Genomic DNA, 115,343 nt, shown 5'->3' on the forward strand with positions numbered 1-115,343 from the left:
ATGGCTGACGGCCGGCGCCGAGGAGTACCGGACCGCGGCCGGACTTCCCGGCCTGCGCGTCGCCCTCCGCAAGCTCTCGGCCTTCCGTGCCGTGGCCGCCGACGTCGCCCCCGAGGCGGTGCGCGTCATCAAGGAGCGCGACGTCCTGCCCGTGCTCGCCACCACCCTGCGCACCGGCATCCTCGACGAACTCGGCTGGCCGGCCCTCGACGAGACCTACACCGAACTGATCGCCGAGACCGAGACCGCGAACCGCAGGAACCACGGATCGCAGGGCGTCCGCATCACCGGCGCCTGGCCCGCGCTGATCCTCAGCACCGCGGAACGGGCCGTCGTCGTCGGCCCGGAGGGCGTCCTGCTGCACCACACCCTCCAGATCCCCGGCCCCGCCGACCAGTGGCGCGCGCTCGCCTTCCGCTACGTCGACGGCGAACTGCTCGTCATCTGGTGGGACGAGGGCAAGCAGCGCGGCTACTGGTCCCACCGCCCCACCGAGATCTTCACCGTCACCGGCGAACAGACCCCCCGCTGGGGCGGCTACGGCTCCAGCGCCGAGGTCTGCGTCCCGCTCCCGGGCGGAGGCACCGCCACCGGCGGCAAGGCCCTGCACGCGGGGGACACCGTCCTCCCGCCCCAACGCCCCGTCATCTCCGACGGCACCGGTTACTGGCGCGAGGGCCGTCAGGGCACCCAGCAGGTATGGCTGGAGTACGACCCCGCCACCGGCACGCACGGACGCGCCTCCCTCCCCGCCTTCCTCGGCTCCGCGGTGCGCGACGGATCCCGGCTGCTCACCGCGGAGTGCGAGGTGCTGCCGCTCCAGCCCGGCCTGGAGACCACCCCGTTCGGCACGGACGGCACGATCCTCGGCCGCTGGGTCCGCCGCACCGTCACCGAACCGGGCACGGCCGACCCCGCCGACGGGCACCGCATCGTCGCCGGCACCCCCGACGGCCGGACGGTCACCCTGCCGCACCCGCTGCCCGACGGCACCTCTCCGGTCCCGCTCGGTGCCCTCGCCCTGCCCGGCGGCGCACGCACGGTCGTGGCGCTGAACCAGCGCACGGTGCAGGCCTATCCCGCCGACACGGACGGCACCGGCGGCACCCTCTGGTCCGTCAACCCCGGCACGTTCGGCAGCGACGACGCCGTCGGCACCCCCTACCTGCCCCCGCTCGCCTACTGGCACGTGCTGCGCCCGAGGGACGAGCAGGGCTCCGCCGCGCTGCGCGCCCTGACGGACGCCCGAGCGGAGGAGCTGTTCGACGCGGTCGCCGAGGCGGTCGTCCGCCACCGCAAGGCGGTCCGGGACACCGACGAGTACACCGGGCCCTCGGCCGCGGAGATGAGCAGGGAAGCCGTCGCCCGACTGCTCCCCGAAGTGACCGACCCCCGGCTCCTCACGGGCGTCGCCGCCTTCGTGTGGACCGCCGTCGACCGCTCGCTCTCCGCCCTCCGGTTCGTGGAACCGCCCGCACCCGTGCAGCCCACGACGCCCCGGGACACCGCCCGCACCAAGGGCATGTTCTTCGACCGCGAGCCCGAGCACGCCGACGACGAGACCCTGCGCAACGCCTCCGCATGGGGCCCCGACCGGATGTACGGCGGCTGGTGGGGCGGCGGGAAGCGCTGGAGCGCGATCCAGCAGATCCTCGCCGTGAACCACGTGTTCGGCGGCGCGCCGGCGTTCGGCCCGGCGATCTCCTCCAAGGTCCCGTTCACGCCCACGGACGGCTGGCAGCGGGACGAGCACACCGTGCCCGGCGACGCCATGGCCTGGACCACGGTCCTGGACCTGCTGCCCGAACTGGCCTTCAGGGCCGCCTCGGAGACCACCCTGCCCGAACACCGCGCCGGGCTCGTGGAACTCCTCGACACCCTGGCCGCGGGCCCGCTGGCCGGCCCGGCCGGCACGCTCCGGCGGATGGACCTCGTCGAGACGGTGCCCGCGGCTTCCGGGTCCAGCGGCCGGCCCGAGTCCGCCCAGCGGCTCGGACACGTGCTGCGCAAGGGCGACCGCACGATCGTCATCGTCGCCGACCGGGGCCGCTACTACTGGAGCGAGGAGGTGCGCTGGCTCGCCCTGGAACACGACCCGAGCGGCGCCTTCGGCCCCGTCCCCGGATTCACCCTGGACCGCGAGCACGTGTACCGGCACGGGATCTCCCGCGACCGCCTCACCCGCTGCACCTCCCTGATCCGGGAACAGGGACCGGCCCCCTGGCGCCCGGAGGCCGCCGAGGCCTTCCACGAGGCCACCGGGATCGGGGCCCTCCAGTCCGTCGCCCTGCTGTCGGCGGCCATCAGCGAGCCCGGCGCCGACGCGCTCGCGCTGCTCGGGGCCAAGACCCGTGCCTTCGAGGCCGCGCGGTCCAGGGTCGAGGCCCTGCCCCACGAGGCGTCGCACGCCGTGATCCGGGCCCTGCTGCCCGCGGACCCGGCCGCGCTCTGGGCCGGCGGCCCCGACGTCCGGACCGCCGCCGACGTCTGGAAGGAACGCCTGTCCGCCCTGGTCCGCGTCCCCGAGGACCTGGACCTGGATCTGTCGGGCACCACGCACGGCGCCATCGACCTGATCCTCAACACGGGCTCCCGGAAGTGGCTCACCCGGAGCACCGAGGCCGACGACGGCACCGCAGGCAAGGGACTGCTCCGCGTCGGCGCACGGAGCGAACCGACCTCCGCGTACACGGCGCTGCGCGCGCTCGCCTACGCCCTGCCGTACGGGCACCCGCTGCGCGCCCACCTGCCCGTCGCACTGGCGGCGCTGCGCGCCCGCCTCGCCGACCCCGCCCTGGTGCTGGAACTCGGCATGGACTGGACCGAGTCGGGAGGCTCCATCGGCCCCGTGGTCCGCGCCGCCTACGGACTTCCCGAGTCCGGCGGCGCCGGTTCCGACGGACTGGTCCGCGCCGGCGAGGCACTGCTCCTGGCCCCCGGCCACGGGGACAGCGAGAAACTGCTGATCCGCCCGGCCGGTCTGACGGGCCCCGACGATCCCGCGTTCGGCCTCGTCGAGGGCACGGTCGGCGGTCACGGCACGGAGGACCTGCACGCCCTGCGCGCCCTGCTGGGCAAGGAGGCCGACGCGATGGTCTCGGCCGGTGCCCCGGACGGCACCCCGCACCACCCGGCCCAGGACCCCACCCGCACGGTGCCGGAGCTGGTGACCGAGGCCGCCGAAACCCTCGGGCTGAGCGCGGACGCCGCCGCCCTCTACCTGATGCTGCTGGCCCTGCCCGACCCCACCGACCGCAACTGCGTGCGCTGGACCGGGTGGAAGCCCGCCCGCGTCAAGAAGGCCCGCGCCGAACTCGCCGCCACCGACCTGGTCGTGGAGGCGAAGCGCTCCCGGGCCGGCCGCAGCCTGTTCCTCCCCTGCGGCTGGCTCGAACGGTCGGCACCCGGACTGCCGCTGGAGACCTGGAAGGAAAGCCTGTATCCCGTGGCCGGCTCCTCCCGGACCCTCCCGCACCTGTCCGTGCCCGCGCTGTACGAGACGGCCTGGGCCCGCGTCCGGGGCGGCGACGCCCCCGGCTTCGAGGAACTGGACACCCGCGCGTCCCGGAAGGGCCGCCGCCGATGACGCACGACACCACCGCCACGACCGACACCACCAGGAACGGCACCCCTCCCATGAACGGCACCACCCCCACGGACGGCGCCCCCGGCCGGGAACAGCACCGCCAGGTCACGCCGCCCGAGGACCGCTACGCCACCGAGCTGGCCTTCCTCGCCGCCCACGACACCGGACCCCGGCCGCCCGGCTGGCTCCTCACCCCGAGGGCCGTCGTCACCTTCGTCATGGGCAGCGCCGGCGAGGCGCTCGGCCTGCCCAAGGGGACCCGGCCCGCGGACGGCATACCCGCGCGTCTCGTCATCGAGCAGAAGTTCGTCGGCGAGCGCGCCCTGGTCGAGCGGTGCGTGGTCACCCTGGCAGGGGAACGCGGACTCCTCCTCGTGGGCGAGCCCGGCACCGCCAAGTCCCTGCTCTCGGAGCTTCTCTCGGCGGCCGTCTGCGGGACCAGCGCGCTCACCGTGCAGGGCACCGCGGGCACCACCGAGGACCAGCTCAAGTACGGCTGGAACTACGCGCTGCTGCTCGCCCAGGGCCCCACCGAACAGGCCCTGGTGCCGTCGCCGGTGCTCACCGCCATGACCGGGGGGGCCGTCGCCCGCGTCGAGGAGATCACCCGCTGTCTGCCGGAGGTCCAGGACGCCCTGGTGTCCCTGCTCTCCGAGCGCCGCATCGCCGTGCCCGAACTCGCGGGCGGCCCCGGGGCCCAGGTGCACGCCGCGCCCGGGTTCACCCTCATCGCCACCGCCAACCTGCGGGACAAGGGCGTCTCGGAGATGTCCGCCGCGCTCAAGCGCCGCTTCAACTTCGAGACCGTGGGCCCCATCGGGAACGTGGACGCGGAGACCGCGCTCGTACGGCGCCAGGCGAAGGCCGCCGTCGAACGCGTCGGCGCCGCCTACCAGGTGGACGACGCGGTCCTCGAAGCCCTGGTCACCGCCTTCCGGGACCTGCGCGAGGGCCGCTCCGTGGAGGGCTGGGAGGTCGAGCGCCCCTCGACGGTGATGAGTACGGCGGAGGCCGTCTCCGTGGCGGGCGCCCTCGGGCTGGCCGCCGCCTACTTCCCCGGCGACCGGGACGTGCTCTCCCTGCTGCCCGGCCATCTGCTCGGCGTCGTCCGCAAGGACGACCCCGCGGACGCCGCCCGGCTCCTGGGGTACTGGGACGGCCCGGTCCGCAGGCGCGCGGAACAAGGGACGGCCACCTGGCGCGCCCTGTGGGACCTGCGCGCGGTGCTGGAGAACTGACGGATGAGCCAGTCGTTGACGGCCGGGCCCGCCGTTCCCGAGGCCGCGGTGGCGGCGCTCGCGGCGACGGGCCCCGGGGCACCGTTCCTGATCGGTGTACGCCACCACGCGCCCTCGCTGGCGGCGGCGCTCCCGGCGCTGCTGGACGAGGCAGCCCCGGATGTCCTGCTCGTCGAACTGCCCGGCGAGTTCCAGCCCTGGCTGGGTCTCCTCGCCCATGAGGAGACCCGGGCCCCGGTCGCCCTGGCCGCCGTCCCCGTCACCGGGGCCGGACCCGGGGCACCGGGCGAACGGGGCCCGGCCTTCTACCCGTTCGCGGACTTCTCGCCCGAACTGGTGGCGTTGCGCTGGGCGGAACGGAACGGTGTACCGGCCGTGGCCTGCGATCTCCCGCTGGCCGACCGGGCCTGGGCGGAGGGCGGTTCCGCCGCCCCCGCCCCGTCCCCCGCCCCCGAGACGGCGGCTGCGGAGGGTGACGGCCTCACCGACGCCCTCCGGTCCGGGCTCACCGGCCGCGACGGTGACGACCTCTGGGACCGCCTCGTCGAGGCCCACGCCCCGGGCTCGGCACCGGAGTCGATCCGTCGTGCCGCGCTGCTCACCGGCTGGGCGCTGCGCCGCGAGGCGGAGGCCCGGGACGGGGTGTCCCGTACGGACCGGGCGCGCGAGGCCCGGATGCGCCGGCACATCGCCGAGGCACTGGCGGACGGCCGGCGGCCCGCCGTGGTGGTGGGGGCCTTCCACACCCCGGCCCTGCTGCCTGCCGGTACGGACGCGCTGACCCTGGCGTTCGACGGGACCGAAACCCCTGCGTTCGACGGGCTGGGGACCTCGACGTCCGACGTGCCGGACATCGGACCCGAGCCGTACGGGACCGGCCCAGCCGGCGACCCCACGGCCGGGCACCCCGCCGGAGGCCCGCCCGGGACGGCCGCCCACGATCCAGCCGTCCACGAGTCGGCCGCCCCCGAGCCGGCCGCCCCCGAGCAGGACGTCCGCACGGACGGCCCCGCCGGGGACGCGGCATGCACGGTCTCCCTCGTCCCGTACACCTACGCCCTGCTCGACTCGCGCTCCGGATACCCGGCCGGGATCCGGGACCCCGAATGGCAGCACACCGTCCTCGACGCCGCCGGGGACCCGGCCGCGCTGGACGAGGCGCTGGTCCGTACGGCGGTGCGGGTCTGCGCCGCGTTGCGGGAGCAGGGGCATCCCTACGGTCCGGCGGACGGACGCGAGGTCGTCCGGGTGGCCGGCGATCTGGCCCGGCTGCGCGGACTGCCCGCCCCGGGACGCGGCGAACTCCTGGAAGCCGTGCAGACGGTGCTGGGACGCGGCGAGACCTACGGCACCGGACGCGCTGTCGCCCAGGCACTCGAACGCGTGCTCGTCGGGGACCGCACGGGACGGCCCACACCCGCCGCGCCGCGCGGCGGCCTGGGACCCGCCGTCGAGGCCGAGACCGAGGCCCTGTCCCTTCCCGGGCCGGACGACGCGCACGCCAAGCAGCCGCGCGACCTCCGGCTCGACCCGGCCCGCTCCGTCCTCGACCGGCGCCGCGAACTGCTGCTCCGCAGACTCGCGGTGTGCGGCATTCCGTACGCCGAGGAGCAGGGGGTGACCGGTGCGGCGGGCACCGAGGGGATCACCACGCGCTGGCAGGTCCGGTGGACCCCCGCGACCGCCGCGATGCTCACCGCGGCCGGGGTCCGCGGCGTCACCCCGGCCCAGGCGGCCGAGGGCACGCTGAGGCAGCGCCACGCGGCCGAGCGCGGGGCGGGCGGCCCGACGTCCGCCGAGGTCGTCCGCGGCCTCACCGACGCCGCCGAATGCGGGCTCCCTGTCCTCGCCGACGAACGGCTCACGGAGCTGGCGTCCGTGCTCCCGTCGAGCGGCACCCTGCCCGAACTCCTCGCCGGACTCGCCCTGCTGGACCGCATCGACGCGGGCCACCTGCCGGTCACGGCCGCACCCGACGACGTCCGGGTGCCCAATGACACAGACACGGACACGGACACGGAGGCAGACACGGTCCGGGTCGGGCGCACCGGCCGGACGGTCGAGATCCTGACCTCGGCCGCGGTCCGCCAGGTGGAGGGGCTGACCGGTTCGGAGGAGCCCGAGGACGCCCGTGCCCTGCTCGAACTGGCCCAGCGGGCCGACCGGCTGGGCGGGATCCGGCTCACCGCCGCCCTCGCCCGGCTCGCCGCCGACGGCACCCCGTTGATCGCGGCGGCCGCCGGAGCGATCAGGGTGCTCATGGGCCACGAGGACGCCGAAGCCTTCGGCGGACGCGTCGCCTCCTGGGTGGACGGCGCCGTGGACAGCGCCTCCCGGGCCGCGCTCACCGCCCGCCTCACCGGCGTCCTGACCGTGGCCGGCCCGCTCCTGACCGTCGTCGGTGACGCCCTGGACCCCTTGCTCCGACGGGTCGTCGAGCTGGACGACGCGGCCTTCCTCGCCCGGCTGCCCGCGCTGCGCGGCGGCTTCGACACCCTGAGCCCGGCCGCCCGCGACCGCCTCCTGGACATGGTCGAGGAACGCCTCGGCGAACGGGTCGGCACCCTCGACGCGGACGACCCGGCCGAACTGGCCCGCCGCACGGCCGCCGACCTCACGGCCCGTATGCTCCTCGCCGCCCTGGACCTGCCGGTCCCGCCATCCCCGGCGGACACGTCGGCGGACGACCCGCACGCGGCGGCTCCCGGTCCGGGCTCGCCGGAGGGACTGGCTCCGCCGGATGCGCTGGATAGGCCGGATGCGCCGGACGCGTCGGCAGGGGAGCCGGGCACCGGCACCGTGTCTGCGGGCACGTCCGGTTCAGGGGCATCGGCCGGCTCGCCGGTCACCGGGGGTTCGTCCGGCACATCGGCGGAAGGGCCGCGCGACGGCACTGCGGCCGAGCCCTCGGGGACGGCCGACTCGCCCGCGGAGACGTACCTTCCGGGTGCGCCGGGGACGGCGGCGGCCACCGGTACGGGCGACGAGGCGTCGCCCGGCGCGACGTCCGGCCGGTACGCCGGACCGGACCGAGGGGGAGCGCGCGTGAGCGAGGGCGGCGCGGCGCGGGCGCTGGTGCCCGCCGACCGGTGGCGGCTGGTGCTCGGGCGCAGGTCGGAGCAGATGGCGGCGGGGGCGGCCCGGCTGGCGACCGCGTTGGACGAGCTGTACGGCGCGGGACACGGGGAGGGCTCCCGAGGCGGTCTGCCGGGGGCCGGCCGGCCGGGTACGCGCGGCGGACGGGAACCCTCGTTCCCCGGGGTGCGCGAGTGGTCCGAGGAACTGGCCGCGCTGTTCGGCCCCGGTGTCCGGGAGGAGGTCCTGGCCGCCGCGGCCGGGACGGGACGGCAGGACGTGCTGACGGAGCTGGACCCGGCTGCCGCCACCCCGTCCGTGGAACTGCTGCGGACGATCCTGCGGTACGCCGGCGGGCTCCCCGAAGCCAGGATCGCCGCGCTCCGGCCGCTGGTGCGCCGACTGGTCGAGGAGCTGACCCGTCAGCTCGCCACCCGGCTGCGGCCCGCGCTCACCGGCTCGATGACGGCCCGGCCGACCCGCCGCCCGGGAGGCCGGCTGGACCTGCCGCGCACGCTGCGGGCCAACCTGGCGACCGCCCGGCGGACGGCGGACGGCACGGTCCAGGTGATCCCCGAGAAGCCGGTGTTCCGCAGCCGCGCCCGCCGGTCGGCGGACTGGCGGCTGATCCTGGTCACCGACGTCTCCGGATCGATGGAGGCGTCCACGATCTGGTCCGCGCTGACCGCGTCCGTCCTGGCGGGCGTGCCCACGCTGAGCACCCACTTCCTGGCGTTCTCCACGGAGGTCGTCGACCTCACCGACCATGTGCACGACCCCCTCTCGCTCCTTCTGGAGGTGAGCGTGGGCGGCGGCACGCACATCGCCGCCGGGCTGCGGCACGCCCGCAGTCTGATCACGGTGCCCACACGCACCCTCGTCGTGGTCATCAGCGACTTCGAGGAGGGGGCGCCGCTCGGCGGTCTGCTGTCCGAAGTGCGTGCCCTGGTGACCACCGGCTGCCATGTGCTCGGATGCGCGAGCCTCGACGACGCCGGCCGGCCGCGCTACTCGACGGGCATCGCCGGGCAACTCGTGGCCGCCGGGATGCCCGTGGCGGCGCTCAGCCCGCTCGAACTGGCCCGCTGGATCGGGGAGAAGACCGCATGACCGACATCCTGCTGCCTCCCGTCGCACCCGAGGTGACGGCCTCGCTCGTGGAGGACCTCTCGCCCCGGCTGCGCAAGCGCCTGGACGCGGCGGTCGCCAAGCTCGCCGCCCGGCCGGTGCACCGGGACGGGGACACGGTGACCGTCGTGGTCGACGACGACACCGAGTTGCGCCTGCACGCCCCCGGCGGCTTCGTGGCCACCGCGGACGCCATCACCTGCGGCTGCCTGCTCGCCCCCGCCTGCGTCCACCGCGCCGCCGCCGCATCCGCCGCCCCCGCGGCCGAACCGACGGAAGAACCGGAGGAGGAGCCGACGGCGGATTCGCCTCGGGGATCGGAGGGGGAACCGACCCAGGGAGGGCAGACGCAACCGCCCCAGGGACAGGAAACGGGACCCGCCCAGGGACCGGCGACGGAACCAGGGACGGAGCCTTCGGCCCCTGCGACCGCCGCCGACGCCGCACCCCATACGGTGCCCGACCCGGCCGCGGAGTCCGCCGCCCCGTCGGCCGGCCCCGCCCCGAAGCCCAACGGCCCGCCGGCCGTGGACGGATCGCCCCCGCCCCCCGCCCCGGACGCCACTCCCGGCACCGACGCGGCGACCCCCGCGCAGCGCGAGGCGGCCGCCGCTCTGTGGTCGGCCGGGGCCGCCGTGCTGGAGGCGGGGGTCGACGGAGCCGGCGCCGTCACGCAGGCGGTGCTGCTCCGCGCCGCGCACACGGCCAGGCTCCGGCAGCTGCACCGTGCCGCCGGCGCGGCGATCTCCGTCGTCACGCTGCTGCGCGCGGCGCGCGCCGGGGACCCGTCCTACCGCACCGCCGATCTCGTCACGGCCCTGGGCGAACTCCTGGGCACCGCGCACCGCGTGGGCCGGGCGACCGGGGCGGAGCTCGCCGCCGTGCGCGGCCGGGCCCGCCGCCCGTACAGCCCGGACGGCTCACTGCGCCTCTACGGACTGTTCACCGAGCCCGTGGTCACCGACTCGGGACACGGCGGCGTCCGCACCTGGGTCGCCGGAGCCGACGGCCGCCTCTTCACGGTCGGGGACGTGGCACCGGGCGGCGTCGGGCGCGCCGTGGGTGTGGCGGACCGGGCCGTGCGCCTGGGGGACAGCGCGGTCACCCACCGGGAGCTGGGCCGGGCCGGTCTGGCCGTCTCCGGGGCGACGGTCTCGCCGGACGGCAGACTGGGCGCGGGGAAGAACGTCAAGGCCGTCACCGCGCGGGGCGTCGCCTGGACGGAGCCGCCGCTCGCCGCGCTCTGGCAGACCCCGCCGGCCCGGCAGGCCGCCCGCGCCCTGCGGTCCACCGCCCGCTACACCGATCCGGCCGGAGGAGGCAGCGATCTGCTGTTCCTGGACGTCGAACTGCTCGGCGCCGTACAGGAACCGGCCGGTGCCTGCCTGCTCGCACGGTGCGAAGGGGGAGGCCCCGTCCTCCGGCTGACCGTGGCCGACGACGACCCGGCCCTGGCCCACCGCGACAATCTGACGCTGCTGGCCTCCGCGCCGGGGACACGGCTGAGGATCATCGGCCGGATGGTCCCCGCCCTCCACCCCCGGCTCGCACTTCTCGCCTGCTCGCACCCCACCGGCGACGGCACGGTCGACCTGGGCCTCGACCGGCTGCGCCGCGCCGACATCCCCGCCCAGGCCACCGCCGTACCCACGGCGCACGGCCGGTCCGCCCCGGCGCACCACGGCGCGACCGACACGCACTCGCCGCTGTATCTCCTGGAGCGCCGTGTGGAACAGGCGGTCACGGCGGGGCGTGCCGCCCTCGGGATGCTCGGCGACCTCGGGGACGAGACGCGCAGGATCCGGCGCGGCGGGCTTCCCACGGCCGCCGGTCTCCTCACCGCGCTCGGGGCCTCGGCCGCCGAGCGGGGACGCGACTCCTTCGGACGGCTGCTGCCCGCCGACACCGACGGCTTCGCCACCCACTGGCTCGCCGCCGCCCGGTACACGGCCGCCGTGTCCGAGGCCCTGTGTTCGGCGGCCTGGGATCCGGAGCCGGCCCTGGAGCGCCCCGCGTAGCCCGGCCGCCGAGGGGCGGCCGGACGGGCCGGTTCAGGCGTGGCGCAGACAGAGCGATCCCCACTGGAATCCCGCGCCGATGGCGGAGAGCACATAGGTGTCGCCCGGGAGCAGCTCGCCCCGGGCGCGGGCGGCGTGCAGCGCGGTGAACGCCCCGGCCGACCCGGTGTTGCCCAGCCGGTCCACGGTGATGGGGGCCCGGTCGTGCGGGACGCCGAGGGCGGTCAGGGCGGCGTGGACGATGTTCAGATTGGCCTGGTGCAGGAAGAAGTGGCGGATCTCGTCGACCGGCACACCGGCCCGCCCGGCCGCGTTCGCGATGCTCTCCGGCAGCCGGACCGTCGCGGTGTTCCAGACGGCGCGGCCGTCCATGAACAGGTAGTGGTCCCCGGCGGCGACCGTCGCGGCGGTCGTGGGACGCCGGGAGCCGCCGGCGGGGATCTGGACGTCGTACGACAGCTGCGAGCCCAGGTCGTAGGAGAGCAGGCCCGCTCCCGGGGTGTCGGAGCGGGTCAGGACCACGGCCGCCGCGGCGTCGCCGAAGAACACCCCGGCCGTCCGGTCGGCGGGGTCGGTGACCCGCGAGGCGCAGTCGGCGGCGAGGAGCAGCACCGTGGTGATCGACGGATTCTGCAGCAGATGGGCGGCGATCAGCAGGGCCTGGATGCCGGAGGCGCAGGCGGCCTGGGTGACGTCCAGCGCCAGGGCGCGAGGGGCGCCCAGCGCCTCCTTGACGATCAGCGCGGTGGAGACGAGCGGCTGGTCGCCGGTGTAACTGGCGACGATCACCGCGTCCAGCCGGGCCGGGTCGGTCCCCGAGGACTCCAGGGCCGGGAGGGCGGCGGCGACACACATGTCGGACGTCGCCAGACGCGGGTCCAGCCGCCGGCGTTCACGGATGCCGGTGCGGCTGGTGATCCAGGCGTCGCTGGTGTCCAGGGTGCGGGTGAGCTCCTGGTTGGTGACGACCCGGGGCGGCAGGTGCACCCCGGTGCCGGCCACCGCGAACGGCACGGCCAGCGCGGCACCGGTCTGGTGGGACAGCGTCCTGTCCGGCGCGAGGGTCATGCCGCCGTGCTCCGCCCGCGTGCGGCCGGTCCACCTCGGAGAGCTGCCATGGTTCCGTATCCATTCGTCGGTTCATGAGGGGCCCGGCCCACACGCCGGGGAGAACGAGCGGTCGCGTACGCACGCGACCGGGTCAGTACCGCCAGCGGACGGCTTCCACGATGCCGGCGTCCGTGGACTGCGCGAACAGCTCGGCCTCCGCCCGCCGCACCGCCAGCACCGCCTCGTACAACTCCGGGCCGAACGCCTCGCGGAGCAGTACGGACTTCTCGTACGCGTCGATCGCCTCGGGCAGCGACGCCGGGAGGCGCTCGGCGAGATCCAGCGAGGCCGGGTCGGCGGTGGTCTCGGGCGGGAGCGACGGGCCGGCGTCCAGACCGGCCGTCCCGGCGGCCAGCACCGCCCCCAGCGCCAGATACGGATTGGCCGCCGCGTCGAAGCACTTCAGCTCGGCGTTGGCCTGCCCGGATTCCGACCCGGTGATCAGCCGCAGTGCCGCCTCGCGGTTCTCCAGCCCCCAGCAGCGGTACGCCCCCGCCCAGTGGGACGGGACGAGCCGCAGATACGAGGCCGCGGTGGGCGCGCCCACCGCGATCAGGGCCGGGAGTTCGGCGAGGACACCGGCGAGGAAGTGCTCGGCCTCGGGGTGCAGACCGTGCCGGCCGGATCCGCCGTGGGCCAGGTTGCGGCCGTCGCGCCAGAGGCTCAGATGGAGGTGGCCCCCGTTGCCGACGGCACCCTCGGTGAAGACGGGCGCGTAGGAGACCCGCAGACCGTGCCGGGCGGAGACCGCTCGGACGGTGTGCCGCACGAGCATCGTCGTGTCGGCCGCCTCCACCGGTCCCTCGGCGGCCACCGAGACCTCGAACTGCCCCGCGCTGTACTCGGGGTGGAGCTGGAGCACGGACAGACCCTGGGCGGTGAGGGCGCGCATGACGTCGCGGAGGTAGTCCGACAGCTCGACGAAGCGCGTCATCCCGTACGCGGGACCCACCGTGGCCGGGGCGCCGGACGCGTCGGCCACGATCCACTCGACCTCGATGCCGGCCCGGACGGACAGACCGCGCCGCTCCAACTCCCCGACGGTCCGCCGGGCGAAGAGGCGCTGGCAGCCGGGGTGCGGGGTGCCGTCCTGGCCGAGGCGGTCGGCGGGCGCCCAGGCCCAGCCGGGCTGGGCGTGCAGCGGGGTGAGCCGGTCGAGGTCGGGGACGAGGCGCAGATCGCCCACCGGCCCCCCGCCGTCCGGGTAGTCGGTGATGGAGTCGTCCACCAGGAAGACGTCGAAACAGGGGGCGGCGCCGACGCCGTACGCGGCGGCGTGTTCGAGCTGGGCGAGCGGGACGGACTTGACCCGGGTGATTCCGGCGTTGTCGACCCAGCCGAACACCACCCCGTCGATTCCGTCGGCGGCGAGCCGGGCAGCGGTCCGGCGGGCCCGGTCGGCCCGTTCCGCTCGGGTGTGCTTGATGATCATTCCTCCATGTTTGCGTCAACGCCCCCTGGGCGACGACTGGTTGGTGATGAGTTCACCCGTCCGTGAACGGGGCGGCGGTGAGGTGACCTGTGTCCCGGGCCTTCGCGGCCCGGACCGTGCGCGGGTGTCCGCGGCCGTTCAGGGACGGGCGGCAACGGCCCGCCGGGCCCCGGGAAGGGCCGTCCGCGCGGCGGGCACGGACGCCGGGCGGGAGACCGCGGCGAAGTCCCTCACCAGATCGTCGACCAGGGCGTCGACCCGCTCCCTGGTGACCGAGGACATCAGGAAGACATGCGCGTACGCGCGCGGGCCCGCCGGATCCGCCGGGTCGGTCAGCACGTCCTGGCAGGACAGCGACCACTTCGCCACCGTCGCGTCACCGGGCCGGCGGAAGCGGACCGTGATCGCCCCGGGGCTGCGCGCCGCCCACAGATCGATCCCGTGCGTCGCCCTCAGCCCGTCGAGCCGTTCCAGCAGATAGCCGCTGAGCCGCTGGGCTCTCCTGATCAGCGCGATCTGGTCCTCGTAGGAGTGCCGCGCCAGATGGTCCCAGAGCATCAGCGGGGAGAGCCCGTTGCGCGAACCGGCGAACGTGGTGTCCCGGGTGTCGATGTACGGGGCCCGCGCGGGCGGCCTCAACTGGTACTTCACCTTCGTCATGTAGATCCCGCACGGCCACGGCGCCCCGGGCCACTTGTGCCCGCTCATCGCGATCGACGCGACCATGTCCACCCCGCGCCCCGTCACGGGACTCGTCGGCGTCAGCCCGAAGTCGAAGGCGGGCAGGTCGAGATCGGCCGGATCGGTTCCGCACGGACCGTCCCCGGTCGGGACGCCGGGGCCGGAGCCGTCGGCGCAGTGACCGGCACCGGCCGGAGCGGAGGAGCCGGCGTCCGGTGCCCGCCCCGTCCCGTCCTTCCGCTCGCGTGCCATCCGGACGAACGGCACGTACGCCGCCCCCAGCGCACCGTCGACATGGATCCAGAAGCGCCGGCGGCGTTCGGTGACCCGCTCCCCGGTCTCCGGATCCGTGCCGAGGTCGAGGACCGCGTCCACCATGCCGTGCCGCTCGAAGACCGGCAGCAGCCGCGCGCACACCGTGTCGACCTCGTCGTGCGCCCCCTTGAACGTGCTGCCGAGATTGAGGCTGATCAGCACCGGATGGCCCCGGCCGGCGAAGAAGTCGACCAGCTTCACCAGCGCGTCCACATCGATCCGGCCGCTGCCGTCGCCGGGGCCGCCCGAGGGACCCGGCTCGCAGGGAACCTCGCGCGGCCAGGGCAGCGCCGCCCCGCCCGCGTCGGTGAGCGGGCAGTCCCCGGGCCCGTACAACGACTCGGCCACGTCGTGGAAGGTCTCGATGCCCAGGACGCGCACGGCCTTCGCCACCGAGTAGTGGGTGTCCTCGGAGTAGAACGCCACCGGCCGGAACGCGACCGGCCGCTCCGCATGCGACGCCGGGGCGCGGACCGGGGCGAGACCCGCCGCCCCGACCCGCTCGGGCCGCAGCAGCGGCTTGCCGCCGAGGTAGTCGCGGGCGTTCCACAGTCCGTACATGTTGCCCTCGGTGGAACCCATGGACAGCACATAGCCCCAGTACGACTCGCCGTTCTCCGGGTCGTGCGGCCAGGTCGCGTTCCACAGGGCGGCGTAGTAGTCCAGGACGGCCCGCTCGACGACCTTGGTGTTCAGCTTGTAGCCGCCGCTGCGAAAGGGGTCCCCGAGGTTGTTGATGTTGTTCGGCATGAACCGGGCGAGATCCAGCACGGTGTCCCGCATGTCCTGCGTGGCCTGGTAGCCGAGGAAGTGGTCCCGCCGCTCCGCGAGGTACAGCTCCAGCGCGCAGATCGCCCCGCGCCGCCGCGCGGCGCCGAGCCCGTCCGGCGACAGCGCGAAGTCACCCGTCCGCAGACCCGGTTCGGAGACGTACGAGGCCGAGGGGTCCCGCACCGGACGGCTGACCGGCCACGGCGGATCGTCGGCGCTCCACCACCCTCCGGGAGACGGCTCCCCGGGCCCGTGCCCGCCGTCCGGGCCGGACGGGATCTGCTGCGGACAGTGCGGGACTTCGGTCACGGGGGACTCCGATCGGGCAGGGGCGGGCGCAGACTCGGCACGGCGGCGAGCAGCTCCCGGGTGTACGGGTGCCGGGGCGCGCGCAGCAGGTCGTCCGTGGGCGCGGTCTCGACGATCCGGCCGTGCCGCATCACCGCCACCCGGTCCGAGACATGGCACACGGCCGGCAGATTGTGGCCGATGAACAGCATCGACAGACCCAGCCGCCGCTGGAGCGACCGGACGGTGTTGAGGACGGCGGCCTGCACCGAGACGTCGAGCGCGGAGGTCATCTCGTCGGCGATCAGCAGGCCGGGCCGGACGGCCAGGGCGCGGGCGATGGCGACTCGCTGGAGCTGGCCGCCGGACAGGTCGCGCGGCAGCCGGCCGGCCATCCCGGGGTCCAGGCCGACGAGTCCGAGCAGTTCGGCGACGCGTGCGTCGCGCGCGGGCCGGTCCAGCCGTTCGAAGACCGTGGCCGCCTCGACGAGCGTGCTCCGGACCGTCGACCGGGGGTCCAGGGCGGTGTCCGGGTCCTGGAGCACCACCTGGACCAGCCGGGCCAGCCGTCGCCGGCCGCGTACGGTACGCGTCCGCACCTCCCGGCCGTCGACCAGGATCCGGCCCCCGTGCGCGGGGACCAGGCCGACGACCGCGCGCGCCAGGCTCGACTTCCCGGAACCGGACTCGCCCACGAGCCCGAGCGTGGTGCCGGACGCGATCTCCAGCGAGACCCCCGCCACGGCGGTACGCGGACCGGACCGGCCGGGGTGGCGGACGGTGAGGTCACTCACCCGGAGGCACGTCATGACGGGCTCACCGCCGCCCCGTCGTCCACCGGCACCGGGGACCAGCACGCGACCCGGTGGCCTGCGGCCGGTTCCACCGTCGGCGGGGCCTCCTCGGCGCACCGCTCCACCCGGCGCGGACAGCGCGGGGCGAAGGCGCACCCCGGCGCCGGCGCGCGGGGGTCGGGCGGCGGTCCCGGGACGGTCGGCAGCGGCGTGTCCCGGTCGGCGCTGAGCGCCGGGACCGACGCGACCAGGGCCCGGGTGTACGGGTGCCGGGCGCCGTCGGCCAGACGGTCGGCGGGCAGGGCCTCGACGACCGTGCCCGCGTACATCACCAGGACCCGCTCGCAGAACTCGCCCACCAGCGCGATGTCGTGACTGATGAACAGGACCGCCGTGCCGTCCTCCCGGCGGATGCCGGTGAGCAGCCGGAGGATCTGCCGCTGCACGGTGGTGTCGAGGGCGGTCGTCGGCTCGTCCGCGATGATCAGCCCCGGCCGGGTCATCAGCCCCGCCGCGATCATCACGCGCTGCCGCTGCCCGCCGGACAGCTGGTACGGACGGACGCGCAGCAGCGCGGGGTCCAGTCCGACCCGGCGGAGCGCCTGCTCCGCCTGCCGCAGCGCCTCGGCGCGGCTCGCCCCGCGATGGGTGCGGACGGCCTCGGTCAGCTGGGTGGAGATCCGCAGCGCCGGGTTGAGCGCCGACGCCGGGTTCTGGAAGACCAGGGCCAGTGCGGTCCCGAGGTGCCGGTCCCGCTCCTTGCGGGACAGGGAGGCGGGATCGGTCCCGAGCACCCGCAGCGTGCGCCGGGACGTCCGGGCGCCGTACGGCAGCAAATCGGCGACGGCCAGCGCGGTGAGCGACTTGCCGGACCCCGACTCCCCCACGAGACCCACGGTCTCGCCGCGCCGCAGCGACAGGCTCACCCCGCGCACCGGCCGGACCGGGCCGTCCGGGGTGGGGAGTTCGACCCCGAGGTTCTCCACGCACAGGACCTCGTCGTCCTCGGCGGGACCGTTCACGAGGCCCGCAGGAGCGCCCCCTACGGGGCGGCGCGGGCCGGGCAGCCGGGCGGGGACGCGGGGGGCCGGATCGCGTCCCGCCACCCGCCCGGCCAGCACCTCACCGAGCAGCTGGAAGGCCAGGGCCGCGTAGAGGACGGCCAGCCCCGGGGCGAGCGCGGGCAGCGGTTCGGCGTAGATCCGGTCCAGGCCCTGGCTCAGCAGCTGCCCCCAGTCGTAGCCGGGCGGCTGCACGCCCAGACCCAGGAAGCTCAGCCCGGAGAGGGCGACCAGGGAGGTGCCCGCCGCCGTGGTGGTGCTCAGCAGAAGCGGTTCGGCGATGTTCGGCAGGACATGACGCACCAGCAGCCGCAGGCGGCGCAGACCGAGGACCCGGGCCGCCGCGAGGTGGTCGGTGCCGGCCACACCGGCGGCGAGGGTCTGGGCGAGCCGGGCGAAGCCCGGGACACCGGCCACCGCGAGCGCCAGCATCGCCCCGGTCGCCCCCGCGCCGAGCACCACCGCGAGGAACATCGCGACCAGCAGGGCCGGGAACGCCAGCAGCAGGGTGATCAGTCCCGCGACCAGCCGGCGGGCCCGGGGGCCGAGCACGGCCGTGGAGGCCCCGAGCGCGATGCCCGCGCCCGCGCCCAGCAGATCGGCCCCCAGCGCGAGCAGCAGCGAGGGCCGGGCCGCCGCCAGCACCCGGGCGAGCAGATCGCGGCCCAGGTTGTCGGTGCCGAAGGGGTGCGCCGCGGACGGGCCCCGGAGCACGGCCGAGGGGTCCGGCCGTTCGGCCTCCGCCCCCCAGAGCAGGGGACCGGCCACGGCGACCGCGAGCAGCGAGGCGAGCATGAGCGCGGTCAGCCAGGCCATGGGCGAACGCAGCAGCCGGACGCGAGGGCTCATCGTCACATCTCCCGGATCGCCGAGCGGGGATCGAGCACGGCCAGCGCCACGTCGACCAGCACCCCGGCCAGCAGCACCGAGGTGCCCAGCACCAGCACCATCGCCTGGACCACCGGATAGTCCTGCGCGACGACGGACTGGGCCAGGGCGGAGCCGATGCCGGGCCAGGCGAAGACCTTCTCGACCAGCACGGTTCCGGCGATCAGCGCGGGCAGCAGGCTGCCGGCGACGGTGAGCGCGGCGGTGGCCGTGTTCGGCGCCGCGTGGCGCAGCAGCCGGCGCGCGGGGGACAGACGTCTGCCGCGGGCGGTTCGCATGAAGTCCTCGCCCAGGACCTTCAGCGCCTCCACCCGCACGACGCGCAGCAGGACGGCGGTGGGGGCGAGGGAGAGCGCGAGGACCGGCAGGACGAAGGACTCGACGCCCGCCGCACCGGCCACCGGGAGCAGTTGGAGCCCCACGGCGAGCAGTGCGGTGAGCCCGGCGGCCAGCACGAAGTCGGGGACCCCGGCCAGTCCGGCGGTGCCCACGGCGAAGGCCAGCTCGGTGCGCGGGCGGCGGCCGTCCCGGGTGCGTACGGCGGCGAGCAGCCCGCCGGGCAGGGCCACGGCGAGGGTGGCCAGGAAGGCGAGGCCGGCGATCTCCAGGGTGGCGGGCAGCCGGGTGCGGACCAGTTCCGCCACCGGGGTGCCGGTGACCAGGGAGGTGCCGAGCTCGCCGTGGAGCAGTCCGCCGAGGTACTGCCGGTACTGGGAGAGCAGCGGCGCGTCGAGCCCCAGGGCGTGGCGGCGGGCGGCGACCAGCCCGGGGGAGGCGTCGACGCCGAGCGCGGCCCGCACCGGATCACCGGGCACGAGCCGGATCATCGCGAAGGAGGCGGTGAGCACGACCGCGAGGGAGAGCAGCAGCCGTGCGCCGCGACGGCCGAGGAACACCGTCCAGGGGTGCCGCAGCAGGGGAAGTACGGACATGGGGGCCCCGGATCACTGGTGGAGGCGGATGCTGGTGGGCACCAACTGGCCGCCGAACGTGGTGGTGAACGTGGTGCGGTGGCCGTAGACCCCGCTGCGGCCCTCCGCGACGGGCAGCGCGTCGGCCGAGCGGAAGAGCGCGGCGGCGGCCCGGTTCCAGGTGGAACAGCCCGAGGTGTCGGCCTCGCGCAGGGCGCGGGCCACCAGGGCGTCGTACGCGGGATTGGCGACCCCGGCGAAGTTGAGGCCCCGGGCCGGGGCCGGTCCGGAGAAGAACGGGATGAAGCCGACCGGCAGGGCGAACCCCGGGGTGCTGCCGATCACCACGTCGAAGTCGGCCGTCCGGTACATGGCGTTGACCAGGGCCGGCAGGCTCTCGGTGACCAGGTCGACCTCGGCGCCCAGCTCCGTCCACTGCCGGGCCATCAGCTCCGCGACCGAGGTCAGCGTCGGGCCCAGGTCGGCGCTGGTGAGCAGCCGCAGCCGCAGCGGCCGGCCGTCCCTCGTGAGCGGACCGTCGCCGGCCCGGGTCCATCCGGCGCGCCGCAGGGCGCGGGCGGCGTCGTAGGAGGGGAGATGGGCGTCGGCGAGCGCCGCGCGGCAGACGGCGCCCACCGCGCCGAAGTCGCCCGCGGGGCTGCCCCGGCCGCCGACGGCGACATTGGCGAGCCCCTGCCGGTCCAGCCCGGCGACCAGGGCGCGGCGCAGCACCGGATCGGCGAGCACCCGGCCGGGGCGCTGGTTGAAGAAGGTCAGTCCGATGACGGAGGTCACCTCGGTGGCGGACAGGCCGTGCCCGTCCAGCCGGGACCGGTCGGGTCCGCTCACATGCGCGATCTCGATGCCGCCGGTGAGCAGCAGATTGGCCGCAGTGGAGGTCTGCGGCACCACTGTGAGCACCAGGCGCGCGGGCAGGCCCCGTGCGGCCGTCGTCGCCCCGGCGGGGCCCCAGTCGTATCCCTCCCGCACGGTGAACTCGTACGGCCCGCCCGGGGTGTAGCGGGTCAGGACGTACGGCCCGGTGCCCTGGGTGGTGCGCTCCAGCCGGCCGGGGTGGTCGAGACCGGCGGGGCAGACGATCGGCAGCAGACCGACGGTGCGGACGAGGAACGGGAACGGGGCGGCGGTCCGTACGGAGACGGTGCCGGCCCGGTCGTCGGCGGACGCGGTGAACGGGACGTTCGGCAGGACGGTCTGGGCGCCCGCGAGCTGATGGGCCGGATCGCTCGCGTAGGTGAGGGCCCGGGAGACCGCCGAGGCGGTGAGGCGGGTGCCGTCGGAGCAGGTGACGCCGGGGCGGAGGGTGAAGGAGGCGGTGGTGGCCGTGGCCCGCCAGGAGGTGGCCAGGCCGGTGACCGGGGTGCCGTCGGGGGCGAGGCCGACCAGGGAGTCGTAGGCGTAGCGGGCCTGGGAGGCGCCGAACGCGGAGTACGGGTCGAAGCTCGGTGTCTCGCTGGACTCGGCGATCCGGACGGTGCCGCGGTCCACCAGCGGGGTGGTCGTGGAGGAGGTGGCGCCGCTGCCGCATCCGCTCAGCGCGGCGGTGAGCGCGGCCGCCAGGACGACCGGTGGGGTGCGTCGGGGCATGGCGCCATCGTGCCACCGGCGCGGGGGCACTCGGTGCCAACTGGCGTGTGCGTCAAGCGCGTTCGATACGGCCGAACCGCCTGCCCACCGGGCCGGGAGCGGCCGGGGGAGGTGCGGTCGGGGCGATGGGATTCATCCGTTCGGGGTGCGGTGCACCGGGTGCCGTGGGGATGACGGAAAGGGGATTCGCGAGAATGAAAATCCGATAAACCTATGAATGGGTTCGGGGCCCGGAAGGAAACAGGTGACGGGGGAGAAGTCAAGGAACACTCACACGAGTGAATCGAACGACATCCATTTGGCTCAGGCGGTTGTGGTTCGACTACCGTGATCACAGGGTCGGACGACGCATGCCGGTGATTCGAGAATCCGATTCGGCGGATGAATCCTCAATTCCGAGATGGAATGCTTCCATCCGCCCGGCTCCGCACCGCTCCGTTGTCCGCGGGGTCCGGGTTCCCTGTCATTCCCATGCGTAGAGAGGACGGAGCATCATGCCTCCCGTAGTACCGCCCTTCCTGGTCGGCCTCATCGTCGCGCCACTGGCCAAGCGCCTGATCAAGCCACTGGTGCGTGGTGTCGTCAAGACGTCCGTCGGCATCGCGATGGAGGTGAAGAAGGCGGCCCACGAGGCCGGGGAGAACATCCACGACCTCGCGGTCGAGGTGGCCGCCGACGTCGTCGCCACGCAGATGGCCGCCGGCGAGATCGACATTCCCTCGCCCGGCGACCGCCACGCCGGGGGCGAGTCCCCGGGTGCGGCCAAGGGCGACGCGAAGACCCCGAAGATCCGGGCGACCGCCGCCAAGACGCACTGAAGGTCCCCTTAAGGACCTGAGGCCGTCGCCGGACACACAGGCCGAAAGGTTTCGGCCGAATGTGTGCGGGCGGCGGCCGATCGCGGCCGTTCCACTCCCCTTTTCCGCCGATCAAGAATTCCCGCTCCGTCGCTCCGCTCCGTCGAATTTTCCCGACAGATTTCCGCGACCTCCGCGAACAGGTGACCGTTACACATGCCATCGCTCCTCGATGCCCCGGCCGGACTCCGCCCCGTCGAACGGGGAGCGAGCCCGCGCTCGGTCACCCCGGGCCGCCAGCGCTGGGACGTCGGGCTGGTGCTCGGACGGCCCCGGTCGGCCGAGCTCCTCGCCGCCGCGCTGCGCCGCGTCCCCGGGATCACCGAGGCCGGCGCCAACCCGGTCACCGGCCGGGTGCTCGTCCGGCACGACGTACGCATGGGCGCGGCGGAGGTCGGCCGGATCGTCCGCCGCGCGGTCGCCCTCGTCGCCGCGCGCACGGCCGGGGCGGAGCACCGGACCCCCGCCCGGCCGGCCCCCGTCCCGGCCCCGAGGACCGACATCGGCACCGTCGCCCGGCCGGTGATCGCCGTCGGCGGTGGCATCGCGGCCGGAATCGCCCTCGTCAAGGGCTCGGCGCTGAGCAGGCAACTGGTGGCGGCCGGGGGCGCGGCCGCGGCCACCGCCGCCGTCCTCCGCAAGGGCTGGCGCCGCACCGCCGAGGCCTCCCGCACGGCGACCGGGCCGGACGGGGACGAGGCCGGTCACCCCCTGCTGGAGATCGTCGGCCCCCACCGCGGCCGCCTCTACCGCGCCGCCGCGCTCTCCGTCGCCTGCCAGATCTCCGAGATGGCGCTCGGCACCTTCCTCGGCTGGACCGGCCTCGTCCTCATCAAGGGCGAGGCGGCCCCCCTCGCCGCACTGGGACTCACCACGGCCACCGCCCAACTCTGGGGCCTGGCCGGACTGGTGGCCGCCGCCTGCGCCGCCGTCGCCGGCCTCTCGTACGCCTCCACCCTCCAGTGGCGCCGGCTCGGCCAGGACATCGAGCACGACTGGCGGAGCCGTACGTACCGGCACGTCCAGCAGCTGGAGATGGAACACCTGGAGGGCGAACGGACCAGCAGGATCGCCGGGGCGCTCACCAACGACACGGGCCAGCTCGGCGCCTTCTTCGCCGGCCCGGCCAACGACATCCTCCAACTCGCCACCAGCCTCGCCCTGCTGGTGCCCGCCTTCCTGTTCCTGGCACCGCAGATCGCCTGGATCGCCTTCCTGCCCATCCCGGTCATCGCCTGGCTCTCGCTCGACCATCAGTCCCGCGCGGCCGCCGACTACGCCGTCGCCGGGGAATGCCGGGCCAGGCTCGGCAGCCAGGTCATCAACTCCCTGGAGGCCGGAGCCACCGTCAAGAGCTTCTGCACCGAGGAGTACGAGGCCGACCGCATCGACACCCTCGGCGAAGAGGTCCGGGACAGCAGCCACGCGACCGACCGCACCACCTCCCGCCACGCCGAGACCGTCCGCGCCTGCACCACCGCCTCCATGGCCGGGATCCTGCTCATCGGCGGACGCTCCGTCCTCAACGGCACCCTGCGCTTCGAGGTGTTCAGCCCGCTGATCGGACTGCCCCAGATGCTGCTGATGCGGATGAGCCGGCTCGGCGGCATCGCCGACCAGTACCAGCGCACCCTCACCTCCTACGACCGGGTCCAGCGACTCCGCGCCCTGCCCGTCGAGACCGACGACGGCGACATGCCCCTCGACCCCGGCCGGGTCCGGGGCGAACTCGTCCTCGACGGCGTCACCTTCGCCTACCCCGGCCGCCCGGCCGCCCTGGACGACCTCTCGCTCACCGTTCCCGCCGGGCAGGTCACCGCCCTGGTGGGCGCCACCGGCTCCGGCAAGACGACCATCGCCAAACTGCTGATGCGCTTCCAGGACGCCGAATCCGGCACCGTACGGCTCGACGGCCGGGACATCCGCGGGCTGCGCCGCCACGATCTGCGCCACGCCATCGGCTTCGTCGCCCAGGACCCGTTCCTCTTCGACGGCACCCTCGCCGACAACATCCGCTACGGCAGTTTCCACGCCACCGACGAGGCCGTCGTCCAGGCCGCGACCATGGCCGAGGCGCACCCCTTCATCGCCGCCCTCCCCGACGGCTACGACACCCTCATCGGGGAGCGCGGCGCCGCGCTCTCCGGCGGCCAGCGCCAGCGCATCGCCCTGGCGCGCGCGATCCTCAAGGACTCACCGGTCGTCATCCTCGACGAGGCCACCTCCGCCGTCGACAACGAGACGGAGGCCGCCATCCAGCGCACCCTGCGCAGCTTCGCGGCCGACCGCACCATGATCGTCATCGCCCACCGTCTCTCCACGGTCCGCCATGCCGACCGCATCTACGTCATGGAACAGGGCGGCGTCGTCGCCGAACAGGGCACCCACGACGAACTCGTCGCCCGGCAAGGCCTCTACGCATCCCTCTGGCAGCTCCAGGCCGGCGACATCGCCGCCTGACGCGCACCGCGTCCCGCCCGCCCCACACCCCCCCGCTGAGGAACGCCGCTCCGCCGGCCGGCCGCGTGACATCACCGCGGCCGGCCCGGTCCGGCCTGCCTGCGCACACCCCATTCACTTTCCTGGAGGTACCCCCATGTCCCGTCGCGACGGCGACGTCCTGCCCCTGACCGCGGCCCAGCGGGAGATCTGGCTCGCCGAGCAGGGCTCCCGGACGCCGATCCCCGGCTACCGGGTCGGAGAGTGCCTGGAGATCCACGGCCCCGTCGACCGGGCCCTGTTCGACACGGCACTGCGCCGGGTCGTGGACGAGGTCGACGCCCTGCACGTCACCTTCGCGGACGACGGCGACGGCCCCCGCCAGATCCTGCGCGAGAACTGGGACTGGGAGCCCTCCCACCTCGACCTCGCCACCGGTCCCGACCCCCGGGCCGCCGCCCTGGCCTGGATGGAACGGGACCTCGCCCGCCCGCTGGACCTCGCCCGCGACCCGCTCTTCGGCCATGCGCTGATCCGGCTCTCGGCGACCGAGCACCTCTGGTACCTCAACTACCACCACATCGTGCTCGACGCGATCAGCAGCTCCATGATCCGGCAGCGGGTCGGCGAGGTGTACTCCGCGCTGGCCGAGGGCACCACCGTTCCGCCGAGCCCCTTCGGCACGCTGCGCGATCTGGTCGACAGCGACACCGCCTACCGGTCCTCCGCCGCCTTCACCGCCGACCGCGCCTACTGGACCGAACGTTTCGCCGACCTGCCCGCCGCGACCCGGCTCGGCGACCCCGCCGTCACCGACCCCCACCGCACCCTGCGCGTGGCGGAGGAACGGCCGCTGCGGAGCGCGGGGGCCCTGCGCGAGGCGGCCGGCCGGGCCGGAGTCCGCTGGTCCCGAGTCGTCGTCGCCGCGACCGCGCTCTACGCCCACCGGCTCAGCGGCGCCCAGGACGTGGTGCTCGCCCTGCCCGTCCCCGCCCGCCGGGGCGCCGCCCGCGATCTGATGTCCGTGCCCGGCACCCTGTCCAACGTCGTGCCCCTGAGGCTGACCGTGCGGCCCGGGATGCCCTGGCGCGAACTGCTCGACCAGGCGGCCCGCGAGGTCGAAGCCGCCGTCGCGCACGAGCGCTACCGCAGCGAGGACCTGCTGCGCGACCTCGGCACCCCCGGCGGCATCGGCACGGCGTTCCCGCTGATCGTCAACATCATGGCCTTCAACGCCCGCCCCACCTTCGCCGGACACCCCGCCGACGTGCACCACTTCGTCTCCGGCTCGACCACCGACCTCGCCGTCTGGGTCTTCGACTACCGCGACGGCAATCCCCCGCTCCTGCGCCTGCACGGCGCGCCCGAGGCCCACACCGACGACGCCCTCGCCGCGCACCGGGAACGGCTGCTCGCCCTCCTCGACACCGTCGCCGACTGCGACCCCGACGTGGCCGTCGGCCGCATCGACCTGCTCACGCCCGAGGAGCGGACCGCGCTGACGGTTCTCGGCACGGGCCCGGCCCCCGAGGCCGGTGCCGAGAGTCTGCCGGGGGTGTTCCGGGCGCGGGTGGTGGAGGCGCCGGACGCGGTGGCGGTGGTGGGGCCGGAGGCGTCGTGGACGTATGCGGAGCTGGATGCTCGGGCGAACCGGCTGGCGCACGAGTTGATCGGCCGGGGTGCGGGTCCGGAGCGGTTGGTGGCGGTGGCGTTGCCGAGGTCGGCCGAGCTGGTCGTGGCGATTCTCGCGGTGATGAAGACCGGGGCGGCGTACGTGCCGGTCGACCCGGCCTATCCCCAGGCGCGGATCGCGTACCTCCTGGACGACGCCCGCCCCGCCCTGGTCGTCACCGACACCGACTCGGCCGCCCGGCTGCCCGGAGCAACCTCCGTGGCACGCCTGGTCCTCGACGAGGAGGAGACGGCCGCACGCCTCTCCGGCCGCCCGGCCACCGACCCCGGGACGGTCATCGACCCCGCCCACCCGGCGTACGTCATCCACACCTCCGGCTCCACCGGCCGCCCCAAGGGCGTGACCCCGACCCACGGCGGTCTGCTCAACCTGCTCACCGACCTGCGACGGGTGTACGCCCCGCAGGGCGACGGCGAGCGCAGGCGGCTGCGGGTGGCGCTGACCACCTCGGTGTCCTTCGACGCCTCCTGGAACCAGCTGCTCGGCCTCTTCGCCGGCCATGAACTCCACGTCCCCGACCACGCCACCTGGACCGATCCGGACGCCTTCGTCCGCTACGCCGCCGAGCACCGCATCGACCTCGTCGAAGCGACCCCGTCCTACCTCCAGGTCCTGCTCGCCCACGGACTGCTCGCCGACCCCGGACGCCGCCCGACGACCGTGGCGGTGGGCGGCGAGGCCGTCCCCGAGAGGCTCTGGGACGAACTGCGCGCCGTCGACGGCGTGACCTGCCTCAACCTCTACGGCCCCTCCGAATGCACCGTCAACTCCGTGGTCGCGGACCTGGACACGAGCCCGCGCCCGGTCATCGGCCGGCCGGTCACCCGGGCCCGGACCCATGTGCTCGACACCGCGCTGCGCCCGCAGCCGGCCGGCGTGCCGGGCGAGCTGTACATCGCCGGGGCCGGGCTGGCGCGCGGCTATCTGCACCGCCCCGGGCTCAGCGCCGGACGGTTCGTCGCCGACCCGTTCGGCGCACCGGGGGAGCGGATGTACCGCACCGGCGACCTGGTGCGCCGGGACGCGGACGGCACCCTCGTCTTCCTCGGCCGCACCGACGACCAGGTCAAGGTCCGCGGCTTCCGCGTCGAACTCGGCGAGATCGAGACCGTCCTCGCCGAACACCCCGCGATCGTCCGCGCCGCCGTCGTCCTGCGGACCGACGGGGAACCGCGGCTCGTCGGCTACGCCGTGCCCGCGGCCGGCACGGAGGTGACCGGGACCGAGCTGCGCGACCATCTGCGCGAGCGCCTGCCCGCGCACATGGTGCCGTCCGCCCTCGTGGTCCTGGACACCCTGCCGCTCACCCCGAACGGCAAACTGGACCGGCGCGCGCTGCCCGCACCGGAGCACCGGGCCGCCGCCCCCGGCCGCACCCCGCGCACCACCACCGAACGCCTCCTCGCCGGGCTCTTCGCCGAACTGCTCGGCGTGTCCGAGGTCGGCGCCGACGAGAGCTTCTTCGACCTCGGCGGGCACTCCCTGCTGGCCACCCGGCTGGTCGCCCGCGCCCGCGGGATCCTCGGCGTGGAACTGCGCCTCAGCGACCTCTTCGACGCACCGACCGTCGCCGGACTGGCGGCCGCCGTGGACGTCGCGGGCCGGGCCCGCCCCGCCCTCACCGCACACGACCGCCCCGCGACCGTCCCGCTCTCCTCCGCGCAGCGCCGCCTCTGGTTCCTGCACCGCATGGAGGGCTCCGGCGCCACGTACAACATCCCCCTCGCGCTGCGGCTGTCCGGACACCTCGACGACCGCGCCCTGTGGACCGCCCTCGCGGACGTCGTCGAACGCCACGAGAGTCTGCGGACCGTCTTCCCGGCCACCGACGGCGTCCCGTACCAGCGGGTGCTGGACGCCGACGCGGCCCGCCCCCGGCCCCGCGTCACCGAGGTCACGGCGTCCGCGCTGGCCGGGCGACTGGCCGAAGCGGCCCGCCACGGCTTCGACCTCGCCCAGGAACCGCCCCTGCACACCGAGCTGTTCCGGGTCGGCCCCGAGGAGCACGTCCTGCTCCTGGTGGTCCACCACATCGCCGGGGACGGCTGGTCCACCGCCCCTCTCTCCCGGGACCTGGCGACCGCCTACGCCGCCCGCGCCGGGGGCGCGAAACCGCAGTGGTCCCCGCTGCCCGTCCAGTACGCCGACTACACCCTCTGGCAGCGCGACCTCCTCGGCGACGGCGGCGACCCGGACAGCCTGCTGAACACCCAGCTCGCCTACTGGCAGGGCCGCCTCGCAGACCTCCCGGCCCAGCTGGAACTGCCCTTCGTCCGGCCCCGGCCCGCCGTGATGAGCTACCGGGGCGCCCAGCTCCCGCTGCACATCGACGCCGAACTGCACGCGGGCCTGCGGGAGATCGCCCGTACGCACGGGACCAGTCTGTTCATGGTCCTCCAGGCCGGACTGGCCGCCCTGCTGCACAAGCTCGGCGCCGGTGACGACATCCCGGTCGGCACGCCCGTCGCCGGCCGCACCGACGAGGCGCTGGACGATCTCGTCGGCTTCTTCGTCAACACGCTGGTGCTGCGCGCCGACCTGTCCGGCGACCCGACGTTCAGCGACCTCCTCGGCCGGGTGCGCGCCGACGCGCTCGCCGCCTACGCCCACCAGGACGTGCCCTTCGAGCACCTGGTCGAGGCGCTGAACCCGTCCAGGACCCTGGCGCACCACCCGCTGTTCCAGACCATGCTGACCCTGCAGAACGCCCCGCTCGGCGCGTTCGGCCTGCCGGGGCTGACCGTGGCCGCCGATCTCGTCCCCACCGGCACGGCCAAGTGCGACCTGACGTTCGTCCTGGCCGAGCGGCCCGACGGGCTCACCGGCGTCCTGGAGTACAGCACCGATCTGTTCGACGCCCCCGCGGCGGCCGCGATCGCGGAGCGCTGGCTGCGGCTGCTGCGCGCCGTCGTGGCCGAACCGGGCCGCCGCGTCGCCCAGGTCGACCTGCTGTCCGACGACGAGATCCGCGCCCTGACCCCCGCCCCCGAGGCCCCCGCCCGCAGGCTGCCCGATGTCTCCCTCACCACGCTGTTCGAACGGCGCGTGCGGGAGAACCCGGCCGCGGTCGCGGTCACGGACGGCGAGGAGCGGCTGACGTACGGGGAGCTGAACGCCCGCGCCAACCGGCTCGCGCACGCCCTGACCGCACGGGGCACGGGCCCCGAGGACCTGGTCGCCCTGGCCCTGCCGCGCTCGGCCGACCTGGTCGTGGCCGTCCTCGCCGTGCTCAAGGCGGGCGCCGCCTACGTCCCGGTGGACCCGGGCTACCCGGCCGCCCGCATCGCCTATCTGCTGGCCGACACCCGGCCCTCGCTGCTCGTGACCACGGCCGCCACCGGCGGACTGCCGGGAGCCGACGGCGTGGACCGGCTGCTCCTGGACACCGCCGGACTCGACGCGTACCCCGCGACCGACCCGGAGGTCCGGGTCGACCCGGACCGCGCCGCGTACGTCATCCACACCTCCGGATCCACCGGCGACCCGAAGGGCGTCGTCGTCCCGCACCGCAACGTGGTGCGCCTCTTCGACACCACCGAGGACCTGTTCGGCTTCACCGCCGACGACGTCTGGACCCTCTTCCACTCCTACGCCTTCGACTTCTCCGTCTGGGAGCTGTGGGGTGCGCTGCTGTACGGCGGCCGGCTGGTCGTCGTCGACCACGCGACCAGCCGCGCGCCCGGCCGCTTCCTGGAACTCCTCGCCCGCGAGGGCGTCACCGTCCTCAACCAGACACCGTCCGCCTTCTACCCGCTCATGCGCGCCGACGAGGAGGACCCGGAGACCGGGGGCCGGCTCGCCCTGCGCACCGTGGTGTTCGGCGGCGAGGCACTGGAGCACGCCCGGCTCGCGAGCTGGTACGAGCGCCACGCCGAGGACGCCCCGCGCCTGGTCAACATGTACGGCATCACCGAGACCACGGTGCACGTCACGCACGCCGCGCTCGACCGCGCCCCGGCCCCCGCCGGCCGGATCGGCACCGCCCTGCCCGACCTGCGGACCCATGTCCTCGACAGCGGGCTGCGCCCGGTGCCCGCGGGTGTGCCGGGGGAGCTGTACGTCGCCGGGGCGGGCCTGGCACGCGGCTACCTGGACCGTCCCGGCCTGACCGCCGGACGGTTCGTCGCCGACCCGTTCGGCGCGCCGGGGGACCGGATGTACCGCAGCGGCGACGTGGTGCGCCGCGCGGAGGACGGCGGTCTGCACTACGTGGGCCGCGCCGACCAGCAGGTCAAGGTCCGCGGCTTCCGCATCGAACTCGGCGAGATCGAGGCGGCGCTGCTCGACCACCCGGACCTCGCCCAGGCCGCCGTGGTCGCCCGGCGGGACCGCGCCGACGACACCCGGCTCGTCGCCTATCTGGTGCCCGCCCCCGGCACCGCGCCCCGCCCCGCCGCCCTGCGCGCGGCCCTGCGCGAGCGGCTGCCGGAGCACATGGTCCCGGCCGCGTTCGTCACGCTGGAGGCCCTGCCGCTCACCGGCAACGGCAAGCTCGACCGGCGCGCCCTGCCGGAGCCCGACCTCGCCCCCGCCTCGGCCGGACGCGCCCCGCGCACCGCCCGGGAACAGGTCCTGTGCGAGCTGTTCGCCGAGGTCCTGGGTGTCTCCGAGGCCGGCGCCGACGACAGCTTCTTCGACCTCGGCGGGCACTCGCTGCTCGCCACCCGTCTCGCCGCCCGGGTCCGCGCCACCCTCGGCGTGGAGCTGGACCTGCGCACCCTGTTCGAGACCCCGACCCCGGCCGGTGTCGCGGCGGCCCTCGCGGGCGCCCGCACCGCCCAGCAGGCACTGACCCCCCGGCCCAGGCCCGAGACGGTCCCGCTCTCCTTCGCCCAGCGACGCCTCTGGTTCCTGCACCAGCTGGAGGGCTCCGGCACCAACTACCACATCGCCCCCGCCTGGCGGCTCTCCGGCGGGCTGGACCGCCCCGCCCTACAAGCCGCACTCGCGGACCTGACCGCACGGCACGAGAGCCTGCGCACCGTCTTCCCGTCGGTGGACGGGACGCCCCACCAGCGGATCCTGGACCCGGAGACGGCCCGCCCGGTCCTGCGGGTGAGCCCCGCCACCGAGGAGGAGCTGCCCGCGCTGCTGGAACGCGCCAAGGCCCGCCCCTTCGACCTGGCGGCCGAACCGCCGCTGCGCGCCGAGCTGTTCGAACTCGCCCCCGACGAGCACGTCCTCCAGCTGGTGCTCCACCACATCGCCGGGGACGGCTGGTCGCTCGGCCCGCTCACCCAGGACCTGACCACCGCCTACGCGGCCCGCTGCCGGGGCGAGGCACCGGACCGGGCGGACCTGCCGGTCCAGTACGCCGACTACACCCTCTGGCAGCACGCGCTCCTCGGCGACGCCACCGACCCCGACAGCCTCCTCGCCGGACAGGCGGCGTACTGGACCCGGCAGCTGGCCCGGCTCCCCGAGCGCGTCGAACTGCCCACCGACCGGCCCCGTCCGGCCGTCGCCGGCCACCGGGGCGGCTTCGTGCACGCGGGCCTGGACGCCGAACTCCACACCGGTCTGCGGGAACTCGCCCGTACGCACGGGACCAGTCTGTTCATGGTGCTCCAGGCCGGTCTCGCCGCGCTGCTCGGCAAGCTCGGCGCCGGTGACGACATCCCGGTCGGCAGCCCCGTCGCCGGCCGGACCGACGAGGCGCTGGACGACCTCGTCGGCTACTTCGTCAACACCCTGGTGTTCCGCACCGACACCTCCGGCGACCCCACGTTCACCGAACTGCTCGGCCGGGTCCGCGACACCTCCCTGGCCGGGTACGCCCACCAGGACCTGCCGTTCGAATACCTGGTCGAGGCGCTGAACCCGGTCCGCTCGCTGGCCCACCACCCGCTCTTCCAGGTGATGCTGGTCCTCCAGAACACCCCCCGGGCCGACTTCGCCCCGGCCGGTCTGCGCACCGTCGAACTGCCGCCGACGACGACCACCGCCAAGCTCGACCTGGTCTTCACCCTGTCCGAACGGCACGGCGGCGACGGCACCCCGGAGGGGATCGACGGCTTCGTCGAGTTCGCGAGCGACCTCTACGACCCGGCCACCGTCGAGCTGATGGTCACACGCTGGGTGCGCCTGCTCCGCGCCGTCGTCACCGACCCCGGACGCCCGCTCAGCCGCTACGGCCTCCTCGCCCCCGAGGAGCGGACCGCGCTGACGGCTCTCGGCACGGGCCCGGCCCCCGAGGCCGGTGCCGAGAGTCTGCCGGGGGTGTTCCGGGCGCGGGTGGCGGAGGCGCCGGACGCGGTGGCGGTGGTGGGGCCGGAGGCCTCGTGGACGTATGCGGAGCTGGACGCTCGGGCGAACCGGCTGGCGCACGAGCTGATCGGCCGGGGTGCGGGTCCGGAGCGGTTGGTGGCGGTGGCGTTGCCGAGGTCGGCCGAGCTGGTCGTGGCGATCCTCGCGGTGATGAAGACCGGTGCGGCGTACGTACCGATCGACCCGGCCTATCCACAGGCGCGGATCGCGTACCTCCTGGACGACGCCCGCCCCGCCCTGGGCCTGACCGACACCCGGACCCGGAGCGCCCTTCCGGAGACCGCGTCCGCCTCCTGGCTGGTCCTGGACGAGGAGGAGACGGCCGCCCGCCTCGCCGGCCGCCCGGCCACCGACCCCGGGACGGTCATCGATCCCGCCCACCCGGTCTACGTCATCTACACCTCCGGCTCCACCGGCCGCCCCAAGGGCGTCGTCGCCACGCACGGCGGTCTGCTCAACCTGTTCGCCCACCACCGGCGGACGTATCTCGCGCGGCCGTCCGGGGAGCCCCGGCGGATCGCCCTGACCACCTCCGTGTCCTTCGACGCCTCCTGCGACCAGCTCCTCGCCCTCTTCGCCGGCCACGAACTCCACGTCCTCGACGAGGAGACCTGGACCGACCCCGACGCCGCCGTCGCCTACGCGGCCCGCGCCGGACTGGACTTCATCGGGGGCACCCCCTCCTACCTCCAGGTCCTCGTCGAACACGGCCTGCTGGAGCGGCCGATGGGGATCGGGCTGGGCGGCGAGGCCGTCCCGGAGCCGCTGTGGGAACGGCTGCGCACCACCGACGGGGTGGCCGCGCTGAACTGCTACGGCCCCTCCGAGTGCACCGTGGACTCCGTCGTCGCGCCCCTGGACTCCAGCCCGCACGAGGTGATCGGCCGGCCGATCACCGGCGTCCGGCTGCATGTCCTGGACGCCGCCCTGCGCCCCGTCCCCAAGGGCGTGCCCGGCGAGCTGTACATCGCCGGAGCGGGCCTGGGACGCGGCTACCTCCGCCGCCCCGGGCTCACCGCCGGCCGCTTCGTCGCCGACCCCTACGGACCCCCGGGCACCCGGATGTACCGCACCGGCGACCTGGTCCGCTGGGGCACCGACGGCAACCTGCACTTCCTCGGCCGCACCGACGACCAGGTCAAGGTCCGCGGCGTCCGCATCGAACTCGGCGAGATCGAGGCGGCGCTCGCCGAACACCCGAAGGTCCGCCGGGCCGCCGTGGTCGTCCGCGAGGACCGGGGACACGACCCCCGGCTCGTCGCCTACCCGGTGCCCGTCCCCGGCGCCGCACTCCGCCCGGAGGAGCTGCGCGCCCATCTCCGCGAGCGGCTGCCCGCCTCCATGGTGCCCGCCGCCTTCCTCCCCCTCGACGCACTGCCGCTGAACGCCAACGGCAAACTCGACCGGCGCGCCCTGCCCGAACCCGACCCCACCGCCACCGGCGGACGCGAACCGCGCACCCCTCAGGAACACGTGCTGGCCGGGCTGTTCGCCGAAGTCCTGGGGCTGCCCCGGGTCGGCGTGGACGACGACTTCTTCGAGCTGGGCGGGCACTCGCTGCTCGCCACCCGGCTCGTCGCCCGGGTCCGCACCACGCTCGGCGTCGAACTGGCCCTGCACGCCCTGTTCCGCACCCCGACGGTCGCCGGACTGGCCGCCGGACTCGACGCCGCCGGACAGGCCCGCCCCGCCCTCGCCCCCGCCGGCCGCCCCGAACGGCTGCCCCTCTCCGACGCCCAGCGCCGCCTCTGGTTCCTGCGCCAGCTGGAGGACACCGGTTCCGTCTACAACATGCCGCTCGCCTGGCGGCTCTCCGGCCCCCTGGACCACGCGGCCCTGACCGAGGCGATCGGCGACCTCGTCGACCGTCACGAAACCCTGCGCACCGTCTTCCCCGCCTCCGACGGCACCCCCTACCAGTGGGTGCTGGACGCCGGAGCGGTACGCCCCGGGCTGCCGGTCACCCCGGCCGACGAGGACGCGCTGGCCGGACTGCTCGCCGCTGCCGCCGCCCGCGGCTTCGACCTGGCCGTCGAACCGCCGCTGCGTGCCGAGCTGTTCGCCCTCGCCCCCGACGAGCACGTCCTGCTCCTGGTGCTCCACCACATCGCCGGGGACGGCTGGTCCCTGGCCCCGCTCGCCGCCGACCTGGCCACCGCCTACGAGGCGCGCTGCCGGGGCACGGAACCGGACCGGGCGCCGCTGCCCGTGCAGTACGCCGACTACACTCTCTGGCACGACCGCATCCTCGGGGACCGCGACGACCCGGACAGCGAGTCCCGCCGCCAGACCGCCTACTGGACGACGAAACTCGCCGGACTGCCCGAGCAGATCCCGCTGCCCGCCGACCGGGCCCGCCCCGCGACCACCACCTACCAGGGCGGGCAGCTCCCCGTCGAACTGGACGCGGAACTCCACGCCGCGCTCGTCCGGCTGGGCCGCGCCCACGGATCCAGCGTCTACATGGTCCTCCAGGCCGCCCTGGCGGCCCTGCTGTCCAAACTCGGCGCCGGCAGCGACATCCCCGTCGGCAGCCTGATCGCCGGACGCACCGACGAGGCCCTGGACGATCTCGTGGGCTTCTTCGTCAACACGCTGGTCCTGCGCACCGACACGAGCGGCGACCCGACCTTCGCCGATCTGCTGGTCCGGGTCCGGGAGGACGCCCTCGGCGCCTACGCCCACCAGGACCTGCCGTTCGAGCACGTCGTCGAAGCCCTCAACCCGTCCCGTTCGCTCGCCCGTCAGCCCCTGTTCCAGGTGCTGCTGGCCCTGCAGAACGTGCCCCGCACCACGTTCGCCCTGCACGGGCTGCGCTCCGAGGTGCTGCTCGTCCGGACCCCCACGGCCATGTTCGACCTGGGCTTCCACCTGCTGGAGCGCTCCGACGGCGGGACGGCCGAGGGCATCACGGGACGCGTCGAGTACAGCGCCGACCTGTTCGACCCCGCCACGGTCGAGACCCTGGTCGCCCGCTGGCTGCGGCTCCTCGCGGCGGTCGCGGCGGACCCGGACCGCCCGCTGAGCCGGATCGACGTGCTCACCGCGGAGGAACGCCACGACCTGCTGGTCACGCGGAACGACACCGCGACCCCGGTGCCCGCCGCCTCCCTGCCCGGCCTGTTCGCGTCCCGGGTCCGGGAGACCCCGGACGCCCCGGCGGTCGTCTTCGAGGACACCGTCCTCACGTACCGCGAACTGGACCGCCGCGCCAACCGCCTCGCCCACGCGCTGATCGCGCGCGGTGTCGGCCCCGAGCAGGTCGTCGCGTTGCGGCTGCCGCGCTCCGCCGGACTCGTCGTCGCCGTGCTCGCCGTCCTCAAGACGGGCGCCGCGTACCTCCCGGTCGACCCCGGATACCCGGCCGCCCGCATCGCGTACATGCTCGACGACGCCCGGCCCGCCGTCGTCCTGGACGACCTCGCCGACGTCGCACCCGACGGGGACCTGCCGGAACACGACCCGCACACCGCCGCCGACCCGCGCCACCCGGCGTACGTGATCTACACCTCCGGCTCCACCGGCCGCCCCAAGGCCGTGGTGATGCCCGCCTCCGGCCTGCTCAACCTGCTCGACTGGCACCACCGCACCGTCGGCGGCGCACCCGGCACCCGCACCGCGCAGTTCACCGCGATCAGCTTCGACGTCTCCGTGCAGGAGATGCTGTCCGCGCTGCTGTACGGGAAGACCCTCGTCGTGCCGACCGAGGAGCAGCGGCGCAGCGCCGAACTGTTCGCCCACTGGCTGGACCGGCACGAGGTGGGGGAGCTGTTCGCGCCCGACCTGGTGATCGAGGCCCTGGCCGAGGCCGCCGACGAGGCCGGACTCGACCTCCCGCACCTGCGGGTCGTCGCCCAGGCCGGCGAGGCGATGCGGCTCGGCGGAGCGCTGCGCCGGCTCCAGGCCCGCCGGCCGGGCCACCGCGCCCTGCACAACCACTACGGGCCCGCCGAGACCCATGTGATCACCGCCTACGCGCTGCCGGACGACCCGGCCGACTGCCCGCAGCCCGTCCCGATCGGCCGCCCCGTCGACAACTGCCGCGCCTATGTCCTGGACGCGGCGCTGAGCCCGGTGGCCCCCGGCGTCCTGGGAGAGCTGTATCTCGCGGGAGCCGGTCTGGCGCGCGGCTATCTGAACCGTCCCGGCCTCACCGCCTCCCGCTTCGTCGCCGACCCCTACGGTCCGCCCGGCGCGCTGATGTACCGCACCGGAGACCTGGTCCGCTGGCGCGCCGACGGCGAGCTGGAGTTCGCCGGCCGCGTCGACCACCAGGTCAAGGTCCGCGGCTTCCGCATCGAACCCGGCGAGATCGAGGCCGAGCTGACCGCGCACCCGGGCGTCGCCCAGGCCGCCGTGCTCGCCCGCGAGGAGCGGAACGAGACCAGGATCGTCGCCTACGTCGTGCCGTCGGCCCAGGAACCGGCCACGGCCCCGGCGCTCGCCGCCCATCTGCGGTCCCTGCTGCCCGACTACATGGTCCCCTCCGCGTTCGTGGTGCTGGATGTGCTGCCGTTGACGCCGAACGGGAAGCTGGACCGGGCGGCGCTGCCGGCGCCGGAGGTGGTTCCCGTGGGGGCGGGGCGTGCGCCGCGTACGCCGCAGGAGCAGATTCTGTGCGAGTTGTTCGCGGAGGTGCTGGGGCTGCCCCGGGCCGGGGTGGACGAGGACTTCTTCGAACTGGGCGGGCACTCCCTGCTCGCCACCCGGCTCGTCTCCCGGGTCCGCGCCGCCCTCGGCGTCGAACTGGAGCTGCGCGCGCTGTTCCGTACACCCACGCCCGCCGGACTCGCCGCCGGGCTGCGCGACGCCGCCACCGCACGGCAGGCCCTGGTGCCGCGCCCCCGACGCGAACCGATGCCGCTGTCGTTCGCCCAGCGCAGGCTCTGGTTCCTCCAGCAGTTCGGCGCACCCAGCGCCACCTATCACATGCCGCTGGCCCTGCGGCTCTCCGGCGACCTCGACCGCGCCGCGCTGAGCGCCGCGCTCGGGGACGTGGTCACCCGGCACGAGACGCTGCGCACGGTGTTCCCGCAGGTCGCCGGCGTTCCGCACCAGCGGGTCCTGGACCCCGCCGAGGTCGCCGTGGAGCTGACCGTCCGCCCGGCGGGCGAGGCCGAGGTGCCCGACCTGCTGCGCGAGGCGGCGGTGCGCGGCTTCGACCTCTCCTCGGACGTCCCGCTGCGCGCCGAACTCCTGGCCCTCGCCCCGGACGAGCACATCCTGCTCCTGGTGATGCACCACATCGTCGGCGACGGCTGGTCCATGGGACCGCTCGCCCGCGACCTGGCCACCGCCTACACCACCCGGCAGAGCGGCGGCGCCCCCGCCTGGCCCCCGCTGCCGGTCACCTATGCCGACTACACGCTGTGGCAGCACGAGATCCTGGGCGACGAGAACGACGCGGACAGCCTGTTCGCCCGCCAGGTCGCGTACTGGAAGGAGACGCTGGCCGGGCTCCCGGAACAGCTCCAGCTGCCCGCCGACCGCCCCCGCCCGGCCGTGATGTCGTACGCCGGCGGTCTGCTGGAACTGCGCATCGACGCCGGACTCCACGCCTCCCTCGCCCGGCTGGCGCGGCGTTCGGGCGCGAGTCTGTTCATGGTGCTCCAGGCGGCGCTGGCCGCGTTGTACACGCGGCTGGGTGCGGGGACGGACATTCCGATCGGGAGTCCGATCGCGGGCCGGACCGATGAGGCGCTGGACGATCTCGTCGGGTTCTTCGTGAACACGCTGGTCCTGCGCACCGACACGAGCGGTGACCCCGGCTTCGCCGAACTCCTGGGCCGCGTACGGGAGACGGCCCTGTCCGCGTACACGCACCAGGATGTCCCCTTCGAACATCTGGTGGAAGTCCTCAACCCCTCCCGGTCGCTCTCCCACCACCCGCTCGTGCAGACCGGACTGGTCGTGCAGAACGCCCCCGGCGGCGATTTCGACCTGCCCGGACTGCGGGTGTCGGGCGTCGCCCTGCCCACCGAGACCGCACGGCTCGACCTGACCTTCGGTCTCGCGGAGCAGCACGGCCCCGACGGCAGCCCGGCGGGGATCAGCGGCGCGGTCGAGTACAGCACCGACCTGTTCGACGCGGCCACGGTCGAGTCCCTGGTCGGCCGCTGGACCCGGCTGCTCGCCGCCGTCGCCGCCGACCCGGACCTGCCGATCAGCCGCGTCGACCTGCTCACCGACGCGGAGCGGCGGGACCTGCTGCCCGCCCCCGCCCCCACCACGCCCGCCGGGACACTGCCGGCCCTGCTGGCCGCCCAGGCGGCGGCCACGCCGGACGCGGTCGCGCTGGTGGGCGACGGGAGGGAGCTGACGTACCGCGAACTGGACGCGTGGGCGAACCGGTTCGCGCACGCCCTGATCGCCCAGGGGGTGGGTCCCGAGCGGGTGGTGGCGGTGGCGTTGCCGCGCTCCGTGGAGTTCTTGGTCGCCGTGCTGGGTGTGCTGAAGGCGGGGGCGGCGTATCTGCCGGTGGATCCGTCGTATCCGAAGGCGCGGATCGCGTACATGCTGGAGGACGCGCGGCCGGTGCTGGTCGTGGACGATCCGGCCCTGGTGGGTGCGGGGGAGTGGCCGGACGTTGATCCGCGGGTCGCTCTCGATGTGCGGCATCCGGCGTACGTGATCTACACCTCCGGTTCCACCGGGCGCCCCAAGGGCGTCGTCGTCAGCCACCACGGTGTGGCGGGGCTGGTGGCCGCCCAGACGGCTCGGCTCGGCGTCGGCCCCGGCAGCAGGGTGCTCCAGTTCGCCTCGCCCAGCTTCGACGCGTCCTTCTGGGACCTGTGCAGCGCCGTCCTCACCGGCGCCGCCCTCGTCCTCGCCCCGGCCGGGAACCCGCTGGAGGCCCTGACCGACCGGCGGCTGGACGTCACCCATGTGACCCTTCCGCCCTCCGCCCTGGCCGCCCTGGAGAGCGCCGACGTCACGGCCGGCACCCTCGTCGTGGCCGGGGAGGCCTGCGCGCCCGAACTGGTGGCCCGCTGGGCCGGTGACCGCCGGATGATCAACGCGTACGGGCCGACGGAGACCACCGTCTGCGCGACCATGAGCGACCCGCTCACCCCCGGCTCCGGCGTCCCGCCGATCGGCCGGGCGGTCGCCGGATTCCGCGTCCATGTGCTCGACGAACGGCTGCGCGTCGTCCCGCCGGGCGTCGCCGGTGAGCTGTACGTCGCCGGTGCCGGTCTGGCGCGCGGCTATCTGGACCGTCCCGGCCTCACCGCCGGACGGTTCGTCGCCAGCCCCTTCGCGGACGGCGAGCGGATGTACCGCACCGGAGACGTGGTGCGCCGCAGGACCGACGGCGAGCTGGAGTACGTCGGCCGCGCCGACGACCAGGTCAAGGTGCGCGGCTTCCGCGTCGAACTCGGCGAGGTCGAGGCCGCGCTGGCCGAGCACCCCGACGTGGCCCGCGCCGCCGTCCTCGCCCGGGACGACCGGCTCATCGGCTACGCCGTGCCCCGCCCCGGAAGCGCCGTGCGCCCCGAGGACCTGGCCGCGCACCTGCGCGACCGGCTCCCCGACTACCTCGTCCCGTCCGCGTTCGTGGTGCTGGATGTGCTGCCGTTGACGCCGAACGGGAAGCTGGACCGGGCGGCGCTGCCGGCGCCGGAGGTGGTTCCCGTGGGGGCGGGGCGTGCGCCGCGTACGCCGCAGGAGCAGATTCTGTGCGAGTTGTTCGCTGAGGTGCTGGGGCTGCCCCGGGCCGGGGTGGACGAGGACTTCTTCGAGCTGGGCGGGCATTCCCTGCTCGCCACCCGCCTGGTCGCCCGGGTGCGTTCGGCGCTCGGCGTGGAGCTGGGGCTGCGCGCGCTGTTCCGGACGCCCACGGTGGCCGGCCTGGCGCGGGCGCTCGCGGAGGCCGGCCGCGCCCGCCCGGCACTGACCGTGCGGCAGCGGCCCGACGCGGTGCCGCTCTCCTTCGCGCAGCGCCGCCTCTGGTTCCTGCACCGCATGGACGGGGAGGCCGCGACCTATCACATCCCGCTCTCGCTCCAGCTCACCGGAACGCTCGACCGGGACGCCCTGGAGGAGGCCCTCGCCGATGTGGTGGCCCGGCACGAGAGTCTGCGGACGGTGTTCCGGGAGAGCGACGGCGTCCCCTGCCAGCGCGTCCTGGACCCGGCCGGGGTCCGGCCCCCGCTCCCGCTGACCGCGACCTCGCCCGCCGAACTGCCCGAGCGGCTCGCCGAGTCCGCCCAGCGGCCGTTCGACCTGGCGGCGGACCTGCCGCTGCGGGCCGAGCTGTTCGCCCTCGCCCCGGACGAGCACGTCCTGCTCCTGGTGATGCACCACATCGCCGGCGACGGCTGGTCCACCGGGCCGCTCGCCCGCGACCTCGCCGAGGCGTACGCGGCCCGCTGCGAGCACCGGGACCCCGACTGGTCCCGGCTGCCCGTCCAGTACGCCGACTACACCCTGTGGCAGCGCGAACTCCTCGGCGACGCCGCCGACCCGGAGAGCCGCTTCGCCGAACAGCTCGACTACTGGAAGCACCAGCTCGCCGACCTCCCCGATCTGCTCCGGCTCCCCACCGACCGGCCCCGTCCGGCCGTCGCGGGCCGGCACGGCGACCACGTCGCACTGGAACTGACCCCGGAGCTGCACGCCGCGCTCACGGGCCTGGCGCGGAGGTCGGGCGCGAGTCTGTTCATGGTGTTCCAGGCGGCGCTGGCCGCGCTGTACACGCGGCTGGGTGCGGGGACGGACATTCCGATCGGGAGTCCGATCGCGGGCCGGACCGATGAGGCGCTGGACGACCTCGTCGGGTTCTTCGTGAACACGCTGGTCCTGCGCACCGACACGAGCGGTGACCCCGGCTTCGCCGAACTCCTGGGCCGCGTACGGGAGACGGCCCTGTCCGCGTACGCCCACCAGGACGTCCCCTTCGAGCATCTGGTGGAAGTGCTCAACCCCTCGCGGTCGCTGTCGCACCACCCGCTGTTCCAGACCGTCCTGGCCGTGCAGAACGCCCCGATGGGCCGGTTCTCGCTGCCCGGACTGGACGTGGCCACCCGCGCGGTGGCGACCCGCACCGCCAAGTTCGACCTCGGCTTCAGCCTCGCCGAGCGGTTCGCCCCGGACGGTACGCCCGCGGGGATCACCGGCGCGGTCGAGTACGCCACCGACCTGTTCGACCGGGCGACCGTCGAGACCCTGGTCCGGCGCTGGATCCTGCTCCTGGAAGCGATCACCGACGACCCCGCCCGGCCCATCGGGCGCATCGACCTCCTCGACGCCGAGGAGCGCCGGCAGCTGCTGGAACGCGGCAACGCGACCGCGCGCGAGGTGGCGGCCGTGCCCGTCCCGCAGGCCTTCGCCGCCCGGGCGGCGGCCACGCCGGACGCGGTCGCGCTGGTGGGCGACGGGAGGGAGCTGACGTATCGCGAACTGGACGCGTGGGCGAACCGGTTCGCGCACGCACTGATCGCCCAGGGGGTGGGCCCGGAGCGGGTGGTGGCGGTGGCGTTGCCGCGTTCGGTGGAGTCCGTGGTCGCGGTGCTGGGTGTGCTGAAGGCGGGGGCGGCGTATCTGCCGGTGGATCCGTCGTATCCGAAGGCGCGGATCGCGTACATGCTGGAGGACGCGCGGCCGGTGCTGGTCGTGGACGATCCGTCGACTGTGGGTGCGGGGGAGTGGCCGGACGCCGATCCGCGGGTCGCTCTCGATGTGCGGCATCCGGCGTACGTGATCTACACCTCCGGTTCCACCGGCCGTCCCAAGGGCGTCGTCGTCAGCCACCACGGTGTGGCGAGCCTCGTCGCCGCGCAGATCGAGCGCTTCGCGATCGAACCCGGCAGCCGCGTCCTCCAGTTCGCCTCACCGAGCTTCGACGCCTCGGTCTCCGAGATCTGCACCGCGCTGCTGAGCGGCGCCGCCCTCGTGCTGCCCCCGGCCGCCGAACCCCTGTCCGCGCTGACCGATCCCGGTCTGCGCGTCACCCACGCGACGGTGCCCCCGTCCGTCCTGGCCGCCCTGCCCGACGGCTCGGTGACCGTGTCCACGCTCGTGGTGGCCGGGGAGGCCTGCCCGCCCGAACTGGTGGACCGGTGGGCCGGAGACCGGCGCATGATCAACGCGTACGGCCCGACGGAGACCACCGTCTGCGCGACCATGAGCGACCCGCTCACCCCCGGCTCCGGCGTCCCGCCGATCGGCCGGCCGATCGCCAACGCACGGGTGTACGTCCTGGACGACCGGCTGACGCCGGTGCCGCCGGGCGTCGCCGGTGAGCTGTACGTCGCCGGTGCGGGTCTGGCGCGCGGCTATCTGGACCGGCCCGGCCTCACCGCCGGACGGTTCGTCGCCAGCCCCTTCGCGGACGGCGAGCGGATGTACCGCACCGGGGACCTGGTGCGCTGGCTCGCCGACGGCGCGCTGGAGTACGCCGGCCGCGCCGACGACCAGGTCAAGGTGCGCGGCTTCCGCGTCGAGCCCGGTGAGATCGAGGCCGCCCTGACCGAACACCCCGCCGTCGACCGGGCCGTCGTCCTCGCCCAGGACGACCGGCTCGTCGGCTATGTCGTCCCGCACCGGGACACCGTCCGGGACGACGCCGTGGAAGCCGACCACGTGGGCGAGTGGCAGGACATCTACGACGCCCTGCCCCTCGCCCCCGAGGAAGCGGCGTTCGGCCAGAACTTCGTGGGCTGGAACAGCAGTTACGACGGAGGGCCGATCCCCGTCGAGCAGATGCGGGAATGGCGGGACGCCACCGTGGCCCGCATTCTGGAGCTGAACCCGCGCCGGGTCCTGGAGATCGGCGTCGGCACCGGACTCCTGCTCTCGCAGATCGCGCCGCACTGCGACTCCTACTGGGCCACCGACTTCTCCGCCACCGCGATCGACGCGCTCACCGCGCAGGTCGCCGCGCGGGAGGACCTGGCGGGACGCGTCGTGCTCCAGACCCGTCCGGCGCACGACACCGGAGGACTGCCCGAAGGCGGCTTCGACACCGTCGTCATCAACTCGGTGGTGCAGTACTTCCCGTCCGCCGAGTACCTCGTGGACGTCGTCGAACGGCTCATGGGGCTCCTCGCCCCCGGCGGCGCCCTCTTCGTCGGCGACGTACGCAACCCGCGGCTGCTGCGCTCCCTCGCCACCGCCGTCCAGCTCCACCGCACCGAGGGGACCACCGACCGCGCGGCCGTACGCCGTGCCGTCGAGCAGACCGTCCGGGTCGAGAAGGAACTCCTCGTCGACCCGGAGCTGTTCACCGTCCTGCGCGACCGGAACACGGACATCGGCGCCGTGGACATCGAGATCAAGCGCGGCCACCACCACAACGAACTGACCCGCTACCGCTACGACGTGACCCTGCGCAAGACCCCCGCCGCCCCGGCCGCGGACCCCGCGGGGACCACCGAACTGGCCTGGGGCCGCCGGCTCACCGGCACCGCCGAACTCGCGGACCTGCTCGCCGCCGAACCGGCCGGCACCCTGCGGATCACCGGAGTGCCGAACCGCCGCGTCGTCCGGGAAGCCGCACTCGCCCGCGATCTGCACACCGGCGACACCCCGCTCACCGACCTCGTCGAACGGCTGCACGCCCCCGAGGAGACCGGCCTCCCCGACCCGGAGGACTTCCACACCCTCGGCCTCGCCCACGGCCGCCGGGTCTCCGTCACCTGGTCGGCCGGCGAGCCCGACGCACTGGACGTCGTCCTCGTCGGCCCCGGAACCGACCGGGGCGCCCCCGTCGAGCCCTACCGGCCCTCCGGCACCCCCACCCGCCCGGTCACCGCGCTCACCAACCGGCCCACCGCGGCCCGGGGCACCGGGGCGCTCATCGGGGACCTCCGGGAATGGCTGGGCGGACGGCTTCCCGACTATCTGGTCCCGTCCGCGTTCGTCGCGCTGGACACCTTGCCGCTGACGGCCAGCGGCAAGCTCGACCGGCGCGCGCTGCCCGCCCCCGACCTGGGTCCGGCCGTCGCCGGACGGGCCCCGCGCACCCCGCAGGAACAGCTCCTGGCCGGGCTCTTCGCCGAAGTGCTCGGCCTGGCCCGGGTCGGTGTCGACGACAGCTTCTTCGACCTCGGCGGGCACTCCCTGCTGGCGACCCGGCTCGCCGCCCGGGTCCGGGCGACGCTCGGCGCGGAACTTGAGGTCCGCACCCTGTTCGAGACGCCGACCGTCGCCGCCCTCGCCGCCCGCCTCGACGGCTCCGGCACCGCACGGCCCGCGCTGACCGCCCGGCCGCGCCCCGCGCACGTCGAGCTGTCCTTCGCCCAGCGCCGCCTGTGGTTCCTCCACCGCATGGACGGTCCGAGCGCCACGTACAACATGCCGCTCGCGCTGACCCTGACCGGCGACCTCGACCGGGCCGCGCTGGCCGCCGCGCTCGGGGACGTCGTGGCCCGGCACGAGAGCCTGCGGACCGTCTTCCGCGAGAGCGACGGCGTGCCGTACCAGATCGTGCTGAGCGCCGACCGGGCCCGGCCCGCCCTCCCGGTCACCGACATCGAGGAGAGCGCACTGGCCGCGCGGCTGGCCGAGACCGCCCGCCGCGGCTTCGACCTGGCCGGCGAACCGCCCGTGCGCGCCGAGCTGTACGCGCTCGCACCCGACCGGCACGTCCTCCTCGTCGTCGTCCACCACATCGCCGCCGACGGCTGGTCCATGGGCCCGCTCTCCGCCGACCTCGCGACCGCCTACGCGGCGCGCCGCCGGGGCGAGGCGCCGGGCTGGTCCCCGCTGCCCGTGCAGTACGCCGACTACACCGGCTGGCAGCGCGATCTGCTCGGCGACACCGACGACCCGGACAGCCTGTTCGCCCGCCAGCTCGCCTACTGGAAGGAGGAACTGACGGGGATTCCGCAGCAGCTGCTGGTGGCCGCCGACCGGCCCAGGCCGCCCGTCGCCTCGCAACGGGGCAGCCGCGTCGTGGTCGCCGTCGACGCCGAACTCCACCAGGCGCTGCGCGAACTCGCCACCGCGCACGGAGCCAGCATGTTCATGGTCCTCCAGGCCGGTCTGGCCGCGCTCCTCACCCGGCTCGGCGCCGGAACGGACATCTCGGTCGGCAGCCCGATCGCCGGCCGCACCGACCAGGCCCTGGACGAACTCGTCGGCTTCTTCGTCAACACCCTGGTGCTGCGCACCGACACCGCGGGCGACCCCGGCTTCGGCGAACTGCTCGGCAGGGTCCGGCAGAAGGCGCTCGCCGCCTACGACCACCAGGACGTGCCCTTCGAATACCTGGTGGAGGTCGCCAACCCGGTGCGCTCGCTCGCCCACCACCCGCTGTTCCAGATCATGCTGGCCCTGCAGAACGCCCCGCTCGGCGACTTCGCCCTGCCGGGGCTGGAGACCGGCCATGTGGAGGCGCCCACCGGCACCGCCCGCGTCGACCTGACCTTCAGCCTGGCCGAGCGGTTCCACGCGGACGGCGGCGCCGCCGGACTCGCCGGCGCGGTCGAGTACGCCACCGACCTGTTCGACCCGGACACCGTCGAGACGCTGTTCGCCCGCTGGGTCCGGCTGCTGCGCGCGGCCGTCACCGACCCGGAGCTGCCCATCGGCTCGATCGACCTGCTGTCCGGGGAGGAACGCCACCGCCTGCTGCACACGTTCAACGACACCGCGGCACCGCTGCCGCACGCCTCGGTGACCGAGCTGTTCGGCCGGCAGGTCCGGGCCACCCCGGACGCGGTGGCCGTGGTGGCGGGCGACACCGTGCTCAGCTACGCCGAACTGGACCGGCGTTCCGGCCGGCTCGCCGGAGCGCTCGTCCGGCAGGGGGTGCGGCCCGAGACCCCCGTCGCCGTCCTGCTGGACCGCTCGGCGGACCTCGTCGTGGCGATCCTGGCGGTCCTCCGGGCGGGCGGCGCCTATGTCCCGCTCGACGCGCGCTTCCCCGCCTCCCGCATCGACCTGATCATGCGGGAGAGCGGAGCCGCCCTGGTCCTCACCCGCGAGGTGCTCACCGCCCTGGAGGAGTCCGGGGACGGCGGCGCGGAGCCCGCCGATGTGCCGTGCGTCCCCGAGCAGTTGGCGTACATCATGTACACCTCCGGCTCGACCGGCCGGCCCAAGGGCGTCGCCGTCACCCACCAGGACGTCGTCGGTCTCGCCCTCACCCCCGAATGGCACGGCGGCGGTCACGAGCGGGTGCTGATGCACTCCCCGACGGCCTTCGACCTGTCGACGTACGAACTGTGGGTGCCGCTGCTGAACGGCGGCCGGATCGTCGTCGCCCCGCCCGAGCAGCTCGACCTCGATCTGCTCCAGCACACCGTCGCCGAGGGCGGGGTCACCGGACTCTGGCTGACCGCCGGACTCTTCCGGCTCGTCGCCGAGGAACGGCCCGGACTGCTGGCCGGGGTGCGCGAGGTGTGGACCGGCGGCGACGTCGTCTCCCCGGCCGCCGTCGCCCGGGTCCGCGCCGCCTGCCCCGGCATCGAGGTGGTCAACGGATACGGCCCCACCGAGGCCACCACCCTGGCCGCCCGCCACCCCGTGCACGCCCTCGCGGAGAACGCCGCCACCGTGCCGATCGGCGGACCCATGGCGAACATGCGCGCCTACGTCCTCGACGACCGGCTGCGGCCGCTGCCGGTGGGCATGGTCGGTGAGCTGTACCTCGCCGGGACGGGGGTGGCCCGCGGCTACCTCGGCCGGCCCGGTCTGACGGCCGAGCGCTTCACCGCCGACCCGTACGGACCGGAGGGAAGCCGGATGTACCGCACCGGCGACCTCGCCTGGTGGCTCCCCGACGGCACCCTGGAGTTCGCCGGCCGCGCCGACCACCAGGTCAAACTGCGCGGGCAGCGGATCGAACCCGGCGAGATCGAGGCGGTCCTGACGGGCTGCCCGGGAATCGCCCAGGCCGCCGTCGTCGCCCGCGAGGACCGGCCCGGCGACAAGCGGCTCGTCGCCTATCTGGTGGCCGCCCATGACAGCGCGCCCGAACCGGCCGAGCTGGCCGGCCGGCTCCGCCGCGAACTGCCCGACTACATGGTCCCGGCGGCCTTCGTCACCGTGGACGCGCTGCCGCTGACGGCCAACGGCAAGCTCGACCGCGCCGCCCTGCCCGCCCCCGAGTACGGGGCCGCGGGCGCCGGACGCGGCCCCCGCACCCCGCAGGAGCAGGTGCTGTGCGGGCTGTTCGCCGAGGTCCTGGGCCGGGAGCACGTCGGCATCGACGACGGCTTCTTCGACCTGGGCGGCCACTCGCTGCTGGCCGCCCGGCTGGCCGCCCGGGTCCGCGAGACCCTCGGCCTGGAACTGGGCCTGCGGATGCTCTTCGAGGCGCCGACCGTGGCCGGACTGACCGAACGCCTGGCCATGAACAACCCGGACGACGCGCTCGACGTCCTGCTGCCGCTGCGCAGCACCGGGACGGGCACCCCGCTGTTCTGCGTCCACCCGGGCGGCGGCATCAGCTGGTCGTACAGCGGACTGCTCAACCACCTCGGCCCGCAGCACCCGGTCTACGCCCTCCAGGCACGCGGCCTCGGCCGGCCCGAGCAACTGCCCGCCTCGTACGAGGAGATGGCCGCCGACTACGCCGACCACATCCAGAAGGTCCAGCCGCAGGGCCCCTATCTGCTGCTCGGCTGGTCCGCCGGCGGGCTCATCGCCCACGCGCTCGCCTGCGAACTGCACGCACGCGGCGAACGGACCGCACTGCTGGCGATCCTCGACGCCTACCCCGTCAAGGACGCGGGCCTCGCCGACGAGCCGGTGCCCACCGTGCGGGACGTGCTCGTCGGGGTGCTCGACGTCGACCCGGCCGAGCTGGGCGACCGCGAGATCACCTACGCCGAGGTCGCCGAAGTCCTCAACCGGCGCGGCAGCGCGCTGGCCGGGCTGAACGAGCGGCAGGTGGCGGTGATCGTCGACATCATGATCAACAACTCGAAGCTGGCGGTGGACTTCGTCCCCGGCACGCACCACGGCGACCTGCTGCTCTTCAACTCCACGATCGACCGGGAGGCCAACGACGCCCGGCCGGAGCACTGGGCCCCGTACCTCACCGGACGGATCGAGTCCCACGAGGTCACCACCCGGCACGACCACATGACCCGGCCGGGCTCGCTCGCCCAGATCGGGCCGGTCCTCGCCGCCCGCATCGCCGAAGCCACCGGAACCGGCCCGGCCGCGGCCGACGCCCCTCGCACCACCGGAGCCGCGCCCGCGGCCCCGACCGCCCACGCCACCGGCCCCGCCGGTGACACCACCCCTTCCCACCAGGAGGACTGACCCATGACCAACCCCTTCGACGACCAGGACGGCACCTTCCTCGTGCTCGTCAACGACGAGAACCAGCACTCGCTCTGGCCGCAGTTCGCGGACGTCCCGGCCGGCTGGACCGTCGTCCACGGACCCGGCACCCACGCCGCCTGCCTCGCCCACATCGAGGAGTCCTGGACCGACATGCGGCCCCGGAGCCTCGCCGAGGCGATGGACGCCCAGCGGTGACCACCACCGACACGCCGGCCGGGGCCCGCGCCACCGCGGGCCCCGCCGGCCCCGGCGATCTCGCCGCGGCCCTGCTCACCCCCGGGGCCCGCCGCGACCCCTACCCGCTCTACGCCCGCATGCGCCGCGAGGACCCGGTCCACCGCAGCGCCCAGGGCATCTGGTACCTCACCCGGCACGCCGATGTGGAGCGTGCCCTGGGCGATCTGCGGCTCTCCAACGACCGCGACAGGATGACCCGCGCGTACGAAGCGCTGGGCGGCGACCTCAAGGAGTTCAGCCGGCTCACCGACCGGCTCGGCCGGGTGATGAGCAACACCGACCCGCCCGACCACGCCCGGCTGCGCAAACTCGCCAACCGGGCCTTCACCGCCCGCCGCGTCGAGGCCCTGCGCGACGGGGTCCGGCGGATCGTGGACCGACTCGTCGACGAGGCCGTCGCGGCCGGCCCCTCCATGGACCTCGTCGAGGCCGTCGCCTCCCCGCTGCCGATGTCCGTGGTCTGCGAACTCTTCGGCATCCCCGACGAGGACCGGCCCCGCGTCAAGGGCTGGTTCCGCCGCTTCGGCCGGCTCAGCGAGGACATCGACAGGTCCGAGAAGGCGATCACGGAGTACGAGGACTACCTCGCCGGACTCGTCCGGCAGCGCCGCAGGGCCCCCGGCAACGACCTGATCAGCGCCCTGGTCGCCACCCAGGCCCAGGACGACCGGCTCACCGACTCCGAACTGCTCTCCACCTGCTTCGTCCTGATCACCGCCGGGGACGAGACCACCACCCATGTGATCAGCAACGGGATGCTGGCCCTGCTGCGCCACCCGGACCAGCTCGCCCGGCTGCGCGCCGACCCCGGGCTGATCCGGGGCGCCGTCGACGAACTGATCCGCTACGACACGGTGACCCAGGCCATCGTCCGGGTCGTCGCCGAGGACATGGAGATCGGCGGACGGACCCTGCGCGAGGGCGAGCTGGTCTATCTGGTCCTCGGTGCGACCAACCGCGACCCGGAGTGCTTCGAGGACCCCGACCGGCTCGACCTGACCCGGCCCGGCCACCGCCAGCTGAGCTTCGGCCACGGCCCGCACTTCTGCCTCGGCGCCCCGCTCGCCCGGCTCCAGGCCGAGACCGCCCTCGGCACGCTGGTACGCCGGCTGCCCCGGCTCCGACTCGCCGAAGGGGCGGAGCCGGAGTGGCGGGACAACCCGCTGCAACGGCGGCTCACCGCCCTCCCGCTGTCCTACTGACCCCACGGCCGCCGCTCCGCCGGCGGCGAGACGACGAGAAGGAGAACCGACCATGGCCCGAGAGTTCCAGGTCCGCCGGGAGCAGCGGCTGCCCGCCCCGCCCGACCAGGTCTGGGAAGCGGTCGCCACCGGCCCCGGCAACCTCGGCTGGCTCTACCCGATGGAGATCGAGCCCCGTGTCGGCGGCCGGGTCACCCGGGGCGACGCCACCGTGCTGGCCTGGGAGCCGCCGCGCCACCTCGCCGTGAAGGCGACCCAGGAAGGCGGCTTCTCCAATACGCTCACCTACCGCGTGGAACCGGCCGACGACGGCACGAGCCATCTGCGCATGGGTATCCACTGGGTGCACACGGGCGTCGTGGACGAGGCCTGGCAGTGGGACGCCAAGACGGACGTCGCCGAGAAGTACGTCGACTTCCACCAGCACGCCCTGGCCGAATACCTCAGGCACTTCGCCGGCCGGCGCGCCGTCTACGTCCGCGCCCAGTGCCCCGAACCCACTGCCGATCCGGCGGACTTCGCCGCACTGCGCCGGCGCCTGGGCGTGCCGGACGGAGCCGTGGCGGGAGACCGCTTCCCGCTCCTGGCCCCCGGACCGGGGAACGGGCCGGTCGAGGCGGTCGTGGACTGGACCGGACCCGATTTCCTCGGGCTGCGCGGCCCGGACGCCCTGTACCGCTTCTTCAACGGCAGCAGCTGGAACGTACCGATCTGGCTGGGCCACCACCTGTTCGCCGAGGACGCCGACGAGGAGCGGGCGACCGGGGAGTGGACCGCGTGGCTCCACGACACCCTCGGCCGGGCGGTCCCGGCCCGTGCCGGAGCGGAAGGCGGGGGACGGCCGTGACGGAGACCCTGAGCGAGGCCGAGGCGTACGCCGATGCGGACGCCCCGGCCGGGAGACTGCGCTACGCCGCCGAACTCGTCGAGGAGAACGGCGGGTTCACGCTCGTCCTCCAGGACGTGGACCGGGGCACCGTCCAGACGACACCGGTGCCCCGGTCCATGGTCGACAGGCTGCCGGTCTTCTTCGCGGCCCTCAAGGCCAAGTGCGATCCGGGGGAGCGGCGCCGCCGCCGCTGAACGGCGTCCGAGGGCGTTCCCGCACCGGGCCCGGCACCGCGCACGCGGTGGGCCGGACCCGGTGCCGGACCGTCACGCCGCGGCAGGCGCGGGGGCGGCGGCGGCCGGCTCCCCGTCCGTCGCGCCGGACACGGGACGGTGCTTGAGGCCGATCATCCCGACGAACGTCAGGACCGCGGCCACCGCGGCCGCCGTACCGCAGATGAGGAACGCGGTGGTGAAGCCGTGGCCCAGGGCGTCGAGGGCGAGGCCGTGCGCCGCCGAACCGGGGGTGCCCGGCGGCAGACTGTTCACGGCGATCGGCCCGCCCTCGGCGGCGATCCCGCGCGCCGCGCCGAGCTGTTCGGCGGGCAGGTCCGCCCCGCTCAGCTTCGAGGTGAACGCGGATCCGGCCTTGCTCAGGGCGACCGCGCCGACCACCACGGGGCCGAGCGCGAAGCCCAGGTCGCGGAGCATGTTGGTGGTCGCGCTCGCCATGCCCGCCAGCTTCGGCTCCACGCTGTCCAGGGCCACCGCCGTCACGGAGCTGACGCAGAGCGCGAAGCCGATGCCGATCAGCAGGTCCGGCACGATGAACGCGGTCAGGCCGGGGTCCGTCACATCGAGGCCGGTGCACAGGAAGCAGCCGACGGACATCAGGACGAAGCCCGAGGTCAGCAGCCAGGTCGGGGCCACCCGGTGGAGCAGCCGCGAGACGACGGGGATCAGCACGAACGCGGGCCCCTGGAGCAGCAGGAAGGGGATCGCGACGCGCAGCGGGTCCTGGTGCTGGACCGGGCCGAGCCACATGCTGGTCGCGAAGCAGGCGCCGAGGAAGGCGAGCATGCCGATCACGGCGACCAGCGACGAGACCGTGAAGGCCCGGTTGCGGAACAGGCTCAGATCGAAGATCGGCGAGCTCGCGCCCACCTCGACCAGGACGAAGCCCGCGAGGAAGACCAGCCCGATCATCCCGGACAGCAGGACGGGCAGGGTCGTCCAGCCGGACTCGGGGCCCTCGACGGCCGCGTACAGCACCAGGATCAGACCGATGGCGAAGGTGATCTGGCCCGGTATGTCCAGCGAACGCCCCTCCGGGGAGCGTGATTCGGTGGTCAGGACGAGCGTGAGCGCCATGCTCACCGCCGCGAGGCCCACGAGGACCCAGAAGGAGCCGCGCCAGGAGCCGACCTCGGCGAACATCCCGCCGAGCAGCGGTGAGAGGGCCGCGCCCGCCGACAGGAAGCCGGTCCACAGCGCGACGGCCTGGGCCCGCTCCCGGGCGGTACGGGTGACCGAGACGAGCATGGTGAGCGAGCCGGGGAACAGCGCGCCGGCGCCGAGGCCGTTGAGCGCGGCGCCCACCCACAGGACCTGCACGGTCGGCGCCAGGGCGGCCACGGAGCTGCCGACGGCGACGAGGGCGGCGCCGGCCGCGACGAGCCGCTTGCGGCCGTAGCGGTCGCCGAGCACGCCGAAGGTGAACTCGAAGCACACCACGGCGATCATGAAGGCCGAGGTGATCCAGGTCAGTTGGGAGCCGTGGGTGTTCAGGTCCTCCTGGAAGAGGCCGTTGAGCGAGGCCGGCAGCGCGTTGGCGACCTGCGCCACGAACACCGCACAGCTGGTGGCAGCCAGCGTTCCCGCGTAGCCCGGCCTCCGGGCGGCCCCCGCGGTTGGGCCGGGGGACGCCGTCGTCCCGTTGTTGAGCGTCATTGCTTTTTCTCCCTGGCTGGGAAGAGGTGAGTGCCCCGCCACCGGGCGGGACGGGCTCCGGCCGACGGCCGGAGCGAGGGGAGGGGGGAGGGGAGCGTCGCGCGTCGCTCGTCGTGCGCGCCCGGTGCCGTGCTCGTGGTCGAGGGGGTGGAGCCACGGCTCGGATCCGGCGCGGTGTCGTGGAGAATGACACTTCGCAATACACTGTGTCAATGAAATGTTCGTGGCATGTGGTGAATAGTCTCGACGTCAGGGCGTCGGGCGGTGCGGTCGTACGCACGGCGGCCGTACGCATGGCGGCCCGCAGCGCGGCGGCCCCGAGAACAGCGGCCGCGCGCACGGCGCCCCCGCTGCCGACGGCCCCGCGGTCGGCAGCCGTACGCCCGGCGCTCCCGGGCTCCCCGCGTCGCGGATCACTCCGCCGAGCGCAGATCCGCCTCCATCGCGCGCGCCGCCGCGCCGAGCGTCGCGACCAGCGACGGAAGGTCGTGCGCGTCGTAGCGCACGCTGGGCAGCGAGACCGACAGGCCCGCCTGCGGGGTGCCGTCCGCGCCGTGCACCGGGACGCCCACGGCGACCAGCCCGCGCTCGGACCGCTCCTGGTTCACCGCGAAGCCGGTGCGCGCGACGCGCCGCAGCTCGGGACGGAGCCGCGCCAGATCCGGCCGGTCCGCCGGGCGGTCGCGGTAGCGGCCCTCCGCGTACAGCTCCGCCAGCTCGTCGTCGTCCAGGGCGGCGAGCAGCAGCAGCCCGGCCGTCGTGCGGTGGGCGGCGAACACCATGCCCTCGCGCGAGCCCACCCGCAGCGCCTGCCCGCTCTCCACGCTGGCGATGAAACGGGTCGTGTCCCCGGTCCGGATCGTCAGGTTCGCCGTCTCGTCCAGCAGGCTCACCAGCCGGTGCAGATGGGGCAGCGCCGCCGCGCGCAGCCGGGAGACCTGCGACTGCGAGTGCGCCGCCAGCTCCAGGACCGGGCCCGCCCGGTAGACCCGGCTCTCGTCGCGCACCGCGAAGTCCCGGTAGACCAGCATCGCCAGGATCCGGTGGGCGGTGGACCGGGCCACTCCCAGCCGTTCGGCGATCTGCGAGACGGTCGCGGCGCCCTCCAGCTGGAGCATCGTCGCGGCCCTGAGTGCGTGGTCGACGCTCGCGATGGGGTACGGCGGGGGCGTCTTCAGCGGCTTGTCCACGGGGCCTCCTCGCACCGGACCGGTCCCGGCGGCGGCCCCGGCGGGCCCGCGCACACCCCGGGTGCTCGTTCTGCTCTCCAGAATCTACATGTTCCGCAGAGCGACCCGGCGCAGGCTGGGCCCGCTCCGGCGGGGCGCGCCCGCCCCCGCCCCTCCCACCCCCTCTCCCCGCGATCCGAGGACGACACCATGGCCTTCGCCACCCCTCCCGCCGACGACGGCCCCGATCCGGGCACCGGAGGCCGCGCCCCGGCCCGTTCCGGGGAGCCGGCCGCGCACGAGGAGGTCCCGGCATGATCACGACCATCGCCGCGAGCACCGACGAGGCCGTGGCCGGCGTCCGGGACGGTGCCACGGTCCTGGTGGGCGGATTCGGTCTGGCCGGCATGCCGTTCGACCTCATCGACGCCCTGATCCGGCAGGGTGCCCGCGATCTGACCGTGGTCTCCAACAACGCCGGGAACGGTGAGGTGGGACTGGCCGCGCTGCTCGCGGCCGGCCGGGTCCGCAGGATCGTCTGCTCCTTCCCCCGGCAGAGCGACTCCCATGTCTTCGACGGGCTCTACCGGGCCGGACGGGTCGAGCTGGAGGTCGTCCCGCAGGGGACCCTCGCCGAACGGATACGGGCCGGGGGCGCCGGGATCGGTGCCTTCTACTGCCCGGTCGGCGCCGGCACCCCGCTGGCGGAGGGCAAGGAGACCCGGGAGCTCGACGGACGCGTCCATGTCCTCGAACACCCGATCAAGGGCGATGTGGCGCTCATCCAGGCACACCGCGCCGACACCCTGGGCAACCTCGTCTACCGCAGGACCGCCCGCAACTTCGGCCCGGTCATGGCGACCGCCGCCACCACGGTCGTGGTCCAGGTCGCCGAGATCGTGCCCGCCGGGGCCATCGATCCCGAGACCGTGGTCACACCCGGCATCCACGTCGACCGACTCGTCCGTGCCGAACCCCGGCACCTGACCGTGCGGGGAGCCCGCTGATGACGGCCACGACCACCACGACGACGCCCTTCGAGCACGCGGACCGGGGACCGCTCACCACCGACGAACTCGCCGCCCGGATCGCCCGGGACATCGCGCCCGGCTCGTACGTCAACCTCGGCATCGGGCAGCCGACCCGGATCGCCGAACACCTCCCGCCGGAGGCGGGCATCGTGCTGCACACCGAGAACGGCATGCTCGGCATGGGCCCCGCCGCGACCGGCGACGACATCGACCCGGACCTCACCAACGCCGGGAAGGTCCCGGTCACCGAACGGCCCGGAGCGGCCTACTTCCACCACGCCGACTCCTTCGCGATGATGCGCGGCGGCCATCTCGACGTCTGTGTCCTCGGTGCCTTCGAGGTCTCCGCCCGCGGCGACCTCGCCAACTGGCACACCGGCGACCCCGACGCGATTCCGGCCGTCGGCGGCGCCATGGACCTCGCCGTCGGCGCCCGGGAGGTCCTGGTGATGATGCGGCTGTTCACCCGCGAGGGCGCGCCCAAGCTCGTCCCCGCCTGCACCTGCCCGCTCACCGGCGCCCGCTGCGTCGGCCGCGTCTACACCGACCACGGCGTCTTCGAGCCCGGCCCGGACGGCGTCAGGGTTCTGGAGACGTACGGCATCACGCTCGCCGGCCTGCGCGAACGGCTGGACATCGACCTGGTGTGACCCGGCCGCGGCCCGTCGCCGTGCGCGGTGTCAGGAGAGACGACGCCCTGTGTGCGGGGCATCCGGCGCGTGCGGCCGGCGGGGGCCGGCGCGTTAGGATCCGTGCATGGCGAACCTTCGTGAGGCACAGAAGCGGATGACCCGCAGGCTGCTGCTGGAATCGGGCCTCGAACTGTTCAAGACGAAGGGGTACGCCGTCACCACGGTCGACGACATCGCGACCGCGGCGGGCACCACGCGTGCCACGTTCTACGCCTATTTCTCCTCCCGCAGCGAGCTGATGCAGGCGCTCATCGACGAACAGCTCAACGAGGCGCTCCAGCGCGTCGGTTCGCCCGAGCACGGCTCCACCGCGCTCGGACTGGTGGCCACCGTCGCCGACGGGTCCCCGGAGGCGATCGCCGCCTGGCTCGGCCGGACCGCCGACAGCTGGCCGGCGATCCGCCCCATCATCCGCATCGGCCGGGACGCGGCGGTCGTCGACCCCGACCTCACCGACCTCGTGGAGCGCTGGCTGGAGGAGGCCATCAGCGACATCGAGGACGGGCTGACGGAGGCCGGCCGGCTGGAGCCGCACCAGCGGCACTTCCGGGGCGTCCTGGCCATGGCCCAGCTCGACTTCGTCGCCCAGCACTGGGACCGTGCCGACTGGAAGCTCACCCGGGAACAGATGCTCGGCGAACTCACCGCCAGCTGGGCCGCCCTGCTGAACTGAGCGCCCCGCTCACAGCCCCGCGGCGGCGTCCAGCAGCACGGTCCGCAGCCACGCGGTGAACGGCCGGTCGCCGAGCCGGGGGTTCCAGACCAGATCGATCCCCAGCCCCGGCACCGGGAACGGGAACTCCTCGATCCGCAGCTCCGTGAGCGCCCCCGTCGCGGCGGCCACCTGGAACCGCAGCAGCGCGACGCTTCCGCCCGAGCGGGCGACCAGGAACGGCACCAGCAGGAAATCGGAGACCAACTGCCCGACGCGGTAGGGGATTCCGCGCTCCTCCAGCAACGCGTAGGGGAAGACCCGCCGTTCGGTGTCCACGACGATGTGCCGCAGGGTGGTCAGCAGATCGAGGGCGCTCGCCTCCGGCGGCGCGTCCGGCGAGGCCACCACCACACAGCGGTCGTGGTACAGCCGCTCGCGCGGGTACGGCGAGAAGTGCCCCTCGGAGACCAGCACGACATCGACCCCGCGATCGGTGTACGTGGCCTCGGTCGGCACCGTGATCGTGCGCACCCGCAGGGTGGCGTGCGGGGCCCGTTCGGCGACGATCCGGGCCAGCCGGGGGCCGATGACGAACGCCGTGCTGTTCGTCATCGCGACCGTGATCACCCGCCGGTCCGTCGCCGGGTCGAAGGACGGGAAGTCGACGATGCGGGCCGTCTGTTCCAGCGCGGCGCGCAGCGGTGCGATCAGCTCCAGGGCGCGCGGGGTGGGCGTGAGCCCCGACCCCTGCCGTACGACGAGATCGTCCCCGAGCAGCCGCCGCATCCGGGTCAGCGCATGGCTCATCGCGGGCTGCGACAGCCCCACGCGCTCGGCCGCCCGGGTCACCGAGCCCTCCTCCAGGAGGGCGAGGAGCGGGACCAGCAGATTGAGATTGACCGAGGCCAGCCGGTCCAGCCCCGTGCCGCGCTCCCCGCCCGTGCCGTCGTTCATGCGGCCCACCCTACGGAGCCGCCCGTGCGCACGGACCCGGCCGCCCGCACGGGCGCGCCGCTCAGAGGCCGGTTCCGGCCGCCAGCCGGCGCAGCCGGGGCACCGGGATCCGGTGGTTGAGCGCCACGGCGGTCCCGGCCCCACCGGCACCGGCCCAGCGCAGCAGCGCCGGTCCGCCGCCCGGCCCGCCCTCGGCGTACTCCGGCTCGCCGTCCCGGGGCAGCGGCCCGGCCGCCTTCAGACGCAGCCCGAACTGCTCCGTCCAGAAGTACGGCCGGACCGCGAGCGGGGGCGCGCCGGCGCCCCGGAGGAGGGCCCGCGCACCGGCCGCGGCCTGGTCGATCGCGCTGCCCCACAGGGGGAGCCGCCGCGGACCGTGCGGGGTGGGGAGCGCCGCGAGGTCGCCGGCGGCGGCGATCTCCGGGCGGACGAGCCCGCGGGTGTCGACCGGCACGGCGCCCCGCGCGGTGAGCGGCAGCCCGCTGCCCGCGAGCCATTCCGTACGGGGCACGTCACCGACGGCCGAGACCAGGAGGTCCGCCTCCAGGACCGTGCCGTCGGTGAGCACGGCCCGGGGCGCGTCGTCGGCGCCCTCGACGCGCAGGGCTTTGCCCTCCCGGAGGGTGAGGCCCCGCTCCCGCGCGGCCGAGGCCAGCACCCCGGCGAGATGGGGGCCGAGCCGGGCGGCCAGCGGCGGCCCGTCCGAGACGAGCGTGACGCGGCAGCCGGACGCCAGGCACCCGGACGCGATCTCCATCCCGAGCGGGCCGCCGCCCACCACCAGGACCGACGGCCGCCGCGCCAGCAGCGCGCGCAGCGCCAGGGCGTCGTCGAGCCCCCGCAGCGTCCGCTCCCCGGGGTGGCCGGACAGCCGCCGGGCCCGTGACCCGGTGGCCAGGACGAGCCGGTCGTACGGCAGGAGGGTGCCGTCGTCGAGCGTGACGGTCCGCCGGGCCGGGTCCAGTCCCGTGGCCCGGACGCCCAGGAGTTCGGTCGCCCCGTGGGCGGGCGGCGGGAGGGTGTGCGAGGCCGAGTCGGCGTGGTCGAGCAGCAGTGCCTTGGAGAGCGCGGGGCGGCTGTACGCCGGATGCGGTTCGTCGCCGACGATCGTCAGCTCGCCGTCGAAGCCCTCCGCGCGCAGGGTGTCGGCGGCGGTGAGCCCGGCGATGCCGTTGCCGACGATCACGGCACGGCCCGGGGCAGGGCCGCTCACGCGAGCCTCAGCGCCGCGACCGGGCAGACCCGCACGGCGGCCCGTGCCGCGGCGGCGTCGGCCTCGTCGGAGGGTTCGCGGTCCAGGACGGGGACGCCGTCGTCGTCCAGGTGCATCAGGCCGGGCGCGGCCTCCTCGCACAGGCCGTGGCCCTCGCAGCGGGGCCGGTCGAGAACGATTCTCATACGGGGGTCACCTCCAGGACGGGGAGCTTGTCGATGCTCCGGGTGATGTTGCCGGGCACCCGCACCTCGGGTCCGGTGACGATGCGGGAGACGCGCCGGGCCAGCGCGCCGATCACGGCGTGCGCCTCCAGCCGGGCGAGCCCCTGCCCGGCGCAGCCGTGCGGGCCGTAGCCGAACGCGAGGTGGTCGGCCGGATTGCGGCGGACCAGGAAGGTGTCCGGGTCCTCGAAGTGGCGGGGGTCGCGGTTCCCGGAGCCGAGGAGGACCGCGATCCGGGAGCCGGCCGGGACGAGCGCCCCGTCGATCACGACGTCCCGGGTGGCGCGGCGGCCCCAGGCGTTGACGGGCGCCCAGTAGCGCAGCACCTCGTGGAACGCGGCGGGGATCAGCGAGGGGTCCTCGCGGACCAGGGCCAGCTGGTCGGGATGGGCGGCGAACAGCGCGACGACGTTGCCGATCGCGGCCACGGTGGTGTCGACGCCGGCGCCGAGGTACTGGTGGATGATCGCGCCCGCGGTGCCCGGCGCGATCGCGCCGCGGGCCTCGGCCTCGAAGATGCCGCGTCCGACGGACCCCTCGGCGAGGTCGCCGGCCCGGACCCGCGCGCACCAGGCGTAGAGCTCTCCGGCGACCGGGAAGCTCTCGGCGGTGCGCCGGTTCATCGGGCCGATGACCTGCATGGCGGCCTGTCCCCAGCGCAGCATGTTGGCGCGGGCCTCGCCGGTGAAGCCGATCAGGTCGGCGACCACCTCCAGGGGGAGGACGCGGGCCAGGGCGTCGATCGCCTCGAAGCGGCCCCCGGCGACGAGTTCGGCGACCAGGGCGTCGGCCTTGGCCTCGACGCCGCCCTTGAGCCCGCGCAGCGCCCGGGGCGAGAGGTTCTCGGTGAGCGTCGCCCGCAGCCGGGTGTGGTCCGGGGGATCGGAGGCGAGCGAGGTGCCGGCCAGGGCCTCGTTGACCGCCGGGTTGAACCCGATCGAGTCCGAGGAGAACGACGGCCAGTCCGCCAGGGCGGCGCGGACGGTGTCGTAGCGCGTCAGCGCGTACAGGTCGTTCTCCGGCAGCCGTACGACGGGGCCCAGCTCGCGGAGCCCGGCATAGACGGGATACGGGTCGAGCAGGACGTCGTCCGCGAAGAGGTCGACGCCGGAGACGGGTGGAGTGGTCATGCGCTCAGTGAAGTGGGCGCCCCGGCATCCATCAAATGAATGATTCGTATACCGGGGCATGCGGCGCATGGATGAAGCGGCGTCTTCGCGCAGCTCAGTGCACTGCCAGGTGATTATTTTTTCCTGGTGTCTGTTTCATTGACGCGATGTAAAGCGAATGGCTACGGTGACTGCCACAAGGTGCGACGCACCCCACCCGTACTTGTGAGGGCAGGCATGAGCCTCAAGACCAACACCGTCAACACCGTCCTGGGACCGGTGGCCGCCGAGGAGCTGGGCGTCGTCGCGGTCCACGAGGCACTGCTGTCGGTGGTGCCGGGCGCGGAGCACGCCTTCGACATCACGATCGACCGCGCCGAGGTCTTCGAGACCCTGGCCGCCGCACTCACGGACTTCCGGGAACACGGCGGCGGCACCGTCGTCGACAGCACCGGCATGTTCCACGGCCGGGACCTCCCTCTCTACGAGGCCCTGTCCCGGACCACCGGCGTCCACCTCGTCGCGTCCACCGGACAGGGGCCCGAGGAGATGCTCGGGGGCTACTTCCTCACCCCGCAGACCAACCCCCCGACCCCCTGGCCCGCCGAGAAGTTCGCGGCCCTGTTCACCGCCGAGATCACCGAGGGCATGGTCGTGCCCCGCGTCGAGCGGCGCGCCGCCGCCGGGCTCGTCGCCACCGCCGCCACCCGCACGGGCGCCACCGCGACCGACGAGAGCCTGCTGCGCGGCGCCGCCCGCACCGCCCTGGCCACCGGCGTCCCGCTCTCCGTCCGCTTCGGCGCCGACGCCCTCCACGACCTCGGCCTCGCCCTCGACGAGGAGCTGCCCGCCGGCCGGATCGCCGTTGCCGGACTCGACCGACGCGACGCCGTCGCCGCCGAAGCCCCCGAGGCGGTCGCCCGCGCGGGCGCCTACGCCGCGTTCGACCACGTCGGCACCGAGGACGACGACCACATCGGCGACGCCGAACGCGCCGCGCTCGTCGCCGCGCTCGTCCGCGACGGACACGGCGACCGCGTCCTGCTGTCGGCCGGTGCCACCGGGGTGGCCAAGGGCCACACCGGCAACGGCCTCCCCTACAGCCAGGTGCTGACCGTGTTCGTCCCGCTCCTGAGGACGCACGGCCTCGGCGAGGAGGACATCCGGCGGATTCTCGTGGACAACCCGCGCGACCTGCTGTCCGTGCGCTGAGCGCGGCTCCGCGTACCCCCGTCACGTCTCTTCGTTCAAAGGTGAGTGCAGTGTCCAGAGTGAACACCGTCCTCGGGACGGTCCCGGCCGAGGAACTCGGCTTCGTGGCCGTCCACGAGCACATCGGCTACGGAATGCCCGGCTCCGAGCTGGACACCCGGTGGTGGAAGACCCCCGAGGAGCGCTACGCCGAGACCGTGCCGAAGCTCCGCGCGTTCCACGAGAACGGCGGCGGCACCTTCGTCGACGCCACCGGCATCTGCAACGGCCGCGACATCGACTACTACAAGTCCCTGTCCGCCAAGACCGGCGTCCACATCGTCGCCTGCACCGGCTTCGTCGGCGGCGACACCGCCCTGCCGCACTTCGCGCGGGCCGATGTGGACTACCTGACACGGCAGTTCGTCCACGAGACCGCCGTCGGCATCGGGAACACCGGAAGCCGCGCCGGAGTCATCAAGGTCGGGGTCAGCCGGGGCGGGCGGATGACCGACCTGGACAAGCGCATCTACCGCGCCGCCGCGCGCGCCGCCCTCACCACCGGCGTTCCCGTTCTCACCCACCTCGCGATCGACGCCGAGAACGCCGTCGCCATCTTCCGCGAGGAGGGACTCCCGCTCCACCGCGTCCTGTTCGGCCACGTCGACGACGGCGTCAACGCCGACAAGACCCGCGACGTGTGGATCGCCGAACAGGGCGGACGCATCGGCTTCGACACCTTCGGCTACGAGACCGAGCTGCCCGACCCGCCCTTCTGGGCCCGCCCCCGCAAGGAACGGCTCGCCCACTTCCTCCGCTTCATCGGCGCCGACCGGAGCCGCCTCACCCAGGTGCTCGCCTCCGCCGACGCCAACTGCTCCCCGCTGGGCTGGCCGGGCGTCAAGGGCCACACCGTCAACTACCTCTTCGAGGACCTCGTCCCCGACCTCCGCGCCGCCGGCCTCGACGAGGCCGCGATCAGGACGCTCTTCGTCGACAACCCGGCCGGCTTCCTCACCCTCCAGAAGTAGAGAGAACCACCATGCAGCTCTCCGACCTCCAGAACCTCAAGATCGCCGTCGTCGGCGCCGGCTACGGCGGGGCCTCCGCGGCCAAGGCCCTCAGCCTCCTCGGCGCCCGGGTCGACGTCTACGAACAGGCCGCCGAGATCCGCGAGGCGGGCGCCGGCATCGGGCTGCGCCCCGCCACCATGAACCGCTTCCGCGAGTGGGGCATCTTCGACGCCATCGCGAAGGTCACCTCCCCGAGCGCCCACTTCGAGATCCTGACGCCCGCCTGCGAACCGATCATGAAGGAGACCTGGCCGCCGGCCGGCGAGCAGATCCACACCCATCTGATCCACCGCGGCGACTTCATCGACGCCCTCCTCGGCGTCCTCCCCGAGGGCATGGTCCACCTCGGCCACAAGCTGGAGAGCATCACGGACAACGGCGACCGCGCCGTCCTCTCCTTCGCCCACGGCGCCCGCGTCGAGGCCGACCTCGTCATCGGCGCCGACGGCATCAGGTCGGTCGTGCGCCGGGAACTCTTCAGCGACGCGGAGCCCGTCTTCTCCGGCGAGCACGCCTACCGCGCCGTCATCTCCCTGGACGACGCCCACGGCATGGTCACCGACGACGACCTGCGGATGTACATCGGCCGGGGCACCAAGATCTACCTGCTGCCGCTGCGCCACCGCGACCAGGTCTCCTTCGACATCACCGCCCTGTGCCCGGACGGCACCTGGGTCCCCGAGGTCACCAAGGACGACCTCCTCGCCACCGTCGAGGGCTTCGACGAGCGGCTGGTCGCCATCACCCGCGAACTCGACATGGCCGGCGTCAACATCCGCGCCGTGTACGACATCGACCCCGTCGACACCTGGCACTCCGACTGCGTGGTCCTGCTCGGCGACGCCGCCCACTCGATGCTCCACCACCAGGGCCAGGGCGCCAACTCCGCCGTCGAGGACGCCGGTGCGCTCGCCGACGCACTGCGCGAGGCCGACTCCGTTCCGCAGGCGCTGGCCCTCTACCAGGCCACCCGCAAGCCCGTCACCGACCGGCTCCAGGCCGTCTCGCGCCAGGGCTGGACCGAGGACGAGATCGACGAGGTCTTCCCCGGCCAGCGCCCCGCGACCGCCGCACCGAAGGACTGAACCCATGGCCCTGCACCCCGAGATCGCCGCGTTCGTGGCCTCCCTGCCGCCCCCGCCCCCGGGCCCGCCCGACCCGGTGGCGATGCGCGCCGCCGACGAGGCCCACGTGGCCCCGCTCGCCGAACGCCTCCCGCTCCACGCCGTCGAGGACCTCACCGCCCGCACCCCGGCCGGCGACGTGCCCGTACGCGTCTACACCCCCGCCCCGGCCGACCGGCACGGCGTCCTCGTCTACTTCCACGGCGGCGCCTTCTTCCTCGGCAGCCTGGAGACGCACGACCACATCGCGCGCTCCCTCGCGAAGGAGACCGGGCTCAAGGTCGTCTCCGCCGGCTACCGGCTCGCCCCCGAGGCCGCCTTCCCGGCCGGGCTCGACGACTGCTACGCCGTGGTCCGCTGGGCCGCGGGGAAGGACGACCCGCTCGGCTGGGACGGCACCACCCTGGCCGTCGCCGGGGACAGTTCGGGCGGCACCTTCGCCGCCGCCGTCGCGGCCCGCGCCCACGACGAGGGCTTCGACCGGATCACCCACCAGATCCTCTACTACCCCTCGCTCGACCTGGACTTCGACCCCGACCGCTACCCCTCGCTCCGCGAGAACGCCGTCGGCTACGGCCTGGAGACCGCCGGACTGAAGCCCTTCAACGCCTTCTACCTCGACAGCGGAGCCGACCCGGCCGACCCCCGCGTCTCGCCGATCCGCCGGGCCGACCTCCGCGGGCTGCCCCGCGCCCTCGTCGTCACCGCCGAGCACGATCCGCTGCGCGACGAGGGCGAACTCTACGGGCGGCGGCTGCGGGAGGCCGGGGTCGACGCGACGGTCAGCCGGTACGGGGGCGCGGGCCACGGCTTCGTCCAGCACTTCTCCCGGATCCCCGCGTACCGGCGCGTCTTCGCCGAGACGCGCGACTTCCTCAGCGCCTCCTGACCGCGGCGGCCCCCTCCGTACGAGTCCGGAAAGAGCAGACATGCCTCCCACCGCCACCGTCCATCCGATGTTCTCGCCGTGGGGCCGCTTCGGCCTCTACAGCTTCTACATCGACGCACCCGAGCCCGCCGTCGTCGACACGGGCATCGCCACCTCGCCCGCCGAAGGCATGGCCCCCGCCCTGGAGGCCCTCGGCCGGCGCGTCGAGGACATCCGCTGGATCCTGCTGACCCACGGTCACATCGACCACATCGGCGGCGCGTACGACCTGTGGGAACGCACCGGCCGCCGCGCCCGGGTCGTCATCCACGAGGCCGACGCCCCGATGCTCCGCTCGCGCCGCGCCCACGTGGACGAATACCTCGCGGGCCGGGGCCGCTACCTCGGCGGCGACGGCTCCGGGGTGGACGCCGCCACCCGTGCCGTCATCTCCGGCGAGATGGAACCCACCCTGCTCGTCCGGGGCGGCGAATCCCTCGACCTCGGCGGCGGGATCACCGTCTCCGTGCACGCCCTGCCCGGCCACACCCCCGGATCGGTCGCCTACGCCCTCGACGGCCAGGGCGACGTCTTCGTCGGGGACGCGGTCCAGGTCCACGGCGCCGCCAACGGCTTCCCCGGATACACCGACCCCGCCGCCTACCGCGCCGGACTGGTCTACGTCCGCGACGCGCTGCGCCCCCGCCACCTCTACCTCGGCCACCCCTACCGCCGGGCCGACGGCACCCCGTACGGCGTGGAACTCGACGCCGAACAGGCCCGGGAGGCCCTGACCCAGAGCCTGGAGGCCGAGGCCCGGGTCGGCGCGGCGGCCTGCGGCTGCCTCGCGGACGGGCCGCGCGCGACGGACTCGCCGTACTCCCCGTTCGCCCGCGCCGCCGAAGAGCTCGGCTACACCGGCGACCCCGCCCTCGAACCCTCGCCGTTCTTCACCTCGATGCACGGCTACCGCACCCAGCACTCGTCGCACAGGAGCTTCGCACCATGACCGACCACCAGACGATCCAGGCGGGCGGACAGCGGATCGCCGTGCGCAAGGACCTCCGCGTGCCCATGCGCGACGGGGTGACCCTGGCCGCCGACGCGTACAGCGGCGTCGACGACAGGCCCCGTCCGGCGCTCGTGGCGCTCAGCCCGTACGGCAAGGAACTCCAGGCGCTCGCCCTCACCACCCCTCCGCAGCGCCGGCCCAGCCCCATGTGGGACGGCTGCATCGAGGCCGGCGACATCGCCCGGGTCGTCGAGGAGGAGTACGTCCACGTCATCGGCGACCTGCGCGGCTCCGGCGCCTCGGAGGGCGAGCACATCGGCAACTACAACGCCGGCGGTGTCCCGCTCGGTGAGGACGCGTACGACTTCATCGAATGGGTCGCCGCCCAGCCGTGGTGCGACGGCAACGTCGGCATGATCGGCATCTCCTACTTCGGGTCCATGCAGGTGCTGGCCGCCGCCGAACGGCCGCCGAGCCTCAAGGCGATCTTCGTCAGCGGCGGCCACTACGACTTCTACGAGACGACGTACCACGGCGGCGTCATGTGGTTCATGCCGCGCGCCGCCCGCGAGGGCCGCGGCGGGGACTCCGGCTGGGCGTTCACCGACGGCGTCAAGTCCCGCATGCTGGAGACGTACACGCCCGAGGAGATCAGGGAACGCGTCACCGAGCGGCTGCGCGACCCGGACGTGGCCGCCTGGCCCAACCTCGTCCATGTCCTCACCTACCCCAAGAACCACGAGGCCTGGTTCGACATCGTCATGAACGACCTCGACGGCGACTGGTACGAGGAGCGCAACCCGGTCACGCTCGCACCCCGCATCGACATCCCCGTCTGGCTCCAGATCGACCAGGGCCGCGGCTGGACGATGGACGGAACCATCGAGACCTTCCACGCGCTGAAGGGCCCGAAGAAGCTCGACATCGGCCCCTACCCGCCGATGCAGTCGCGCCCCTTCGTCGAGGAGCACGACAAGATGTTCCGCTGGTACGCGTACTGGCTGAAGGGCATCGACAACGGCGTCATGGACGAACCCGCCGTCACCGTCCACGTCGAGGGCTCCCGGGAGACCGTCACCGGCACCACCTGGCCGCCCAGGCCCGTCGAGCACCGCCCGCTGTACCTCCGCCCGCGCCGCGCCCTGTCGCCCGAGCCCGAGCGGATGGGCGCGGAGCACGCCGCCCCCGACGGCTTCTACCAGGCCCCGCTCACCGTGACCGACAAGGTGGAGATCCTCAGCTGGTCCACCGCCCCGTTCACCGAGCCGACCGAGATGATCGGCCAGGGCGCCGCGCACCTCTTCATGGAGATCGACCAGCCCGACACCAACCTCATCCTGCGGCTGTGGGACGAGGCCCCGGGCGGCGGACGGCAGCTCCTCACCACCGCCTACCTGAAGGCCTCGCACCGCGAACTCGACGCGGAGCGCACCACCGACGGAGATCCCCACCACCCGCACACCCGGGCGGTCCCGGTCGAGCCGGGCAGGATCGAGGAGTACGTCCTGCGCGTCTACCCGTTCGCCGCCACCCTCCTCCCCGGCCACCGGCTGGTCGCGGAGCTGTCCAACGCCGAACCCCTCGCCGACGAGCACAACGCCCTGCTGCCGCCCGACGCCTTCCACCTGCCGGTGGGCCGCCCCGTCACGCACAAGATCTACCGCGACGCGGCGCACCCCTCCCGGCTGGTGCTCCCGTACACGAGGGCTGCCGGCCGGTGATCCACCACCGGGCCGGGCGCCGTCGCCGGCGACAACTCCGCGACGGACAGGGCCCGTCCACCCGTGACCGCCCCCGTGGTCGCTCGTTGCCCATCCGTACCGGCGGCCGGAGCCCCGGCGGCCGACGAACACGGACAGGACGGCGAAGCCGATGCGTGTGGACAGGACAGCCTGCCCCGGACAACCGCCCGTTCCGCCCGGCGCGGGAGTGCTCACCCACTCCCGCGCCCTGCGGTTCTGGCTGAACCCGGCCAACCTCGCGGCCCGGCTCCATCAGGCCGGCCCCGTCGTCCGGACCAGAACCGGCCCGGCGACCGCCTACCAGATCAACGACCCGGTCCTGCTGCGCAAGGTCGGCAGTGATGAAGAAACCTTCCGGTTCTGGGGCCCGGACCCGAGCCTGCGCGAGTTCAACGAGGACGGGATCGTCGGACTCGAAGGCGCCGCCCACCGGGAGCGGCGCTCCGTGATGAGACCCGCGTTCGCCGCGTCCCGGGTCACCGCGCTCGGGCCCGGCGTCCAGACCCGCACCCGGGAACTGCTCGCCGGCCTGCCCGAGGACCGGCCGCTCGACATCCGGGTGGAGATGAGCCGGCTCGCCTGCGGCCTCCTCGTCAGCTGTGTCCTCAACAGCGAGCTGAGCGACGACACCCTGGCCGGGATCGCGGGCGCCCGCTCCACCCTGTCCGCCGGCACCTTCTGGCGCTACGCCCTCTCGCCCTGGCCCTGGGTGCCCGTGCCCCGGCGCCGCTCCAGCCGCCGCGCGCTCGCCGGACTGGACGAGGCCGTCCGCCAGGTGCGCGCCCACCACCGGCCCGACCCGGACGGCCAGGACCTGGTGTCCCTGCTCGAAGCCGCCGCACCCGGGAACGCCCATGTGGTGGGGCGCGACATCCGCGCCCTGCTGATCGCCGGCATGGAGACCAGCGCCTCCACCCTGGCCTGGGCCTGCTACGAACTGGGCCGCCACCCGGATCTCCAGCGGGAGATCCGGGACGAGGCCGACGCGGCCCCCGATCCGGGCCGCCTCCACGCACACCAGCTCCCGCTGGCGACCGCCTTCCTCCAGGAGGTCACCCGCCTCCACGGCATCCCGTTCCTGGTCCGCCGCACCCGCCACGAGACCACCCACCACGGGGTGCGGATCCCGGCCGGAGCCGTGGTCACGCTGCCTCTGGGATCCCTGCGCCGCGACAGGGACCGCTACCCGGACCCGGACGTCTTCGACCCGCGGCGCTGGCTCCCCGACGCCGAGCCGGAACCGTCCCCCGCCGCGCTGCTCGCCTACGGCCTGGGTCCCCGGTACTGCCCCGGCGCGGCCGCGGCCGATGCGATGCTGCCCGTCGCCCTGGCGACCCTGGCCGGCGCGCGCACACTGCGCCTGGCGCGAACGGGCCGCAAGATCGGCGTGAGCCTGGAACTCACCCCGACGCCCAAGGGCCTGACCATGTACGCCACCCCGTGCGCACCCCGGCGCAGCGCCGGCCGTCAGGAGTAGAGCTTGGCGATGAACGCGGCCAGATTGGCCGTCGTCCGTGCGATCTGCTCCTCGACCGTCAGTGACTCCTTGAAGCGGGCACCGGAGTCCACCGCCTTCTTGCCCCGTACATAGAGCGAGCAGGCGAGGTCCGTGCACATGTACAGCCCCACCGAATTGCCCTCGCGGCCGGCCGGGCCCGCCTTGCGGGCGGTCATCAGCGACACCCCGCTGCCCGGGTGGGTGGTCAGGCAGAGCGAGCACATGCTCCGGTGCAGGAAGCCGCGCTGGTGGGAGGGGAAGCGCAGCGAGATGGCGGCCGGCCGGCCCTCCCGCTCGGTGACGAGGTAGCTGCGCCCGGGGGCGGACAGGTCGCGCCAGCCCAGGAAGTCGAGGTCGTCCCAGGGCAGCTCGTCGAAATCGCGGGGCATCGGCAGCCGGCCCGCCTCACCCTTGGAGCAGTTGACGAACGCATGGCGGATTTCCCGCTCGGTCAAGGCCTTCATGGGACCGACGCTACGGTGCCTATGACTCCTAGGCAAATGATTAATCGCTGTAGGACTCTTCCTGGTCTGCCTTGGGGGCGATGTCGAGCCGGTGCACGGGCGGGTGCGCGATGCCGAGATCAGGCCGCCAGGCCGCCAGGATCTGTGCGGAGGGGTCGAACAGCGGGGCGGGCAGTTCCTCGGGGCGGATCCACTGCCAGGTGGTGATCAGATGGGGTTCGGTGACCTCAGGGACGGCGGCGGTGATGTCGACGAGGGCGGCCATGGTCACCCGGTTGATGCCGTGCACGGCGTCGTGGAGCATCGCGAGGACCCGCACCTCGTCCGCGCCCACACGGAGCCCCGTCTCCTCGCGCAGTTCGCGTGCGGCGGCCTCCGCGACCGATTCGTGCGTCGCGTCGACCTTGCCGCCGGGCAGCTCCCAGGTGCCGCTGTGGTGCCGGCCGAGGAGGATCCGCCCCCGTCCGTCCCGGACGAGCACCCCGACCCCCAGCGCGGCCTGGGCCTGCGGCGGGCGGGCGTTGCGGGCGGGGATCCCGGTGGTCGTGTCGTCGTCCATGCCGCTCCTCGGTCGCTCGGGTCGGGAGCGAGCCTACGGAAGGCGGGGCCCCGTCCGCCTCCTCATACCGTCAGCCGCAGCGAGGTGGCGGAGATCCCCACGCGCACGCTCTGCCCCCAGGTCAGTTCCAGCGCGTCCGACTCCATCCCGTCGCCGAAGACCACCACCCGGTCCGATTCGACGGTCAGCCGCAGCCCCTGGCCCCGGCCCAGCTCGCCCGCGACCAGTGAGGTGCCGGTGGCGGGCGAGGGCCAGGCCTCCCGGACGAACCAGAGGAGCCGGGGATCGGTGGGGCCGGGCAGGGGCAGCGCGCTGCGGCGTTCCTGCCACAGCGAACGCAGCCAGCCGGTGGCGCCGGTTCCGGTGCCGACGAGCACGCCCGAGGAGGCCTGCGACTCGGCCGGGGCGTCCGCCCGGTCACCGGCGAGCCGGTAGCGGGCCGTCTGGTGCCCGGCCGGGCCCAGGTAGATCTCGTTCAGCGCGAGGAGCCGCTGGGTGTCGTCGGCCACGGCCTCGACCATGGTCAGCTCGTCCGCCGCACCGCCCGCCGCGACCGACGCCCGCAGCAGGGCCGCCGCGTCGGCGGGCCGGTGCCGGACGAGCACGCCGGGGTTGCGGCCCGGATCGGTGTCGATGCCCACGACCGGCTGGCCGGAGAGGTACTTGGCCGCGTTGGCGACCAGCCCGTCCTGCCCCACGACGACGACCACGTCCTCGGGTGCGAAGAGGAACCGGTCCAGATCGGCGCGCTCCACCCGGGACTGCCGCCAGGTGAGCGGAACGGCCGCCGCCACCTCGGCCAGCGCCCGCCCGGTCCGCTCGTGGCGGGCGGCCACCTCGTCGAGGGAGCGGCCCCGGCTGGAGAGGAAGAACGCCGCCTGGCCGTGCGTGCCGTGCCGGGCCAGCAGCTCCTCGTACTCGGTGGTGCGGTGGACCAGGACCGCCCGGGGTGCCAGGCTCACGCCCCGGCCTCCGGGGCGGGGCGGCCGAGCCGGCTCAGCAGCCCGGTCAGCACGTCGGGCGACAGGGTGAGGCTGTCGATCTTCGGCAGGTTCTCGGCGAGCCGGGTCGCGGCCAGCGCGTGCAGCGTCGCCGCGTCCACCTCGCCGTGCGCCCGCAGCCAGGCCGCCTGCGCCTCGGCGCGGGCCGCACCGGCCTCCCGGGCCGCCTCCGCCTCCGCGCGGGCCAGCCGCACCGTGCGGGCGGCCTCCGCCTCGGTGCGCACCCCGTCGGCCGCCGCGCGCTCCTCGGCCTCGCGCCGGGCGTTGGTGCCGCGCTGCTCGACGAGCTGTTCCTCGCGGCGGGCCAGCTCGATCTGGCTGGCCAGTTCGTTCTCCGCGATGGTCCGCTCGCGCTCGACGGCCACGGCCCGGCGTTCGTACGTCGCCCGGTCGGCCTCCTGCTGGATCTGCTCGCGGGCGGGGGTGCGCAGCGCCCGCTCCACCTCGGCCTCGGGGCGGATGGCGACGACGCGCACCGCGACCACGTCGATGCCGGTGGCGGGCAGCCGGGGCTCGGCGGAGAGTCCGGCCGCGACCCGTTCGCGCACCGCGGCGACCCCGTCGACCAGGGCGGCGGCGAGCGGGGTGCGGGCCAGGACGTCGAGGGTGTGCTGCTGGGCGGTCTCGGTGAGCAGGGTGGCGATCTGCTCCAGCGGGGTCCCGCGCCAGGCCCCGGTGTCCGGGTCGACGGAGAAGTCCAGTCGGGCGGCCGCCTCGGCCGGGTCGCTGATCCGGTACGTGACGGTGGCCTGCACCGTGACGTCCTGGAAGTCGGCGGTGCGGGCGTGGAAGGCCATGGCCAGTTCGCGGTCGTCGACGGGCACCTCGGAGAGCGCGGCGCTCAGCGAGCGGTACCAGAAGCTGAGCCCGGCCCCGTCGTGGACGAGCCGGCCGCGCTTGTGGTGGCGGATGTGGGCGGTGGGCGCGGAACGCAGATGGCGCCAGCCGAACCGCCGGGTGATGTCGGCCACGATGGGACCCCCTCTTTCTCGTCATGACGACGATAATAAAGAGCGCCGCATATCGTCAAGAGGACGAAAAGGAGGGGGTGCGGAGCCGGGGGAACGCCCGGCCGGCCGGTGACTTCCTGCGAAGCCACCGGCCGGCCGGGGGTGGTGCGCCGCCCCCGTCCCCACGGTGCGGCGCGTGCGGACCGTCGTCATCCGCTCGGACGACGGCCCACGTCTTTCAGGACCCGGTCGCTTCCGCGTCCAGGCCGAGTGCGGGGAACACGGACCCCTCCACGAAGCGGACGAGGAAGGTCTCGTCCGCGTACGCGCAGTCCAGCAGCGGGCGGGCGCGCATGACGCCCAGCAGTTGCGCGGAGACGAACTCCACGGCCGGATTGTCCGCCGCGACCTCGCCGCGCTCCACGCCCCGCGCGACCATCGCGTCGATCGCCGCCAGCTCCGGCAGGATCAGCGAGGACCGCATGGCGCACAGCAGCTCGGGGCTCTGCAGCGCGGCATGGCTCAGTGCCAGCATCAGCGGGGTGTCCCGCCCGGAGCCCTGCCCGATGGCGCGGGCCGCCTCGCGCAGATCGCCCGCCAGTGTGCCCGTGTCGATCCGGCGGAGCAGTCCGCGCCGTGTCCCGTTCAGCGCCGCGACCACCAGCTCGGGCTTCGAGCCCCACTGGCGGTAGAGCGTCGACTTGCCGCAGCGCGACCGGGCGGCCACGCCCTCCATGGTCAGCGACTCGTAGCCGTTCTCCCGCAGCATGTCGAGCACGGCGGTGTAGAGCTCCTGGGCCCGTTCCGGCGTGATCTTCGAGCGGCGCGACGCGGTGGCCTGGTCCGGCTCCGTTTTCTGCGACGACATGCACGTTCCCTCTCTGCGGCGAGGCCTTCGATACGCCAGTGTACCGATACGCGCGTGTTCCGATACGGTCGCGTATCGGTACACTGGCGTATCGATAAGGTGCGGGACCTCCCCGCGCCGTTCGATCCACCGTTCGTCAGCAAAGGGGCACCGGGTGATGTTCGCCGGTAGCAGGCCCGCCGATCGAGAGCCGGACACCACAGCCCGACCGCCCCTCGTCCGCGAGCTTCTTCTCGTCGTAGGACTCTTCGTCGTCTACAAGTTCGGCCGCCAGGCGGCCAACGGCCACGTCGACGAGGCCTTCCACAACGCCGGGCGCGTCTGGGACCTGGAACGGGCGGTGCACCTGCCCGACGAGGGCATGGTCCAGGCCCTGCTCCTCCACAACGAGACGCTGATCCACGCCGCCAACACCTACTACGCCACCGTGCACTTCCCGGCGACCCTGCTCTTCCTCGCCTGGCTCTACTGGCGGCGCCCGCTCCACTACCTCTGGTCGCGCCGCATCCTCGCCGTCCTGACCGGCGCCGCGCTCGCCCTCCACCTGGTCTTCCCGCTGGCCCCGCCGCGCCTCCTCGCCGCCACCGGCCTGGTCGACACCGGCCAGGTCTACGGACCGACGGTGTACGGAGCCACCCCCTCGACCGACTCCATGGCCAACCAGTTCGCCGCGATGCCCTCCCTGCACTTCGGCTGGGCCGTCATGGTCGGCGTCGGCCTCGTCGTCGCCACGCGCTCACGGTGGCGCTGGCTCTGGCTGCTGCACCCGGCGATCACCCTCCTGGTCATCGTCGGCACCGCCAACCACTACTGGATGGACTCCCTCGTGGTCGCCGCGCTGCTCTCCGTCGCCTTCGCGGCGCTGCGGCTGCCGCGCACCGGACCGGTCCGGGCACCGCTGCCGTGGCCGTCCGCGAACGGCGCCCCCGCCCCCGCCACCCCGTACGGCACCGCCGCACGCGTCCCCGGCCCGTCCGCCCCCCGTACGTCCACGGGATACGCGTCCGCCGGAACACGCCGGTGAACGCCACCGCGGCCGCCGTCGCGCTCTCGCTCGTCTCCGCCGTCGCCTACGCCTCGGCCGCGGTGGCACAGGCCCGGCTCGCCGGACGCACCCCGCCCGGCTCCGGAATCCTGGGGCTCCTCGGGCGCGGGACCTGGTGGGCGGCCGTCGGCCTGAACGCCGGCGGCGCGCTGCTGCACGTCGCCGCGCTCAAGTACGGCTCCCTGACCCTGGTCCAGCCCCTGGGCGCGCTGACCCTGGTGGCCGCCGTCCCGCTCGGGGCCCGCGCCGCGGGCCGCCGGGTCTCGGGCACCGAATGGCACGGCACCCTGCTGACCCTGCTGGGTCTCGGCGCCCTCCTCGCCGCCGCGGGCGGCACCGCGCCGCACGAGACGCTCACCCTCGTCGAGGCGCTGGCCGTCGGCGCCGCCACCGTGGCGCTCGTCGCCGGACTCAGCCGCCCCGGCACCCGCCCGGGGCTGCGGCACGCGGCAGCGTCCGGGATCACCTCGGGCGTCGCCTCGGCCCTCACCCAGACCCTCACGGTCGCCGTCACCGACCACACCACCGGCCCGCTGTTCACCTGGCGCCTGGTCGTCGTCGCGGTCCTCGTCCCGGCCTTCGCGACGGGCGGACTGCTCCTGTCCCAGACCGCCTACCGGGGCGGCCTCGGCGCACCCCTCGCCGTCGTCACCCTCGCCAACCCGGTCGCCGCCGCGGCCATCGGGCTGGCGCTGCTGGGGGAGCGGCTCCAGGGCGGCACGCTCGGGCTGGTCCCCGCGCTCCTCGGCGCCGCCGCGGCCGTACGCGGGGTGATCCTGCTCAGCCGCGCCCAGGCGCGGACCGCGCCGGCCGCCCCCGCGCCGGCCGTCGAGGGCCCGCCCGCTCCCACCCCCTCCCGCGTCGTCATCGCCCGCCCGCGTGCCCTGCGCCCGCACCACGGCCAGGCACGAAGGATCCGGGCCGGCCGCCCGTGACCGCGGCGCACGGACCACCGGGCGCCTCACCCGTCCGGCGGATCCATCGCGCGGTCACCGGGGCACGCTCGTAGCGTCGGGCCGGGACGAGACACACCGCGGCACCCGGGAGAGACCCATGACGGACGCATCGCTGGAGAAGCTGGCCGCCGAGGCCTGGCTGTACGGATATCCGCTGGTCACGGCGGCGGTGACGAAGCGCACCATGACGGCGGTCCCGGCCCGCGACGACGCGCGCCGCAAAGCGCCCGTCAACCAGTTCACGTACATGCGCACCACCCCGGACGCCGACTTCACCGAGGTCGTCTCGCCGAACGCGGACACCCTGTACTCCAGCGCCTGGCTCGACCTGTCCGAACAGCCCCTGGTGCTGACCCTGCCCGACTTCGGCGACCGCTTCTGGATGGTCCCCGTGCTGGACGCCTGGTCCAACGTCTGCGCCGTCGTCGGCCGCCGTACGCACGGCTCCTCGGCCGGTCCGTTCCTGATCGCCGGTCCCACCTGGTCGGGAGCGACACCGCAGGGCCTCACCCTGCTGACCTCGCCCACCGCCGTGAACTGGATCATCGCCCGCTACGCGACCAGCGGCCCCGCGGACTTCCCGGCCGTCAACCGGCTCCAGGACGCCACCCGGCTCATCCCGCTCTCGGAGTGGACCGGCGACCCGGACGCCTACACCCCGCCCACCGACGCCCCCGTCGCCGAGGGCGTCGACACCACGACACCGCCCGTCGACCAGGTCCACGCGCTCAGCGGCCACGCGTACGTCACCCTCCTCAACCGGATGATGGCGGACAACCCGCCCGGCCCCGCCGACGCCCCGGCCCTGGAGCGGTTCGCCGCCCTCGGCATCGCCCCGGGCGCCGACCCGGACGCTCTGGCCCCCGCACAACGCGCCGCCCTGGACGCCGGGGCACGGCAGGGCCCCGAGACCCTGCGCACCCTGCTGGCCCGCGCGGAGTCCGCGAACACCGGCGGCTGGACCGTGCACCGGGGCCTGGGGGACTACGGAACCGACTACACCAAGCGCGCCCTCATCACCCGCTTCGGCTACGGGGCCAACCTCGACGCCGACGCCCTGTACCCGCACGCCACCACCGACTCCGAGGGCCGCCCACTGAGCGGCGCGCACACCTATGTGCTCCACTTCGGGCCCGGTGACACCCCGCCCGTCGACGGCTTCTGGTCGCTGACGATGATGAACGAGCACCAGTTCTTCGCCGCCAACCCGCTGGACCGCTACGCGATCGGCGACCGCAGCGGCATGCGGACCAGCCCCGACGGATCCCTGGACATCCTCGTCCAGCACGAGAACCCCGGCCCCGACCACGAGAGCAACTGGCTCCCGGCCCCCACCGGCAGCTTCAACGTGTTCCTGCGTCTGTACTGGCCCCGGCGGCCCGCCCTCACCGGCGACTGGACCCCGCCCACACTGCGGCGCACCGGCTGAAGCGGTCCGACGCGGGCCTCAGGTGGCCAGGGCGTAGATGCTCGCGCCCATCAGCCACAGGCCGACGACCAGGGAGAGCGTGACGATCAACTGCTCCTGGTGCCGGCCCAGCCAGTCCCGCAGGGCGTCCAGCCGGGCCCCCGCCGCGACCGGGGCCCACACCGCGTACATCTCCATGACGATGAGGCTCAGCGTGGCCAGCACACAGAAGCCGGTCAGCGCGAGCCAGTCCTCGGCGCCGGACAGATCCGCGTCCAGCGCCGTCGCCGCACCGGCTCCGACCAGCCCCCACGGCTGCACCAGCCACGCCAGCCCGGCCGCCGCGCCCCAGGAGGCGTGGTCGATCCGGGCGGCCCAGCGCGGGGTGCCGTGGGGCGGGTGCGGCCGGCGCCGGCGCCGTGCCCCGTACAGCACCAGGCCCAGACCGATGGCGAGTTTCGCGGCCAGCGCGGCGGTCGAGGGCGCGGTGTGGCGGGCCGGGGGATGACCACCGGTCAGCAGCACCACGACGGCGATCACGGCGACCAGGTTGGCCAGCCACGAGAGCAGGAACGCGAGCCCCAGCCGTACGCCGCGCCGGGCGGCCAGCAGCAGGATGAACGCGCTGTTGTGCAGGGGCCCCAAGGTGATGGCCGCGCCGATCACCGCCAGGTCGAGGACCATGGATCCAGTCGCTCCCGAGCGTCAGAGCCGTCCGCCACCCGGGGACCGGGGACCGGGCGGGAGGGGGACACGGCACCGGCCCGGCGCCGCACCCCGACTGTCCAGGCGGCGGCGCGACGGGTCAAGCAGGCCACGCCAGCGAGCCACACGATGGGCGGTACCGCGCCGGCCGGCCCGCGACCGCCGGTCAGAGACCGGTCGCCGTCCGGACGAGATCGGCGACGGCCCGCGAGCGGCTGTGCGGCGGCCAGGCGATCACCGTGGTGACCGTCGGCGCGTCCAGGACCGGCACGGTCGCCAGATCACCGGGCAGATGGGTCCGGCACGACTCCGGCAGCACCGCACACGTCCGGCCGAGGCCGATGAGCTGCAACAGCTGTGTGTGGTCACGGACCTCCGGACCCGGTCCGGGCCGGTAGGAGCCGTCGGGGCGCGGCCAGCGCGGCCGGGGCAGGTCCGGCACCGAGACGGTGTCCGCCAGCATCACATGGGGCCGGGCGGTGAGCGGATGGCCGGAGGGCAGGACCACCACCTGGCCCTCCGAGCCGAGCTCCTCCGTGTCGAACCCGGTCGTGGAGTCGAACGGCAGGTGCAGCAGGGCCACGTCGGCCCGGCCCTCGCGCAGATACCGCTCCTGCTCGGCCGGGCCGCACAGCACGACGTCCACCGGGACCGCGCCGGGCTCGGCGGCGTAGGCGTCGAGCAGCTTCGCCAGCAGGTCCTTGGACGCACTCGCCTTGGCCACCAGCACCACGCTCGGGCCGCCGGTCGCGGAGGGGGCGGCGCGGCGGGTCCGGCGCTCGGCGGCCTCGACCTGGTCGAGGGCCGCCCGGCCCTCCACCAGCAGCACCCGCCCGGCCTCGGTCAGCGACACCGAGCGGTTGGTCCGCTCCAGCAGCACGGTGCCCAGCCGCCGTTCGAGCTGCTGGACCGCCCGGGACAGGGGCGGCTGAGCGATCCCGAGCCGCTGCGCCGCGCGCCCGAAGTGCAACTCCTCGGCGACGGCGACGAAGTAACGAAGTTCCCGGGTCTCCACGGCGCCACCGTACCCCGGATCAATACCCTGACGGTATCGTTCCCGGCTTCATCGGTCTTGGACCGTCACAGGGCCCCGGAAGCAGCATGGTCCCCATGAGCGAACGAACGATTGCGCTGGTCACCGGCGCGAACAAGGGCATCGGTTACGAGATCGCCGCGGGCCTGGGCGCCCTCGGCTGGAGCGTCGGCGTCGGCGCCCGCGACGAGGAGCGCCGGAACACCGCGGTGGAGAAGCTGCGGGCGGCCGGAGTCGACGCGTTCGGCGTCCCGCTGGACGTCACCGACGACGCGAGCGCCACCGCCGCCGCACGGCTGATCGAGGACCGGGCCGGACGCCTCGACGTCCTCGTCAACAACGCGGCCATCACCGGCACGATGCCGCAGGAACCCAGCCGGGTCGACCCCGCCACGATCCGGACCGTCGTCGAGACCAATGTGATCGGCGTCGTCCGCGTCACCAACGCCGTGCTGCCGCTGCTGCGCCGCTCCGTCGCGCCGAGGATCGTGAACATGTCCAGCGGGGTCGGCTCCCTCACCCGGCAGTCCGAGGACGGCGCCGAGGACACGACGGGGCCGATCTCCGCCGCGTACACCCCGTCGAAGACGTTCCTGAACGCCCTCACCGTCCAGTACGCCCGCGAGCTGACGGGCACGAACATCCTCGTCAACGCCGGCTGCCCCGGCTTCGTCGCGACCGATCTCAACGGCTTCCGCGGGACCCGCACCCCCGCCCAGGGAGCGGCGATCGCCCTCCACCTCGCGACCCTGCCCGACGACGGCCCGACCGGCCGGTTCTTCGAGGACGCGGGGCCGGTTCCCTGGTGACCCGCGTGGTCAAGTGAGCTGCGCGGCGGCTGTGCCCGCGTCCGCTTCCAGGGCGCGGGCCAGCCAGCCGATCCAGAAGTTCTCCAGATCGATGCCGCCGCGCAGGACCAGATGGCGCAGCCGGTCCTCGGGAGCGTCCCGGCCGGGCGGGAAGTCCCGCTCCTCGATGGCCTCGTACTCCGCGAGCCGCCGCCGGTGCAGCGCGAGGTGCCGGCGCAGCTCCGCGTCCAGGCCCTCCGCCCCGACGACCGCCGCCGCCCGCATCCGCAGCAGCAGCGGATCGCGGATCTGCTTGGGGTCCTCCGGCAGGTCCACCCAGGCGGACAGCGCCGCGCGGCCCTCCGGCAGCACCTCGTACTCCTTCTTCTGCCCCCGGGCCGGCTGCGCGGGGGCGAGGGCGCGAATCTGCCCGGCGTGCTCCAGCTTCCCCAGCTCGCGGTAGATCTGCTGATGCGTCGCCGACCAGAAGTAGCCGATCGAGCGGTCGAACCTGCGGGTCAGCTCCAGCCCCGACGAGGGCTTTTCGAGCAGGGCGGTGAGGATCGCGTGCGGGAGTGACATGGGAGGCATCCTAGGGACGGCGGGCGGCCGGTCCGCCCGGCGGACCGGCCGGCGGGCGTCGCGGGCCCGGCCGGGGGTCAGAGCGCGGCGGCGAGTTCGGTGCCCTGGCGGATCGCCCGCTTCGCGTCCAGTTCGGCCGCGGCGTCCGCGCCCCCGATGAGGTGCGCGGACCGCCCGGCGGCGCGCAGCTCCTCGTACAGGTCGCGGCGCGGTTCCTGTCCGGCGCAGAGGACGATCGTGTCGACGGGCAGCAGCTGCGGCTCGCCGTCGACCGTCAGGTGCAGCCCCTCGTCGTCGATGCGCTCGTAGCCGACCCCGGCGACCGTGCGGACGCCGCGGTGCCGCAGTTCGGTGCGGTGGATCCAGCCCGTCGTCTTCCCGAGGCCCGCGCCGACCTTGCCGGTGCGGCGCTGGAGGAGGTGGACGGTGCGCGGGGACTTCGCGCGCTCGGCCGTGCCGAGCCCGCCGCGCTCGACGTACGCCGTGTCGACGCCCCACTGCCGGAAGAACGTCTCCGGGTCCCGGCTCGCAGCTTCGCCGCCGTCGGTCAGGAACTCGGCCACGTCGAAGCCGATGCCGCCCGCGCCGATGAGGGCCACCCGGTCGCCGACCGGTGCGCCGTGGCGCAGCACGTCCAGGTAGCCGACGACGCTCGGGTGGTCGACGCCCGGGATGTCCGGAGTGCGGGGGGTGACGCCGGTCGCCAGGACGATCTCGTCGAAGCCGTCGAGACCGTCGGCCTCCACCCGGCTGCCCAGGCGCAGTTCGACGTTCTCCTCGGCCAGCCGGGTGCGGAAGTAGCGCAGCGTCTCGTCGAACTCCTCCTTGCCCGGCACCCGGCGGGCCACGTCGAGCTGGCCGCCGATCTCGTCGGCGGCGTCGAAGAGAGTCACCGCGTGGCCGCGTTCGGCGGCCGTGACCGCGCAGGCCAGCCCGGCGGGACCGGCCCCGACGACGGCGACGCGCTTGCGCGTCCGGGTCGGCGAGAGGGTCAGCTCGGTCTCGTGGCAGGCCCGCGGGTTGACCAGGCAGGAGGTGATCCGGCCGCTGAAGACGTGGTCCAGGCAGGCCTGGTTGCACCCGATGCAGGTGTTGATCGCGTCCGCGCGTCCCGCTCGGGCCTTGGCCACGAAGTCCGGGTCGGCGAGGAAGGGCCGGGCCATCGACACCATGTCCGCGCGCCCCGACGCCAGGATCTCCTCGGCGACCTCGGGGGTGTTGATGCGGTTGCTGGTCACCAGCGGTACGGAGACGGCGCCGCGCACCTTCTCGGTCACCCAGGTGAACGCGCCGCGCGGCACCGAGGTCGCGATGGTGGGGATCCGCGCCTCGTGCCAGCCGATCCCGGTGTTGATGATCGTCGCCCCGGCCGCCTCGATCTCCCGGGCCAGGTGCACGACCTCCTCCAGCGAGGAGCCGCCGGGCACGAGGTCCAGCATGGAGAGCCGGTAGATCAGGATGAAGTCGCTGCCGACCCGCTCCCGGACCCGGCGCACGATCTCGACGGGGAAGCGGATGCGGTTCTCGTACGAACCGCCCCACCGGTCCTCGCGGTGATTGGTCGCGGAGGCGATGAACTCGTTGATCAGATAGCCCTCGGAGCCCATGATCTCGACCCCGTCGTAGCCGGCGCTCCGGGCCAGTGCCGCCGCGGTGACGAAGTCCTCGATGGTCTCCTCGACCTCGGCGTCGTCGAGCGCGTGCGGGGTGAACGCGCTGATCGGGGCCTGGATCGCACTCGGTGCCACCAGCGCGGGGTGGTGCGCGTACCGCCCGAAGTGCAGGATCTGCATCGCGATCCGGCCGCCGGCCGCGTGCACGGCCGAGGTGACCTCGGCGTGCCGGGCGGCCTCCGCCTCGGTGGTCATCCTGGCGCCGCCGGGCATCGAACAGCCCCGCTCGTTCGGCGCGATGCCGCCGGTGACCATGAGGCCGACCCCGCCCCGGGCGCGTTCGGCGTAGAACGCGGCCATGCGCGCGAAGCCGTTCTCGGCCTCCTCCAGGCCGACGTGCATCGATCCCATGATCACCCGGTTGGGAAGGGTGGTGAACCCGAGGTCGAGCGGGCTCAGCAGATGGGGGTACGGGCTCATGCGGCGTCTCCTCGCGCAGTGTCGTCGCACCAGTTCTAGAGGAGCCGCCCGCCATTGTGCAACAAGTTGCACAATGGCGAATGTCGCACTGTGTCACGGGTCACGGCCCCAGCGGAGTGCGCTCGAACGGAGCAGTACCGCAGCCCGTCGGCGTGGCCCGGCGCGGAGAGTGGGGGAGGTACGGCTCCGGGCCCGCTTCCGGCCGGCCCCCGAACCCTTCCGGAGTCCTCATGGGCAGCGTCAACCGTCATGACCTCGGCCTGCTGGTCCTGCGGGTCGGCACCGGCGCGGTACTGGCCGCGCACGGCACCCAGAAACTCGCCGGCTGGTTCGGCGGCGGAGGCATCGAGGGGACCACCGCGGCGATGGAGGCCATGGGCTTCCACCCGCCGAAGCACAGCGCGGTCGCGGCGGGTCTCGGCGAGGCGGGCGGTGGCGCCCTGCTGGCGCTCGGCCTGGCCACCCCGGCCGCCGGGGCCGCCGCAGCGGGCGCCATGGCGGGCGCGGTGGCCGTCCACGCCCCGGCGGGCTTCTTCGCCCAGGGCGGCGGCTACGAGTACCCGGCGTTCCTCGGCTTCACGGCGGCCGCCATCGGGCTGATCGGCCCCGGCCGCTACTCCGTGGACCACGCCACCCGGCACGCCTTCAACCAGCCCTGGACGGTCGCCCTGGCCTTCCTCGGCAGCGCCGCCGCAGCGGCCGCCGTCGTCGGCAAGCGGGCCAGGGCGCAGTCCGAGCCGCTGGAGACCTTCGACGAGTGACGGGGCGGGGGTGGCCCGGCGGGTGCGGGCCCCTTCCCCGCCGGTGCCGCCCGGTCCGGACGCCGCGCGAGGGGCCGGACCGGGCGACCGGTCAGCGCGGAGACCGCCGCAGGCCCCCGCGCGCGGCGGCGACGAGCGCCGGGACCGTGTCGAACTTGACCCGGGGCCGGCCCAGCGCGCGGCCCCTGGCCTGTTCGGCGCGGTCGATGGCGGCCAGCCCCCGGGCGTCGACGACCTGGCGGCCCCGGCGGCGCGCGAGCTTCCCGAACGCCCTGGCCGGGTGGGCGGGGGAGGGCAGCGCGCCCGCGACGGCGTCCTCCAGCAGCGTGCCGACGGTCTCGGCGGCGCAGGTCCGGTTGGCCCCGATGCCACCGGACGGGCCGCGCTTGATCCAGCCGACGACATAGGTGCCGGAGCGCCCCGCGACCCGGCCGCCCTCGTGGGGCACGGTGCCGGTCGCCTCGTCGAAGGGGAGTCCGGGGACCGGGACGCCCCGGTAGCCGATGGCCCGCAGGAACAGCCCTGCCGGGACGACCGACTCCCCGTCCGCACCGGACACCCGCACCCCGCCCACGCGGCTCGCCGAGTCCCCGTCCGCGGAGTCCCGGCCCACCACCTCCACGGGTGCGGAGTGGAAGCGGAGCACGATCCGGCGCCCCTCGGGCGGGGGCTGCGACCAGTCGACCGTCTCGCGGGGGAGCCGCCGCAGCAGGGCCGCCTTGTCGCCGGGGGCCGCCGCGTCGATGGCCTCGGCGGTCCGGGGATCGTGGGTGTCGACGACCAGGGGGACGTCCGGGAGGTGCGTGAGCGCGAGGAGTTCGGAGACGGTGGCGGCGATGTCCTCGGGCCCGCGCCGGCCGAGCAGGACGACCTCGCGCACCCGTGAGTCGCGCAGCGCGGCGAGCGCGCGGTCGGAGATGTCCGTACCGGCCAGGGCCGCCGGGTCCGCGACGAGGATCCGGGCCACGTCCAGGGCGACATTGCCGTTGCCCGTGACGACCACGCGCTCCGCGTCCAGCCCTTCGCCCGCCGGGGCGGCCTCGGGGTGTGCGTTGTACCAGGCCACGAAGGAGGTCGCCGCGAGGGAGCCGGGCAGGTCCTCGCCCGGTATGCCGAGCCGGCGGTCGGTGGAGGCGCCGACCGCGTAGATCACCGCGTCGTGGTGGGCGGCGATCTCCTCGACGGTGACGTCCTTGCCGACCTCGACCCCCAGGTGCATGCGGACCCGGGGGTGGGAGTGGAACCGGGCGAAGGTCTCGCCCACGCCCTTGGTCGCCGGATGGTCCGGCGCCACCCCGTACCGCACCAGGCCGCCCGCCACCGGCAGCCGGTCGATCAGGGTCACCTCGGCGGCGGTGTTCAGCAGCAGGTCCTCGGCCGCGTACATGCCCGCCGGGCCGGTCCCGACCACGGCGACCCGGATCGGCGCGAAGTCCGACGGCAGGCTGCGGGGGAACGAGGGCTCGCCCCAGGCGTGGAAGTTCGGCGCGGCGGCCCGCTGCGGCGCCCGGTCCGCGTAGTACGCGGCGTTGACGGCGGCGTACTCCTTCCGCGCCCCGAAGAGGCTGTCCACCGGGAAGATCGCGTCCACCGGGCAGGCATCGGCGCAGGCGCCGCAGTCGATGCAGGTCGCCGGGTCGACGTAGAGCATCTCGGTACGGCCGAAGTCCGGCTCGTCGGGCGTCGGATGGATGCAGTTGACGGGACACACGGCGACACAGGTGGCGTCGCTGCAGCAGGTCTGGGTGATGGCGTAGGTCATCGGGTCAGCTCGGTCTCTCGGATCGACTGGATCGCGCGGATCGGGCGGTTCGGCCGGATCAGATCAGGTGGGCGCGCTTGTAGAAGAAGAGGGCGGGGCGGGTGAGCAGCCGGCACGAGGCCAGGAACTCCATCAGGCCCGAACAGCTGGCCCGCATACGGGACTTGTGGTGCTCGTTGCGCGCGGCCTCGGCGCGGCCGCGGTCCCCGTCGAGACCCGCGTTGGCGTACACGTCGGGGTGCACCATGCTGGTGACGATGTAGTACGCGGTGATGGCGATGACCAGCGAGTTGATCTGCCGCCGCAGCGGGCCGGCGCCACGCAACCGGGTGCGGGTCTCGTCGCGGGCGAACTTCATGTGGCGCGACTCCTCCACCACATGGATGTTGTTGATGGTGCGGACGAAGGGGGCCACGCGCTCGTCGCGCATCCAGTCGCGCTGCATCACGTCGAGCACCTCCTCGGCCACGAGGATCGCCGCGTAGGCCGACTCGCCGAAGGCGAGCGTCTTGAAGGCGCGGCCCAGTTCGACCACCATCCGCTGCGGGCGGTAGGCGGGCGCGCCCAGCTTCGCCGCGCCGCGGGCGAACATGATGGAGTGCCGGCACTCGTCGGCGACCTCGGTGAGCGCCCACTGGAACCGGGGATCGGTCGGATCCTTGGCGTACATGTCGCGCAGCACCAGCTGCTGGAGGATCATCTCGAACCAGATCCCGGTACTGGCGACGGACGCGGCCTCCTGCCGGGTCAGCGCCTTGCGCTGGTCCTCCGTCATCTCCTTCCAGTACGCGGTGCCGTAGAGCGTGCTCCACTCCGGGCTCGCGCCGTGGTGGCCGGTGTCGAGCGGGGTCTCCCAGTCCACCTCGGTGGCCGGGTCGTACGAGAGCTTCGCGGAGGAGTCGAGGAGGCGCCGGGCGACGTCCTGCTCGGCGAGCCGGTCCTGGTCCCCCGGCCGAACGGTGCTGCTTGCCATGGTGCGGGCTCCTTGAATCGAGACGGGCCGATCCGACGGCTGCCCCTGTTCCCCGGCCCCGTCCCGTGTCCGCCGACGGGGCGGGGCCCATGAGCGCCGCCCGCGCTTGTTAGACGTCACGTCTAGCAAGCTGTTAGACGGAAGGTATAGCAAGAGGGCCGCGCAGCCTACCCCCGTGCGGAGAATCCGTACGATGTCTCCACCGTTACGGGCCCCGGGGGCCGTCCCGGACCCTTGTCCCCGCCGTCCTCGCCGGGGATCATGGCGACTGCGCCGCCGGACCGCACCGCACACCACCGCACGGCGGACCGGACCGGAATCTGGGGAGCCATGGTCATCGCACTCGTCTACTTCGTCATCTCCATGACGGGAACCCTGTCCCTCGCCCGGTCCATGGCCAGGCAGCTCGACAGCCCCCGCCTGCGGGCGGCCTGGGACGGCCGCACCGCCGAGGGCCGGTGCACCTCCGTGCGCACCGAGGAGACCCAGGACGCCGACGGCGTCCCGACCACCGTCTCCCGCGTCACGCTCGAATTCGCCACGGCCGACGGCCGGACCGTCTCGATAGAGGAGCACCGCACCCGGCTCGCCCCGAAGGAGGGCGACTTCGTGACGGTGTACTACGCCGAGGACGCGCCCGAGGAGGCGACCGCCCGCACCCCCTCCTTCGGGCTGCGCCACGCCAGGGCGGTCATCACCGCCTTCGGCTCGCTCTGCGCGGTGGTGGGCGCCGTCGTCCTCGGCGGAGTCCTCTGAGCGGTACGGGACGACCTCGCACATGGCACCCGCCACGGCGGACTTCGGCCGGCTGATCGACGCCCACCGCCCCGAACTCCTCGCGCACTGCTACCGGATGCTGGGCTCCCTCCACGACGCGGAGGACCTCGTCCAGGAGACCTGCCTGCGCGCCTGGCGCGCCCGCGACCGGTACGACGGCACGAAGGCCTCGCTGCGCACCTGGCTCCACCGCATCGCCACCAACGCCTGCCTCACCGCGCTCGACGGCCGCGCCCGGCGCCCCCTCCCCTCCGGACTGGCCGCCCCGAGCGAGGATCCGGCCGCACCCCTCGTGCGCGGCGAGACCGCCTGGCTCCAGCCGCTCCCGGACGCCCTGCTCGGCACGGACCCGGGCGCCGCCGTCCGGGGCTCCCTGCGGCTGGCGTTCGTCGCCGCCGTCCAGCACCTCTCCGCGCGCGGCCGGGCCGCCCTGATCCTCCGTGACGTCCTGGACTTCTCCGCCGCCGAGACGGCCGGGATCCTCGATATGACGGTCCCCGCGGTCAACAGCGCCCTGCAGCGCGCCCGCGACCGGCTGCGCACGGCCGGCGTCCCCGAGGACGATGTCGCCGAGCCGCCCGAACGGGAGGTCCGGGACCGGGTCGACCGCTTCGTCGAGGCCTTCGAACGGGCCGATGTGACCGCCATCAAGGAGCTGCTGACCCGGGACGTGCTCCTGGAGATGCCGCCGATGACCAACTGGTTCCTCGGCCGCGACCACTACGGCGCCTTCATGGACGGGGTGTTCGCCCGCTGCGCGGACTGGCGCACCCTGCGCACCTCGGCGAACGGCCAGCCCGCCTTCGCCGCCTACCGGCGGGCCGACGAGGGCGGCCACCGCCTCCACACCCTCCAGGTCCTCACCGTCACCACGGCCGGGATCAGCCGCAACACGGTGTTCCAGGACGCGGAGGTCTTCGCCTCCTTCGCGCTCCCGGAGCGGCTGCCGTGAGCGACCGGACGCACCGCGCCCCCGCCCTGCGCACGGACGGGGGCACGGTGCGGCTCACGCCGAAGCGGGCGTGACGGCGGGGCTGTTGTGGTACGCCACGATCCGCCAGGCGCCGTCGCACTTCTCCAGCACCCAGGTCGCGTACACGGCACGGCCCTCCGGCACCTCGGTCTCGCCCGGGAACAGGACCGCGGTCTCGCTCACGACGACCGCGCCGCTGCCGCCCAGGAAGCGGATGCTGTCCAGCCGGTCGACGGTCGTGCTCCCCTTGAGGACGGACGCGAAACCGGCGGCCATCCTCGCCCGCGCCTCCTCCTTGGACCTGCGGTACGAACCGGGCAGGATCGCGGTGGCGTCCTCCCGGTAGTCCGCGACGAACGCCTCCGCGTCCCCCGCCGCCCACGCCCGGTAGACACCCTCCAGAACCGCCTTGACGGCCGCCTCGTCGTGCGCTCGGTTCTCGGTCATGACTCACTCCTCGTGCTCGGTCGTATCGAGGGCCTGTCGAAGGCCCACCGGTACATACCGGCGAGGGGGCCGGAACTCATCGCGCCCGCCCGAAGAATGCTCCGGGCGGGCGCGAGAGGGGCGGGCCGGGGCTACGCGGAGGCTCCGGCGCGCGGCGAGCGCAGCACGAGCAGGGTGATCTCGCTGGGCGCGAAGACCCGGAACGGCGGGCCCCAGAACCCGGTGCCCCGGCTGGTGTACAGCAGGGTGCGCTCGCCGTGGCGGCTGAGGCCGGCGAGGACCGGCTGGTCGATGCGGACCAGATGATGGAAGGGCCAGATCTGGCCGCCGTGGGTGTGGCCGGAGAGCTGGAGGTCGATGCCCGCGGCCGCCGCCCGGTCGACGAACTTCGGCTGGTGGGCCAGGAGCAGCACCGGATCACCGGGGTCCGCGCCGTCCAGCGCCCCGTCGAGGTGCGCCCCGTGACCGGCCAGCCCCGAGGACTCGGCCGTGACGTCGTCCACCCCGGCGACCACCAGGGTGTCGCCGCCGCGTTCCAGCAGCAGATGGCGGTTGCGCAGCGGCTCCCAGCCCAGCTCGTCCATCAGGTCGACCCAGCCCTGGGCCTCGCTGTAGTACTCGTGGTTGCCGGTGACGTAGACGCGGCCCCACGAGGCCCGCACCGTGCCGAGCGGGGTGGCCTGGGCGCGGCGCCGTTCGGCGGTGCCGTCCGCGATGTCGCCGGTGTGGCAGACGACATCGGCCTCCAGTCCGTTCACCGTCTCGCAGACCCGCTCCGACCAGCGCACCCGGTCGAGCGGACCGTAGTGCGTGTCCGTGACGAGCGCGACCCGGGTGCCGTCGAGTCCGGCGCCCAGCCGCGGCAGTTCCACCTCCACCCGGCGCACCCGGGGAACCCGGCGCGCCTCGGCGTACCCCCAGACCAGCAGCGCGGCCGTCACGCCGAGCACGGCCCAGGTCACGATCCGGGCCCGCTCCTGCCCCGTCCCGACCCCGCCCACGGCCAGAGCGGCCCGCAGGAGGACACCGAGCAGCACGGACCAGGTGAACAGCACCCACGCACCGCCGAGCAGACCGTCCCCGAGGACCGCCGCCCCGTCCCGCTGCCGGCGCCCGTGGCCCCGCATCATCGCCACCGGCATCACGACCAGACCGGCCGCGCACACCGCCGTCCCGGCCCACCGGACCGCGGACGGCCACCCCTGCCCGGCGTGCAGCAGCACCCAGCAGGGCGCCGCCCACAGCAGGACCGGCGCGACCAGTGGAACGAAGCGCATGACGCGCCGCAGCCGGCCCGGCCCCGGGCGGGGCCTCTCCGGATCGGCGCGTCGTGTGTCGCTGGTGTCGGTCACGTGTTCCCTCCCCGACCGGGCTTCCGTCCCGCGCACTGTATCCGGTGGGGATCGGTGTCCCGTTCCCGAACGGGCGTCCGAAAGGGGCCGGGCCGTCCTCACGCCCCGGCCGGCATCCGCTCCCGCGCGCGGGCGAGCAGACCGGCCGGATCCGGCGCGGCCTGAAGGGAGGCGAGCGTCAGCAGCCACCACTGGTCGAACTGCTCCTTCCGGTTCCGTCCGCCCGGCACCTCGTCGGCCAGCGTGCAGAGTCCGAAGAACGCGCACACGAGCGTCACGGCCGCGGTCGACGGCTTCACACCGGCCGCCAGCTCGCCCCGCGTGCGCGCCTGGGCGAGAAGCCGGGTGACGGCCACGGCCCATACGCCGAACGGTGCGGGCACGACCGCGTCGATACCCCGGCGCTCCGCCCACAGCCGGGCGCCCGCGCGCGCCATCACGTCCTCGGTGAGGGAGCGCGCGACCCCGAGGCTCAGGGCGACCAGCTTCTCCAGCGGGGGGACTCCGGGCGCGGCGTAGGAGTCGGCGAGCCGGGGCCAGGTGGCGAACTGTTCCCGGGCCACCGCCAGGGCCAGTTTCTCCTTGCTCGCATAATGAAAATAGATCGCGCCGCTGGTTTTTCCCGAGTGGTCACTTATGTCATTGACGCTCGTCCCCGCGTATCCCTGTTCGGCAAAAAGATGTGCCGCCGATTCCAGCAGTGCCGTGCGGGTCGCCCGAGCCCTGTCCTGCATATACGTTCCACCTTCGCTCATATGTTCTGTCAATGCGTCCAGGAAATGCGGCTCCTCTCCGCGAGGGCGCAGTCGCGTCGCGCGAAGATCTTATTATTCGCCCGTCGCGCGCGGGTGCGGGTTCACGCAATCCGCACGCGGTGGGGGAAAGGCGCTGGTTGTGGGGTTCACGGCCGGGCCGGGCGGGGCATTTCCGTGCACTCGAATTGGTGATTGCGGGAATCGGACCCGCGAAATAACGTAACAGTCACGATGTTTCTGGCCGAAGCCACGACCATCGATCCAGATCCGCGACGCGCCCCGCAACGTGCACGCGGTCGCAGCAGCCGTGCCCTATCGCACGGCTCCCCCCTTGCTGCGCATTCGTGACCCGTATCCCGGCATCCCTCTGCCATCCGTGCATCCGCGTGCCCGAGCGGCCGGCGCAGTCTTCGAGAACGGCAGTTACATGACAGTTCGCAATATCCTGGCCTGGTCCCCGTCCGCCATCGTCTTCGACTGCGACGGAACCCTGATGGACACGGAACGACACTGGCAGGAGGCCCGGAACGCCACCTTCAGGGTCTTCGGTCTGAAGCCTCCGGCCGGATTCGCCGACCGTGCCAAGGGCGTGCACTACGCGGAGTGCGGCACGCTCATGGCCGAGGAGACCGGAAAGCCGGACCTCGCCGACGACATGGCGGCCACGCTCCTCGCCACCTTCACCGCACTGGTGGACGAGGACCCCGTCACCATTCCGGGGGCGACGGCCCTGGTGCGCGCGGCCGCCCGGCACCTTCCCCTGGCGGTGGCGAGCAACTGCCCCCGGACGATGGTGGAAGCCTGCCTGGACAGGGCCGGACTCCTCGGCTTCTTCAGCCATGTCGTCGTGGCCGGCGAGGGCGTACGGCCGAAGCCGGAGCCCGACGTCTACAGCGCGGCCGTCCGCCTCTGCGGGATCCCACCGAATGAGGCGCTGGCCGTGGAGGACTCCCTCACGGGCATGGAATCAGCTCGCCGGGCGGGCCTCCGCGTCATCGGCATCGGTCCCCGCCCGCAGGGCCCCGACGCCGAGCGGGCGGACCTGTGGGTCGAGAACCTCGCCGATCCGAAGCTGGAGTGCTGGGCCCGCGACCGCATCGGGGAGTAGGGCGACCGGCCGACCGGCGCGTGGCGGTCAGCCGGTGGGCCGGAGCAGCGGTCCGAGGGCGGGGACGGCGCCGGCCGCGGAGGCGAAGAACAGGGCGATGCCCACCGCTCCGGGGTCGGGCACGCCCGTGGCCCGCTCACCGAGATAGCTGGCCCGGCCCATGCGCGCCGCCAGCGAAGCGGTGTCCCGTACGCCCTGCCAGGCGGCGTCCGCCGCCGCGGCCAGGGCCTCCGCGGCCGGCGCGCTCGCCGCTGCCCGCAGTGCGGCCGCCGCCGGATCCAGCGCGTCGACCAGCGTCTTGTCGCCCGGGGAGGCGTCGCCCACACGGCGGATCGCGGCGAGGCCCTGGGCGGTTCCCTCGGCGAGTGCGGCGGTCGTCAGCCCCGGACCGGAGTCCGCGGCGGCCCTGCTCAGCGCCTGGAACAGCAGACCGAACAGCGGACCGCTGGTTCCGCCGATCTCGTCGAGGAAGGAGGTGGCCATGATGCCCAAAGGCTCCGCGGGCCCGGCCGCGTCCTCCGTACGGTCGAGCGGCGGACCGGCGGCCCGGACACCGGCGGCGAGATTGGTCCCGAAGTCGCCGTCCCCAGCCTGCTGGTCGAGCGCGGTCAGCTCGGCCTCGGTGGCGTACACCGATTCGGCGAAGCGGCGCATCCAGTCGCGGGTCCGTGCCCCGTCGAACGTGGCCGTGGTCGTCATGGGGCCGTCCTCCTGCTCCTGTCACCGGACCGCCGGGGCACCGGCCCGGGGCCGCTCACCATCGCAACGCCGGAGTGCGGACCGGTGCGTCGTAGAAACTTAGCGTGTCGTGGTCGGCGACCATGAGGGTCAGCGAGAAGCCGCGCATGTCGAGCGCGGTCACGTAGTCACCGACGAGATGCCGGGCGAGCCGTACCCGCCGGCCGTCGAGGATCCGCCCCAGTTCGCCGAAGATCCCGTACAGCTCCAGCGAGGTGACCGCCCCCAGCCCGTTGACCAGGGCCACCACCGGGGCGTCGGGGCCGGGGCGCAAGGCGTCCAGCAGGGCGCCGGCCATCTCCTCCACCAGCGCCCGCACACCGCCCTGGGCCCTGGTCCGGCCGGCGCGCTCGCCGTGGATCCCGACACCGAATTCGAGTTCCCCGGCCGGCAGCTCGAACGCCGGCTCACCGCTGGCCGGTGCGGTGTGGGCGGCCGAGGCGGCGGCGAGCGTACGGCACCGGCCCGCGACGGCGGTGCCCAGCTCCACCAGCTCGTCGAGCCCCATCCCGGTGTCCGCGGCGCCGCCCAGGACCTTCTCCACCAGCACGGTGGCGCCCGTGCCCCGGCGGCCCGCCGCGATCCGCCCGGAGTCGGAGGCCAGGTCGTCGTCGACGAGGACCCGCGCGCAGCCGATGCCGGCGGCGGCGAGCCGTTCGGCCGCGATGCCGAAGTTGATCCGGTCGCCGGTGTAGTTCTTGACGATGTGCAGGACGCCCTCCGGCCCCGCGACCGCGCGCGACGCCCGGAAGATCTGCCGGTTGTGCGGAGAGGCGAAGACCCTCCCGGGGCAGGCGGCATCGAGCATGCCCGCGCCGACGTAGCCGGCGTGCAGAGGTTCGTGCCCCGAACCGCCGCCCGACAGGAGCCCCGCCCGGCGGGCCGGCGAGGAGTGCCGCGCGGTGAAGAAGCCGTCACCGGCGTCGTACGCCACGAGGTCCGCGTGGGCGCGGGCGAAGCCCGACAGGGCATCGGGGACGAGCGCACCGGCGGCGTTCTCGAAGTACCTGGCCATGTGCCGATCCCTCCTGTCCACCGCTGCGGAACCGGCCGGGCCGGCCGTCGGGCGCGACTTCCATGGTGGAGTGACCGTACGCATGCGGCAACTCGCGGAACGTGGCCGCGCAGCGCCGGCCGAAGACGTTCCGCAGACCTCCCGCGTGCCCGGACGTGCTACCGGGGCCGGTGCCACCCGGGGCCGCTCCGCCGTCTACGGGCGCACCGGATCCACCTGCGCGCGCCCCCGGAGCGTGGCGTCCCGCGTCCGTTCGAGGACGTCCTGGTCGTGCAGGGGCAGCCGGCCACCCCGCGATCCGCGAACTGCTCGACCCGCCGGCCGGCACCCGACCCCCGCGCGGCTGCGCGCCGTCACCCCATCGATGCGCGAACGGCCGGAATGGGAGGCGGACGGCCCGAGCCAACGCGGCCCTGCGCGAGTTGTGGTCATGACGGGACGCCGGGCCGCACGACGCGCCGGGTCAGCGGCACTTTCCCTTCACCCAGGTCGCGAAGTCACTCGTCCAGGAGGTGACCATCGGCACCGAGTTGACCGGGGAGCCGAGCTTGTTCAGCTTGTACTGCCAGTAGGCGAACTGGAGTGAGGCGGCCGGAGGCGGCTCTTCCCAGCCGACTTCGGCATCGTCGATCCAGCGGGGATGGTTCTCCAGCATCGCGTCCAGACCGGCGGCCCTGACGCGCTTCTGGAGTTCGGGCCGCAGTTCGTCGCTCAGGGTGTAGATCATGATCTTCTGCGAAGTGGCACGCTCCTTGAGGGGCGCGATGATCTCGTTCCAGCCGGCCTCGCGGGCGGACGTCTCGCCGTTGAGCAGGAGCGGCGCCGTTTCCTTCTTGAGTTCCACGAAAGCGGCCATCTGCTGGTTCTTGGCGCTCTCCAGCCACTCACGGAAGGTGTAGACGGTCTCGCCGGCGTACGGGCTGTCGTCGTAGATCTTGCGGCCCTTGAGCTGACCGGCGCCGGTGGCCCACGTGATCTTGTCGATGTCGTACTCGGTGCCGGTCAGCCCCCTGCTCGTGTTGTTGTGCCACATCACGGCCTTGGTGCCGTCCTTGGTGAGCCGCAGGTCGGCTTCCACGCCGCTCGCGCCCCAGCTCTTCTGATCGGCGAGGCCCCTGGGGTGGTTCGGCTCCCGGACCTTGTCCCGGGCCCGGGCGTCGGGACCGGTGGGATATCCACCGTGCCCGAAGAGCGTCGGGCAGGCGATCAGGGAACTGTTGTGGCGCTCGATCGTCGCCACTCGGGCGAAGGTCCAGTAGTCGACGGCGGTGCTGCTCCAGCTGTGCAGCGCGTCGACGAGGGTCCCGTCGGCCCTGGCGGTGAAGGTGAGCGCCGTGACGGTCCCGCCCCCGTAGCCGTAGAGGGCGCCGATGTCGTCGCGGCCGTCCCCGTTGTAGTCGCCGGAGACGAGGTACATGCGGGCCCGGTCGTAGTATCCCGGCGGCGCGTTGAACAGCTCCCGCTGGCCGGCGAACTTGCCGGTGGCGTCGAGGCCGAAGGCGAACAGGGCGTCGTGTTCGTCGGCGTAGTCGTACCAGGCGGCGAATTCGTCACGGCCGTCGCCGTCGAAGTCCCCCGAGACCACGCTCACCCGGTCGAACTGCCAGCCGGTGGACTGCCAGCCGCTCACCGGCTCGGCGAAGCCGCCGTCCGGCGTGCCGGTGAAGGCCATCAGCCGCACCGTGCCCGCCGTGTAGCTGTCCAGGACCCCGAGGTCGTCGCGGCCGTCCCCGTTGAAGTCACCGGTGGCGAACTTCATCCGCTCGACCTCCCATCCCTCGGCCGCGGTGCGCGCGAAGGAGGAGAAGGGGGTGGCGAATCCGCCGCCGGAGTCCGCCAGGAACGTGAAGAGCTCGTCGTCGCCGTCGGGGTCGTCGTACCAGGCGGCGATGTCGTCGCGGCCGTCGCCGTTGAAGTCACCGGCCTGCGCGGTGATGGAGTCGAAGACCCAGTTCCCCGGCTCCACGGACCATGAGGTGAGGTAGTCGGCGAAGGTACCGTTCCCCTTGCCGAGCCAGGTGAAGAGGGAGACCTTCCCGCTGTCGTAGCCGTAGAACGCGGCTACGTCCCCGATGCCGTCACCGTTGAAGTCACCGGTGACCCGCTTCATGTGCTCGGCCCAGAAGTTGCCCTTGGGCGTCGTCCATCCGGCGGCGGGCGGAGCGAAGCCTCCGTCGGCGCGGGCGGTGAAGGTGTGGATCGTGTCCTGACCCTGGGAGTAGTCGTACCAGGAGGCCATGTCGCTGCGGCCGTCACCGTTGTAGTCGTGGCGCGCGGCGGTGCCTGCGGCGCTCGCGGCGACGGTGAGCGGCGCCTCGTCCTTGCCGGTCGCGGAAGCGGAACGGACGGCGGGCCAGTCCGCATCGGCAGCGCTGCCGTTCAGCGACCGGACCGTCGCCGGTTGTTCCACACCCGCGCCGACGGCGGGTCCTTGCATTCCGAAGACGGCACACAGAAGTGCCGCACCGACTATGCAGAAACGTCTCTTCACTCGGCTCCCCAGCCCCTTGTCACGCGAATCGAGGGGAGGGATGAAGCCACCCGCGCTCCAGCGGTCTCGCCCCCCCCCGGGACAACTCCGGCGCGGGGCGGTGGAGCGGAACGCGCGCTCGCCTCGCGCGGACTTCAGGCATATTAGCTGACGATATGGGCGTCGGATGTGGGAGGACCTCACGCTCGTGATGCATGGGTCCGGCCTCGCGGTCCGGCCCAACGGGCGTGTGCAGGAGCCGGGTTGACGCCGGCGCAACGCGGCGGGTGGGGCCGCGGAGGGGCATGCGCCCCACCCCGGCCCGCCGGTACGCGCGGCATGCGTCCTGGCAGGACGTCGCGCGGCCGGCCCCTCGTCCGTCTGCGGTCAGACCGTGACGGCCCGGGTGTGCCTCTTGATGGTGAGGGCGGCCGCGGTCATCATGAGCGCGCCGAAGACCGCCGCGCAGGCGTACATGGTGAAGCCGATGTCGGCGTTGCCCGCCTCGATGAGGGCGCCGCCGATCCACGGGCCGAAGATGGCGCCGAAGCGGCCCATGCCGGAGACCCAGCCGAGGGCGGTCGGGCGGTCCTCGTCGCTGTGGTGGGTGCCGACGGTCGCGTAGACCATGGTCTGGCCCGAGAAGAGCAGCAGTCCGGCGAAGAAGACCACCGCGTACAGGAGGCCGACCGACATCTCGACGCCCATCAGGTAGACGAACACGGCGGTCAGCGCGAACCAGGCGATGACGACCTTGCGCGGACCGATCCGGTCGGCGGTGCGGCCGGCGATCAGCATGCCGCAGATGCCGCCGACGTTCAGGAACGTCGAGAAGAGCAGCGAGTCACCGGTGTCGTACCCGAGGTCGACCATGATCTTGGGCAGCCACTGGCCGACCCCGTAGACCAGGAGCAGACCCGCGAAGGAGGTCAGCCAGAAGCAGAGCGTGGTGGGCCACTGGCCGCCCCGGAACAGATTCTTCAACGCGTCCAGCTTGTCCCCGTGGTTCGCCTTCGGCTCGGCCAGTTCGGTGCCGTAGTCGGCGGCGAGCAGCTCGGCGTCGGCGCGGCGGCCCCGGGTGAGCAGGTTGGTGGGTGACTCGGGCAGCAGTGCGAAGGCGACCGGGAGCAGAAGCAGGGCGGGTATCGCGGAGGCCAGGAAGGCCCAGCGCCAGCCGTGGTCGTCGACCAGCCAGAGAGCGATCAGCGGGGCCAGGGCGCCGCCGGTCTGGTGGGCCGTCATGATGACGCCGGTGGCGAGGGCGCGGCGGCCGCGGCTGGTGAACTCCATGCCGTACGAGATCGCGATCGGCAGCAGCGCGCCGAGGCCGAAGCCGCACACGAAGCGGAAGACGCCGAACTGGCCCGTGGACTGGGACCAGCCCGTGCCCAGTGTGGCGAGAGTGAAGATCACGACGCTCGTGAAGACGGTGGCGCGCCGGCCGATCCAGTTCGAGGCCATGCCGGACAGGATCGTGCCGAGCAGCATGCCGAAGTTGGCGTAGCTGCCGATCGTGCCCGCGGTGTCCGGGGTGAGGCCGAGGCTGTGGCCGCCGAGCATCTTCGGCAGCACGGAACCGTAGATGAACGTGTCGATGCCGTCGAGGAGAACGAGTCCCCAGCACAGGGCGATGACGGCGGTGCGGCTGCGGCGGGCCGCTGTCCCGGTCGCCCGGGCGAGCGGGGAGGTGGCGGAGGAGGACATCGTTGTTTCCTCTCGTACGGGACGTCAGGAGGGTTCTGGTCCCTGGCTGCAAGGGTGGTGGGGCCGGTGCGGCTCGCGCGGCCGGTGGGGGAGGACGGACGGAGCGTGCCCCCGAGCCGCGGACTCCGGGCGGGAGCCGCCGGCTCGCTGTGGCGTAGACGTTAGAAAGCCGTTCCCGCTGCGTCAACAGTTTTGTTAACAATCTAAGCAACGATTCGGCCCCGGAGGACGGGTGCACCGTCCCCCGGGGCCGAAGGGGCAAGCCGGATCAGGGCTCCACGGGCGGTGTGCCGTGCGTGTGGAAGGATTCGATGGTCTTCAGGCCCCAGGCCTGGCCCTTCCGCCGCTCCTCCTCGGTCCATGTGATCAGCGGCCAGTCGGGGGCGAGCACGAGACGGGTGAGCGGGTTGCACAGCTCGATGCGGTTGCCGCCGGGTTCGTAGACGTAGAGGAAGAACGTCTGCTGGATGGCGTGCTTGTGCGGTCCCGTCTCGATGAAGACGCCGCTGTCGATGGCGAGGTCGGCGGCGCGCAGGATGTCCTCGCGGGTGTCGGCGGCGAACGCGATGTGGTGCAGGCGGCCCGCGCTGCCGGTCCAGTCGGACGTGTAGACGACGTCGTACGACTTGTCGGTGTACGTCAGCCAGCGTGCCGCGATCCTGCCGGAGTCGAGCCGGATCTGCTCGGTCGGACGGGCGCCGAGGAGCTGCTCCTGCCACTCGGCGTTGGCGAGGACGTCGGCGGCGAGGAAGTTGACGTGGTCCAGACGCCGCACCCCCACGCCCCTGTTGGGCTTGGCCTGCGGCTGGTTCTTCAGCGCCGGCCGCAGCTCCTCGGGGGCCCGGTAGTGCTCGCTCTCCCAGTACAGGGCGTGCTCGTGGCCGTCCGGGTCCGTGGTGACGTAGAGCCGGCCGAGACCGGGCTCGTCCTCGGTCCACTTCCCGGTGCCACCCGCCGCCTCGACGGCCCGCACCCGGCGCCGGAGCGCCTCCTCGCCGGAGGTGCGCAGGGCGAGGCGGCCGAGGCCGGGCCGGTCGCGGGTGGTGAGGACGAGGCTGTGGTGCTCGTAGTCGTCGAAGGTCCGCAGGTAGACGGTGTCACCGTCCCGCCCGTTGACGGTCAGGCCCAGATAGTCGGTGAAGAAGGCGACGGAAGCGTCCAGATCCGGGGTGAACAACTGGGCGTGGCCGATGTGCGCGATGTCGCCGAGGGGCGGAGTCATGAGCGGTCTCCTGTGGGGGGTACGGGGAAGACGGTGCCGTCGAAGATCTTGCGGGCGGTGCGGACGACGGCGGTGCGACGGGACCTCGGGCCGCCCTCGGGGCCGTGGTCGATGCTGCTCTCGATATCGGTGAATCCGCCGGGATGCTCGATACGCAGCCGGTCGCCCCGGTCGGGGAGGGCCGCGATGCCGTGCGCGACACTTCCCTCGATCCGCAGCCCGGCCGCCACGCTCGCGGCACCGAGGACGCCGATCGAGGTGTGGACGCGGGCGGGGATGAACGTGCGGGTGGCGACGGCGCCGCCGTGGCGGGGAGGGGAGAGCAGGGTGAGCTTGGGAACGGTGGTGCCGGTGACGTCGCCGAGTCCCATCAGACGCCCGGCCGCCAGCCGGACTTCGCGGAGCCGGGCGGCCAGTTCCCGGTCGGCCTCCAGCTCCTCCGGGTCCTCCTGCCCGGAGACCCCGACGGCCTCGGCCGGGATCAGAACGGTCGGCATACCGTTGTCGACGCAGGTGACCTCGATGCCGGCGACCGTATCGCGCGCATTCCCCGTGGGCAGCAGCTCCGCGTTGCCCGGCGGGAACTCGACGACGACGGCGGCAGCGCTCCCGGGCACCCCCGGGATCACCGTGTCGCCCCGGTAGTCGACACGGCCGCCAGGCGTCGGGAACGTCGCGGTGGCGAGGTCACCGGAGTTGACCATGCGGACGCGTACGGATGTCTCACCGTTCCCCGCGGGGACGAGCCCGCGCTCGACGGCGAAGGGGCCGACCCCGGCGAGCAGGTTGCCGCAGTTCTGGCGGTCCGAGACCGCTGCCTCGTCCACATCGACCTGGAGGAAGAGGTAGTCGACATCGGCCTCGGGTCCGGTCGACGGTGACACCACGGCCACCTTGCTCGTGAGCGGGTGGGCGCCGCCGAGGCCGTCGATCTGGCGAGGGTCCGGGCTGCCCATGACCCGCAGCAACAGCGCGTCGCGGTCGGTCCGTACGGGGGGCAGGTCGCCGGCCAGGAAGTAGGCGCCCTTGGAGGTGCCGCCGCGCATCAGCATGCAGCGGATCCCCGCGGGGGCGGTCACGACTCGGTCTCCTCGTACGGGCGGTACGTCACCCCGAGCGCCGTGAGCGTCTCCCGCAACCCGTAGCGGTCCAGTCCCAGTCGGCCCTCCAGGAAGGCGGCGCGGGCCCCGGCCTCCTTCCGTTCACGGGCTTCGGACGCCTCGGCGGTGGCGTGGGCGCGCTCGCGCGCGACGACCACCACACCGTCGTCGTCGGCGACGATCACGTCACCGGGGCGGATCACCTGGTCCCCGATCACGATCGGTACGTTCACGCTGCCGCCGGTCGCCTTGACCGTGCCCTGCGGGCTGACGGCCGCGGACCAGGCGGGGAAGCCCATCGCGCGCAGCTCGGCCGTGTCGCGGATACCGGTGTTCAGGACGGCGCCGCGCACTCCGCGCCGGGCCAGGGCGGTGGCGAACAGCTCGCCGAACAGGCCGTCCGCGCACGGCGAGGTGGTGGTGACGACGAGGATGTCTCCCTCGCCGCACTGCTCGACCGCGGCGTGGATCATGAGGTTGTCGCCGGGCCAGCACAGCACCGTGACCGCGGTGCCCGCGACCCGGACACCTTGCTGGACCGGACGCAGACGCGTGCCGAGGAAACCGGTGCGGCCCATGGCCTCGCCGACGGTGGCGGTTCCGTAGCCGGCGAGCGCCTCGACGTCGCGGGCCCCGGCCCTGGGCGGGTTGGTGACGATCACACCGGGCATCAGGCGAGCTCCTTCGCGATCTGCGGGTAGGGCCGCATGTACGCCTCGGCCATGGTCGTGTGGGCCAGCCCCAGGTTGGGGCCGGCGTTGCGCCTGAGCTGCACTCCCCGGCGCACGGCGAGGTCCGTGTAGTAGTCCCACAGGTGCTGCTGGGCGCCGAGGCACTCCATGGCCGTGCGCTTGGTCTCCCACACCTCGCTGATGTCGAGGAGGACCTCGGGCCTGAAACCGCTCATCTCGGGCTGGTGCGGCTCGAAGTAGAAGACGGGCGGCGCCCCGATGATCTCGCCCTCGCCGGGATAGCCGATGGCCTGGGCGAGGACGCGGGCCTCCAGGGCCATGCGGTTGGCCGCCGGGTGGTCGCCGTTGTACGGGTCCTCGACCGGGTGCGTGAGGACGACGTCCGGCTGGGTCTCCCGGTAGACGGCGACGAGCCGGTCGGTCAGCTCGGCCGTGGCGACCAGCGGGTAGTCCCCGGCGTCGAAGAAACGGACCTTGGCGCCGAGCGCGGCGGCGGCGCGCTCGGCCTCCTCGCGCCGGAGCGCCTTGATCTCGTCGAGCGTCTTCCCCTCCCGCCACGCCTTCGCCGACTCGCCCCGCTCGCCGAACGTCAGACAGGCGATGGTGACCTTCTCGCCCCGGGAGGCGGCGAGGGCGATGGCGCCGCCGGCCCGCCACACGAAGTCACCGGCGTGCGCGGTGACGACGAGCGTCGATCGGGGCGGGGTGACGGCGGGTGCGCCGTTGCCGTGGGTCATGCTGAAATCTCCTTGGTGACAGGGCCGCACCCCGCCCAGGAGCGATTCTCAGTCGGCGCGCAGGGCGTCGATCACGCTCCCGAGATGGGCGCGCACGGCCGTCTCGGCCGCTTGCGGATCCCTGGACCTGATCGCTTCGATCAGGTCCAGATGCTCGCTCAGGGACTGCTGCGGACGTCCCGGCCGCAGAGCCAACTGGAAGCGGTGACGCACCAGTTGGGCATTGAGTCGCTCCAGGAGGCCGACCGCCGTGTGCTGGCCCGACATGTTCCGGATCAGGGCGTGGAGGTCGTGGTTGAGTTCGGAGTAGGTCATCGGATCACCGTCGGCGACCGCCTCGGCCATGGCCGTGCCCAGGCTGCTCAGCTCGTCGAGCTGCTCGTCGTCGGCCTCGGTCGCCGCCTTGGCCGCGCACAGCCCTTCGAGCGCCATCCGGCACTCGGTGATCTCCACGGCCTCCTCCACCGTCACCACCCGCACCCGCGATCCACGGTTGCGAATCCGCTCGACCAGCCCTTCGGACGTCAGGTCGAGCAGGGCGGCGCGCATGCTGGCACGCGTGACGCCGTAGCTCTCGGCGAGCTCGTTCTCCACCAACCGCTGCGCCGGCGCCATGTCGCCCCGCAGGATCGCCTTCCTGAGTTGTTCCAGCGCGTACTGCTTGGCCTGCTCTCCGGAGCCTGGACGGGCTTCCTTCGGCATGTGCCCTCCCTGAGTGAGTGCCTGTGCACGTTAAATCTAGGCGAACAGAATTGTCAACGATTCTGTTTGCACTTGACCGCTGGGTGGGCCGGGCCAAGGGACGAACGCCGAAGCGCCGATCGCCGAGCGGCCCGTCACGGGCGGCTCGGCGATCGGCGTTGCTGCCGGGCGGGTCAGGGCTTCCGGTAGACCTCCGGTACGTACCATCCGTCGGTCCGGAGCGGGGCGTCCCCGGCCGGCCGGTTCGACACCAGCCGGCGCCGCAGATGCCGGCCGTCCGGGCCGTGCCGGGCGTAGTGGTCGAGCAGCAGCTCGTGGCCGAGGTCGTTGTTGAGGTCGCGCCAGACCGAGTGGACGTGCTGTCCCGCGGCGACCGCGTTGTCGGCCTCGACGAGCAGATCGCGCGTGGAGATCCGGTAGTAGTGGGCGGTGTCCGCCGCGCGTCCGCCGGCCCAGGCGAAGCGGATGTCGCGGGGGTCGGCCGTGAGGACCCGCTCCCGGTACTGCCGGGACAGCTCCTCGGGGCCGGTCTCCACGTAATAGAGGAGAAGACCGCGGACGGCGTCCAGTTGGCCCCCGGTCAGATCGGCGCCGCTGATACCGGACGGGTCCGCCTTCACGAAACGCAGACGCTCGCGGTCCTCGTCGCTCGTCTCGTAGCCGACGATCCCCAGGTCGACCCAGTCGGGCCACTCCTCGGCGCCGACGAGGGGCACCTGACGGGTGACGAAGTCGGCGGGCGCGACCTCGTGAATGACGGCCCGCTCCTGAGCGTCGGGGGACAGCGAGTGCAGGACCGACAGAGCCCGGCGCTCGTTCTCGCCCAGCGCGTCCAGCACACCGGCGTCCACGGGCTGCGCACCCATCGCCATCGGTGTGACGGTGAGATAGCGCTGGGCGACGATCGTGTAGTTGAGGGACAGATGGTGACCGATGACCCGCCAGCCCCAGGTGTCCTCGAAGCCGGGCCGCCCCCAGAAGCTGAACCAGTAACCCTCGGGGTCGCGGAAGTTGCCCGCGAGGACGCCGAAGCCCCGCTCGATCACCTCCAGTTCGCGCAGCAGGTTCTCCGTGGCCATCACGGACAGCGCCTGGCTGTAGCCGCGCATGCTGAGGCCGGCCTTGAGCAGGGAGTGCGCGACGACCTTCTGCTGCCGGTCCAGCGCGTGCAGCGGGATGCCGGCCCGGTCGGGTTTGGGGATGAAGTCCCAGTCGAGACGGCCCGGTGCGCCCATGTCGGGCACGAGGGCCGCGGCCTTGAGGTCGGGGCGCAAGGAGTCGAGCAGCGCCCAGGTGGCGAAGAGCATCCGCTTGATGGTGACGGGGGCCTCGTAGGTCACGGGGCCGGGCGGGGCGCCGCCGCGGTCGGACGGGTGCGTCATGATCGCCCTCCTCGCTCGCGGAGCACGGCGAGCAGGTCGCAGTGGACGACGGCGTTCCGGCCGAGCCGGGCCGCGACCACCTGCCGGGCGGGGCGGCGCGCCGGATCGGGGAACATCGCGAGCCACTCCCGGTTGAGCGCCTCGCGGTCATCGGGGTCGACGAGGTGGAACGTCAGCTTGAGGATGTCGTCCGTGGTGCCGCCCAGCTCGGCCATCAGGGCGCGGACGTGGGCGAAGACGTGGGCGAACTGCCGGTCGGCGCCGGGCGGAATCCTTCCCGTCGCGGGGTCGAGCCCGGTGAGGGCGCCGGACGCCACGAAGGGGCCGATCCGGCTGGCGGCCGGGACCGGGTTGACGTGCCCGAAGCCGGGCAGGTCGATGCTCGTACGGGTGCTCATGGTCGCTCAGCCCTCGGCCACGACATGGTTCTCGATGTGGCCGAGGCCCTCGATCTCCGCGCGGACCACATCGCCGGCCTTGAGGAATCTGCCCTGCGGGGCGCCGATGCCGGCGGGTGTCCCGGTCGCGAGGATGTCGCCGGGCATGAGGGTGAAAACCTGTGACAGATAGGCGATCTGCTCGTAGATGTCGTGGATCATGTCGCTCGTCCACCCGTCCTGACGCACCTCGCCGTTGACGCTGAGGGTCATCCGCAGGGAGTGCGGGTCGGCGACCTCGTCGTCCGTGGTCAGCCAGGGGCCGATCGGGCCATGGGTGTCGAAGGACTTGCCGAGCGTGAACGTCGGCGACTTCTTCTGCAGCCAGTCGCGGACCGACACGTCGTTGGCGACGAGGTACCCGGCGATCACCGTGCGGGCGTCCTTGACGGACACGTGCTTGCAGCGGCTGCCGATCACCACCCCCAGTTCGATCTCGTAGTCGAGCGCGTCCGAGAGATCGGGTTTCACGATGCCGTCGTACGGACCGGTGACGCACGAGACCTGCTTGTTGAACCACATCTGGTTCTCCGGGATCGGGATGCCCGCGGCACGCGCCTCCTCGGCGTGCTCCTTGTAGTTCATACCGATGCCGAGGTACTTCTGCGGGTTGTCGATCGGGGCCTCCAGGACCACGTCGGCCAGCGCGTGGGATCCCCCCTCGGCCGCGAGGATCTGCTGCTTCAGCGAGGGCAGCAGCGGCAGGATCGTCCGCAGCGACGTGCCGCCGACGACCCCGGAGATGTCGGTGACCCGGTCGCCGTCGACGCGGCCCAGCCGGGTGGGCCCGTCGGCGGTGTGGAAGCGTGCGATCTTCATTTCCGTTCCTCCTGCGCGATTTTGTCGAGGCCTGCCCGCTCCTCGGCGGTGGGTGTCCAGACGTGCTCGCCGTCCGGGGTCATCTGGAAGCTCACGAAACGCCAGGCGCCGTCCTCGCAGCGGCGCAGCACCTGGATCACCTGGCCGGCGACCGTGCGCTCGGAGCCGTCCGGGCTGCCCAGCCGGTTGATCAGACGACCCGTCATGATCGCGGCGTCCCCGATCAGACGGATGGTCAGCTCGCCGCGGGTGGCGCCCTTGTAGGGCGCGCGGGTGGCGACGTGCCGCAGGAGCTGTTCCTTGGTGTGCGTCAGACCGGGTGCGTGGGTGTGGATCAGGGAGTCGTCGTACAGGTCGTGCAGCGTGGCGACGTCGACGTCCAGCAGCGCCCGCAGGCGGCGCCGCTCGACGGCGAGGATCGCCGCGCGCGTGGCTTCGTCGGCCGGGAGGACGGGGGCGGCGCTCATGCCTCGGCTCCGTACTCTTCGAGGTCGTCCGTGCGGTAGCCCGTTGCCTCGCCGGCCTCGAAGCCGGGACGCGGGGAGCCGACCAGGGCGTGGTACCTGCTGAAGATCCTGTCGGCCTCGGCCAGCGGGAGCACCCCTTCGATGTCCTGGAAGGGGGCACCCTGTGTCCGCTCGGCGACCATGCGGCGGATGACCTCGTAGCCCTCGCCGCGCATGTTCATCACGATGCGGTTGACGCCCTCACGGCGCGCCGCGTCGTAGGCGACGAAGGCCGCGTGCGGGTCGTGCGGTGTCCGGGCGAGGCCGTCGGCGACGAACCGGGCGTCGATCATCGCCTGTGTGATGCCGTTCCCGCCGCGGGGATACATGGCGTGGGCGGCGTCGCCCAGCAGGACGACCCGGCCGTCGACCCAGGTGTCGAGCGGATCGTGGCGGACGAGGGGGAAGAGGTAGACCTCGCGGGCCTCGCGCATCATCCGCCGCACGTCGAGGAAGGGCAGGTCGACGGTGTCGAAGAGCGGGATGACCTCACTGATGTCGCCGACCTGGTTCCAGTCCTCGATGGTCTCCTCGCCGTGGGTCTCGGCGACCCAGTTGACCAGCGTCCTGCCGGTGCCCTCGAAGTCGTCGGCTATGGGGTAGACGATCATCGAGGCGATGCCGGGGTCACCGATGTGCAGGATCGTGTGGCCCTTGCGGAACGGCTCCATGAGCGTGGTGCCGCGCCACATGGTGATGCCGGAGAAGTGCGGTTCGGAGAGACCGGGGAACATCTGCCTGCGGACGGCCGACTTGATCCCGTCCGCGGCGATCACCGCCCCGTGGCGCACCTGCCCGGTGCTGCCGTCGGCGAACCGGAGGTCGAGGGTCACGCCGCTGTCGTCCTGCGCGTAGCCGGTGACACCGGCACCGAGGCGGATCGCGTCCGCGCCGAGCCGTTCCAGCGCGGCCCGGTGGAACAGCATCTGCAGCGTGCCCCGGTGGACGAAGCGCTGTTCGTGCAGGTAGCCCATGTGGACTCCGCACTTCTCGGCGTAGATCTCCTGGCCGAAGTGGTTGTAGAAGATCGAGTCCTCCGCGTCGACGGAGATGGCGCGGAACTCGTCGAGCAGCCCGAGGTCGTCGATCTCGGCGGTGCCGACGGTCTTGATGTCGACGCCCACGCCGAGCGGCTTCAGCTCGGGGACGACCTCGTAGACGGTCGGGCGGATGCCCTTCTGGTGCAGTCGGAGCGCGGTGAGCAGGCCGGCCGGCCCGGCACCGACGATCGCGACGTCGAGAGCGGTGGTGGTCATGGGGATGTCCTCGTCTGTGAGGGATCGGGGTTACGGGGTCAGGAGGCCGGAGCGGAGAACTCGGCGAGGAATCCGGTGACGGCCGCCCGTGCGCGCGCGGCGCTCCGCGCGTGGTGGAGGAACGGACCGGGCTCGGGGGAGTCGTCGGATCTCCGGCTGGTGAAGGCGTGGGTCGTGCCGCTGTAGAGGTGGAGCTGGTGGTCGAGCCCGGCGCCGTCTAGGTGCGCTGCGATCCGGTCGCGCATGGCCCCGGTCGCCATCGGGTCGTCGGCGCCGGCCAGCAGAAGGACCGAGCCCGACCCCGGTGTGCTCCAGTCGTCGCCGAGCAGGTCGAGCCCGGGGTGCACGGCGGCCACGCCGGCGACATGGGCGCCGGTGCGCAGGTATTCGAGCGCCGAGGAGCCGCCGAAGCAGTACCCGAGCAGGACCAGCGGGCGGCCGGCGAACTCCGGATGCGCGTGGAGCGCGGCGTGCGCGGCGGCGACGCGCCCCCGCCAGCGGGAGCGGTCCCGGACCATGGCACCGATCAACGGCCCGATCTCGGAGTGGGAGGCGGGCGCGGCGCGCTCGCCCCACAGATCGGCCACGAACACCGGATGCCCCGCTGCCGCGAGCCGCCTCGCGTGGTCGGTCGTCTCCTCGCTGATGCCGAAGGCGTCGTGGAGGAGCAGGACCGCGGCGGCGGAGCGGTCGGCCGCACCGTCCCCGGGTGTCACGACCAGACCCAGCAGGCGGGCCCCTTCATGCAGGTACTCGACGTCACGGCCGCCGACTGGCTGCGTCACGGTTCCGCCTCTCCGGGCTCATGTAGGGGTGCGACACCTGATGACCCGGAACCGTAAATGAGATCGTGTACGATTTCAACCACGATTTTGGTTGTTCGAAGCCTTGCGCTAGAGGCGATTCCATATATGGTTTCACACACGATCCTGAGTGATCGGCCTCACAGCCTCGTACGTACCAGTCAGGGAGCAGCACGATCCCATGTCCGAGATGCCCACGGCCGCCCGGCCGACCACCGGCGTGATGTCGCCGCCAGCACCGGCCTCCGGCCCCGTCGCGCCCGTCGGGCGCGGGGGCGGACCGGCCCGTTTCGCCTCCCGCTTCGCCGTCGTCGGCGTCTGGATGGGGCTCGCGGTCCTCTTCGCGGCCCTGCGTCCCGACACCTTTCTGACGTCGGGCAGCCTCAAGGTGATCTTCGGCAGTCAGAACCAGTCCGCACTGGTCTTTCTGACCGCCGCTCTGCTCTGCACCATCGTCGTCGGCGAGTTCGTCGACATGTCGATCGCCTCGAACTTCGGACTCGCGGCCATCATGCTGACGATCCTTCACGTCAATCACGGATGGAGCGTCGGGGCGGCGGCGCTCGCCTCGATCGCGCTGTCCACCGCGGTGGGCGCCGTCAACGGCTGGCTGGTGGTCGGAGCGGGCGTCAACACCATCGTGGTGACGCTCGGCATGGGCACGTTCCTCCTCGGGATCGCGCTGTGGGTCTCCGACCTGATGCCGGTCAGCGGGCTCCCCTCGGGATTCAAGGACATCGCGCTCCTGCCCGTCGCCGGCCTGCCGATCAGCTTCTTCTACGGGCTCGCGCTGATGCTCGGGTTCGCCTACGTCCTCCACTTCACACCGCTGGGCCGCACCATGCGGTTCGTGGGCGAGAACCGTGAGGTGAGCCGGCTCGCCGGTGTGCGCGTGACCCGGCTGCGCGTCGGGGCCTTCACGACCGGGGGCCTCATCGCGGGTGTCGGCGGCGTGCTCTCCGCGGCGGCCACCGGCGGCTTCGACCCCAATGTGTCCCAGAGCTACCTGCTGCCGATCTTCGCGGCGACCTTCCTCGGCACGGCGATCCTGCAGCCGGGGCGGTTCAACCCGATCGGCACCCTCGTCGCCGTCTTCTTCCTCGCGACCGGCGTGCTCGGACTCCAGCTCCTCGGGGCGACCTCATGGGTCACGAGCGTCTTCTACGGCGGTGTCCTCGTCATCGCCGTCACCCTCTCGACCGTGCTGGGCAAGCGCTCGCGCTGACCGCCCGCCGGACACCCCCACCCCCCACCTCGCCCATTCCACTCAGAGCAGACAACGGAGTTTCGCCATGAGCCCTGTACGTCCCACCCCGTGGAGAAGCGGCCGAGTCTGGGCCGCGGCCGGAAGCGCCGTCCTTCTCGCCGGCTCCCTCGCCGCCTGCGGTGGCGACTCCGAGGAGAAGGCATCCGCCACGGGTCCCGCGTCGGCCGTCGACGCCGGGCTGGCCACCGCGATGAAGCCGCTGGACTCGTACCCCGTACCGGCGGCGAAGCTCGACGGAACCGCCTCCGTCGCCGGCCGGACGATCTTCTACATCCCCATCACCAAGCAGGCCCCGCAGTTCACCACCACCGAGAAGACGCTCACCGCCGCCGCGAAGGCCGCCGGTCTGCGCGTCCAGGTCTGCGACGGCAAGGGCACGCCGACGGACATCGGAGGCTGTATAGGCCAGGCGACGGACGCCGGGGCGGCGGCCGTCGTCGTGGATGCCGTCCCGTACGCACTGGCGGCCAACGGCCTCGACGCCGCGCAGAAGGCCGGCATCCCGGTCGTCATCAGCAATCAGGTACCCGACCCGGCCCACCCGGCCTCGAAGACGCTCACCTGGGTGCCGGTCCCCGGCGGTGAACAGCAGAGCCGCCTCTTCGACTGGATCGCCTCGGACTCCAAGGGCAAGGCCCGCATCCTGATCAACCAGAGCTCCGACGGCCCGTCACCCGCGAGCTACGTCGCCGCCGGCACGTCCACGCTGGCCAAGAGCTGCCCCGACTGCACGGTGACGGTCAACAAGGTCACGTCCTCGAACTTCGCGCTGATCCCGTCCTCGACCAGTGCCGCGCTGCTCAAGGACCCGGCCATCACCTACGTCGACTCACAGTTCGAGCAGTACCTGCAGCCGACCCAGGGCGGCGTCCAGCAGACCTCGCGCACCGACATCAAGGTCGTCACCGGATCCGCTTCCCTCGGCGGGATGAAGGCCCTCGCCTCCGGCTCACCCGTGGCCGTCACCGCCCAGGCCGCGGCCTTCCAGGGCTGGGTGAACACCGATGCGGCACTGCGTCTGATCCTCGGCAGGCCGGTGCCGGAGTACACCATCCCGACCCGGCTGTTCACCAAGGACAACATCGGCGACGTCAAGCTCACCGAGGAGGCCGAACTCTCGGGCGAGTGGTTCGGCCCCGCCACCTTCACCGACGACTTCAAGAAGCTCTGGGGCGTCTCGTGAGTGCGTCCCGGCCCTCGGCGACCACCGAGCAGGACGCCCTCCGGCCGGTTCCCCGGCTCGCGGTCGAGAACACCGGCATCACCTTCGGCGGCGCCAGGGTGCTGCGCGACGTCACCATGGACGTGAGCCCCGGAGAGATCCACGCCCTCATCGGGCAGAACGGTTCGGGCAAGTCCACCCTCGCCAAGATCCTCACCGGCCTCTACCGCCCCGACCCCGGCAGCCGCGTCCTGGTCGACGGCGTCGACCTGCGGCTCCCGGTCCGGCCGGACGAGTCCCGCGCCGCCGGTGTCGCCGTCGTGCACCAGAGCCTCGGTCTCGTCCCGGACGCCACCGTGCTGGAGAACACCCGCCTCGGCCGGCTGAAGGGCTCGCGCTTCCTCCGCCGTATCGACTGGAAGGCCGAGACCGCGGCGACCCGGGCCGTCTTCGAACGGCTCGGCTCGGGCCGGATCCCCCTGAACGCCAAGGTTGCCGACCTGCACGAGGACGAGAAGGCGGTCGTCGCGATCGCCCGTGCCGTGCAGGACCTGGAGGACGGCGGCGGACTCGTCGTCTTCGACGAGTCGACGCGTGCTCTCGGCCGCGAGGCGCTCGAGCGCTTCTACACCCTGCTCGACCGCATCGTCGCCACCGGAACGTCGGCCCTCCTCATCACCCACCGCCTGGAGGAGGTCGTCGAGGCCGCCGACCGGGTCACCGTGCTCCGCGACGGTGAGATCGTCGTGGCGGGCCGGACGGTGGACGGCATGACCAAGTCCGATCTCGCCCACCTCATGCTCGGGCGCGAGGTCGAGGGCCTGGAGCACCGTCCGGCCGTCGAAACGCCGGCCGGCGCAGCACCCGTCGTGGTCGGCGGCCTCGCCGGGCGCAACGTCCGTGAACTGTCCCTGTCCGTCCGGCCGGGCGAGGTCGTCGGCGTCACCGGCCTCAGCGGGTCGGGTCACGACGACGTGCCCTACCTGATCAGCGGCGTCACCAGGGCGGACCGAGGCACCGTGACCCTGCCCACGGGCCGGGTGGCGGTCCAGGACCTGTCGCCCGCCGAGGCGATCAGGAACGGCATCGCGCTCGTCCCGGAGAGCCGCGAGGCGGCGGGACTCTGCGGCGCGATGACCGTGACGGAGAACATCTCGTTCCCGCGGACCTGCTCCGTCCGTGCCCTCGGTGCGCTGAAGTCGCTCGACGGCGCGGACGAGAAGCGGCGCGCGGCCGAATGGATCGAGCGCCTCGACGTGCGGCCGCCGCGGCCCGACGCGGTGCTCAGGAACATGAGCGGCGGAAACCAGCAGAAGGTCCTCCTGGCCAAGTGGCTGGCGACCGACCCGTCGCTGCTGGTGCTCCACGAACCCACCCAGGCGGTCGACGTGGGGGCGCGCAAGATCATCGTCGAGGCGGTCCGCGACGCCGCCCGCGAGGGCCGCGCCGTCCTGGTCGCCGGGTCCGACGAGAACGAGCTGGCACTGCTGTGCGACCGCGTTCTCGTCTTCGAAGAAGGCGTCGTCAGAAGAGAACTGACGGGCGAACTCACACCGGACGCCATCGTCCGGGCCATCTACACCAGCGGTTCGCGCACGAGACTGCGCGAACGCACCACGCGAGGAGCGTCATGACTGTCGTCGACATCAACATCCACCACCTGCCCGAGGACCTCTTCACCAACGAGAAGATCCTCAACGGCTTCCTCAACAGCGCACCGCGCGGCTTCGGCGAGATCGCCCGCGTCATCACCATGGAGGACGGCAGGAAGCAGCTGGTCCTGGAGAAGCCCGAGGGCTACCCCAACCTCAACTACGTCGAGGGCGACTACTCGACCGAGGCCAAGCTGAAGGCCATGGACGACGCCGGCGTCGACTACGGCATCATGCGCGTCCCGGTCTGGCAGGAGTGGCTGGGCCTCGAGACCTGCAAGGCGGTCAACGACAACGCCGCCAAGATCGTCGCCGAGTCCGACGGCCGGCTCTTCTCCACCGCCTGCGTCCCGCCGTGGGGCGGCAAGGAGAACGTCTACGAGCTCGAACGCTGCCTCGACAACGGCGCCGTCGGCGTCCAGCTCGCCTGCCACTACGGCCAGATCTACCTCGACGACGAGGCGTTCAAGCCCTACCTCAAGGTGCTCAACGACAAGAAGGTCCCGGTCATCGTCCACCACACCCCGCTCCCGGTGGAGTGGAAGTCGGTCATCGACTACCAGAACTTCCGCCGCGAGTACGGCCGCATCATCGACCAGGGCATCGCGGTCGGGCGCGAGCTCTTCAGCGGGATGTTCGACGAGTTCCCCGACCTCAAGTTCACCCACACGATGCTCGGCGGCAACTGGTTCGCCGCCACCGCCCTGCTCACTCCGCACGCGCCCAAGGCCGGCGAGGCCATGCAGCGCCTGTCGACGACCGGCGGCGACAAGATCAAGCAGTACCTCGACAACAACATCTTCTTCGACCTGACCCACCCCCACTCGTGGGGCAGGATCCAGGTCGAGGCGGCCCTGAAGATCAACGGGGCCGATCACTACATGTTCGGCTCCTCGTTCCCCGTGTTCCGCTCCTGGATGAGCCAGGGCGTCGACTTCGTCCGGAACGAACTCGACATCAGCGACGCCGATCGCGAGGCGGTGCTGTACGGCAACGCCAAGAAGATGTTCAACCTCCCGATCTGACCCGACCGGTCCCGGAACAGAGCGAGATCATGAGCGCCGCACCTGACGAGGACATCGACGGCTTCTTCTCGACCGCCCGCACATCGGGCCGGGAGGAGGCGGTCGAACTCACCGACGAGAGCTACCGCACCTTTCTGCCCGACCTCGACGATCCCGGGCTCGCCGAGGTCCGCGGGATGACCTACGAGGAGTTCGCCCAGAACCGCTACCGGGCGCCCTTCCTGAACGATCTCCTCTCCTCCTGGGACGGCCTCTACCGGGAGCCGTTCGTCGGGCTCACCTCCGACGGCGTGGTGCGCGAAGGGCTCTACGCCCTGCCCGCGGCCCCGCCGTCGGACACCGGAGGCGGGCCCTCCCGGGCGGCCCGCCGCCTCCTTGCGATGCTCACCCCGGGTGAGCTGGAGGCGGTGCGGTACGCCATGGACGCACCGCAGTGGCGGGCGTGGAGCAACCCCGAGTTCATGGTCTACCGCGTGGGGCTGCGGATGGAGGTGCTCGCCGACGAGAAGAGGACGGCGATCCACGACGTCCTCCGCGCCTCGCTGAGCCCCGAGGGATACGACCGGGTCTCGGGCGCGATGGAGCTCAACGGCCACCTCGGCGAGCTGGTCGGCCTGCCCACGGTCATGAACCGGCACAGTTACTGGTTCTCGGTCTTCGGCGACCCGTCCGGCGGGAACCGGGGCGAGCCGTGGGGCTGGCAGCTCTTCGGCCACCACGTGGCCGTCAACTTCGTCTCCGTGGGCGGCAGGCACGTCATCGCGCCCGTCTTCCTCGGCGCCGAGCCCGCGCTCATGGACGACGAGGGACGTGAACGGGAGCCGCTCTTCGCCGAGCGCGAGCGCCGCGCGCTCGAACTGGCCGGCTCCCTGACGGCCGCCCAGCGCCTCCGGGCCGTCGTCTACGCGTCCGTCCTCGACCCGGCGATGCCGGAGGGACGCGTGCACCCCGCCGACGAGCGGCACGTCGCGGGCGCGTTCCGCGACAACCGGGTCGTCCCCTACGAGGGCATCCGCGCCGGGCGGCTCGACGACGCCCAGCGCGGCCTGCTCCGCCGCGTCGTCGCCGATTTCCTGAGCCTGCTGGTCGAGGGGCAGCGCGAACTCGCCCTCGCGGAGTACGACGCGCACATCGACGAGACACGGTTCGCCTGGTACGGCGCGACGGACGGATCGCAGCCGTTCTACTTCCGGGTGCACAGCCCCGTGCTGATCTGCGAGTTCGACGACCACGCCGGGGTGTGGCTGAACAACAGGCTGCCCGCGCGGTTCCATGTGCACACGACGCTGCGCCACCCCAACGGCAACGACTACGCCAAGGCGCTCATCGCGCGGTGGCGGGAACGGGGCGAGTGACGCGTGCCCGGTTCAGATCCGGTTGTCGGGCAGGCTCGCCTCGTACTGCGTGACCGCCTCGATGGTGTTGATCTCGTGCTGCTTGGCGGCCGCCTCGATGGCTTCGGACGACGCCCCGGACTCGATCAGTTCGAGAATGCCCTCGTGCTCGGCGATGGCGGCCTCGGCCCGGCCGGGGGCGTACCAGAAGGCAGACCTGCGGACGACCTCCAGCCGCGCCCACTCGTTGTCGACCATGTCGACGAGGCGGCGGTCGGGGCAGCGACAGGCGAGCAACTGGTGGAACCGCCGGTTGAGCCGGCCGAAACGGGCCGGGTCGAAGGCGGCCAGGGCCTCCTTCATCTGACGGTCCAGCGTATGGGCCGTCGTGAGGTCGGCCTCGGTCAGATGGGGCGCCGACAGCGCCGTCGCGTAACCCCCGAGGCGAGCCACGATGTGCAGGCCCCGCTGCCAGGCGTCGGTGTCGAACGTCGCCACCAGCGCGCCGACGTTGGGCACGATCTCCACCCAGCCCTCGGCCTCCAGCCGGCGCAGCGACTCGCGCCACGGCACGGAACTGATGCCGTGCTCACGCACCAACTGGTCGATGACCAGGCGGTGTCCGGGGCCGTATGTGCCGTTCATGATCCTTTCCTTGAGGATCACGAATGCCTGTTCGGTCTTGCTCGCCATGCAGCAGATCCAACCACAATTCCGTACACGATGTTGAAGCGAGACCACTTTGAACACCACGTCCGAATCGTCCCTGACCCCGGAGCTGCGGGCGAAACTCGCGTCGGTCCCCGTCGCCGGGCTCTCGGCCCAGCTGCGCCGCAAGGGCCTCGAAGGCGTCTTCGTCGACGGTGTCCGCCCCCTCGTCGCGGGGCAGACCTTCGTCGGCACCGCCCGTACCCTGCGTTTCGTTCCTTTCCGTGAAGACCTCTTCAGGAGCCACGGCGGGGGATACAACGCGCAGAAGCGCGCCTTCGACACCGTGGCGGAGGGGGAGGTCCTCGTCATCGAGGCGCGCGGCGAGCGGGGAGCGGCCACGCTCGGGGACGTCCTCGCCCTCCGCGCCCACGCCCGGGGCGCCGCGGCCGTCGTCACCGACGGAGGGGTGCGCGACGCCGAGGCCGTCGCCGCCGTCGGCATCCCGGTCTTCACGGCCGGACCGCATCCGGCCGTGCTCGGCCGCAGGCACGTGCCGTGGGACGCCGGCCTCACCATCGCGTGCGGCGGTGCCACCGTGCAGCCCGGGGACATCCTCGTCGGCGACGCGGACGGCGTCGTCGTGATCCCGCCGGGTATCGCGGAGGACATCGCCGATGCCGCGATCGCCCAGGAGGAGGAGGACGGCTGGATCGCCCGGCAGGTCGCCGACGGGCACCCCGTGGAAGGGCTCTTCCCGATGAACGCCGACTGGCGGGCGAAGTACGACGCGGACCGCTCCGGCCGCTCCGAGACGGCGCGGGCCACCTCGTGACCCGGACCCGGCCGACGCCGGCCACGAGCAAGTCGCAGATCGCCCAGGAGTGGATCCGCGGCCAGATCACGTCCGGGGCGTTCGGCCCCGGCTACCGCCTCGTCCTGTCGACGCTCGCCGCCCGGCTCGACATGAGCGTGGTTCCGGTCAGGGAGGCCATCAGCCACCTCACGGCCGAGGGGCTGGTGACCTTCGAGCGCAACGTCGGCGCGAGTGTCGCCATGGCCGATCCGGACCGCTACATCCACGCGATGGGGGTCATCACCGTGCTGGAGAGCGCGGCGACGGCGCTCTCGGCTCCCCACCTCACCCCACGGGACCTGGCGCGGGCCCGGGAACTCAACACGGCGATGCGCGGCGCGCTCAGCGACTTCGACTCCCGGCGCTTCGGCGCGCTCAACCAGGAGTTCCACCACACCCTCTACTCCAGGTGCCCCAACCCCCGGCTCCTGGAGATGGTCGACGCGGAGTGGTCCCGGCTGGGCCATCTGCGCGACTCGATCTTCGGGTTCGTCCCCCACCGGCCCCGGGAGTCGGTGGGGGAGCACGACGACCTGCTCGCCCTCATCGAGGGGGACGGGACGCCCGACCGGATCGAGCAGGCCGTGCGCCGCCACCGCACCGGCTCCCTCGACGCCTTCCGCACCCACCGGACCCACGGCGCACACGGTTCCCCCCGGGGCGACCGTGTCGATCAAGGAGCCTGACGATGCTTTCCGACCCGATCCTCGCCGGTCTCGCCGCCGAGCTCGACAGGGCACACACCGACCGCGTCGTACTGCCCCGGATCACCGCCCGGTACCCCGAGGCGACCGTGGACGACGCGTACGCCGTCCAGGCGCTCTGGCGCGACCGGCGGATCGCGGCCGGCCGCCGCCTCGTCGGCCGCAAGATCGGCCTGACGTCCAGGGCCATGCAGGCGGCGACGGGCATCTCGGAGCCCGACTACGGCGTGATGTTCGACGACACCGTGTGGGAGAACGGCGCGCTCGTGCCGTTCGACGCCTTCTCCAACGTCCGCGTCGAGGTCGAACTCGCCTTCCTGCTCAAGGCGCCGCTGGAGGGTCCGCACTGCACGGTCTTCGACGTGCTCCGCGCGACGGAGTACGTCGTCCCGGCGCTGGAGATCCTCAACTCGCACCTGGAACTCGAGGGGCGGACGATCGTCGACACCATCGCCGACAACGCCGCCTACGGCGGACTGGTACTCGGCGGCGCCCCCGTCGCGCCCGACGCGGTGGACCTCCGCTGGATCTCCGCGCTGCTGTACCGCAACGAGACGATCGAGGAGACCGGCGTCGCCGCCGGTGTGCTCAACCACCCCGCCACCGGAGTGGCGTGGCTCGCCAACAAGCTCCACCAGCACGGCACCGCGCTCGCCGCGGGAGAGCTGATCCTCGCCGGATCCTTCACCCGGCCGATGTGGGTGCAGCCCGGCGACTCGGTGCTCTGCGACTACGGAACGATGGGAACGATAACGTGCAGCTTCCGGTGAACCTCCCCGCGACCTTCCGCGAGGCGCTCGCAGCCTCCGACCGCCCCCTGATCGGCATGTGGGTGTGCAGCGGCAGCCCGCTCGCCGCCGAGATCTGCGCGGGCGGCGGCCTCGACTGGCTGCTGATCGACATGGAGCACGGACCCAACCAGCTCGAATCCGTGTGCGCGCAGCTCCAGGCGGTCTCCACCTACCCGGCCACCCCGCTCGTCCGCGTACCGGGCCTGCTGCCGGTCATGATCAAACAGGTCCTCGACCTCGGCGCCCAGAACATCCTGATCCCGATGATCGACACTCCGGAACAGGCCGAGGAGGCCGTACGGGCCGTGCGCTACCCGCCGCGCGGCAACCGCGGGGTCGGGTCGGCCCTCGCGCGATCGGCCCGGTGGAACCGCGTCGAGGACTACCTGGCCCGCGGGGACGAGTACGTCTCGCTCTTCGTCCAGATCGAGTCTGCCGCCGGCGTCGGCAACGCCGCCGAGATCGCCGCGGTCGACGGCGTCGACGGGGTCTTCGTCGGTCCGTCCGACCTCGCCGCGTCGATGGGCCTGCTCGGCCTGCAGACCCACCCCGACGTGGTGGCCGCGGTCGGACGCGCCTTCGAGGCCGTCCGCGGCGCGGGCAAGCCCGTCGGTGTCAACGCCTTCGACCCCGCCGTGGCGTCGGCCTATCTCGACCGCGGAGCGTCGTTCGTCCTCGTCGGCGCCGATGTCGCCCTGCTCGCCAGAGGTTCCGAAGCCCTGGCCGAGCGGTACGCCGGAGAGCACGGCCGGGGCCGCGCGGGCACGTGAAGGAGCCGCCCCGTCGCACC

Annotated in this window: 81 protein-coding genes (1 of these 81 only partly in view); 38 read left to right on the forward strand and 43 right to left on the reverse strand. The window is 73.6% G+C overall.

Annotation, left to right across the window (positions count from 1 at the left end; translation table 11 throughout):
- The 4 genes in view from ACZ4FH_RS27320 to ACZ4FH_RS27335 are tightly spaced (at most 3 nt apart) and all read left to right on the forward strand, a layout consistent with a single transcriptional unit that may run on beyond the window.
- Nucleotides 1–3,586 carry the 3' portion of a hypothetical protein gene (locus tag ACZ4FH_RS27320; RefSeq protein ID WP_467308110.1) on the forward strand. It extends 1,580 nt beyond the left edge of the window, so 3,586 of the gene's 5,166 nt are visible here — the last part of the coding sequence; its start codon lies off the left edge, out of view; its stop codon occupies nucleotides 3,584–3,586.
- Nucleotides 3,583–4,824: an ATP-binding protein gene (locus ACZ4FH_RS27325; protein WP_467308111.1), complete on the forward strand. Its 1,242-nt coding sequence runs from the start codon at nucleotides 3,583–3,585 to the stop codon at nucleotides 4,822–4,824. Before ACZ4FH_RS27320 ends, ACZ4FH_RS27325 begins: the two co-directional genes overlap by 4 nt.
- Nucleotides 4,825–4,827: 3 nt before the next feature.
- A complete protein-coding gene (locus tag ACZ4FH_RS27330; protein ID WP_467308112.1) occupies nucleotides 4,828–9,009 on the forward strand; it encodes a DUF5682 family protein in 4,182 nt (1,393 codons plus the stop codon).
- A complete protein-coding gene (locus ACZ4FH_RS27335; RefSeq protein WP_467308114.1) occupies nucleotides 9,006–11,045 on the forward strand; it encodes a hypothetical protein in 2,040 nt (679 codons plus the stop codon). The genes ACZ4FH_RS27330 and ACZ4FH_RS27335 overlap by 4 nt, the downstream gene beginning before the upstream one ends.
- Nucleotides 11,046–11,078: 33 nt before the next feature.
- Here ACZ4FH_RS27335 and ACZ4FH_RS27340 read toward each other — a convergent pair whose 3' ends face one another.
- The 7 genes from ACZ4FH_RS27340 to ACZ4FH_RS27370 form a co-directional block, all read right to left on the reverse strand.
- Entirely contained in the window at nucleotides 11,079–12,113 is a 1,035-nt protein-coding gene (locus ACZ4FH_RS27340) for a 3-oxoacyl-ACP synthase III family protein (RefSeq protein ID WP_467308115.1), read from the reverse strand.
- Nucleotides 12,114–12,246: 133 nt separating this feature from the next.
- Nucleotides 12,247–13,587 (reverse strand): glutamine synthetase family protein, encoded by a 1,341-nt coding sequence (locus ACZ4FH_RS27345; protein ID WP_467308117.1) that lies wholly within the window; start codon nucleotides 13,585–13,587, stop codon nucleotides 12,247–12,249.
- 138 nt (nucleotides 13,588–13,725) lie between these two features.
- Nucleotides 13,726–15,663, reverse strand: a complete 1,938-nt coding sequence (locus ACZ4FH_RS27350) for a PLP-dependent aminotransferase family protein (RefSeq protein WP_467308118.1) — start codon at nucleotides 15,661–15,663, stop codon at nucleotides 13,726–13,728.
- On the reverse strand, nucleotides 15,660–16,436 hold the full coding sequence (locus ACZ4FH_RS27355; RefSeq protein ID WP_467308119.1) for an ABC transporter ATP-binding protein: 777 nt from the start codon (nucleotides 16,434–16,436) through the stop codon (nucleotides 15,660–15,662). Before ACZ4FH_RS27355 ends, ACZ4FH_RS27350 begins: the two co-directional genes overlap by 4 nt.
- A gap of 11 nt (nucleotides 16,437–16,447) precedes the next feature.
- Complete coding sequence (locus tag ACZ4FH_RS27360) at nucleotides 16,448–18,346, reverse strand: dipeptide/oligopeptide/nickel ABC transporter permease/ATP-binding protein (protein WP_467308120.1); 1,899 nt, start codon at nucleotides 18,344–18,346, stop codon at nucleotides 16,448–16,450.
- Nucleotides 18,347–18,348: 2 nt separating this feature from the next.
- Nucleotides 18,349–19,317: an ABC transporter permease gene (locus tag ACZ4FH_RS27365; protein ID WP_467308122.1), complete on the reverse strand. Its 969-nt coding sequence runs from the start codon at nucleotides 19,315–19,317 to the stop codon at nucleotides 18,349–18,351.
- Between the two features lie 12 nt (nucleotides 19,318–19,329).
- Entirely contained in the window at nucleotides 19,330–20,904 is a 1,575-nt protein-coding gene (locus tag ACZ4FH_RS27370) for an ABC transporter substrate-binding protein (protein ID WP_467308123.1), read from the reverse strand.
- Between the two features lie 494 nt (nucleotides 20,905–21,398).
- Between ACZ4FH_RS27370 and ACZ4FH_RS27375 the strand changes: the two genes are divergently transcribed.
- The 7 genes from ACZ4FH_RS27375 to ACZ4FH_RS27405 all read left to right on the forward strand — a co-directional run bounded on the left by ACZ4FH_RS27375 (nucleotide 21,399) and on the right by ACZ4FH_RS27405 (nucleotide 50,921).
- Complete coding sequence (locus ACZ4FH_RS27375; RefSeq protein WP_467308124.1) at nucleotides 21,399–21,722, forward strand: DUF5132 domain-containing protein; 324 nt, start codon at nucleotides 21,399–21,401, stop codon at nucleotides 21,720–21,722.
- A gap of 195 nt (nucleotides 21,723–21,917) precedes the next feature.
- Entirely contained in the window at nucleotides 21,918–24,221 is a 2,304-nt protein-coding gene (locus tag ACZ4FH_RS27380) for an ABC transporter ATP-binding protein (RefSeq protein ID WP_467308126.1), read from the forward strand.
- A gap of 136 nt (nucleotides 24,222–24,357) precedes the next feature.
- Entirely contained in the window at nucleotides 24,358–48,375 is a 24,018-nt protein-coding gene (locus ACZ4FH_RS27385) for a non-ribosomal peptide synthase/polyketide synthase (RefSeq protein ID WP_467308128.1), read from the forward strand.
- Nucleotides 48,376–48,378: 3 nt separating this feature from the next.
- Entirely contained in the window at nucleotides 48,379–48,594 is a 216-nt protein-coding gene (locus tag ACZ4FH_RS27390) for an MbtH family protein (protein ID WP_467308129.1), read from the forward strand.
- Nucleotides 48,591–49,838, forward strand: coding sequence for a cytochrome P450 (locus ACZ4FH_RS27395; RefSeq protein WP_467308130.1), 1,248 nt, complete (start codon nucleotides 48,591–48,593; stop codon nucleotides 49,836–49,838). The genes ACZ4FH_RS27390 and ACZ4FH_RS27395 overlap by 4 nt, the downstream gene beginning before the upstream one ends.
- A 52-nt stretch (nucleotides 49,839–49,890) precedes the next feature.
- Nucleotides 49,891–50,685, forward strand: a complete 795-nt coding sequence (locus ACZ4FH_RS27400) for an SRPBCC family protein (RefSeq protein ID WP_467308132.1) — start codon at nucleotides 49,891–49,893, stop codon at nucleotides 50,683–50,685.
- Complete coding sequence (locus ACZ4FH_RS27405) at nucleotides 50,682–50,921, forward strand: hypothetical protein (RefSeq protein ID WP_467308133.1); 240 nt, start codon at nucleotides 50,682–50,684, stop codon at nucleotides 50,919–50,921. Before ACZ4FH_RS27400 ends, ACZ4FH_RS27405 begins: the two co-directional genes overlap by 4 nt.
- A 72-nt stretch (nucleotides 50,922–50,993) precedes the next feature.
- Here the strand turns inward: ACZ4FH_RS27405 and ACZ4FH_RS27410 are convergent, their stop codons facing one another.
- Both ACZ4FH_RS27410 and ACZ4FH_RS27415 read right to left on the reverse strand, forming a co-directional pair.
- Nucleotides 50,994–52,616 carry an MFS transporter gene (locus ACZ4FH_RS27410; protein WP_467308135.1) on the reverse strand — a complete coding sequence of 541 codons (1,623 nt, stop codon included), beginning with the start codon at nucleotides 52,614–52,616 and terminating at the stop codon, nucleotides 50,994–50,996.
- Between the two features lie 413 nt (nucleotides 52,617–53,029).
- Nucleotides 53,030–53,806 (reverse strand): IclR family transcriptional regulator, encoded by a 777-nt coding sequence (locus tag ACZ4FH_RS27415; protein ID WP_467308136.1) that lies wholly within the window; start codon nucleotides 53,804–53,806, stop codon nucleotides 53,030–53,032.
- Between the two features lie 293 nt (nucleotides 53,807–54,099).
- Between ACZ4FH_RS27415 and ACZ4FH_RS27420 the strand changes: the two genes are divergently transcribed.
- The 3 genes from ACZ4FH_RS27420 to ACZ4FH_RS27430 all read left to right on the forward strand — a co-directional run bounded on the left by ACZ4FH_RS27420 (nucleotide 54,100) and on the right by ACZ4FH_RS27430 (nucleotide 56,181).
- Nucleotides 54,100–54,792: a 3-oxoacid CoA-transferase subunit A gene (locus tag ACZ4FH_RS27420; RefSeq protein WP_467308137.1), complete on the forward strand. Its 693-nt coding sequence runs from the start codon at nucleotides 54,100–54,102 to the stop codon at nucleotides 54,790–54,792.
- Complete coding sequence (locus ACZ4FH_RS27425) at nucleotides 54,792–55,466, forward strand: 3-oxoacid CoA-transferase subunit B (protein WP_467308139.1); 675 nt, start codon at nucleotides 54,792–54,794, stop codon at nucleotides 55,464–55,466. Before ACZ4FH_RS27420 ends, ACZ4FH_RS27425 begins: the two co-directional genes overlap by 1 nt.
- A gap of 106 nt (nucleotides 55,467–55,572) precedes the next feature.
- Nucleotides 55,573–56,181, forward strand: coding sequence for a TetR/AcrR family transcriptional regulator (locus ACZ4FH_RS27430; RefSeq protein WP_467308140.1), 609 nt, complete (start codon nucleotides 55,573–55,575; stop codon nucleotides 56,179–56,181).
- Between the two features lie 9 nt (nucleotides 56,182–56,190).
- On the opposite strand, the gene ACZ4FH_RS27435 is transcribed toward ACZ4FH_RS27430, so the two are convergent.
- The 4 genes from ACZ4FH_RS27435 to ACZ4FH_RS27450 all read right to left on the reverse strand — a co-directional run bounded on the left by ACZ4FH_RS27435 (nucleotide 56,191) and on the right by ACZ4FH_RS27450 (nucleotide 59,684).
- The gene (locus ACZ4FH_RS27435) at nucleotides 56,191–57,117 is read right to left on the reverse strand and encodes a LysR family transcriptional regulator (RefSeq protein ID WP_467308142.1); all 927 of its coding nucleotides are present in this window, start codon (nucleotides 57,115–57,117) and stop codon (nucleotides 56,191–56,193) included.
- 61 nt (nucleotides 57,118–57,178) lie between these two features.
- Nucleotides 57,179–58,330: an NAD(P)/FAD-dependent oxidoreductase gene (locus tag ACZ4FH_RS27440; RefSeq protein ID WP_467308144.1), complete on the reverse strand. Its 1,152-nt coding sequence runs from the start codon at nucleotides 58,328–58,330 to the stop codon at nucleotides 57,179–57,181.
- On the reverse strand, nucleotides 58,327–58,515 hold the full coding sequence (locus ACZ4FH_RS27445; protein WP_467308145.1) for a ferredoxin: 189 nt from the start codon (nucleotides 58,513–58,515) through the stop codon (nucleotides 58,327–58,329). Before ACZ4FH_RS27445 ends, ACZ4FH_RS27440 begins: the two co-directional genes overlap by 4 nt.
- Nucleotides 58,512–59,684, reverse strand: a complete 1,173-nt coding sequence (locus ACZ4FH_RS27450) for a cytochrome P450 (protein ID WP_467308146.1) — start codon at nucleotides 59,682–59,684, stop codon at nucleotides 58,512–58,514. Before ACZ4FH_RS27450 ends, ACZ4FH_RS27445 begins: the two co-directional genes overlap by 4 nt.
- Before the next feature lie 216 nt (nucleotides 59,685–59,900).
- On the opposite strand from ACZ4FH_RS27450, the gene ACZ4FH_RS27455 reads away from it, so the two are divergent.
- The 7 genes from ACZ4FH_RS27455 (at nucleotide 59,901) to ACZ4FH_RS27485 (ending at nucleotide 68,150) form a co-directional block, all read left to right on the forward strand.
- Complete coding sequence (locus ACZ4FH_RS27455; protein ID WP_467308147.1) at nucleotides 59,901–60,875, forward strand: phosphotriesterase family protein; 975 nt, start codon at nucleotides 59,901–59,903, stop codon at nucleotides 60,873–60,875.
- A gap of 50 nt (nucleotides 60,876–60,925) precedes the next feature.
- The gene (locus ACZ4FH_RS27460; RefSeq protein WP_467308149.1) at nucleotides 60,926–61,885 is read left to right on the forward strand and encodes a phosphotriesterase family protein; all 960 of its coding nucleotides are present in this window, start codon (nucleotides 60,926–60,928) and stop codon (nucleotides 61,883–61,885) included.
- Nucleotides 61,886–61,896: 11 nt separating this feature from the next.
- The gene (locus ACZ4FH_RS27465) at nucleotides 61,897–63,012 is read left to right on the forward strand and encodes an FAD-dependent oxidoreductase (RefSeq protein ID WP_467308150.1); all 1,116 of its coding nucleotides are present in this window, start codon (nucleotides 61,897–61,899) and stop codon (nucleotides 63,010–63,012) included.
- 4 nt (nucleotides 63,013–63,016) lie between these two features.
- Entirely contained in the window at nucleotides 63,017–63,940 is a 924-nt protein-coding gene (locus ACZ4FH_RS27470) for an alpha/beta hydrolase (RefSeq protein ID WP_467308152.1), read from the forward strand.
- Between the two features lie 40 nt (nucleotides 63,941–63,980).
- Nucleotides 63,981–64,928, forward strand: coding sequence for an MBL fold metallo-hydrolase (locus tag ACZ4FH_RS27475; RefSeq protein WP_467308153.1), 948 nt, complete (start codon nucleotides 63,981–63,983; stop codon nucleotides 64,926–64,928).
- Nucleotides 64,925–66,652 carry a CocE/NonD family hydrolase gene (locus tag ACZ4FH_RS27480; RefSeq protein ID WP_467308155.1) on the forward strand — a complete coding sequence of 576 codons (1,728 nt, stop codon included), beginning with the start codon at nucleotides 64,925–64,927 and terminating at the stop codon, nucleotides 66,650–66,652. Before ACZ4FH_RS27475 ends, ACZ4FH_RS27480 begins: the two co-directional genes overlap by 4 nt.
- A 151-nt stretch (nucleotides 66,653–66,803) precedes the next feature.
- Nucleotides 66,804–68,150 carry a cytochrome P450 gene (locus tag ACZ4FH_RS27485; protein ID WP_467308156.1) on the forward strand — a complete coding sequence of 449 codons (1,347 nt, stop codon included), beginning with the start codon at nucleotides 66,804–66,806 and terminating at the stop codon, nucleotides 68,148–68,150.
- On the opposite strand, the gene ACZ4FH_RS27490 is transcribed toward ACZ4FH_RS27485, so the two are convergent.
- The 5 genes from ACZ4FH_RS27490 to ACZ4FH_RS27510 all read right to left on the reverse strand — a co-directional run bounded on the left by ACZ4FH_RS27490 (nucleotide 68,141) and on the right by ACZ4FH_RS27510 (nucleotide 72,013).
- Nucleotides 68,141–68,635 carry an FBP domain-containing protein gene (locus tag ACZ4FH_RS27490; protein WP_383647822.1) on the reverse strand — a complete coding sequence of 165 codons (495 nt, stop codon included), beginning with the start codon at nucleotides 68,633–68,635 and terminating at the stop codon, nucleotides 68,141–68,143. The two genes, ACZ4FH_RS27485 and ACZ4FH_RS27490, sit on opposite strands and share 10 nt — an antisense overlap.
- Nucleotides 68,636–68,675: 40 nt before the next feature.
- The gene (locus ACZ4FH_RS27495) at nucleotides 68,676–69,194 is read right to left on the reverse strand and encodes a nucleotide triphosphate diphosphatase NUDT15 (protein WP_467308157.1); all 519 of its coding nucleotides are present in this window, start codon (nucleotides 69,192–69,194) and stop codon (nucleotides 68,676–68,678) included.
- Between the two features lie 62 nt (nucleotides 69,195–69,256).
- Nucleotides 69,257–70,156, reverse strand: a complete 900-nt coding sequence (locus ACZ4FH_RS27500) for an NAD(+)/NADH kinase (protein ID WP_467308159.1) — start codon at nucleotides 70,154–70,156, stop codon at nucleotides 69,257–69,259.
- Nucleotides 70,153–71,166 (reverse strand): SPFH domain-containing protein, encoded by a 1,014-nt coding sequence (locus ACZ4FH_RS27505; RefSeq protein ID WP_467308160.1) that lies wholly within the window; start codon nucleotides 71,164–71,166, stop codon nucleotides 70,153–70,155. Before ACZ4FH_RS27505 ends, ACZ4FH_RS27500 begins: the two co-directional genes overlap by 4 nt.
- Nucleotides 71,167–71,383: 217 nt before the next feature.
- Nucleotides 71,384–72,013: a TetR/AcrR family transcriptional regulator gene (locus ACZ4FH_RS27510; RefSeq protein ID WP_467308161.1), complete on the reverse strand. Its 630-nt coding sequence runs from the start codon at nucleotides 72,011–72,013 to the stop codon at nucleotides 71,384–71,386.
- A gap of 157 nt (nucleotides 72,014–72,170) precedes the next feature.
- On the opposite strand from ACZ4FH_RS27510, the gene ACZ4FH_RS27515 reads away from it, so the two are divergent.
- From ACZ4FH_RS27515 to ACZ4FH_RS27525, 3 genes are all read left to right on the forward strand, one after another.
- Nucleotides 72,171–73,037, forward strand: coding sequence for a phosphatase PAP2 family protein (locus ACZ4FH_RS27515; RefSeq protein ID WP_467308163.1), 867 nt, complete (start codon nucleotides 72,171–72,173; stop codon nucleotides 73,035–73,037).
- Nucleotides 73,034–73,993: a DMT family protein gene (locus ACZ4FH_RS27520; RefSeq protein ID WP_467308164.1), complete on the forward strand. Its 960-nt coding sequence runs from the start codon at nucleotides 73,034–73,036 to the stop codon at nucleotides 73,991–73,993. Before ACZ4FH_RS27515 ends, ACZ4FH_RS27520 begins: the two co-directional genes overlap by 4 nt.
- A 118-nt stretch (nucleotides 73,994–74,111) precedes the next feature.
- A complete protein-coding gene (locus tag ACZ4FH_RS27525; RefSeq protein ID WP_467308166.1) occupies nucleotides 74,112–75,443 on the forward strand; it encodes a DUF1254 domain-containing protein in 1,332 nt (443 codons plus the stop codon).
- Nucleotides 75,444–75,461: 18 nt separating this feature from the next.
- On the opposite strand, the gene ACZ4FH_RS27530 is transcribed toward ACZ4FH_RS27525, so the two are convergent.
- Nucleotides 75,462–76,106 carry a GAP family protein gene (locus ACZ4FH_RS27530; protein WP_467308167.1) on the reverse strand — a complete coding sequence of 215 codons (645 nt, stop codon included), beginning with the start codon at nucleotides 76,104–76,106 and terminating at the stop codon, nucleotides 75,462–75,464.
- A gap of 187 nt (nucleotides 76,107–76,293) precedes the next feature.
- The gene (locus tag ACZ4FH_RS27535; protein ID WP_467308168.1) at nucleotides 76,294–77,142 is read right to left on the reverse strand and encodes a LysR family transcriptional regulator; all 849 of its coding nucleotides are present in this window, start codon (nucleotides 77,140–77,142) and stop codon (nucleotides 76,294–76,296) included.
- 95 nt (nucleotides 77,143–77,237) lie between these two features.
- Here ACZ4FH_RS27535 and ACZ4FH_RS27540 point away from each other — a divergent pair, with 95 nt between their 5' ends.
- A complete protein-coding gene (locus tag ACZ4FH_RS27540) occupies nucleotides 77,238–77,969 on the forward strand; it encodes an SDR family NAD(P)-dependent oxidoreductase (RefSeq protein ID WP_467308169.1) in 732 nt (243 codons plus the stop codon).
- Between the two features lie 9 nt (nucleotides 77,970–77,978).
- Here ACZ4FH_RS27540 and ACZ4FH_RS27545 read toward each other — a convergent pair whose 3' ends face one another.
- Nucleotides 77,979–78,530, reverse strand: coding sequence for a PadR family transcriptional regulator (locus ACZ4FH_RS27545; RefSeq protein WP_467308170.1), 552 nt, complete (start codon nucleotides 78,528–78,530; stop codon nucleotides 77,979–77,981).
- Nucleotides 78,531–78,607: 77 nt separating this feature from the next.
- Complete coding sequence (locus ACZ4FH_RS27550) at nucleotides 78,608–80,623, reverse strand: oxidoreductase (protein ID WP_467308172.1); 2,016 nt, start codon at nucleotides 80,621–80,623, stop codon at nucleotides 78,608–78,610.
- A gap of 230 nt (nucleotides 80,624–80,853) precedes the next feature.
- Here ACZ4FH_RS27550 and ACZ4FH_RS27555 point away from each other — a divergent pair, with 230 nt between their 5' ends.
- Nucleotides 80,854–81,384, forward strand: a complete 531-nt coding sequence (locus ACZ4FH_RS27555) for a DoxX family protein (RefSeq protein WP_467308174.1) — start codon at nucleotides 80,854–80,856, stop codon at nucleotides 81,382–81,384.
- 91 nt (nucleotides 81,385–81,475) lie between these two features.
- Here the strand turns inward: ACZ4FH_RS27555 and ACZ4FH_RS27560 are convergent, their stop codons facing one another.
- Both ACZ4FH_RS27560 and ACZ4FH_RS27565 read right to left on the reverse strand, forming a co-directional pair.
- Nucleotides 81,476–83,146, reverse strand: a complete 1,671-nt coding sequence (locus ACZ4FH_RS27560; protein WP_467308175.1) for an FAD-dependent oxidoreductase — start codon at nucleotides 83,144–83,146, stop codon at nucleotides 81,476–81,478.
- A gap of 58 nt (nucleotides 83,147–83,204) precedes the next feature.
- Complete coding sequence (locus ACZ4FH_RS27565) at nucleotides 83,205–84,119, reverse strand: AurF N-oxygenase family protein (protein ID WP_467308177.1); 915 nt, start codon at nucleotides 84,117–84,119, stop codon at nucleotides 83,205–83,207.
- A 261-nt stretch (nucleotides 84,120–84,380) separates the two neighbouring features.
- Between ACZ4FH_RS27565 and ACZ4FH_RS27570 the strand changes: the two genes are divergently transcribed.
- Nucleotides 84,381–84,875: a DUF3592 domain-containing protein gene (locus ACZ4FH_RS27570; protein WP_467308178.1), complete on the forward strand. Its 495-nt coding sequence runs from the start codon at nucleotides 84,381–84,383 to the stop codon at nucleotides 84,873–84,875.
- Between the two features lie 22 nt (nucleotides 84,876–84,897).
- Nucleotides 84,898–85,848, forward strand: a complete 951-nt coding sequence (locus ACZ4FH_RS27575) for a sigma-70 family RNA polymerase sigma factor (protein ID WP_467308179.1) — start codon at nucleotides 84,898–84,900, stop codon at nucleotides 85,846–85,848.
- 54 nt (nucleotides 85,849–85,902) lie between these two features.
- Here ACZ4FH_RS27575 and ACZ4FH_RS27580 read toward each other — a convergent pair whose 3' ends face one another.
- The 3 genes from ACZ4FH_RS27580 to ACZ4FH_RS27590 all read right to left on the reverse strand — a co-directional run bounded on the left by ACZ4FH_RS27580 (nucleotide 85,903) and on the right by ACZ4FH_RS27590 (nucleotide 88,402).
- Nucleotides 85,903–86,316 carry an SgcJ/EcaC family oxidoreductase gene (locus tag ACZ4FH_RS27580; RefSeq protein WP_467308181.1) on the reverse strand — a complete coding sequence of 138 codons (414 nt, stop codon included), beginning with the start codon at nucleotides 86,314–86,316 and terminating at the stop codon, nucleotides 85,903–85,905.
- Nucleotides 86,317–86,447: 131 nt separating this feature from the next.
- Entirely contained in the window at nucleotides 86,448–87,668 is a 1,221-nt protein-coding gene (locus ACZ4FH_RS27585; protein ID WP_467308182.1) for a metallophosphoesterase, read from the reverse strand.
- Nucleotides 87,669–87,766: 98 nt separating this feature from the next.
- Complete coding sequence (locus tag ACZ4FH_RS27590; protein ID WP_467308183.1) at nucleotides 87,767–88,402, reverse strand: ScbR family autoregulator-binding transcription factor; 636 nt, start codon at nucleotides 88,400–88,402, stop codon at nucleotides 87,767–87,769.
- A 448-nt stretch (nucleotides 88,403–88,850) separates the two neighbouring features.
- Here ACZ4FH_RS27590 and ACZ4FH_RS27595 point away from each other — a divergent pair, with 448 nt between their 5' ends.
- On the forward strand, nucleotides 88,851–89,531 hold the full coding sequence (locus ACZ4FH_RS27595; RefSeq protein WP_467308184.1) for an HAD family hydrolase: 681 nt from the start codon (nucleotides 88,851–88,853) through the stop codon (nucleotides 89,529–89,531).
- 27 nt (nucleotides 89,532–89,558) lie between these two features.
- Here ACZ4FH_RS27595 and dhaL read toward each other — a convergent pair whose 3' ends face one another.
- The 15 genes from dhaL to ACZ4FH_RS27670 form a co-directional block, all read right to left on the reverse strand.
- A complete protein-coding gene (gene dhaL, locus ACZ4FH_RS27600; protein ID WP_467308185.1) occupies nucleotides 89,559–90,230 on the reverse strand; it encodes a dihydroxyacetone kinase subunit DhaL in 672 nt (223 codons plus the stop codon).
- Between the two features lie 55 nt (nucleotides 90,231–90,285).
- Complete coding sequence (locus ACZ4FH_RS27605) at nucleotides 90,286–91,284, reverse strand: dihydroxyacetone kinase subunit DhaK (RefSeq protein ID WP_467308186.1); 999 nt, start codon at nucleotides 91,282–91,284, stop codon at nucleotides 90,286–90,288.
- Between the two features lie 463 nt (nucleotides 91,285–91,747).
- Nucleotides 91,748–93,721 carry an FG-GAP-like repeat-containing protein gene (locus ACZ4FH_RS27610; RefSeq protein ID WP_467308188.1) on the reverse strand — a complete coding sequence of 658 codons (1,974 nt, stop codon included), beginning with the start codon at nucleotides 93,719–93,721 and terminating at the stop codon, nucleotides 91,748–91,750.
- A 420-nt stretch (nucleotides 93,722–94,141) separates the two neighbouring features.
- Nucleotides 94,142–95,458, reverse strand: a complete 1,317-nt coding sequence (locus ACZ4FH_RS27615; protein ID WP_467308189.1) for an MFS transporter — start codon at nucleotides 95,456–95,458, stop codon at nucleotides 94,142–94,144.
- A gap of 268 nt (nucleotides 95,459–95,726) precedes the next feature.
- Entirely contained in the window at nucleotides 95,727–96,680 is a 954-nt protein-coding gene (locus ACZ4FH_RS27620) for a catechol 2,3-dioxygenase (RefSeq protein ID WP_467308191.1), read from the reverse strand.
- Complete coding sequence (locus ACZ4FH_RS27625) at nucleotides 96,677–97,732, reverse strand: 4-oxalomesaconate tautomerase (protein ID WP_467308241.1); 1,056 nt, start codon at nucleotides 97,730–97,732, stop codon at nucleotides 96,677–96,679. Before ACZ4FH_RS27625 ends, ACZ4FH_RS27620 begins: the two co-directional genes overlap by 4 nt.
- Before the next feature lie 23 nt (nucleotides 97,733–97,755).
- Nucleotides 97,756–98,451, reverse strand: coding sequence for a 4-carboxy-4-hydroxy-2-oxoadipate aldolase/oxaloacetate decarboxylase (locus ACZ4FH_RS27630; protein ID WP_467308192.1), 696 nt, complete (start codon nucleotides 98,449–98,451; stop codon nucleotides 97,756–97,758).
- A complete protein-coding gene (locus ACZ4FH_RS27635; protein ID WP_467308193.1) occupies nucleotides 98,451–99,209 on the reverse strand; it encodes a PIG-L deacetylase family protein in 759 nt (252 codons plus the stop codon). The genes ACZ4FH_RS27630 and ACZ4FH_RS27635 overlap by 1 nt, the downstream gene beginning before the upstream one ends.
- A gap of 48 nt (nucleotides 99,210–99,257) precedes the next feature.
- Nucleotides 99,258–99,911: a GntR family transcriptional regulator gene (locus tag ACZ4FH_RS27640; protein ID WP_467308195.1), complete on the reverse strand. Its 654-nt coding sequence runs from the start codon at nucleotides 99,909–99,911 to the stop codon at nucleotides 99,258–99,260.
- A gap of 173 nt (nucleotides 99,912–100,084) precedes the next feature.
- Nucleotides 100,085–101,293, reverse strand: a complete 1,209-nt coding sequence (locus tag ACZ4FH_RS27645; protein ID WP_467308197.1) for a DUF3500 domain-containing protein — start codon at nucleotides 101,291–101,293, stop codon at nucleotides 100,085–100,087.
- A complete protein-coding gene (locus ACZ4FH_RS27650) occupies nucleotides 101,290–101,691 on the reverse strand; it encodes a RidA family protein (RefSeq protein WP_467308198.1) in 402 nt (133 codons plus the stop codon). Before ACZ4FH_RS27650 ends, ACZ4FH_RS27645 begins: the two co-directional genes overlap by 4 nt.
- 6 nt (nucleotides 101,692–101,697) lie before the next feature.
- Nucleotides 101,698–102,549: a fumarylacetoacetate hydrolase family protein gene (locus ACZ4FH_RS27655; protein WP_467308199.1), complete on the reverse strand. Its 852-nt coding sequence runs from the start codon at nucleotides 102,547–102,549 to the stop codon at nucleotides 101,698–101,700.
- Nucleotides 102,546–103,016 carry a nuclear transport factor 2 family protein gene (locus ACZ4FH_RS27660; RefSeq protein WP_467308201.1) on the reverse strand — a complete coding sequence of 157 codons (471 nt, stop codon included), beginning with the start codon at nucleotides 103,014–103,016 and terminating at the stop codon, nucleotides 102,546–102,548. The genes ACZ4FH_RS27655 and ACZ4FH_RS27660 overlap by 4 nt, the downstream gene beginning before the upstream one ends.
- Nucleotides 103,013–104,311, reverse strand: coding sequence for an FAD-dependent monooxygenase (locus tag ACZ4FH_RS27665; protein WP_467308202.1), 1,299 nt, complete (start codon nucleotides 104,309–104,311; stop codon nucleotides 103,013–103,015). Before ACZ4FH_RS27665 ends, ACZ4FH_RS27660 begins: the two co-directional genes overlap by 4 nt.
- A gap of 38 nt (nucleotides 104,312–104,349) precedes the next feature.
- Nucleotides 104,350–105,096, reverse strand: a complete 747-nt coding sequence (locus ACZ4FH_RS27670; RefSeq protein ID WP_467308203.1) for a dienelactone hydrolase family protein — start codon at nucleotides 105,094–105,096, stop codon at nucleotides 104,350–104,352.
- A 199-nt stretch (nucleotides 105,097–105,295) separates the two neighbouring features.
- Between ACZ4FH_RS27670 and ACZ4FH_RS27675 the strand changes: the two genes are divergently transcribed.
- The 5 genes from ACZ4FH_RS27675 (at nucleotide 105,296) to ACZ4FH_RS27695 (ending at nucleotide 111,575) form a co-directional block, all read left to right on the forward strand.
- Entirely contained in the window at nucleotides 105,296–106,339 is a 1,044-nt protein-coding gene (locus ACZ4FH_RS27675; protein ID WP_467308204.1) for an ABC transporter permease, read from the forward strand.
- 67 nt (nucleotides 106,340–106,406) lie between these two features.
- Nucleotides 106,407–107,564 (forward strand): sugar ABC transporter substrate-binding protein, encoded by a 1,158-nt coding sequence (locus ACZ4FH_RS27680; protein ID WP_467308205.1) that lies wholly within the window; start codon nucleotides 106,407–106,409, stop codon nucleotides 107,562–107,564.
- Entirely contained in the window at nucleotides 107,561–109,177 is a 1,617-nt protein-coding gene (locus ACZ4FH_RS27685) for a sugar ABC transporter ATP-binding protein (RefSeq protein ID WP_467308206.1), read from the forward strand. Before ACZ4FH_RS27680 ends, ACZ4FH_RS27685 begins: the two co-directional genes overlap by 4 nt.
- Nucleotides 109,174–110,220 (forward strand): amidohydrolase family protein, encoded by a 1,047-nt coding sequence (locus ACZ4FH_RS27690; protein ID WP_467308208.1) that lies wholly within the window; start codon nucleotides 109,174–109,176, stop codon nucleotides 110,218–110,220. The genes ACZ4FH_RS27685 and ACZ4FH_RS27690 overlap by 4 nt, the downstream gene beginning before the upstream one ends.
- Before the next feature lie 29 nt (nucleotides 110,221–110,249).
- The gene (locus ACZ4FH_RS27695) at nucleotides 110,250–111,575 is read left to right on the forward strand and encodes a DUF3500 domain-containing protein (protein WP_467308209.1); all 1,326 of its coding nucleotides are present in this window, start codon (nucleotides 110,250–110,252) and stop codon (nucleotides 111,573–111,575) included.
- A 12-nt stretch (nucleotides 111,576–111,587) separates the two neighbouring features.
- Here the strand turns inward: ACZ4FH_RS27695 and ACZ4FH_RS27700 are convergent, their stop codons facing one another.
- Nucleotides 111,588–112,247 carry a GntR family transcriptional regulator gene (locus tag ACZ4FH_RS27700; protein ID WP_467308211.1) on the reverse strand — a complete coding sequence of 220 codons (660 nt, stop codon included), beginning with the start codon at nucleotides 112,245–112,247 and terminating at the stop codon, nucleotides 111,588–111,590.
- A gap of 49 nt (nucleotides 112,248–112,296) precedes the next feature.
- Between ACZ4FH_RS27700 and ACZ4FH_RS27705 the strand changes: the two genes are divergently transcribed.
- Genes ACZ4FH_RS27705 through ACZ4FH_RS27720 form a run of 4 tightly spaced genes read left to right on the forward strand, consistent with a single transcriptional unit; the run spans nucleotide 112,297 to nucleotide 115,323 of the window.
- Nucleotides 112,297–113,037, forward strand: a complete 741-nt coding sequence (locus ACZ4FH_RS27705; protein ID WP_467308212.1) for an RraA family protein — start codon at nucleotides 112,297–112,299, stop codon at nucleotides 113,035–113,037.
- Nucleotides 113,034–113,744, forward strand: a complete 711-nt coding sequence (locus tag ACZ4FH_RS27710) for a GntR family transcriptional regulator (RefSeq protein WP_467308213.1) — start codon at nucleotides 113,034–113,036, stop codon at nucleotides 113,742–113,744. Before ACZ4FH_RS27705 ends, ACZ4FH_RS27710 begins: the two co-directional genes overlap by 4 nt.
- A gap of 2 nt (nucleotides 113,745–113,746) precedes the next feature.
- Complete coding sequence (gene hpaH / locus ACZ4FH_RS27715; RefSeq protein ID WP_467308215.1) at nucleotides 113,747–114,532, forward strand: 2-oxo-hept-4-ene-1,7-dioate hydratase; 786 nt, start codon at nucleotides 113,747–113,749, stop codon at nucleotides 114,530–114,532.
- On the forward strand, nucleotides 114,517–115,323 hold the full coding sequence (locus ACZ4FH_RS27720; protein ID WP_467308216.1) for an HpcH/HpaI aldolase family protein: 807 nt from the start codon (nucleotides 114,517–114,519) through the stop codon (nucleotides 115,321–115,323). The genes hpaH and ACZ4FH_RS27720 overlap by 16 nt, the downstream gene beginning before the upstream one ends.
- Nucleotides 115,324–115,343: the final 20 nt, after the last annotated feature.

The sequence above is a fragment of the Streptomyces sp. NPDC024555 genome, assembly GCF_055559335.1.

What these genes read in the sequence shown, in the direction of transcription:
- ACZ4FH_RS27650 (WP_467308198.1), bottom strand. Translation starts at nt 101,691, where the DNA reads ATGAGCACCCGTACGAGCATCGACCTGCCCGGCTTCGGGCACGTCAAC.
- ACZ4FH_RS27640 (WP_467308195.1), bottom strand. Translation starts at nt 99,911, where the DNA reads ATGCCGAAGGAAGCCCGTCCAGGCTCCGGAGAGCAGGCCAAGCAGTAC.
- ACZ4FH_RS27370 (WP_467308123.1), bottom strand. Translation starts at nt 20,904, where the DNA reads ATGCCCCGACGCACCCCACCGGTCGTCCTGGCGGCCGCGCTCACCGCC.
- ACZ4FH_RS27490 (WP_383647822.1), bottom strand. Translation starts at nt 68,635, where the DNA reads ATGAAGGCCTTGACCGAGCGGGAAATCCGCCATGCGTTCGTCAACTGC.
- ACZ4FH_RS27575 (WP_467308179.1), top strand. Translation starts at nt 84,898, where the DNA reads ATGGCACCCGCCACGGCGGACTTCGGCCGGCTGATCGACGCCCACCGC.
- ACZ4FH_RS27465 (WP_467308150.1), top strand. Translation starts at nt 61,897, where the DNA reads ATGCAGCTCTCCGACCTCCAGAACCTCAAGATCGCCGTCGTCGGCGCC.
- ACZ4FH_RS27335 (WP_467308114.1), top strand. Translation starts at nt 9,006, where the DNA reads ATGACCGACATCCTGCTGCCTCCCGTCGCACCCGAGGTGACGGCCTCG.
- ACZ4FH_RS27555 (WP_467308174.1), top strand. Translation starts at nt 80,854, where the DNA reads ATGGGCAGCGTCAACCGTCATGACCTCGGCCTGCTGGTCCTGCGGGTC.
- ACZ4FH_RS27390 (WP_467308129.1), top strand. Translation starts at nt 48,379, where the DNA reads ATGACCAACCCCTTCGACGACCAGGACGGCACCTTCCTCGTGCTCGTC.
- ACZ4FH_RS27530 (WP_467308167.1), bottom strand. Translation starts at nt 76,106, where the DNA reads ATGGTCCTCGACCTGGCGGTGATCGGCGCGGCCATCACCTTGGGGCCC.
- ACZ4FH_RS27340 (WP_467308115.1), bottom strand. Translation starts at nt 12,113, where the DNA reads ATGACCCTCGCGCCGGACAGGACGCTGTCCCACCAGACCGGTGCCGCG.
- ACZ4FH_RS27615 (WP_467308189.1), bottom strand. Translation starts at nt 95,458, where the DNA reads ATGTCCTCCTCCGCCACCTCCCCGCTCGCCCGGGCGACCGGGACAGCG.
- ACZ4FH_RS27400 (WP_467308132.1), top strand. Translation starts at nt 49,891, where the DNA reads ATGGCCCGAGAGTTCCAGGTCCGCCGGGAGCAGCGGCTGCCCGCCCCG.
- ACZ4FH_RS27550 (WP_467308172.1), bottom strand. Translation starts at nt 80,623, where the DNA reads ATGAGCCCGTACCCCCATCTGCTGAGCCCGCTCGACCTCGGGTTCACC.
- ACZ4FH_RS27445 (WP_467308145.1), bottom strand. Translation starts at nt 58,515, where the DNA reads ATGAGAATCGTTCTCGACCGGCCCCGCTGCGAGGGCCACGGCCTGTGC.
- ACZ4FH_RS27665 (WP_467308202.1), bottom strand. Translation starts at nt 104,311, where the DNA reads ATGACCACCACCGCTCTCGACGTCGCGATCGTCGGTGCCGGGCCGGCC.
- ACZ4FH_RS27700 (WP_467308211.1), bottom strand. Translation starts at nt 112,247, where the DNA reads ATGGCGAGCAAGACCGAACAGGCATTCGTGATCCTCAAGGAAAGGATC.
- ACZ4FH_RS27365 (WP_467308122.1), bottom strand. Translation starts at nt 19,317, where the DNA reads ATGTCCGTACTTCCCCTGCTGCGGCACCCCTGGACGGTGTTCCTCGGC.
- ACZ4FH_RS27510 (WP_467308161.1), bottom strand. Translation starts at nt 72,013, where the DNA reads ATGTCGTCGCAGAAAACGGAGCCGGACCAGGCCACCGCGTCGCGCCGC.
- ACZ4FH_RS27645 (WP_467308197.1), bottom strand. Translation starts at nt 101,293, where the DNA reads ATGACGCACCCGTCCGACCGCGGCGGCGCCCCGCCCGGCCCCGTGACC.
- ACZ4FH_RS27605 (WP_467308186.1), bottom strand. Translation starts at nt 91,284, where the DNA reads ATGGCCAGGTACTTCGAGAACGCCGCCGGTGCGCTCGTCCCCGATGCC.
- ACZ4FH_RS27330 (WP_467308112.1), top strand. Translation starts at nt 4,828, where the DNA reads ATGAGCCAGTCGTTGACGGCCGGGCCCGCCGTTCCCGAGGCCGCGGTG.
- ACZ4FH_RS27695 (WP_467308209.1), top strand. Translation starts at nt 110,250, where the DNA reads ATGAGCGCCGCACCTGACGAGGACATCGACGGCTTCTTCTCGACCGCC.
- ACZ4FH_RS27430 (WP_467308140.1), top strand. Translation starts at nt 55,573, where the DNA reads ATGGCGAACCTTCGTGAGGCACAGAAGCGGATGACCCGCAGGCTGCTG.
- ACZ4FH_RS27325 (WP_467308111.1), top strand. Translation starts at nt 3,583, where the DNA reads ATGACGCACGACACCACCGCCACGACCGACACCACCAGGAACGGCACC.
- ACZ4FH_RS27660 (WP_467308201.1), bottom strand. Translation starts at nt 103,016, where the DNA reads ATGAGCGCCGCCCCCGTCCTCCCGGCCGACGAAGCCACGCGCGCGGCG.
- ACZ4FH_RS27485 (WP_467308156.1), top strand. Translation starts at nt 66,804, where the DNA reads ATGCGTGTGGACAGGACAGCCTGCCCCGGACAACCGCCCGTTCCGCCC.
- ACZ4FH_RS27375 (WP_467308124.1), top strand. Translation starts at nt 21,399, where the DNA reads ATGCCTCCCGTAGTACCGCCCTTCCTGGTCGGCCTCATCGTCGCGCCA.
- ACZ4FH_RS27545 (WP_467308170.1), bottom strand. Translation starts at nt 78,530, where the DNA reads ATGTCACTCCCGCACGCGATCCTCACCGCCCTGCTCGAAAAGCCCTCG.
- ACZ4FH_RS27595 (WP_467308184.1), top strand. Translation starts at nt 88,851, where the DNA reads ATGACAGTTCGCAATATCCTGGCCTGGTCCCCGTCCGCCATCGTCTTC.
- ACZ4FH_RS27565 (WP_467308177.1), bottom strand. Translation starts at nt 84,119, where the DNA reads ATGGCAAGCAGCACCGTTCGGCCGGGGGACCAGGACCGGCTCGCCGAG.
- ACZ4FH_RS27345 (WP_467308117.1), bottom strand. Translation starts at nt 13,587, where the DNA reads ATGATCATCAAGCACACCCGAGCGGAACGGGCCGACCGGGCCCGCCGG.
- ACZ4FH_RS27675 (WP_467308204.1), top strand. Translation starts at nt 105,296, where the DNA reads ATGTCCGAGATGCCCACGGCCGCCCGGCCGACCACCGGCGTGATGTCG.
- dhaL (WP_467308185.1), bottom strand. Translation starts at nt 90,230, where the DNA reads ATGACGACCACGGCCACGTTCGACGGGGCACGGACCCGCGACTGGATG.
- ACZ4FH_RS27475 (WP_467308153.1), top strand. Translation starts at nt 63,981, where the DNA reads ATGCCTCCCACCGCCACCGTCCATCCGATGTTCTCGCCGTGGGGCCGC.
- ACZ4FH_RS27630 (WP_467308192.1), bottom strand. Translation starts at nt 98,451, where the DNA reads ATGCCCGGTGTGATCGTCACCAACCCGCCCAGGGCCGGGGCCCGCGAC.
- ACZ4FH_RS27620 (WP_467308191.1), bottom strand. Translation starts at nt 96,680, where the DNA reads ATGACTCCGCCCCTCGGCGACATCGCGCACATCGGCCACGCCCAGTTG.
- ACZ4FH_RS27385 (WP_467308128.1), top strand. Translation starts at nt 24,358, where the DNA reads ATGTCCCGTCGCGACGGCGACGTCCTGCCCCTGACCGCGGCCCAGCGG.
- ACZ4FH_RS27610 (WP_467308188.1), bottom strand. Translation starts at nt 93,721, where the DNA reads ATGCAAGGACCCGCCGTCGGCGCGGGTGTGGAACAACCGGCGACGGTC.
- ACZ4FH_RS27470 (WP_467308152.1), top strand. Translation starts at nt 63,017, where the DNA reads ATGGCCCTGCACCCCGAGATCGCCGCGTTCGTGGCCTCCCTGCCGCCC.
- ACZ4FH_RS27580 (WP_467308181.1), bottom strand. Translation starts at nt 86,316, where the DNA reads ATGACCGAGAACCGAGCGCACGACGAGGCGGCCGTCAAGGCGGTTCTG.
- ACZ4FH_RS27540 (WP_467308169.1), top strand. Translation starts at nt 77,238, where the DNA reads ATGAGCGAACGAACGATTGCGCTGGTCACCGGCGCGAACAAGGGCATC.
- ACZ4FH_RS27455 (WP_467308147.1), top strand. Translation starts at nt 59,901, where the DNA reads ATGAGCCTCAAGACCAACACCGTCAACACCGTCCTGGGACCGGTGGCC.
- ACZ4FH_RS27380 (WP_467308126.1), top strand. Translation starts at nt 21,918, where the DNA reads ATGCCATCGCTCCTCGATGCCCCGGCCGGACTCCGCCCCGTCGAACGG.
- ACZ4FH_RS27560 (WP_467308175.1), bottom strand. Translation starts at nt 83,146, where the DNA reads ATGACCTACGCCATCACCCAGACCTGCTGCAGCGACGCCACCTGTGTC.
- ACZ4FH_RS27450 (WP_467308146.1), bottom strand. Translation starts at nt 59,684, where the DNA reads ATGACCACTCCACCCGTCTCCGGCGTCGACCTCTTCGCGGACGACGTC.
- ACZ4FH_RS27420 (WP_467308137.1), top strand. Translation starts at nt 54,100, where the DNA reads ATGATCACGACCATCGCCGCGAGCACCGACGAGGCCGTGGCCGGCGTC.
- ACZ4FH_RS27410 (WP_467308135.1), bottom strand. Translation starts at nt 52,616, where the DNA reads ATGACGCTCAACAACGGGACGACGGCGTCCCCCGGCCCAACCGCGGGG.
- ACZ4FH_RS27425 (WP_467308139.1), top strand. Translation starts at nt 54,792, where the DNA reads ATGACGGCCACGACCACCACGACGACGCCCTTCGAGCACGCGGACCGG.
- ACZ4FH_RS27635 (WP_467308193.1), bottom strand. Translation starts at nt 99,209, where the DNA reads ATGACCCACGGCAACGGCGCACCCGCCGTCACCCCGCCCCGATCGACG.
- ACZ4FH_RS27360 (WP_467308120.1), bottom strand. Translation starts at nt 18,346, where the DNA reads ATGAGCCCTCGCGTCCGGCTGCTGCGTTCGCCCATGGCCTGGCTGACC.
- ACZ4FH_RS27625 (WP_467308241.1), bottom strand. Translation starts at nt 97,732, where the DNA reads ATGCTGATGCGCGGCGGCACCTCCAAGGGCGCCTACTTCCTGGCCGGC.
- ACZ4FH_RS27525 (WP_467308166.1), top strand. Translation starts at nt 74,112, where the DNA reads ATGACGGACGCATCGCTGGAGAAGCTGGCCGCCGAGGCCTGGCTGTAC.
- ACZ4FH_RS27515 (WP_467308163.1), top strand. Translation starts at nt 72,171, where the DNA reads ATGTTCGCCGGTAGCAGGCCCGCCGATCGAGAGCCGGACACCACAGCC.
- hpaH (WP_467308215.1), top strand. Translation starts at nt 113,747, where the DNA reads ATGCTTTCCGACCCGATCCTCGCCGGTCTCGCCGCCGAGCTCGACAGG.
- ACZ4FH_RS27690 (WP_467308208.1), top strand. Translation starts at nt 109,174, where the DNA reads ATGACTGTCGTCGACATCAACATCCACCACCTGCCCGAGGACCTCTTC.
- ACZ4FH_RS27590 (WP_467308183.1), bottom strand. Translation starts at nt 88,402, where the DNA reads ATGCAGGACAGGGCTCGGGCGACCCGCACGGCACTGCTGGAATCGGCG.
- ACZ4FH_RS27655 (WP_467308199.1), bottom strand. Translation starts at nt 102,549, where the DNA reads ATGAAGATCGCACGCTTCCACACCGCCGACGGGCCCACCCGGCTGGGC.
- ACZ4FH_RS27570 (WP_467308178.1), top strand. Translation starts at nt 84,381, where the DNA reads ATGGCGACTGCGCCGCCGGACCGCACCGCACACCACCGCACGGCGGAC.
- ACZ4FH_RS27435 (WP_467308142.1), bottom strand. Translation starts at nt 57,117, where the DNA reads ATGAACGACGGCACGGGCGGGGAGCGCGGCACGGGGCTGGACCGGCTG.
- ACZ4FH_RS27480 (WP_467308155.1), top strand. Translation starts at nt 64,925, where the DNA reads ATGACCGACCACCAGACGATCCAGGCGGGCGGACAGCGGATCGCCGTG.
- ACZ4FH_RS27495 (WP_467308157.1), bottom strand. Translation starts at nt 69,194, where the DNA reads ATGGACGACGACACGACCACCGGGATCCCCGCCCGCAACGCCCGCCCG.
- ACZ4FH_RS27680 (WP_467308205.1), top strand. Translation starts at nt 106,407, where the DNA reads ATGAGCCCTGTACGTCCCACCCCGTGGAGAAGCGGCCGAGTCTGGGCC.